Genomic DNA, 115343 nt, shown 5'->3' with positions numbered 1-115343 from the left:
CGGCGCTGGGCGCCGCGCTGGTGCTCACCCTCAACCTCGGCGTCGAGCACATCGCCTACTTGCGGACCATCCACCTGGTGGAGCGGATCAGCCTCACCGAGGTCGAACCCCGGATCCTGCGCGCCTGCGCGGAGCTGCCGCAGGTGCGGCACCTGGAGGACCCGGAGTTCCTGGACCGGGTCACCACGTTGCGCGGCCAGTCCGGCGCGGTGGTGGACTGGGCGTGGGCGGTCCTTCAGGCCATCTCCGCCACGATCGGGCTGCTGGTGGCGCTCGCGGTGCTCGGCGGAGTGAACCCCTGGCTGCTGGCGCTGCTGCCGTGCGCGGCCGTACAGCTGGCCATGGAACGGCTGGGCCGCAAGAAGATCGCCGAAGAGGACCTGGCCTCGGCCGAGGACCTGCGCCTGCACCGGGAGCTGTACGACGACATCTGCGTGAACCCGGCCGCCCTGAAGGAGCTGCGCGTCTACGGCGCCGCGGCGCAGGCGCTCAAGCTGCAGGCCGAAGCCTGGGAACGGGTGACGCGCTCCCGCGCCCGCGCCTCCCTGATCGCCGCCGGCTGGTCGTCGGCGGGCTGGCTGGTCTTCGGCGGCGGGTTCACCCTGGCGATCTTCCTGGTCACCGCGGCGGGGCGGCCGGGAGACATCATCCTGGCCGTGTCCATGGGCGTCCAGTTCCGCAATGTGGTCGAGCACGCGCTGCACCGATCGATGCAGGTCGGCGGGTACCGCCGGCTGCTGCGGCCCTACCTGTGGCTCATGGAGTACGCCCGGACGCACCGCGACCCCGCCGACGCGGCCCCGCCCGCCCGGCTGCGGCGCGGGATCGAGCTGCGGAACGTGTCCTTCACCTACCCGGGAACCACCGAGCCCGTCCTGGAGGACCTGTCCGTGCACCTGCCCGCCGGAGCGGTGGTCGCGGTGGTCGGCGAGTACGGTTCCGGCAAGACCACGCTGGTCAAGCTGCTGGCGAAGATGTACGCCCCGGACTCGGGCAGCATTCTCGTCGACGACGTGGAGCTGTCGGCCCTGGACACCGCCGGCTGGCGGGCCTCGATGAGCGCCGCCTTCCAGGACTTCGGCCGCTACTGCACCACCTTCGAGGACTCCGTCATGATGGGCGCCCGCGGCGACCTGAACTCCACGGTGCGCGACGCCGACGCCGAGGCGCTGGTCTCCCGCCTGCCCGACGGTCCCGCAACCGAGCTCGGCCGCCGTTTCGGCGGGATCGAGCTGTCGGAGGGCCAGTGGCAGAAGGTGGCGCTGGCCCGCTCGGGCGCACGGCCGCGCCCCCTGCTGTTCGTCCTGGACGAGCCCACCGCCTCCCTGGACGCTCCGAGCGAGCACGCCATCTTCACCCGCTACGCGCGGCGTTCCCGCGAACTCGCGGCCCTGAACGGAGCGATCAGCGTCATCGTCTCCCACCGTTTCTCCACCGTGGCCGACGCCGACCTCATTCTCGTGATGGCCGCGGGAAAGCTGGTGGAGTCCGGCAGACATGACGAACTGCTCACCCGGAACGGCATGTACGCGGATCTCTACGGCATTCACGCGGCCGCGCACGCCTGAATTCCCTCAGCAACGGTAATAGCGGTCGATGACGTTTCGATAGTAGGTCGGCGAGAAACCCATCCGGGCCGACGAGGGCGCGTGCCGTGCCATTCTCTTCGTCGACACGTTGTAGTCGTTGGCCGGGATGTCCACGTAGACCTTGGTGGCGGCCCGGCCGGATATCTCCAGCAGATGGGAGACGATTTCATCGGCGGTCACCGGATGGCCTGAGGCGATATTGACCGTCGCGTGACGGAGGTCGCCGCAAAGGAGTTCAGCGGCGATGGTCACGAGGTCCGCGACGTCGATGAGATCGCGGCGCGCGCCCCGGTAGACGGTCACCTCACCCTCGTTCACCTGGCAGAACAGCGCGGGCAGCAGTTGGTGCCGCCGCTGGTGCGGCCCGACGACCTCCGTCACCCGGAGGATGAGATGGTTCACCCCGGAGGTCCTGATCATTTCCTCCATCGCCACCTTGTGGCGCCCGTACGCGGTGGTGGGGTGAACCGGGTCCTCTTCCGAACGGGGCGACCCGTCGCCGTTCCCGTAAAGATGCGCCGACGCGGTGGAGAAGTAGAGGAGCCGGCGCCGCCCGGCTCGGGCATCGCCTATCGCCTCATGGAGCAGATCGGCTTCCCGGCCGAACTCCGTCGCTTCGGTGGTGGTCGACCGCGACACCCCGGCGGCGAACACCACCACATCCATCCGCATCCCTGAATTGACGAAAGCCCGGGCAATCATTCCGTCGCCGACGACCTCCATGAAATCTATTCTTGTACGCAGACAAGCTTTCGGGGAGTGCGCATGGCGAAAATACCTTCCGCCCAGGCCGTGTGCCGCTCACCCCGCGAGCTCCTGGGCCTCCTGGCACTTCCTGCCGCAGCGCGACAGCTTCGACATGTCCCGGCACAGCACGACGTGGCCGTAGCGGTCGATGGACGCCGTCACCAGCCGGCTCAGGCAGGTGCGTGGATGCCGATGGGGCTTCACTTCTCCTCATCCGAGGACACCAATCCTGAGCGGTAGGCATGGATCGCGGCTTGGACACGAGTGCGCACGCCGATCTTGGACAGGACACGCGACACGTGGATCTTGACCGTGCCGGCGGCGATGCGCAGCTCGGCGGCGATCTCGGCGTTGGATCGGCCCAGGGCGACCAGGCGGAGGACCTCCGTTTCCCGGATCGTCAGCTCCGGGCCATGGCCTCGCACCGGTGGGGTGGCGAAGCGGCGCACGAGCCTGCGGGTGACCTGCGGGTCGATCAGTCCCTGACCTCGGTGGGCCGCGCGTATCGCTGCCCGATAGAGGTCGGGGTCGCCGTCCTTGAGCAGGAAGCCCACGGCGCCCGCTTCGAGTGCCCCGAAGAGGTATTCGTCGGTGTCGAACGTGGTCAGCGCGATGATCGGCCTATCCGGCGCCCGCGCCGTCAGCCGCCGAATCGCCGTGATCCCGTCCGTGCCCGGCATCCGGAGGTCGGTGAGGATCACGTCCGGCTGGTGCTCGCCCGCCATGCTGATCAGCTCGGCCCCGTCGCGCGCGGCACCGAGGAAGGCGATGTCGGGCTCATGGCTGAGCAACTGCCGTAGACCCTCGCGCGCGAGCTGCTGGTCGTCGGCGATCAGTAGCCGGATCACGGGACCACCTGCCGGGCCGGATCACTGTGCGCAGAGGACATCGTGGAAGGGCCGGGTTCTGCGCCGCCGGCCGTCACCGCCGATCCGTGCTCGTCACGCGCATGCTGGGGGAGCACGGGCAGGCTGGCGTGCACCCGCCAGCCCGCCCTGCCGTGCGGGCCGGTGTGGCAGTGCCCTCCGAGCGCCGCCACCCGCTCACGCATGCCCGCCAGTCCCTGCCCGCCGCGGCGCTCACCGTTCAGGACGCCGTCGTCGGCCGGTTCGCCGCCGGCCGGCGGCCGGGGTGGGCCTGGGTCGTCGATGGTGACGACGACCCGGTTGCTCACCGCACGGACCGTGACCGAGGCCAGGGCGGCCGTGGAGTGTCGCGCCACATTGGTCAGCGCCTCCTGCACGATCCGGTAGGCGCAGGCCGCTGTCTCGGGGTGGACGGTGCTGCCGAGGCGAGGGTCGACCTCCAGGGCGACGGCCAGTTCCGGCCCGCCGCTGCGTTCCGCCAGCGCGGGCAGGTCGGCGAGGCCTGCGCTGCGAGCGTGATCCTCGCGGTCCGATCGCACCAAGGTCTCGAGCAGGGCCCGGATCTCGACCAAAGCCTCGGCCGACAGATCGGCGATCCCGGCCAGCGCGCGGTCGGCCTCGCAGTCGTGACCGGCCAGCGCCCGCCGGGCGCCGACCGCCTGGAGCCTGATCGCGCTGAGGTGATGCCCGACGACGTCATGAACCTCCCTGGCAATCCGCGCGGCCTCCTGTGAGCGTGCCTGCTCCTCCCGGGCGCGCTGTAGCCGCGCCGCCTGCACGGCGCGGTCGGCCCGCAGCCGCAGCGCGTACCCGACGGCGACCGGCGCCGCGCCGGCCGCCGCGTAGATGGACACGGTGGCCAGGTCCGGCACGGATCTGCCCCCGAGGCCGACCGCCACCGCCCAGGCGACCGAGCCGATCAGGAGTACCGACCGCAGCCGATGGCGGTGGTAGGCCGCCGAGGCGACGATCAGGCCCAGAACCCAGATCCCGGCGTCGCGCTCCAGCGCGAGGCCGAGCGCCAGCATCATCATCGCGGACGCGACCACCGCCGTCAGAGGCAGCCGCCTGCGCAGCGCCAGTGGCGCGCAGGCGACCAGGATCGGCGCCGCCCACGCCGCCGCCGCGCCCACATCGGTGATTTCGGCAGCCTGACCGCGCCACCATCCCTCCAGGGCCGAGACTGTCAGCGCGGTGATCGCCACGACGCAGGCGAGCAGGGCGTCGCGGGCCATGAACGGCATACGCCGCCAGACGCCGACCAGAAAGGGGCGGAACGCCGCTGATCGTCTCACGCGACCAGTATCACGCCGGCCACGCGGGGCATGTGGTGCCGGGTGCGGGCAGCTTGCCGTCGATCAGGTACCGGTCCACGTGGCCGATCACGCAGGGGTCTCCGGCGTTCAGGTACCGGCCATGACCGATGCCGTCGTACTTCACCGTCACCGACCCGGGGACCTGGTCGGTGACGGCGCGGACAGAGGGGTACTCATAGACCGGGCCGACGCCGAGCAGCGGCGGCAGCTTGCGGGCCGGCAGCGGCGCCGGAGGGTTGACGGCCTCGGCCGCCCACGGCGAGCAGGCGAGCCAAGCGTTCTCCCGCATGCCGGAGAAGTTCGGCGACATCTTGACCGAGCGCCGCACCGCCGCACGGTAGGCGTGGTAGCCGTCGTAACGGAATCCGTCGGCGCAGTTCACCGCGAGCATGGCTGTCACCCGCGGCGGCATGCCGCGGCCCTGCGGGTCAAAACCGGACGCGTCGCCCTTGGCGGCGCCCGCGATGGCCTTGGCCAGCACGGGCCAGTCCGCCGTGTTGTCGACCAGGCCGTAGGCCAGGAACTTCAGGTCGTCACCGTCGTAGCGGCGCCCACCGGCGGCCGCGGCACCGGGCAGGGGACGACGCTCGGCCCGCCGCACGACGGCCTGCCAGGTCTTCTCCACACCGGTCCCGCGCAGCGCGCAGTCGGAGGATCCGGCGCACCAACGGACGAACCGCTTGAACCCCGCCTCCAAGCCCTCATATTGCAGTCGCTCCGACTCCGCGAACGGGTCCACATGGTCGGGCACGCTGTCCACCGCCATCGCGCGAAGCCGCTGCGGGAACAGCCGCGCGTAGGAGGCCCCGAGCACACCGCCGTAGCTGTTTCCGAAGAAGGAGATCTTCTCCTCACCCAGGCCGGCGCGGATGGCGTCCATGTCACGCGCCTGGGTGGCCGAGTCCAGGTGGGCGAACAACTCAGGCACGGCGTCCCGGCAGGGAGCGATCCCGGCGGCGTTCGCCTTGAGCGCCTGGTCGTACTCGCGCCGGCTGTCCGGCGTGGCGAACGCGGGACCGGCCGCGCAAGACGCCAGCGGGATGTGCTCACCGCTCACCCCGCCACGCGGGTTCCACGTGACGACGTTCATCCGGGTACGCAGACCGGCGAAGTGGGGCAGCGCCCGGGACAACTCCTGAACGCCGGCGCCGCCAGGACCTCCAGGGTTGAACAAGACGGTCCCCGCGGCCGCGCCGGTCGCCGGCGCCCGGCCCACGGTGAGGGTGATCGTCTTCCCGTCGGGCTTCGACCAGTCGATGGGAACGGTCAACGTGGCGCACTGCAGCTCGGCTGAGATCTTCCCCCCGCAGGCCGACCAGGTCAGGGGTGGCGCCGGCGCCCCGCTGGACGAGGCGGAGGCGGCCGGAGCGTACGCTCCCACCGTCATCATGAGGGGCAAGGCAAGCAAGACCGATCGTGGCCAGGTCATCGAATCCTCCGACAGGATGGTGCGGCGAGCGCCGCGGATGACCTCACAGACTAGGCACGTCGATCTCCCGCCACATCTGCCACAAGACATACCTACGATCCACCAGGCCAACGCCGACAGGTTCGCCGCCATCCTGGTGCGAGCGAGATCAAGATGGAGTGCTACGCCGCCTCTGCCAGGGAGGTGAAGCCGATCTCGGACACGTCGGGTGGGGTGCCGGATGGCGAGGGTCTGGGCGATCATCCCGCCCGGTGAGGTGCCGACCAGGTGCGCGGACTGCCATCCGAGGGCGTCCACCAGGTCAAGGTCGTGGAGAGGGGACCGAGTCAGCAACGATGACGAGTCGTCACCGGTACCGCGCTCTGTGCAGGGCCGCGCGAGCTCTGGCCGCCATGGCTTCGTCCACCATTTCGCCTTCGAAGGTGATCGCTCCTGCTCCGCGAGCCTGAGCTTCCTCGACTGTGGCGATCAGCCGCGCGTACCGGGCCAGGTCCTCGGGACCGGGTGAGAACGCCTCGTTGATGACGGGGATATGGGAGGGGTGGATGGCCATCATGCCCTCGTAGCCGAGGGAGCGGTTCTGCTCGGCGAAGGCGCGCAGGCCGTCGAGGTCGCCGATGGTGGTCCACAGCCCGGCGACAGGACAAGGCGCACCGGCGGCGCGGACGTCCAGCAGCACGCGCGAGCGCAGGGCCAGGGTCTCGGTGCCGGAAGGGGTCCAGCGGTAGCCGATGGCCCGCTCGACGTCGCCGCCCTTGCCGGTGACGGCGCCCAGATAGGCCGCCCGGGGCGAGGCCGTGGCGATGTCGTAGGCGGCGCGCAGCGCCAGGGCGCTCTCCAGTAGCGGCACCAGGGCGATGCGGCCCTCGGTAAGGCCGTGCTCGCGCTCGCACCAGGTCAGCATCCGGTCGGCCAGCAGCACGTCGGCGGGTTCGCCCACCTTGGGCAGGACCACCCCGTGCAGGCGGCTGTGGGTGACGGCGCGCAGGTCCTCGGCCGCTGCCCAGCCGTCGAGGGGGTTGATCCGGACGAAGAGCGCCATGTCACCGGTCCACGTGGCGACGGCCTCGGCCACCTGGGCGCGGGCGGCCGATTTCCCGGCCGGCGGGACGGCATCCTCCAGGTCGAGGATGGCCGCGTCGGCGCCGGCGGCCGCCGCCTTGAGCAGCCAGTCCGTACGATTGCCCGGCACGAACAGCAGCGACCGCAGCGGCGGCCGGTCAGATGACACCGCGCTTCTCCAGGTCGTCGACGTCGAGCTCGAGCCACTGGCGGTAGACCAGGTCGTTGTCCTGGCCGAGCGCGGGCCCGGTGCGCCAGATGTGTCCCGGCGCCTGATGGAAGTGTGGGATAACGGCCTGCATGCGTACGGGGCCGAGGTCGGCGTCGTCGACCGTGACGATGTCGCCGCGTTCGGCGTAGACGGGGTCGGTGAGGATGTCCTCGGCAGTGAACACACGCGAGGCGACCACGTCGGCTGCCTCGAACGCGCGTAGGCATTCGGCGGTGCCGCGTTCTGCCACCCACGTGCTCAGTGCCTGGTCGAGCTGCTCCTTGCCGGCGAGTTGTTGCCGGGTGGTGGCGAAGTCGTCCTCGGGCAGGCCGAGAAGCCGGACGACGTTCAGCACCGAGCGCAGGGTGGCGGAGGTGACGGTGATCCAGTCGCCGTCGCCCGACAGGTAGGTGTTGATCACCGCCGCGGGGGCGACGGCGAGCTGGTTGCCCGATCTGCCGGGGATGGCGCCAAGCTGATCATGGGTGATGATCTGCCACTCCACCAGCCGAAACAGCGGCTCGAACAGGGCCATGTCGATCCACTCCCCGTCGAATTCGGGGTCGTGGGCGCGGCGGTGCAGCGCGGCCAGCACAGCATAGGCGCCCATCAGCCCGGTCACCGCGTCTCCGTGGGAGAAGCCGGTGTGGACGGGCGGCCCGTCCGGGAATCCGGTCAGGTGCACCACGCCGCTTCTGGCCTCGCCGACCTTGCCGAACCCCGGCGCGTCGTTCTGCGCTCCGAAGCCGCTGATCTGCAGGAGGACGGCTTGGGGGTTGATGCGGTGTACGGCCTTCCAGTCGAGTTCCCACGCGCGCAGGCGCCCGGGGCGCAGCGTGACGATCACGACATCCGCCCAGGCCACCAGCCGGTGGGCGACCTGGCGGCCGTCCGGGTCGTGCAGGTCCAGGGTGACGGAGCGCTTGTTGCGGCCGGCCACCTTGAACCACAACGGTGTTCCGTCGCGGGTCGGCCCCATCGAGCGGGCGGCGTCACCGGAACCGGGCGGTTCGACGTGGACGACGTCTGCGCCCTGATCGGCGAGCATGGAGCCGGCCAGCGGCCCGGCGACCACGTGGGCGAACTCCACCACCTTCAATCCGCGCAACTGCCCGCGCTGTTCAAAGGCCACGCATGAACTCCTTCGCCCTGGTTGACGGAGCTTCATCGTGCACGGAGAGAGAAATGCGGGTCCAGCAGGATAGATGGATATATTCATGCACTTGCTGCATCAGTCGGTGATCCAGGCGGCGCCGGCCGGCACCTCTCGTCCCTCGGCGCGCGCCTCCTGCAGCAGGTCGAGGAACGCGGTGGCGGCAGGAGGCAGGGCACGCCGGGCCCGCACCACGATGTCCAGACGCCGTTCGACCACCGGGGCGACCAGTTCGCGATGCACGACGTGCCCGGGCCCCAGCAGGGGAAGCACGAGGGCGGGCATCGCGGAGACGCCGAGCCCGGCGGCGACCAATCCGCCCACCGTCGCCACGTTGCCGGCCTCCGCCGCAGGCGGAGCCACGGCCCCGGCCTGCTCGAAGGCCGCGTCGGTGAGCCGGCGCACGCTGGATTCGGGGCCGACGGCCAGGAACGGCTCGGCGGCCAGGTCCTGCCAGGTGACCTCCTCACGGTCAGCCAGCGGATGACTTTCCGGCAATACGGCGCGGAAGCGGTCACGGATGAGCGGGCGGTGCTCGAGCCGGTCGGAGGCCGCGCCGACGGTCGTGACGGCGAAGTCGGCGTCGCCGTTGAGCACCTTGCCGAGCACCGCCTGTTCCAGACCGTCCATGATGCGCACGCTCACGTCCGGCCGACGGCCCCGGAAGGTGGAGATCATCCGGGGCAGCAGCACGGCCGCGACCGACGGGAGGGTGGCCATGGCGACGATGCCGGACTCGCCGAGCAGGTAGCGCCCCAACTGTTTCATTCCCGACCGGTGGGCCTCGACGATCTGCTCGGCAACCCGCAGGGTCTCCTGGCCGGCCGCGGTGAGCTGTACGTTGCGGGTGTCGCGTTCCAGCAGTTGGACGCCGAGGACGCGCTCCAGATCGGACACGGCGCGGCTCAACGTCGACTGGGAGACACGCATCTGCGCCGCCGCGGCGGTGAAACCGGCGGCTCTGGCCACGGCGACATAAGCGGCGAGCTGCCGCAGGCTGGCGTCCACGGCACCCACTGTTGCGCATACCGCATCGATAAATCCACTTTTGATGGTGGACGTGAAACGCCGGTGCTCGGAAACTTGCCCGTAACCTCCCGCCGAAAGGACCCCGATGATCGCGACCCTAGGCTTTCTCACCATTGGCCTGTTCCTGGTGCTGACCATGACCAGGCGTGTCTCGGTCCTGACCGCGCTCATCCTGGTCCCCGTCGTCACCGCGCTCGTCGGCGGGTTCGCCGCGGGCATGGGTCCGATGATCCTGGAAGGGCTGGGCAAGGTCGCCCCCACCGGAATCATGATCGCGTTCGCGGTCCTGTACTTCAGCCTGATGATCGACAGCGGCCTGTTCGACCCGCTGATCCGCGGCATCCTGCGCCTGGCCAAGGACGACCCGCTGCGCATCACCGTCGGCACCGTGGTCCTCACCATGTGCGTGGCCCTCGACGGCGACGGCGCCTCCACCTTCCTCATCACCGTCTCGGCCCTGTTGCCCGTCTACAAGCGGCTGAACATGAGCCCTCTGGTGCTCACCGGCGCCGTCTGCCTCGGCGCGGGCGTGATGAACATGGTCCCCTGGGGCGGCCCCACCGCCCGCGCGATGGCGGTGTTGAAGCTCGACAGCTCCCAGGTGTTCACCCCGGTGCTGCCCGCCATGGCCGCCGGCATCGCCTGGGTGCTGGTGGCCTCCTACCTGATCGGGCTGCGCGAACGCCGCCGCCTGGGCACCCTGACCCTGCCTGCCGAGCCTGCCGAAGCGCAGGCCGGGCAGGTCCGCGGTGACGGGCCGAGCGCGTCTTCGGCCCCGGAGCGCGAGCGCAAGAGCCGAGCTCTGATCCTCTTCAACCTCGTGCTCACCATCGTGCTGCTCACCGCGCTGGTGTTGCAGGTCATGCCGCTGCCGGTGCTGTTCGTGCTCGGCTTCGCCATCGCCGCCGTGGTCAATCTGCCCACCTGGGACAAGCAGCAGGCGCTGCTCGACAAGCACGCCAGGAGCGTCGTCCTGGTCACCACCATGATCTTCGCGGCAGGCGTCTTCACCGGCATCCTCAACGGAACCAAGATGATCAACGAGATGGCCACCGCGTTCGTCGGGATCATCCCCGACTCCTTCGGCGGTCACCTGCCGCTGCTCGTGGCGATCACCAGTATGCCGCTCAGCCTCGTCTTCACCCCCGACGCCTACTACTTCGGCGTACTGCCCGTGCTGGCCCAGACCGCGAGCGGCTTCGGCATCGACTCGGCCGAGATCGCCAGGGCGGCCATCCTCGGCCAGATGACCACCGGCTTCCCGCTCAGCCCGCTCACCGCCGCCACGTTCATCCTCGTCGGCATGAGCGGCGTACAGCTCGGCCAGCACCAGCGCTTCATCTTCGGCTGGGCGTTCGCCACCACCGCCGTCATGACCGTCGTCGCGCTCCTGACCGGCGCCATCTCGTTCTGAAGGAGAGTCTGTGTTCGTGACGTACGGCCGGATCCTCGCCGCCCTGTCCACCGCGTTAACCCTGCCGCTGGCAGCACACACCCCGGCGGCCGCGCAGATCGGCCCCTCCCTCACCCACGACCAGCCGGCCACGCACGAGGTGCGTACCGGCGAAGCGACCGACCCCTTCTTCACCTACGACCGGCCAGCCGCCTACGAGGTGCGCACCGAGCGTGTCCAGGTCCCGCTGCGCGACGGCAGCCACCTGGCCTGCGACTTGCACCGGCCCGCCGCCGACGGCCGCTTCCCGGTGATCGTGTACGACTACACCGCCTATGACCAGCTCGACAGCCTCGGCCGGGCGGCCGCCTACTTCGTCGCCCGCGGCTACAACGCCGCCGTCTGCAACGCCCGCGGCTCCGGCGGCTCGCCCGGCCACCTCGACCCGTTCAGCGCCCAGGAGCAGCGCGACAACTACGACCTCATCGAATGGCTGGCCGCCCAACCCTGGTCCACCGGCAAGGTCGGGCAGATGGGCGTCAGCTACGGCGGGCACTCCTCCCTGCTCGTCGCGGTCAACAAGCCGCCCCACCTGGCCGCGATCATCCCCGTGGACGGCATCAGCGACTGGTATGAGAACACCATCTACCGCGGCGGCATCTACTCGGCCAGGATCCGCGACTGGCAGCGCTCCACCGCCCCCGACACCCTGACGACCTACGCCCAGCACCCGCTCTACGACGATTACTGGCGCGAACGCAGCGTCAAGGCCCGCTGGAAGGACCTCGACATCCCGGTCCTGCAGATCGCCGGCTGGTACGACCGCTACCGCGCGGCCATGGTGGAGAATTTCCAGGCCCGCCGCGGCAACGTCTGGCTCGTCGCCGGCCCCTGGCAGCACGGCTGGCCGGCCGGACAGCCCGCCGATATCGGCAACGGGCCCTATCTCGCCTGGTGGGACCGCTGGCTCTCCGGACGACGCGACGCCCCGCTGCCCGCCGCCAAGGTCACCTCCTACGAGATCCCCGGCCCTGGCGCCGGTACCGGGTGGAAGCGCTTGTCCACCTGGCCCCCGCGCGGCGCCCGACAGGAACGGCTCCGGCTCGGCGGCGATGGCGGGCTGACCGCCGACGCCGGCGAGCCGGCCAGTCGCCGCTTCACCGTCAACACCGACCAGGCGCCCGCCGCTCCGGACGAGCGCCTGACCTTCCATACGCGGCCCTACCAGTCGGATCTCGTGCTGACCGGCGAGATCACCGCGACGGTGCGGGCCGCCTTCAGCGCCACCGACGGCAACCTCGCCGTCGTGGCCGAGGATGTCGCCCCCGACGGCATGGCCGTCCGCATCACCCAGGGCTGGCTCAAGGCCAGCCACCGCTTCGGGCACGACCATGCCGTCCCTGTCCGCCCTGGTAAGACCTACGACCTGCGGATCCGCACCTGGCCGACTCACTACCGGCTGGCCGCCGGGCACAGTCTGCGCATCATCGTCTCCAGCGACGACTACCCCGAGATCGACTCCGACGCCCCCGAAGGCTCGGTCGACGTGCGTATCGGCCGCGGCGGTACTGACATCGTCCTCACCACTTGGAAGGAGACCCCGTGAGCCGCCTGTACGGATTCCTGACCGCGGTCGTGGCCTCGACCCTCATGGTGCTGAGCATCCCGGCGAACGCCGCAGCACGCTTCACCAGTCCCGCGGACGGCACCGGTGGTACGGCCGGCATGAGCACGGACGCCGATGCAGAAAGCAGGGCGTGCGAGGACCTGACCGGCATCTCGTTGCCGCACACCACGATCACCGTCGCCGAGACGATCCCCGCCGGTGACTACACCGCGCCCGACGGGCGCGCGCTGCCATCCGTGCCGGGCTTCTGCCGCGTCCACGGCATCGCCAAGCCGGTGCCCGCCTCCACCATCGGCTTCGAGGTGTGGATACCCCAGCAGTGGAACCAGCGGCTCCTGATGTACGGCAACGGAGGCTACGACTCCGCCATCGATTTCGCGTCCATGGGCGGCCCCACCCTGGCGGCCGGGTATGCCACGGTCGGTACCGACACCGGTCACACCGGCAACGACCCCGAGGTGTTCATCCAAGGGGCGGCCAATCCGGAAATCATCGTGGACTGGGGACACCGGGCTGTTCACGAGACGATCGTCAACGCCAAACTCGTCGTCGAGGCCTACACCGGGGCCAAGCCCCGCTACTCCTACTTCATCGGCTGCTCCACCGGCGGCCACCAGGCGCTGATGGAGGCCCAGCGCTACCCGGACGACTTCGACGGCATCGTGGCCGGTGCCCCCGGCAACAACCGCGTCGCCCTCAACGCCGGCTTCCTGTGGCAGTTCCTCCGCAACCACATCCCCGGTGACGACACCGAGCCGATCATCCCCGCCGCGAAGCTGCCGCTGCTCACCAAGGCCGCGGTCGAGCAGTGCCGGGGCAAAGACGGCGGCCGGCCCACCGAGGCATTCCTCACCGACCCGAGCCGGTGCACCTTCGACCCCGCCTCGCTGCGGTGCCGTTCCGCTGATGCCCCCACCTGCCTGACCGCACGTCAGGTCAAGGCTCTGCGGACGATGTACGCCGGAGCCCGCGACCCGCGCACCGGCAAGCAGATCTATCCCGGCTGGCCCATCGGCAGCGAGGCCGCCGTGGTGGACGCGACCGGCAGGGTCCGCTCGGGGTGGAGCGGTTATTGGGGCACCACCGAACCCGCCCGCGCCAACTTCTGGCGCTACTGGGTGTTCAACGACCCCCACTGGGACTGGTGGGACTTCGACTACCACCGCGATCTGCGCCACGCCCAGAACAAGCTGGGGCCGATCATCGACGCCACCAATCCTGACCTGCGCCCCTTCCGCCGCAGCGGCGGCAAGCTCCTCATGTACACAGGCTGGGCTGACCCGGTCGTGTCCGCCTACGACACCATCGACTACTTCCGCCAGGTGGTCCGTACGACCTCCGGTGGCCGCGCACACGAGACCGGCACGTTCGCGCGGCTGTTCCTGGTGCCCGGCATGACCCATTGCAGCGGGGGGCCCGGCCCGAACACCTTCGACAAGCTGACCCCGATCGTTCGCTGGGTGGAACAGGGCATCGCCCCGGCCAAGATCGTCGCGACGAAATTCGTGAACGACAACCCCGGCGATGGTGTCGTGACGACCAGGTCCCTCATGCCGTTCGCGTGTGAGGCAACTCCATGGAACTCGGCCGGCCGATGAGGCGCTGGGCAAGCCGGTGACCGGCTGGCGCATGTCCATCCGTTCTCGCCCAGCCATCTGCACCAACTAACTAACCGGCGACCGCGTCGCCGAGTTCAAGAAGTTCCCGGCCACCATCGACAAGACGATGCCGGCCGGCCTGGACGTCCACCTGATCTGCAGCTACGGCACTCACAAGACGTCGGCGATCGAGGCGTGGCCGGCCCGTCATCCCCGCTTTCACCTGCACGTCACCCCCTGCCTGGGATGGCGTGCGGTCAGGAGCCGTCCCGCGCGAGGCGTTGCGATACGGCCGCGTGATCCACGCCCAGCCGCGCCAGCAGCTCCGCCGCCGGGTCGGGACGTTTCAACTCCAGCAGCGCGCGCAGCAGATGCCTGGTGTCGATGTCGCGGGTCCTGGCCTTCGCGGCCTTGACGGCCTTCGTCAGTACGGCCTGGGCGGTGGAGGTCATCGGCGGGTACTTGCGGGAGGGCACTCCTAGATCGGTGACGAGGTCTCCGAGGTCGATGCCGATGGCCCGCAGGGCCTCACGGTCCAGCGCCTCCAAGGCTGCGTAGGCGGCGTCCAGATCGACCTGAAGGGCTCGTACAGAGTCCGAGCCGGTCTCGTGGAGCAGGCCGAGCAGCAGGTGCTCGGTCCCCATGCGTTTGGCGCCCCCTCGACGCGCCTCCTCCCGGGCGGCGGTGACGACGACCACGAAGGGGCTGCCGGTGAACTGTTCGAACACGGTGTCCTCACTTCCCATGCCGGGCATGCGCGGACTGCCGCGACCTGCCCAGCGCGTCACCGATCTGCTCTCATGATCGTCCCTGTCGCCGGGCGTGGGTGCCGGCTGCGGTCTTCACCTGTTCGGCCAGTGGGTGCAGCACTCCCACGACTCGCAGGCCGAGGGCCGGGTCGTGTGCTTCGATGCGCTGCGTCAGGTTTTCGACCCCCATGTCTGTCAGTTTGTCTTGACACGATCCTTCTGTCAAGTGAAACTGACAGACATCGCGTCATCGTCGGCTTCCTGGAGGCACGTCATGCTCAAACAGATCGGTTTGCTGTGCGGTGTGGTCGCCGGACCGCTGTTCATGCTCGTTCTCCTCATCCAGGGAGCCGTCCGCGACGGCTATGACCCGATCCGTCATGCGGGCAGTTCGCTGGAACTGGGCAGCAGGCTCGGCTGGATACAGCAGGCCAATTTCCTTCTGGCCGGGGTGCTCGTGATCGTCTTCGCGCTGGCCCTGCCCGGCGCGCTGCGAGAGCGCGGACGGCAGCCGGCCTGGGGGTCGCTGCTCGTCGCCCTGTGGGGAGCGGGGCTCATCGGGGCGGGCGTCTTCCTGGACGATCCGGTCAGCGGCTATCCGCCGGGGACCCCGGCACTCACCGTGCCCCCCACCCTCCACGGCGACCTGCACGGCAAGATCTCCCTCGTCGGGTTCCTGGCGCTGGCCGTCGCCTGCTTCGTGTTCGCTCGGCGCTTCGCGGGCTGGGGCGAAGGCCGATGGGCACGGTATTCGGCACTCAGCGGAATCCTGTTCTCCATCGGGTTCGTCCTGTTCGTCGCGGCCTCTCTCCAGGTGAATGGTCTGGTCGAAGTCGGCGGCCTGATCCAGCGCCTGACGGTCGGCATCGGCTGGCTCTGGCTGATGCTGCTGGCGATCCACTTCATCCGGATGCCCGGCGGCCTCCTGCGTGTGGGAGGGAACCGGGCCGCACGTCAGCATCCCTGAGCGGGTGGTTCAAGATGCCGAAGTGGCTGACCTACCGGTAGTTCGGCGGTGTACCCAGCCAGAGGGACGGAGGTGAGGTTCTCCGCGGTGGTGTAGGCGAAGCGGTCGAACGGCCCGATCTGGTCGAAGAACCGCGCGAGGTCCTCGGGGGAGGAGGCGTCGGCAGTGAGGCCGGCGGCGTTGTCGGGGAGTTCGGCGAGGGCGCGTTCGACCGATGCTGGGCGGCGGAGCCGATGACGACCCTCGCGCCGGTGGCGGCGCTTCTCTGGCCGGCGCTGATCTTGTGCGAAACCGATCATTCATGAGACACCCTGCAGCCACAGTCCGTCTCTCGTCATCCGGGGCCGCCGGGAGAGACCAGGCCGGTCTCGTAGGCGACCACCACGGCTTGGACACGATCGCGCAGGCCGAGCTTGGACAGGATGCTGGCGACGTGTGTCTTCACCGTGGCCACGCTGAGCGACAACTGGCCGGCGAGTTCGGCGTTGCTCAGGCCGGTGGCGAGCAGACGCAGCACGTCCAGCTCCCGAGGCGTCAGGGCCGACAAGTCGCGGTGGAGGGTGGGCTTCACGTTGTCGCGGCGGGCGAAACGCTCGACCAGGCGGCGGGTGATGGTGGGTGCGAGCAGAGCGTCACCGGAGCGCACCAGACGTACCGCGGCCACCAGGTGCTCGGGTGAGACGTCCTTGAGCAGGAACCCGCTCGCGCCCGCGGTGAGCGCAGCGTAGACGTAGTGGTCGAGGTCATAGGTGGTCAGGATCAGCACGCGGGTGTCCTCATTGCCGCCCGTGAGGATCCGCCGGGTGGCTTCGAGGCCGTCCATCTGCGGCATCCGGATGTCCATGAGCACGACGTCGGGCCTGGTCCGGCGGACCGCGGCGACGGCTTCGTCCCCGTTGGCGGCCTCGGCCGCCACGTCGATGCCGTTGGCGGTGAGGATCATGCGGAATCCCGTACGGACCAGTGCCTGGTCGTCGGCGATGACGGCGCGCAAGGGCTCGGTCATGCGGTCCTCCACGGGAGGCGGGCCTTGATCCGGAATCCGCCCTCGGCCGTCCGTCCGGCGTCGAGGGTTCCGCCGTAGACGGCGAGTCGCTCACGCAACCCGAGCAGCCCCCTCCCGCCACCGGTCCGGGGCTCGGCTCTGCGTGTACCGCCGGTGTCGGCCACCTCGATCTCCAGCCAGCCGCCGCCATGGCCGATCTTCACGGACGCGGCAGCCCCGGGCGCGTGCTTGATCGTGTTGGTGAGGGCTTCCTGTACGACGCGGTAGGCGGCGAGGTCGATCCCGGGGGGCAGCGGCCCGGACGGCGACACCGCGACGTCCACCGGCACTCCGGCGGCGCGGACCCGTTCCACCAGGGCGTCGAGCTGGTCGAGCCCGGGTTGGGGTTCGAGCCCGTCGGCAGGCCCGTCGAGGCGTTCGCCGCCCGGGCCGGCCAGCAGGCCCATGACATGGCGCAGCTCGGCCATGGCGGCCCGGCCGCCGGACTCGATGGCGAGCAGCGCCTGTTTCGACTGTTCCGGCTCCGCGTCCATCACGCTGCGGGCGGCGCCGGCCTGGATCACCATCACATTGACATTGTGGGTCACCACATCGTGGAGCTCGGCGGCGATCCGGGAGCGTTCCTCCGCGACGGCCCGGCGCATGGCGTCCGCCTGCTCCTGTCGCATCTCGGCGAGCCGGCGCCGCCAGAAGCGGACGAAGTTTCCGAGCACGCCGACGCTCAGCAGGGCGAAGAACGGGCCCATCCAGCCGGGCAGCGCGGGCGCGATGTCCCCGAAACCGGCGCCGAGAAGCCCGCCCGCGAGCAGCAGGCCACCCATCGCCAGGACCCGGTTGCGGCTGTGGACGATGGCACCGTACGCGGCGATCGTGCACGTCAGGACTGTGATCCAAGTCGCGTCCGCGTGTGTGGCGCGCGCCGCCACCAGCACCACCCAGAAGACGATGAGCGGGTACCGGCGCCTCACTGCCAGCGGCAACGCCGTCAGCGCCACGAGGAATGCGGGCGCCTCGTGGGATGGAAGCTGGACGAGTGGATGAGCGAAGAGCTCTGACGGGCTCTGGGGCAGGACGCGGGGAGGTGGTGTTGGACCGGCCCGGAGCCGCAGGCTCTCGATCACTCCGGGCTGCTGTGCGGCGGCTCCGATCGCTGGATACTGCGCCGCAGCGGTCACCGCGAGGACCGTCAGGGCGATCGCGACCACCACATCGGCGGCGAGCGCCCGGCGGGACGGCCGCGGAGCTCCGTCGCTGCTCCGCTCGGGCGTGTCCCGGGCCGAGCCGTCCTCGTTCAGCGGGCTGTACAGGTCGAGCACACACCGCCACCACGGCCGTCGTTCACTGGTCTCCACCGGCACATTGTCACGCCTGCCCCGTCCGCCCCCCATCGGCCGTCGTGACGAAGCTGCTGGCTCTTCAGGACTAGGTCGCGGGGATGACCTGCCGGTCCCTCGTTCACAAGCACTAGGTGATCTCGGCAGCACGGCCGAAGCGCACCGGCAGGAGCGGCGCCTAGCTTCGTTCCCGGCACCAGGCCGCGGTGCAGCCGCGGCCCCGGATGGCGGCCTCGACGATCGTGGCGCTGTTCATGACCATCCTTTCGAACCGCTGCTCAGGAGGACATAGCGTGACTTCCGTCCTGCAGGCCCAGGCGCTGGGCAAGAAGTACGGCAGCCGCTGGGCGCTGCGCGAGTGCACCATCGACATCCCTGCCGGCCACATCGTGGGGCTGGTGGGTCCCAACGGAGCCGGCAAGTCCACCCTGCTGAAACTGGCCGGCGGCCAGCTCGAACCGACCGCGGGCGGGATCTCCGTGCTCGGCGACCGGCCGGGCAGCACGCCCGCGCAGCTGGCCAAGGTCGGGTTCGTCGCCCAGGACACCCCGGTCTACGCGAGCCTGACCGTGGCCGAACATCTGCGGCTGGGAGCCCGGCTCAACCCCCGCTGGGACGGGGCCATGGCGCGTGAACGCATCGCGCGGCTCGGTCTCGTTCCCGCACATCGGGCGGGTAAGCTGTCGGGCGGCCAGCGCGCCCAGCTCACCCTCACCCTGGGCCTGGCCAAACGCCCCGACCTGCTGATCCTGGACGAGCCCGCGGCCGCCCTCGACCCGCTGGCCCGTCACGAGTTCCTGCAGCACCTGATGGAGGCCGCCGCCGAGCGCAAGCTGAGCGTGGTGCTCTCCTCCCACCTGGTCTCCGACCTGGAACGGGTCTGCGACTACCTGGTCGTGCTGGTCGACTCCCGCGTCCAGATCGCCGGCAGGACCGACCATCTGCTGGCCACCCATCACCGGCTCACCGGCCCGCGCCGCGATTCCGGCAGGCTGCCCGCCGGCCAGTACGTGGTCTCGGCCCGGCACACCGACCGGCAGAGCACGTTCGTGGTCCGTGCCGGTGATCCCACGCACGACCCCGCCTGGACGGTCAGCCGGATCAGCCTGGAAGACCTCGTGCTGGCCTACATGGACCGGCGCACCGCTGAGCACCGGCGGGTCACTCAAGAGGTGCAGGGATGATCTGGCTGACCTGGCGCCAGTTCCGCGGCTCGGCCGCGATGACGGCCGCCGTACTCCTCGTCCTCGGTATCACGCTGGCCGTGACCGGCCCGGGTCTGGCCTCCCGTTACGCCGCCGGGATAGCCGACTGCACCCCGAACGACACCTGCACCGACTTCTTCGACCGGTTCTTCGGCGAGTACCAGATCCCCTTCCTGGCCCTCACCCTCGTCGTGCTGATCCTGCCGGCGCTGGCCGGGCTGTTCTGGGGTGCTCCGCTGGTCACCCGTGAGCTGGAGGCGGGCACGCACCTGCTGGTGTGGAATCAGAGCATCACTCGGGCCCGCTGGCTGGCGGTCAAGCTCGGGCTCATCGGCCTGGTCGCCATGGCCTCCGCCGGGGTGTGCGCTCTTGCGGTGACCTGGTGGTCCGACCCCCTGGACAAGTCAGCCGTTCCGGAAATGGCGCGCATGGCTCCTGTGGTGTTCGGCGCACGCGGCATCACGCCGATGGGGTACGCGGTCTTCGCCTTCGTCCTGGGCGTGACCCTGGGCGTGCTGGTGCGCCGCACCCTGCCCGCCATGGCTGTCACCCTGGTCGCCTTCGCCGCGATTCAGCTCGCCATGCCGCTGCTGGTCCGGCCCCACCTGATGCCGCCGGTCACGTCGACGTTCGAGCTCGGCCGGACGAACGTGGAAGGCATCGTGCCGCAAGGCCGGCCGGGCGGAGCCATGCAAGTCTTCCTGAGCACGTCGGCGGTGCCTGGTCATGCGGGAGCCTGGGTCCTGTCCAGCGACCTGGTCGATCCGTCCGGACGAATCGTCGGCGGCGATCGAGCCTCGGGGCCGTCCTCGACGATCGCGCGGTCCGTCCCGGTCTCCACGACGTCGGGACCCTGCGCGCCCAGGGCAGGACTGGGCACCGACGCGTGTACAGCCGAGATCAACCGGCTCGGCTACCGGCAGCAGGCGACCTACCAGCCTCTGGAGCGGTTCTGGCCCTTCCAAGGGATCGAGACCGGAACCTACGTCCTGCTCACGCTCGCCCTCACCTGGCTCTGCTTCCGGCGGATACGGACAGGCCTGTCATGACCGCCTTCACGGCAGGCGTCAGGACCGCGACCGCCGCCCTCGCCCTCCTCCTCCTGACGCCCCTGCTGATGACGGCCTGCTCCGCGCCGGCGCCGCCGCGCGGCGACACGAGCACGGCGGCCGGTACGGTCTGCGCGCCGCCCCAGGGCGCCCCCGGCAAGGAGAGCGCCACCACGATCGACGTCATCGAGCAGGCGTACTCCTGCATCCTCGGCAACCACCACAGCGGCGCCACACTGGACGCCCGCTCCCTGCTGGCCGCCGGGTTCGCCGCTCTGGTTCAGGAGCTCAACCGCAACGGACGCGACCTGCCCGAGGCGGCTGTGCCGGCGCTGAACGGCGACCGCAAAGCCGACTGGGCCGCCTTCGAAACCGTCTACCGGAAGATCACCGATCAGGTGCCCGACCTGCGCGACAAGCTCGCCGTCGCCACCCTCGAAGCCATCGTGGCCGCCCTCGATCACCACGCCTCCTGGGCGCACGATGTCCAGCAGCCGCCGGACTACTATGACGGCGACGGCTACGGCCTGGGTCTCGAGGCGAACGTCGACGCTTCGCAGGCGGACGGCAACCTCGACGCCGCCGTACCGCCGCTGTTCGTCACCTCCGTCCAGGGCGGCGCGGCGCAGGCCGCCGGGCTGCGCCCGGGCGACGTCATCGAATCGATCAACGGCTCGGCGCCCTTCATCGACCACAAGGCCACCCCCGCGATCACCGCCCTCTACCCGCAGTACCCGCAGGCGCGCCCGGTCCGGCTGCGGCTCCTGCGGCAGGGCAGCGGCCGCCGCTGGAGCGTGACGCTCAAGCCCGGCCTCTACCAGCGGGATCTGGCCGCCCTGCAGGTGGTGCGGTCGAAGCTGCTGGACGACGACATCGCCTACGTACGGGTGACCGGCTTCGTGGCCGACTCGGCGGACCGGATCCTGCGATCGATCTCCCGGCTGCGCAAGGGCCGGACACTGTCCGGCGTCGTGCTCGACCTGCGCGGCGCCAGCAGTAGCGGCGGCGGCTCCACGGAAGCGACCCGGCTGCTGAGCGCGTTCGCCCACGGCAAGATCACCGCCTATCACTGCACCGCCGACGACACCTGCCAGAGCCTGCGCACCGACGACACCGTCGTACTGCTCGGCCTGCCGCTGGTAGTGCTCACCGACCGCGGCTGCGCCTCGGCGTGCGAGCACTTCGCCTCCGCGGTCAAGGACCTGAGGGCCGGCCTGCTGGTCGGCACACGAACTGCCGGCATGATCACCGGGCCGGCGCAGCCGTACCTGCTCGCCGACAACACCATCCTGAGCCTTCCTGACAAACACCACCTGGGCCCGAACCGTGAGGTCATCGACCGGATCGGCGTGCCGCCCGACCACCACGTGCCCCTGACCCCCGCAGACGCGGCCGCCGGGCGCGACCCCGCCTTGGCCAAGGCCCTGACCCTGCTGCACAAGTGAAGGGACCTTCCGATGAGACACCTCTTGGCAGTCGCCGCGGGGCTGGCCCTCCTCGCCGCGTCCGCCTGCTCCGCGCCCGCCCCGCCCAGAGCCGCTGCCGGGTCACCTACGCCGGCCGGCCCTGCCACCCTGCCCGCCCCCACCGGCCCCCACCTGGTCGGCACCACCGTCCTCTACCTCAAGGACACCTCCCGCCCCGACCCCTGGAACCTCGACGCCAAAGCCAGAGAGCTCAAGGTCACCCTGTGGTACCCGGCCAAGCACCGCGACGGGCAGCGCGCTCCGTATATGACGCCCAAGGAATCCGAGCTCCTCTTGAGAGGCACCGGAATCGCGAGTGCGCCGTACGACACGCTGAGCAAGACCCGGACGAACGCCATCAAAGACGCCGAGCCCGCAGGCAAGACACTACCGCTGGTGGTGCTCTCTCCCGGCTTCACCAAGCCGATGAGCACTCTCACCTCGCTGGCCGAGGATCTGGCCGGCCGCGGCTACGTCGTGGCCGGCATCGACCACACCTACGAAAGCTACGCCACCACCTTTCCCGACGGGCGCATCGCCGAATGCCTCGCCTGCGACAGCAACTCCGATCCTGGCTTCGGCGCCGGACTGGTTCAGGGCCGGGCCGCCGACGTCTCGTTCGTGCTCGACCAGCTGCCCTCGAAGTGGGACGGTTCCAGCCGGATCGACCGCTCCCGCATCGCCATGGCCGGCCAGTCGATCGGCGGGTCCAGCGCCATGGCGACCATGCTCGAAGACCCCCGCGTGCGGGCCGGAATCGACATCGACGGCACCGCCTACGCCCGGATCCCCAAGAGCGGCTTCTCCCGGCCGTTCATGTTCCTGGGCTCGGCGCAGCACATCTCCGGAGGCTCCGCCCCCACGTGGGACCGCGACTGGAAACTGCTCACCGGCTGGAAACGCTGGATCGTACTGTCGGGCACCGAACATCAGTCCTTCACTGACACCCCGCTGCTGGCGGACGCCCTCGGCATCACACCTACCGCTGGCGTCCTGCCAGCGGCGCGCGCCGCCGAGCTCACCCGCACCTACGTGGCGGCCTTCCTCGACCAGCACCTGAAGTTTCAGCGGCAGTCCCTGCTGGACAAACCGTCCTCGCGCTACCCCGAGGCCAAGTTCTGCCCCGCCACCTGCGCTCCATCCGGAGGCCCAGCCGTCCCTGAAGCCCTCAGGGGATCCTGAAGACGCCGAATGCCTGCCTGGCCCAGTGCCGCGAGATCGCCCACGCCCACCAAGGCACGCTGAGCATCGAGGACCCCGGCCAAGGAGCTTGCCTGGTCCTGCGCATGCCCCTGATCACTAACGGTTGCGAAGGAGTGAAACGCCTCTAGCAAATGATCAGTGCGGGCAGCGCTCCGCATGCCCAGCCAAAAGCGGAAATATCATTCCACCAGTTCACAGACGCCCCCGAAGCGATACCGCAGATCAACGGCATGACTCCGGTGCCGAGTTCGTTGCCGGCGAGGACTCCGCGGCCGCCGCGGTGGTCACAGAATCCGCAGGTCAGCGTTTGGGCGGCCATACGCAACCGCTCTTGAGGGCCTCCGCTCGGGTCCGTGCCACCAGCCGCAAAGTAGCTGTGAGTAACCAGGGACTCTCGGACGGCTTGACATCAATGCTGTTAGCGAGCAACGCGACCTGCCGAAACGTCCCCGCCACCGTTGTCGCGGCGGCGAGCGCCGGACTCATCCCCGAACGCCCGGACCGAAACTCGCGGTCGGGCACCGCAGCCGTCACCCACTGTGGCCTGCGGCAACGCTCTACTTTGGGGCTCATCGCCAGACCCGAGCGGAGGGCCTGCACCACGGCCTGCAGCAGCCGAGGGGCGGAATTGGGTTGCAGTGGCGGCCGCCGGGCCGGGAGAGTGCCACGATGGCGGAGATTCTTCTGTTGCCCGGTGGTGGGCGGAGGTCCACGGACTGGCGGCTCGCTGCGCCGCTGCTGGAGGCAGCAGGGTTACGCACCGTGGCGGTCGACTTGCCGGATCTAGGCTCGTGGTCCTGGGCCGGAGCCGTCGAGTCCGTGGGTGAGGCGATCAACGACCACGGCATGGAGCATCCGGCAGTGGTCGGGCACTCGCTGGGCGGCATCGTCGCGGCCTTGTGGGCCTCAGAGCACCCCGAGTGCCCGCTCGCGGTGAATCTGGACGGGCATACCAATCCCACCGGTCCCTTCGACGGAGTCGACCCGGTCGGTGCCGTGCGCACGATGCGCGCGTTCCTCGCCGAACAGACGGCGGGCGATCCGGAGATGACTCACTTCATCGCGCGGATGGACGCGCTCGACCTCATCGCCGTCTACCGGGCGGCCCGCTGTCCCCTCCTCGTCGTCTCCTCCAGCGGCTCGGACCTGAGTGCGATGTTGCCCCCGGCCGTCTCGGTGGCCTTCGACGCCTACGTCCGCGGCTTCGCTCGCGAACTGAAGACGGCCGCCGCGCATACTCCGCTGCTCTCCCTCGCCGACCTGGCCACCGGCCACGACATGCACCTGGAAGCCCCGCACGAAGTGGCGCGCCTCATCCTCGGCCACCTGAGCTCCGGCCACCGTCCGACCCCGTAATCGTCGGCTCCCTCCCACCATGGCTGAAGACCATCCAGCGCCCGCTTCCGCGTGATCACGGCGGAGCGGGGAGCGGGCGCTGTCATTTCTGACCAACATGTCGCCTCGTGTCGATCTTTAACCGCTGTCAGAACTCACCTGCAAGCGCTGCCCGTTGAGACCAACAAAATCATGCCGGTCTGCCCCACCTGCAAGTCCTCCTTCCTGCAGGTCGCCTGCACCGGGTGTGAGTAGTTGAGGTAGAGGAAATCCCGGCGAGATTGATCTCGCTGCGGTTCTCCACTCCTGATGAGGCCGGGGTGTGCTGCATACGGCAGCGGTCCCATCCCCTTCGGGTTCGGGCCAGGGGCCGAAGGGACCGTGTCCCCCGGGGCCGGTGGCGGCGAGGAGGCCGGGATCCTTCCAGCGGTGCAGCGGCACGGGGATCACTGTGCGTTTCCACTTGAAAGGTTCCCCACGACGCGAAGCGATTGACAGGGGATCGTGAGCCGCCGGTCGGCCGACGCGCGGGGCGGATCAGTTGCGCGTGCCGGCTGGTGGGCCGACGGCGGTGGTGAGCTGGAGTTTGGTCTCGTACTCGCTGCCCGGCGTGGCGGTCATGATGACGATCTTGAGCTCGGTGTCGCCGTCGGTCAGGACATCGCAGTCCACCGTGACCGGGCCCACCGACGGGTGGTCGACCGTCTTGCGGACCTCGCGGTTCGCGGTCACCTCTCCCGTCGCCCACAGCTCGGCGAACCTCTCGTTGCCTGCGCTCAGGTCGCGGATCAGCGCGGCCAGGCGACTGTCCCGGGGGAAGCGGCCGGTGGCGCGGCGCAGGTCGGAGACGAGGGCGGCGTCGGTGGTGTCGGGGTCCGTATCGGTGACCGGCCACAGCACGAGGGGGGTGTGATCGGCACCCACCGGGAACCTGGTCCCGCTCGGCGGTGGACAGCTGCGGGGCGCGTGCCAGGGACGCCACCACCGACTCTGAGGGTGTCGTGGCCCGCCCCTGCTCCAGGCGCACGACGTAGTCGACCGACACTCCGGCCAGGTCAGCCAGTTCCTCGCGCCGCAGCCCGACAGCCCGGCGCTTGCGGACGACCGGCAGCCCGGCGGCCGACGGGGCAAGCCGGTTCCGCCACGTGCGGATCGCCGGGCCCAGTCCGGTTCCAGGGGGCGTCGTCGTCATGCTCTTCATTCTCCTGCATCCCCAATCACATGCGAGGGCGCGGGGGTGGTACTGGTCTTCCCACCGTCGAAGCGTCCCTGGTTCGGCTCCCTCGTCCAGGCAACCATCGAAGGCATGACGATCACTTTCATCACCGGAGCCAACAACGGTCACAGCGGCTCCCAGACCGTCACCGAGGGCACGGACGCGATCGTCGCCCTCGCCACCGAGGGGCCCGGCGCCGGCACCGGACGCTTCATCGACCGCCATGGCGAGATCGCCTGGTCCTGACACCGGCGGTGCCGGGTCACCGGCTCCCTGCACACCGAACTGACCGTGGCCGAAGGAATCAACCGCGCCCCCGCTGCCTTCCTGGACATGATGCGCGGAGGCAACGTCGGCAAGATGCTCGTCAAGCTCTCGCATTGAGGAACGGATCATGACAACGACAATGACGAAAGCCGAGCGGGAGAGCTTCCTTTCCGACACCCACATCGGCGTGCTGAGTGTGGCCGGTGCAGCCGGTCGGCCGCCCATGGCGGTGCCCATCTGGTACGGCTACGCGGCCGGCGGCGAGCTCACCTTCGCCACCAGCCCCGACAGCGTCAAGATGGCGCCCTGATCCGCGAGGCGGGCCCGATCGGATTCACGGTCCAGCAGGAGGCGGTGCCGTACAAGTACGTCTCCCTCGAAGGGACCGTGACGGGCTACGAACCGACCGACGCCGAGGAGTATCGACGATGGTCGATTCGCTACCTGGGGCAGGAAGCGGGTGAGCGGTTCTTCGACGGCATCAAGAACTTCGTCGGGTCGATGGTGACGGTCCGGGTGCGTCCCGAGCGCTGGAGAACCTACGACTTCGGCAAGGAAGTCATCGCTTGAAGTTACCGCCTAGGTGACCGCCACCCTGGAGGCCAGCACAGTGGTCCTTACCGGCATGAACAGGATTGTCGACACCCACGAGGGATATGTGGCCTTCGTCGCCGCCTGGGCCGGCCTCCAAGTAGCGGTCAACGACGACCGGCTCCTGCCCGAGGAGCGACGTGACGAGGAAACCCGAAAACTCCTGGTCGCTAGGGTGAACGAAGTCATGAAGGCAGACACGGAACAATGGGCTTCACGACGCCGAGCATGATCGAGCAGCACAACTAAGGTCACTTCCTGGTCTGCCTTCACCGAACCTGTCCCACTTCACCGGAACCAAACACTTGTTCGTGGGAACATGTGCGTTTTGCCGAAGCTCTCGGTGGAGGCGATGGCGGCGCTGGCGGTTGGACCGTGCTCGGTTCGGACCACCTGCCCGCCGTGCCGATCGGGGAGTTCTCGGCGTTCTTGCGCGTCGGGCGGGCCGCTTCCCCGCACGCGGTTCGTGCTTAGGCCACGTCGCTGAGCACGTGGTGGGACTATCCGCAAGCGGCCAAGCTGGCGTGGGACGCGGTGACGTGCGAGGGAAGGCCACCCATCGCTGGTTCTCGACCCGAGCCCGGGCAAAGCCGACCACCTGGGCGACCGCGGCCTTCAGATTGTCGTAGCGGATCTTGCCGGACGGCACCCCGCCCAGCACGCTGAGAGCATGTGCGTGCCCCTCGAAGAAGGCCTCCTGACCGCAGGATGCCGTGACGCGGTGCACCGCCTTGCCCGAATACGACATCCGGAACACGTACAGATAGCAGACGGTCCGCACCTCAGCAAGATCGATCCACACGTCCCCGAAATCGACCTCGGCCTCGGCTCCCGGCTTGTGGATCTGATCGATCGGCACCTCCGGAGGAGGGCCACGACCCGCCTCCTGCAAGATCAGCGGCAGACGCCAGGCGACGTAGTCGCAGACCGTCGAATACGAGACGCCCTCCATGTCCTGCTCGGCCACCAGCCGGTTGAAGATCCGGCGTACCGTGTGATCACGCCTCAGAGCACACCGAGCGCCTCACCACAACACCGGCAGTGGTACCAGAACTCGCTGAACCGTCACCACCCGGCTACACGCTGGTACCAGGACTCACACGGAGAACCACCTTGCGCATCATGGTGACCGAAGAGCTCGGCGCTGCATAGGCTCGGGATGGTGGCGCTCACCGGAACGATCTGGGAGGTGCGTGGCGTGACGGGGTCGTACCTGGATGAGTTCATCGACGCCTGGGAGGAGATCGACGTCGTCTACCGGGACCTGGTCGAGGACTCGCTGTGGCCTCGGGAGATGCGTGACTGGCAGTCCAGGCGGCAGGCGCACGAACGAGCGCGCAAGGACACGGCGGCCACGCGGGAGGCGTTCGAGGCCGCGGCCGGCCAATGGCGCCGGGAAGCCGGGGCGCTTCGTGGCGAGTTGGAGCGCTTACGCGGTTCGACGCCCGAGCATCGGGCGCGGTTGCTGGACCCGTGGCTGACGGTGCGTGCGGCCGATCCCTCGCGCGGGATGGACGAGCACGAGACGTCGCCGTTGTGGCCCGGCTGGCGGGATCGGCTGTGGCGGCGTTCCCTGGACTCCGACTGGGAGCTGCCCATGCCGTTGCTGCCGAGCGAGGTGCGGGAGGCGGAAGAGCAGTTGGGCGTACGGCTGCCGAAGGAGTACCGGCGTTTCCTGCTGGAGGTGGCCGCCGGAATCCCCGGTGGCATGCCGATGAGCATCGCTCCGCTCGTGCGTGACGCAGCGGGCAGGTGGATGTGGGCTGAGATCGGCACACGGACCAGCCTGTCCCGGCTGGCTGAGGTGTTTCCCGCACGTCAGGCCGATGTCATGCCCGACGATCAGCCGCGGCGGGACGACTTCGCGAGCGAGGAAGCGTACCTGGTCGAGCTGGACAAGTGGGAGAACGAAGAGCCGCCCTACGACGGCGATCCACGGGATGAGCTGACCCGCGGCGCGCTGTGCCTGCACTCTCTGGGGTGCGGTGACGCGCTCTGGCTCGTCATCAGCGGCCCCGCGGCGGGACAGCTGTGGGCCGACTACCTTGAGCACGAGGCGGGCTTCTATCCGCATCGCACTCGCCGCGGCGGCGCACCCATGACCTTCCAGGCGTGGATCCGCGACGCCTTCAGGTGCACGCCTCCGCGGAGATCGACCTGAGTGGTGACTGTTCGGTCCGTGGGATGCGCAGGCCCATGTCGTTTCCGAGAGGGCACCGTCTCGCCCCAGGTGAAGTCCGCGGTAGTGGGAGGTCGCTCCCACACGCCGCCGGCACGCTGGCCGGTGTCATTCCTCGCCGCTCCCGTCATCGGCGACGCGTGCCGGCGTCCGGGGGAACGACACGGGCGGGTAAAGGGATTCCGCCACCGTCTGCCAGGCCGGGGCGAACCGGCCGTACAGCACGTACGCCTCCAACTGGTCGTCATCCGTGCTCCACCTGCTCCTGGCCGAGGAGAGCGCCCTGCCGGCGACAGGCGTGGGACGACGGCCGTCCTGCCGCGGGAGCGGGCCGGACAGCACCATCGACGCCGCGGCCAGCGCCGCGCCCGGCCAGGCGTACGGATGATGGAGCTCCGCGTCCGACCATCCGGCCAGGGCGATCACCACGCAGAACCAGAGCACCATGAGCGCGGGCCAGAACAGGCCGGAGCCCCACTCCAGCAGGGTCAGCACCCATCGCACGGGCAGCATCCCGCGGCGGGTGAGCGAGCGCCGCACCGCCCGGGTCTGCGCACGCAACCCGGGTAACCGGTCGAGGTCGCACACTCCGAAGCCGTCGGGCCGGGTCTCGGCGTAGTCGGCGATCATCCGTTCGATCGGCCGGTCTCCCGGCATGACGCCGCCGGCACGGGTGCAGGTGGCGGTGGGCTGGTCTCGCAGCAGCACCCCTGCGCGCAGCAGCCCGGCCACCGCCGTGTTGATCATCTGACCCGCGCCGCCCTCGATGTAGGCCAGTTCGTACGCGTCCAGCTCCAGGTCGTCGGAATGCGGCCACCACCTGAGCCAGACCGCGTGGCCGGCCTTCACCAGCACCAGCGCGCAAACGCAGGCGGCGATCACCAGGTCCGCTCCGAACAGGATGTCGAAAGGGTCCATCAGGCTCTCCGCGCCGAGGTGTCCGCGTGGCGTCAACCGCCCCGCGGCCGACGCTTCGATCGTGACATGTGCCGCGTCCGATGCCCAGCGCGTGTCGGGCCGGGGTGCTGGCCGCTCTGGCGGGCCTCGTCGTTGGCGTTCGTGCGGATCTGCTGGATGCGCTGCTTGGTCAGCCCGAGCAGTTCGCCGATGTCTGCGCCTGCTGATGATTACATCCGCCCAGGTCATGACTCTGCGAGGGCTTCGCGGGGCGTACGCGAGCTCGGTCACCTGGGAGACGGAAGCGCGTACGGCAGGACAGCGTCCTGGGCCGGCACCGCGATCTGATGAAACGACGTCACGCCCATATCTGCCGGCCAAAGCGACGTGGGCGCCCACCCATGGTCCGCTCCATCCGTGCCCTCATGCTGCGTCCGGTTCGGGAGACCCCCGGCTGGGGTTATCGGCGGGTGCGTGGTGAGCTCACCACGCTCGGTATCAAGGTCGCGCCGTCCACGGTGCGGGAGATCCTCGAACAGGCCGGTCTTGATCCGGCACCCGAGCGGGCTTCCATCACGTGGGCCGACTTCCTGCGCTCGCAAGCCGGAGCCCTGCCGGCCTGCGACTTCATCGAAACTGTCACTCTCAGCGGTCAACGGCAGTACATCCTGGCAGTCATCGAGCAGGCCACCAGGCGCGTCCGTGTTCTCGGCACCACCGCTCACCCGAGCGCGAACTGGGTCATCCAAGCGATCAAGAATCTGGTGATGGATCTGGACGACGCGGGCTGCCGGCCGCGTTATCTGATCCGAGACAGGGATGGAAAGTTCCCCGCCCTCATGGACGAGATCCTCGCCGAGGCCGGCATCAAGACAGTCCTCACAGGCATCCGAATGCCGCGGAGTCGTACGACGTGGCCGTCCAGCGGCGGTTGTGGGTCGTCTCCGAAGATCTCACCGGGGTGACGTTCCCCGTCGCCGCGCCCGCTTCAGGAGCGGCCGTCACGGCGTAACGTGGATTCGTCCGTAACGCCGGGCCCGGCAGCGAGGAAACATCTGAAAGCACATTCCTCGGCGAGGGCCGCCCGCGCCCCCCGGTCAGGCCCGGCGGTCGCCGATCCATCAGGGAGAGATCTTGACGCAGAGTGGCAAAGAGACGGACCCGCAGCATCCGGAGTACGCCGGCGCCCTGGCTGCAAGGATCAATCCACACATTCCTCACCCCGCTCGGATCTATGACTTCTTACTGGGCGGCAAGGACAACTTCGCCTCCGACCGTGAGGCCGCCGAGGCGCTCATCAAGCTGTCACCGGGCACCCGTGAGGGCGTGCGCGCCCACCGTGCCTTCGTGAGCCGGGCCGTACGGTATCTGGCGGCCGAAGCCGGCATCACCCAGTTCCTCGACATCGGCACCGGGCTCCCCACCCAGGACCCCACCCACGTCATCGCCCAGCGGGCCGTGCCCGAGGCCCGGGTGGCCTACGTCGACAACGACCCCATCGTCCTCGTGCACGGGCGTGCCCTGCTGACCGGTGACCCGGCGGGCGCGACGGAGATGATCGAGGCGGACCTGCGGCAGCCACAGAAGATCCTGTCCGACCCCGCGGTCCGGGAGGTGCTCGACTTCACCCGTCCCGTGGCCGTCATCCTGGCCGGGCTCCTGCACTTCGTCACCGATGACGAGGACCCGTACGGGGTGGTCGAGCAGCTCAAGGCGGCGGTGCCCAGCGGCAGCCACCTGCTGCTGTCGCACATCACCATGGACTTCGCCGACAACCTGAGCCGCGAGGAGTTCACCAAGCCGTACGACAACAGCTCCGCCCCCATGGTGCCGCGCAGCCACGACGAGACGCTGCGCTTCTTCGAGGGCTGGGACCTCCTGGACCCGGGCCTCGTCGAGGTCGTCACGTGGCGGCCGGACCCGGTCGAATACCAGGAACAGATCCCCGGCGGCCACGCCTGGGCCTACGGCGGCCTCGCCGTCAAACCCTGAGACACCCCCCGCGTGCGCCGTCCGGCCCATGCGGCCGCGCACGTCACGCCACTGCACGAAGTAGCGTGCCTGGAGGCGGAACAGCTCGGCGTAGCGGCCGCCGGACTTGCTGAGGGCGTCGTGCGGGCCGTCCTCGATGATCCGGCCGCCCTCCAGCACCACCACCCGCTGGGCGCTTCGTACGGTGGCGAAGCGGTGGGAGACGGCGACCGTCGTGGCGCCGGCCGTCAGCTCGTGGAAGGTGTCGCAGAGGCCGGCCTCGGCGCGCGCCGAGGCCGGCGGCCGGCTCGTCCATGATCAGCAGCCGGGCGCCGTGCCGCAGGCCGAACATGGCGCGGGCGATGGCGATGCGCGGCCACTCGCCGCCCGGCGCGTCGGTCATCGCCGTGTCCCAGCCGTCCGGAAGCCTGCCGATGAACTCGCGGAGCCCGGCCTGCGCCGCCACCGCGCGCAGGCCCTCGTCGGCCTCTATGGGCGGCCTTCAGCGTGCCCGCCCGCCTGGCGTGCCGGTTGGCACCACCGCGGCGGCACCGAGGGTCGGCGTCAACGGTGCCGGTGCGGCTTTGTCCGGCCGTTCAGGCGGGCGGGAGTCATGAGGAAAAGGGGCGCGGGAGGGTAGGGACGCGGCGTTTCTCCGGCCGATCGAGGGCAGGCGTCATGGCCGCGGCGACGTGAAACCGGACGATCAGGCGGGCGGGGGCTCAGGGACGGGGTGCGGGTCTCGGGGACGGGTCCTGAGGGCTCAGGTGGACCCGCCATCACTCGCCGAGTCGGCGGCGTGACCGTCGGTCCGGATGTGGTCCACGCTCCTCCTCGATCAAGTCGGGTGGCTAGCCGCATTAAAAGAGGGGACTTTCGCCGACACAAGGGTGAAATCGTTTGCAATTTAGATAACGTTCCGGTAACTAACGCCGAAACGGTCGCTGAGATGCGCAGACATCAGCGATGCCAACTCGTTACGCGACGAAGGGGTTCACGATGGGACATTCGCGTGTTACAACCCGATTAATTGATCTCAGAGATAAACAAAGGGGCAGGTGGTGCGCATGTCGTACAAGCCACCCAATCGCGCCCCAGGCGGCGCTCCACCGGCGGGTCCTGCCGCGCTGCGCCGGGCGAACCTCTCGCTCGTGCTGCGCGAGCTGCGCGACCACAGGGTCCTGTCCCGCGCCGACATCGCCGAGACGACCGGGCTGCACCGCGCCACCGTCTCCAACCTGATGGCCGAGCTGCTGGAACGGCGTCTCGTACGCGAGGTCGGCGTCAGGCACGCCGGCTCCGTCGGCCGCCCCAGGCGCGCGGTGGCCTTGCACGGCGCGCACGTCGGCGCGCTCGGCATGGAGATCAACGTCGACTACATCGCGGTCCACGGCACCGACCTCAGCGGCCGGGTCCTGGTCGAACGCCGGATCGTGCACGACGCCGTGGGCAGCGGCCCGGACGGCTCCGTGCGGCGGCTCGCGGCCGTGGCAGGGCAGGCCGTCGAGGCCATGCGGCGGGCCGGAGCGACCCCCGCCGGCATCGCGGTCGCCGTCCCCGGGCTCGTGGACGTCACCCGCGGCGTCGTGACGCTCGCCCCCAACCTGTCCTGGCACGAGCTGCCCCTGGCCGAGCGGCTGACCTCCGTGCTCGGCCCGCTGCGCCTGCCGGTACGGGTGGACAACGACGCGAACCTCGCCGCCCTGGCCGAGTACACCTCCGGCGTCGCCGCCGGCACGCCCTACCTGGTGTACCTCACCGGCGAGGTCGGGGTCGGCGGCGGCATCATCCTGGACGGCCGGCTGTTGCGCGGCGCGGACGGCTTCTCCGGCGAGGTCGGGCACCTCCAGGTGGACCCCCACGGCGACCAGTGCGGGTGCGGCCGCGCCGGATGCTGGGAGACCAAGGTCGGCCTGGCCGCGCTCGTCCGCGCGGCGATGCCCGAGCAGGCGTACGGGCTGCCCGGCAGGCCGGTGCCCGACCCCGGCGAACGGGTGAGCGACATCGCCGGCGGCCTGGCCGCGGGCGACCCGCGGATGTCGGCGGCGGTGGCGCAGGTCGGCGAGTGGCTCGGGCTCGGCGGCTCGATCCTGGCCAACCTGTTCAACCCGCGCGTGATCGTCATCGGCGGCTACTTCGCCTCGCTGGCCCGGTGGCTGCTGCCGCACGCGCAGGACCAGCTGGACCGGCTCGTGGTGGCGGGCCCCGCCGCCCGGTGCCGCCTGGTCGCCTCCACGCTCGGCTTCGGCGCCGCCTCCCGGGGCGCCGCCAGCATGGTGGTCAGCGACGTCATCGACGACCCGACGGCGATCATCGGCACGCCACCCCGGCCGGCACCCGTCTGACGGCCCCGCAGACCTGGAGACGGCACCCTCCAGCACCCCGCAAGATCCGCTCCACGAAGTGGCAACAGCGCGGCGGCGCGCGCCTTGCCTGACGTCCCCCCGGTCAGGAAGGGTTTTCCATGTCACCACGTCATCGCACGTGGGCCAGGCTGCTCCGTGCGGCCCTGTCGTTACGCGGACGGCGCCTCAGGCGCCGAGCCGTGACGACGATGGCCTTATCCGCCCTCGTCGCCCCCCTCGCCGTCCCTCTCGTCCCGATCCTCGCGGCGCCCGCGAGCGCCGCGGCCGCCACGGCGGCCGAGCCCGCCTACAAGGTCCTCGTCTTCTCCAAGACGACCGGTTTCCGGCACGACTCCATCCCCGAAGGCATCGCGGCCGTGCAGCAACTCGGCCAGGACAACGACTTCGCGGTCGACACGACCGAGGACAGCGCCCTGTTCACGGACCAGAACCTGGCCCAGTACAAGGCCGTGATCTTCATGTCCACGACCGGTGACCCGCTGAGCACGCAGGACCAGAAGGACGCCTTCCAGCGCTACATCCAGAACGGCGGCGGCTTCGTCGGCGTCCACGCGGCCGCCGACAGCGGCTACACCTGGGAGTGGTACGGCAAGCTGGTCGGCGCGTACTTCAAGAGTCACCCGGCGATCCAGCAGGCCACGGTCAAGGTCGAGGACCCGGCACACCCGTCCACCAAGGACCTGCCGACGACCTGGACCCGTACCGACGAGTGGTACGACTACCAGGCGAACCCGCGCCAGACGGTCCACGTGCTGACGTCGATGGACGAGACCTCCTACACCGGCGCCACGATGGGCGCCGACCACCCGAACACGTGGTGCCAGGACTTCGACGGCGGCCGTTCGTGGTACACCGGGCTCGGCCACATGAAGGAGAACTACAGCGAGCCGAACTTCCTGAAGCTGCTGCTCGGCGGCATCCAGACCGCCGCGGGCGTCGTCAAGGCCGACTGCTCGGCCTCGCAGAGCTCCAGCTTCGAGAAGGTCACCCTCGACGACGACACCTCCAACCCGATGATGATGGACGTCGCGAAGGACGGCCGGGTCTTCTACATCGACCGCCTCGGCGAGGTCAAGATCATCAAGCCGGCCGGCGGCACCGTGACGGCGGCCGATCTGGACGTCTTCACCGCCAACGAGAGCGGCCTGCTCGGCCTCGCGCTCGACCCCGGCTTCGACAGCAACCACTGGGTGTACCTGTACTACTCGCCCACCGGGACGAACGTCGACCGGCTGAGCCGCTTCACCGTCACCGGCGACACCCTGGACCTGGCGAGCGAGAAGACGATCCTCGACGTCCCGGTCCAGCGGGCCGAGTGCTGCCACCACGGCGGCGGCATGGTGATCGACCCGAAGACCGGCGACCTCTGGCTGGGCACCGGCGACAACACCAACCCGTTCGCCTCCGACGGCTACGCGCCGATCGACGAGCAGTCGGGCCGGTCGAGCTGGGACGCCCAGCGCAGCGCGGCCAACACCAACAGCCTGAGCGGCAAGCTGCTGCGCATCCACCCCGAGGACGACGGCACCTACACGATCCCGTCGGGCAACCTGTTCGCAGCGGGCACGGCGAAGACCAAGCCGGAGATCTACGGCATGGGCTTCCGCAACCCGTTCCGCATAGGTCTCGACCGCAAGACGGGTCACATCATGCTCGGCGAGTACGGCCCCGACGCCAACTCCGCCAGCGCCACCCGCGGCCCGCAGAACACCGTCGAGTGGAACATCGTGTCCGAGCCGGGCAACTACGGCTGGCCGTACTGCGTCGGCGACAACACCCCGTACATCGACTTCGACTTCGCCACGAGGCAGTCGGGGTCGGCGTTCAACTGCGCGGCGCCGGTCAACGACTCGCCGAACAACGACGGCCTGACCAGCCTGCCGCCGGTCATCCCCGCGACGGTCTGGTACCACTACGCGGCCGACCCGCAGCACTTCCCGGAGCTGAGGGGCGGCGCCCCCATGGGCGGCCCGGTCTACCGTGACGACCCCGACCTGCAGTCGGACGTCAAGTGGCCGGCGTACTGGGACGGCAAGGCCATGTTCGGCGAGTGGAACAACGACAAGATCTGGTCGTTCCAGCTCGACGAGGACGGCACCGAACTCGTCGAGATGAACCCGATCCTCGGCACGTTGTCGTTCAAGAAGCCGATGGACATGAAGTTCGGCCCCGACGGCGCGCTCTACGTGATCGAATGGGGCTCCGGCTTCGGCGGCGACAACGCCGACTCCGGCATCTACCGCATCGAGTACACCAAGGGCACCCGCCCGCTGATCGCCCGCGCCACCGCCGACAAGACGGACGGGCCGCTACCGCTGGCCGTCACGTTCTCCAGCGAGGGCAGCAGGGACCCGGACGACAAACCGATCACCTACGCCTGGGACCTCGACGGCGACGGCGAGACCGACTCCACCGACCCGAACCCGTCCTTCACCTACGAGGAGGGCGGCGACTACAACGCCGTCCTGACCATCACCAACCCCGACGGCAGGACCGGCACCGCGAGCGTGGCGATCAGCGCGGGCAACACCCGCCCCACCGTCTCGGTGGACCTGCCGCCGAACGGCTCCTTCTTCGAGTTCGGCGACCAGGTGAAGTTCGAGGTCACCGTCACCGACCCCGAGGACGGCACGATCGACTGCGACCGGGTGCAGATCCAGGCGATCCTCGGCCACGACAGCCACGGCCACCCGCTCGACCAGCACAAGGGCTGTGAAGGCGTGCTGCAGACCCAGCAGGCCGGCCACGGCGAGTACGACAACCTCTTCTACGTCATCGAGGCCAGCTACGCCGACGACGGCGCCAACGGCGCCAAGTCGCTGACCGGGCGGGGCGAGGTCCTGCTGGAGCCCAAGCGCAAGCAGGCCGAGCACTTCTCGCGGACCGGCCGGGTGAGCGGCGGCACCGGCACCGACGCCGCGGGCGTCGCGGCGGAGACGACCAGCGACCCCCAGGGCGGCAACGAGCACATCGCGTTCATCCAGGACGGCGACTGGTGGTCCTTCGACCCGGCGAACCTGTCGAACCTGACCGCGATCCGGCTGCGCGCCTCCTCCGGCGGCCCCGGCGGGACCGTGCAGATCCGGGCGGGCGACCCCGAGACCGGCACGCTGGTCGGCTCGGTCGAGGTGCCGCCCACCGGCGGCTGGCAGACGTTCACCGACGTCACTCTCGACCTGACGGAACCGCTGTCGGCGAGCGGGCCGCTGTACTTCGTCGTACGCAAGCCCACAAACGCGGCCGACGACGCCTACCTGATCAACGTCAACTGGGTCGACTTCGTCGGCAAGGGCGCGACCGACAACCAGCACCCGGTGGTGACCGCGACGGCCACCCCGGTGACGGGCGTCGCCCCGCTGCAGGTGGCCTTCACGGCGACGGCCACCGACCCCGAGGACGACCCGCTCACTTACAAGTGGAACTTCGGCGTGGCCGGCGCACCCGAGCCCACCACCGCCGAGGCGAGCCACACCTACACCGCGCCGGGCACCTACACCGCCGTGGTGACCGTCACCGACGACAAGGGCGCCTCGGCCACCGCGCAGGTCCAGGTCAAGGTGGACGCCCAGGCCACGGTCTGCTTCACCGGCCGGTCCGACGACTTCCTCGGCGACCAGCTCGACCGTGACCGCTGGTCCGTCGTGCGGGAGAACCAGGACCTCAAGGTCGAGGACGGCAAGCTGGTGATCCCGACCTCGACCACCGACATCTACAGCACGGGCGGCAACACGCCGAACATCGTGCTGCAGCCGGCTCCCTCGGGGGCCTGGACGGCCACGGCCAAGCTCACGCTGGACGCGCGGGACGCGTACCAGCAGGCGGGCCTGGTCATCTACGGCGACGACGACAACTACGCCAAGATGGTGCTGCAGGCGCGCTCGACCTCGGGTTCCGATCACGCCAGCCGCATCTTCCAGTTCATCAGGGAGGAGAACGCCGCCCCCAACGAGGTGTCGGAGAGCAACACGGCCTCCCTCGGCGACGCCTACCCCGACACCGTGTACGTGCGGTTCGTCAGCAACGGCAGCACCATCACCGCCCACTACTCCTCCGACGGCAGCACGTTCACCGCGATGCCGCAGACCAAGTCGCTCACCGGGATCACCAGCCCGAAGATCGGCCTGATCTCGCTCGCCGGGGCCAACCACCCGGTGGTGGACGCGGCCTTCGACTGGTTCCACATCACGCCGGACGACACGGCGACCGCGCCCGCCCCGGACGACGAGTTCGACGGCACCGCGCTCGACACGTGCCGCTGGAGCGCGGTCGTGCGCCCCGACGCCACCGCCGCGCGGGTGAGCGGCGGCAAGCTGGAGCTGGACACCACGACGGGTGACATCTACGGGACCACCAACACCGGCCCGAAGAACCTCATCCTGCAACCGGCCCCGGACGGCGACTGGACGCTGGAGACCAAGCTGGACGCCTCGGCGCTCAACGAGCAGTACCAGCAGGGCGGCCTGATGGTCTACACCGGCGACGACGACTACGTGAAGCTCGACTTCCTCACCACCAACTCGCCGGGAGCCACGGTGGCGCGGGCCATCGAGCTGCGCAGCGAGGTCGGCGGCACCGTGCAGAGCCCGCAACCGCAGGCGAACAACCTCACCGGCGGCGAGTGGCACCTGCGGCTGAAGAAGGAGGGCGACACCTTCACCGGCTCCTACTCCTCCGACGGCCAGACCTGGACGGACCTGTCCGCTCCGGTGGAGAACAGCGCCGTGGCCGAAGACGCGAAGGCCGGCGTCTACACCATCGGCACCAACCAGACGGCCTCGAAGACGGTCACGTTCGACTTCTTCCGCCTGACCGGGGCGGCGCAGGTCGAGCTGGCGGTCTCCGCCGCGTCCCGCTGCATCGGCACCTCGGCGTACGTGGCTGTCACCGCCGTCAACACCTCCGAGACGGCGGCGGCGGTGACGCTGACCACGCCGTACGGCACGAAGACCGTGGCCGGCGTGGCCCCGGGCAAGCAGGCGTACCAGTCCTTCAACAGCCGGGCCGGGCAGATCGAGGCCGGCACGGCGACCGTGAAGGGGACGGCGACGATCGGCGGCCAGGAGGTCACCTCGTCGTACGACGCCGCGTACCCGGCGCTCGACTGCGGCTGAGACAGAACCCCCGGGGCCGGCCGCTGGGCCGGCCGGCCCCGCCCACTCATAGATGGAGCGATCACATGAGAATCAACAAGGCCGCGCGGCTGCTCGCCGCCGCGGTGGTCGGTGTCGCGCTCGCCGGCGCCGGCCTGGCCGGTCCCGCCGTGGCCGAGGACGATCCCGAGGACGGCATCGACGTGTCGGTGACGATCGAGCCGGGCACCACCACCGGCCAGGTGTCCATGACCGTCGCCGACAACGGCGGGGTGGCCCTGCAGGAGAGCGACTCCGACGCCGCCGCCCGCCAGTTCGTCGGCACCCTGCCGACGGTCACGGTGACCGACACCCGCGATCCCGGGGAGATCCCCGACGGTGACTTCTGGGCGGTCGTGGGCCAGGCCGGCGAGTTCACCGCGACGGACAGCTCCGCGCCGCCCATCGGCCCGCAGTACCTGGGCTGGCGGCCGCGGCTGCTGAGCGACACCTCGACCGGCGCGGTCGCGGCCGGCGAGCCCGTCTCCAGCGTCATCTCCGACGGATCGGGAGCGCCCACCGTCGGCCTGCAGGGCCAGGAGCTGCTGGTGTCCACGGCGAACTCCGCCGACGAGATCGGCACCTGGGAGGTGAACGCCGACCTGGCGCTGCGCACGCCCACCGACGTCGCCGCCGGCGAGTACCACTCGACGCTGACGCTCTCCCTGTTCAACCAGTCCTGAGCCATTTTCCGGGGCGCGGGACGCCATCGCCGCCCGGGACCCCGCGGGGTTCCGGGCGGCCACGACGACGAGACTGGAGACCTCCTCTGTTGACCATCAGCCGTGCGCGGGGCGTCCTCGCCCGCCTCGCCGTCCTCGCCGTCCTGCCGGCCGCCGTCCTGGTGGGGCCGGCGGCCCCGTCGCACGCCGACACCACCTGGTCGGTCGTGCCGGCCAACGCGGGCGGGCCCGACGGCCGCAGCGTCATCGACCTCGAACTCCCCGGCGGCGGGCAGGTGGTCGAGCACGTCGCGGTCATCAACCGCTCCACCGAGCCGGTCGAGTTCGGGATCGACGCCAACGACGGCTACCTGACCTCCAAGGGCTACTTCGACATGCGGCCGTCGGACGTCGCGCCGGTGGACGGCGGCTCGTGGATCACGGTGCCCGAGAAGGTGACCGTCGCCGCCGGTGCCACCTCCGTCGTGCCGGTGACGGTGTCGATCCCCGGCAACGCGACGCCGGGCGACCATCCCGCCGGAGTGACCGCGTCCCTGGAGACGGTCTCCGGGCAGGTACGGGTCCAGAACCGGGTGGGCGTCCGCCTGAACATCCGGGTCACCGGCGACTACGTCGCCAAGGTGGCCGTCAGCGGGGTGCGGGCGGAGTACACGGGCTCGTGGAATCCCTTCGTCCCTGGGACGGTCGAGGTGACGTACACGGTGGCCAACGGCGGAAACATCCGGCTCGTCAGTGACAACCGGGTGGTGTCGTCCACGCTGTTCACCGAGAACTCCTGGAGCGACCCGTCCGCGGCCAGGGCCAGGGAGCTCATGCCGGGCGGCAGCCGTACGTACGTCGCGCGGGTGGCGGGGGCCTGGCCGCTGGGGCCGGTCCGTACGACGGTCGTGGCGGTCCCCTCCCTCGCCGGTGCGGCGGCGCCGGGCGTCGCCGTGCGGCAGGAGGCGGTCGCCACCACGGTCTGGGCGCTGCCGTGGCCGCAGCTCGGCCTCGTCGTCCTGCTCGTCCTCGCCTTCTTCGCCCTCCGGCTGAACGCCGCGCGGCGCCGCAGGCGCATCGAAGAACTGATCAGGCTCGCCCGTGAGGGCAGGCCGCAGGAGACGTGAGTCCCGTCACCCGCCCTCAGCGGTGGCGGCCGTCAACCGGCCCGGGCGCCGGCATCGAATCGCAAGGGAGCAATGTTCCGTGAAGAAGGCATCGGCCTACATCCTGACCGTCCTGCTGTCCTGGGCCGGGCTGGTGCTCGGCGCACCGGCCGCCCACGCGCACGGCGGGCCGATCAAGCTGGAGGTGACGGGTGACGGGGCCGACAACGTCAACGTGCTCGTGACGTACAAGAAGGACGGCCATCCCGTCACCGAGATCGTCGCGGCGACGCTGACCGCCACCTCGTCCGACGGCCGTGCCTTCGGCCCGGTCCCGCTCCGGTCGGCCGGCGAGGGCCAGAACCTCTACCGCTCCGCCGAGCCACTGCCCAGCGGCGAGTGGCGGGTGACGGTGCGGGCGACCGAGCCGGCCAAGGCGAAGAAGACGGTGAAGGTGAAGGCCGGCGTGGTCGCCGCGCCGGTGGCGGCGACGGCCGCACCGGGCCCCACCGCCGCTCCCGCGCCGGGCGCGACGACCGCTCCCGCACCGGGTACGACGGCCGCCCCCGCTCCTGGCCAGGCGTCCGCACCCGCCCACCTGCACGAGGCCGCGGCGGGCGCGGCGGGTAGAACGGACGGGGACGGCGCGATGGGGAGCGTGCTGCGGATCGGCGTCATCGCCCTCGCGGCGCTCGCCGCCCTCGCGGCCTGGCTCGTCCTGGCCCACCGGCACCGGCGGACCCGCCCCTGAGCACAGGCCCCGTCGTTCGTGTCAGCGAACGCGGTCGTAGACCAGCGTGAGCTCGCCCAGCTCGCCCCGCCTGCGGGCAGCAGCGGCTCCAGCCGCTCCCACTCGGCATTCGTTAAGTCACCTCGACCCATACGCCAATCGTGACCTCATCGCAGGGGTAAGGCTGGCACTACCAAGAACCAGGGTGCCGCCAGCAATGCCGCTCTTTGCGGCTGTATCTAGGGTTTCGGCATGACCTTTTCTCGCGCCATAGTGACCACCGGGCTCGCCCTGGGCTGCCTTGCCACCGCGTTCCCCGCCGAAGCCTCAGGAGCACAAAGCGTGGCACGCGGCGCCGTGGTCTCTTCGACCCTCGTGGAGAAGCTGGACAAGGGCCAGGTCGCCGAGCGGCTCAAGACGGCCGGCATCGACGCGGCGCAGGTGAAGTACGGGGTCAGCGCCTATCGCGTCGTCTATCGCACCATCGACACCAAGGGCCGGTCCACCACCGCCAGCCAGTTGGTCGCCCTGCCTGACAACACCCGGCGCAACCTGCGGGTCGTCTCCTGGTTGCACGGCACCACCGTCTACCGGGGTGATGTGGCCTCGGTGAACGAGAAATCCACCGACCGCGCCGCGGCGCTGCTGTTCGCGGGGGCCGGACATGCGGTATCCGCCCCTGACTATCTCGGCCTGGGCACAGGGCCCGGCCACCACACCTACGGAGACCCGCGGACCACAGTCTCCGCCCCGGTGGACGCCCTGCGTGCGACCCGCGCCTTCACCAGCAGGAACAAGCGCCGGCTCGACGCGCGCGTGCTGGTCAGCGGCTTCTCACAGGGCGGTCCCGCGACCATGATGGTGGGGCGCTTCCTGCAACAGGGTCAGGACCCGTACTTCCGGCTGGGCGGCCTCGCTCCGATCGCCGGCCCGTTTGACCTCAGTTCTTTCGAGGCCGCCGCGGCAAACGACAAGATTCGGATGTCCTCGCTCTACCTGGCCTACTTCGTGATCTCGGCGGACCGCTACACCGACGTCTACCGCACGCCGGGCGAGGTCTTCCGTGCCCCGTACGACGAGCAGGCGGAGAAGCTCTTCGACGGCAACCACCAGGCCGCGGAGATCGCCCAGGCGTTGCCGCCGACGTCCGAGAAGTTGTTCACCGCGCAGTTCCTGGACAAGGTGCGCAAGCCGACCGGCAAACTGAAAGAACTGCTGACCGCGCTCGACTCCACCTGCAACTGGAAGCCGGACGTTCCGGTGCGCCTGCATCACGCCAAGGGCGACACAGACGTCGCGTACGACAACGCGCTGTACTGCCAGCGTCAACTGCGTTCCCATGGCGCCACGCAGACCCTCACCGACGCGGGCAGCGTGGATCATAACCAGACCGTCCGTAAGGCGCTGCCGCTGGTGGTCGCCGGCTTCACGGGGAGCCGGGCTTGATCCGTCCGGTCTCAGCGATGTCCTCAGGAACAACTCCAGGGATCAATCGAGGCCGGTACATCCGGATGACTCGGAATTGCACCTTGAAATGAAGGCAAAAGCGATGATCGCGTGCTCTATCGGGCTTGTGGCGGTATTGACCGGCTGCGGCACCAGCGACCCGCTGGATGAGGACACCGTGTCGTACGACGTCACCGACAAGGTGGCGGCGTTGCACGTCGAAGCCGACAACGCCGGGACCGTCGAAGTGGTCGAGTCCCATCGTCGGAGCATCCACGTGACGGAGCGGCTGAGCCGGCGCAAGGACAAGCCGAAGACCAGCCACAAGGTGCAAGGAGACACGCTGGAACTGGCGTTCGCCTGTCCCACCACCTGGGGGTGGGGCGCCTTGGGCGCGACCTGCGACGTGCACTACCAGATCGAGGCGCCCAAGGGACTCCGCATCAAGGTGAGCTCCGACGCGGGAAACGTGACACTGAAGAACCTGTCGGGCGAGTTGGAAGCCACCACCGACTCCGGGGCGATCGAGGCCACCGAGCTGACAGGCGAGAAGGTCGCCACGAAGACCGACTCGGGCGATATGAACCTGGCCTTCGCCGGGCGACCCGACCAGGTCACCACCACCACGGATTCGGGCAAGACCGTGATCCAGGTGCCTCAGGGGTCGTACAACATCGTGGCCAAGACGGACTCCGGCCACAAGAACATCAAGGCCGCGAGCGCCCCCTCGGCCCAGCGCACGATCGCGCTGTCCAGCGACTCCGGGGACCTGGAGGTCAGGACACCCTGATAGGCGCCTCTTGGCGACAGCCGCCATTCGCTGGCTGAGCTGGATATATGCGGTGGCCAGGCGGGCGCGGCGATGGAACCACCTGGCGCGTGCTTGATGGCGGCGTCGCCAGGCTGACCAGTGAGCAACGTGTTCCAGGGTCGGTGTGTGGCCGTGGCGGCGGATGGTGCTCATCGCACCCGCGGTGTCCCACCGAGCCCGGTTCAGCAGGCGCTGAGTGGCGTCCGGACGGCGGTCGCCGAGCAGCTCGGCGATCGTCCAGTCGTTGCGTCTGGGCAGATCGGACATGACGGCTCGGACGTACTCGGCGGCCTGCAGCCGTGGTTCGATCCGGGTGAACATCGGTGCCAGTGCGGCCATGAGGTCGTCGAGGTTCCGTTGCACACGCCTGGCCTCTACGATGAGGCAGCAGCCGCTTTGGATCTTGTTCTCGTCACACAGACATGATCACGAGCGGCTGCTCTCGTTGTGCGGGCCCGCCGCGGTATACGTCAGTCCATCAGCTCGGTGATGGTGAAGGGCAGCGACCGCAGGCGTTTGCCGGTCGCGTGATGGATCGCGTTGCCGATGGCGGCGGCAACCCCGACCAGGCCGATCTCACCGATCCCCTTGACGCCCACCGCGTTGTCCGAGTCCGGCACGCCGACGAAGACGACATCCAGGTCCGGAACATCGGCATTCACCGGGACCAGATAGTCGGCCAGGGTCGCGTTGGAGATGCGTCCCGACCCCGCGTCGGTGATGATCTCCTCGAACAACGCCTGTCCGATGCCACCGACCACACCGCCGATGATCTGACTCCGAGCCAGCTTCTCGTTCAGCACCTGGCCCGCGTCGACGGCGGACACCATCCGCTGCACCCGCAGACGGCCGAGCTGAGGATCGACCCGGACCTCCACGAAATGGGCGGCGAAAGCGCCGGCCGGGGCGATCGTATGCGTGGCTTCCACCAGCCGCCGGCCGGCGCGTCCCATGCGGGAGACCGCGAAGGACCCGAGAAGCGCGCCGATCTCAGCACGCGAAGGCGCGCTGCTGCCCTCAACGGTGAGTTCGGAGCGGCCGCTCCGGGCAAGGATCGCGACGTAGGTCTCGCCGCGCGATGCGTCGTCCTCGCGGTGGATGCGACCGCCGGCCACGGCCACGTCGCGGGCGGAGCAACCGTGCAGGGGCGACGCGGGGTCCGCGCTCGCCGAGGCGAGCAGGGCTTCGATCGCGTTCACCGTGGCGTCGTGCACGGCATTGCTGAGCGCCGTCGCCAGACCTGATCCTCCGGCCTGCGGCGCACGGGGCAGGCCGGTGTCGCCGAGTTCGAACCGGATGTTCGCGGGATCCAGTCCGAGACCATCTGCCGCGACCTGGGTGATCACCGTGTAGGTGCCCTGACCGATGTCGGTGGCACCGCTGCGTACGAGCACGGTCCCGTCGTCGCGTACGGTGAGCGATGCCTGGCACTTCGCCTGGAAGTGGCTGTAGGTCACGCCGGCCATGCCGTACCCGACGAGCCACTGGCCGTCACGCATGGATCGCGGCTGCGGCGTTCGTCCGGCCCAGCCGAAGAGCTCGGCACCCTGCCGGTAGCACTCGTCGAGTGCCTTGCTCGACCACGCCAGGCCGGTCTGCGGATGTACTTTCGCGTAGTTACGCATCCGCAGCTCGACCGGGTCCATCCCGATCGCGCAGGCGACCTCGTCCAGAGCCGTCTCCAACGCGAAGTTGCCCTCGGCCTCGCCCGGACCCCGCATGTGCGCCGGGGACGGGATGTCGAGCCGCACCTGGCGGTCGCGGCCTCGCACGTTGTCGCACCGATAGGTGGCCGGGGTGGTCAGGGTGACGGGGTACAGCACGTTGGCGACCTTGGCGGCGGTCGATGTCGCCTCGTGGTCGATCGCGGTGATGGTGCCATCGCGGCGCGCCCCGACGCGCATCCGCTGGATCGTCGCCGGACGGTGACCGATGCCCGTGAACATCTGCGGGCGGGTCAGGACCGTCTTGACCGGTCGGCCCACGGCGCGGGCGGCCATCGCGGTGAGGATCACGTGCTGCCACAGCCGTAGACCCGCGCCGAACCCGCCGCCGACGTACGGCGCCAGAACCTGGACCTTGTCCTTGGAGATGGAGAACACCTTGGCCAGACTGTCCCTGATCAGGTAGGGGTTCTGCGTCGAGTCGTGAACGATGAGGTGCTCACCGTCCCAGCGGGCGACCGTGCTGAAGAGCCCGAGCGGATTGTGAGCGTTCGCCTGGGTGGTGAACATCGCGTCGATCACGACGTCGGCCGCCGCCAGCGCGGACTCGGCGTCACCGCGCTTGGCGTCGAGGAAGTACGGGTTCGTCCGGCTTTTGAGCGCCGGGGCGTCCAGACTCAGAGAAGCGCCGGCGGCTTCGTGATCGACCCGGATCAAGGCCGCCGCCGCCGTCGCCTGCTGATGAGTCTCGGCGACGATCATGGCGACGTACTGCCCGTAGTGATGCACGGAGCCGTCCTGCAAGGGCACCGGAGGCGGCGGGGTGAGCAGATTCCAGGACGGCTTCTTCATGCGCGGCACATTGTGGTGGGTGAAGACCGCGACGACGCCCGGAGCGGCCTCCGCCTGCGCGGTCTCGATCGAGGTGATGGTGCCGACCGCGAAAGTGCTGCGGACGAGTGCCGCGTGCAGGAGCCCGTCAGCGGTGACGTCCATCGTGTACGTGGCCGCGCCGGTGACCTTCGCCGGTCCGTCGACGCGATCCAGGCCGAGGCCGATGACCCGGGACTCGGGCGTCATGATGTCCCTCCGGAAACGGTGTTCAGCGCTCGCTCGATCGTGCGCCGGGCCAGTTCGACCTTGAAGGCCGTACCGGGCACGGTGAAGGTGTCGCGGATCGCGGCCGCCGCAGCGGCCCGGAACATCCCTGTGCCGGGACGTGCGCCGTGGAGAAGCTTCTCGGCGGCGTGTGCCCGCCAGGGGATGGTGCCGACACCGCCCAGCCCCAGCCGGGCGTCATGGATGATGCCGTCGTGGATCTCCAGAACCGCGGCCACCGAGACGAGCGCGAATTCGTAGGATGCCCGGTCGCGGATTTTCAGGTATCCCGAGGCGGTTCCGGCCGCCGGTAACGGAATCTCGACCCCGGTGACGAGCTGCCCGTGTTCCAGGACGTTCTCCCGCTCAGGGGAATCGCCGGGAACGCGGTAGAACTCGGTCAGAGGCACCCGCCGAGTGCCCGTCGTGCCCTGAAGGTGGACGACAGCGTCGAGAGCGACCAGGGCGACGGCCAGATCCGAAGCGTGCAGGGCGATACAGGTTTCGCCGGCGCCCAGGATGGCGTGCATCCGAGCCGACTCGACGACGGCGGCACAACCGGTGCCGGGGCTGCGTTTGTTGCACGCCCCTACCGTCGGATCGCGGAAGTACCGGCACCGGGTACGCTGCAGCAGATTCCCGCCGATGGTGGCCATGTTGCGTAACTGCGGCGACGCACCCGCCAGCAGCGCCTCGCGCAGGACGGGCGCGCGCTCGGCCAGCACCGGCTCGGCGGCGAGTTCCTCCATCGTCGTCAGAGCGCCGACGGTGACGGTGCGGTTCGTGTGGATCACCTCCCGCAGTGGCAGCCGGGTGACGTCGACGACGCGCCGCGGGCGCAGAACCCCGTCCTTCATGAGGTCAATCAGCGTCGTGCCGCCGGCGAGGTAGGCGGCGTCGGGGTCGCCGGTCACGAGTTCGATGGCTTGCTCGACCCCTTCGGACCGGACGAATTCGAATTCACGCATCGTGATCTCGCCTGCCGGCGACGTCGCGGATCGCGGCGACGATGTTCGGATACGCTCCGCACCGGCAGAGGTTGCCGCTCATGAACTCGCGAATCTCGTCATCCGAGCCTGCCCGGCCCTCGTCCAGCAACGCCACCGCGGACATGATCTGACCGGAGGTGCAGAATCCGCATTGAAAGGCGTCGCGCCGGATGAACGCGGCCTGGACCGGATGCAGGTCGTCGCCGGCCAGAGCCTCGATGGTGGTGACCTGCCGGCCGTCACACTGTGCCGCCAGAGTCAGGCACGACAGGACCCGGCGTCCTTCCAGCAGTACCGTGCAGGCGCCGCACGCGCCTTGGTCACATCCCTTCTTCGTCCCGGTCAAGCCGATGACGTCACGCAAGGCATCGAGCAACGTCAGCCGGGCGTCGCACTCCAGATTCCGTTCGATGCCGTTGACCTGGACCGCCGTACGAACCAGCGGCGGGTCGAAACTCATAAGCGTCGGAGGCATGGGCACAGACGCTAAGGCCCTGGAGTGAACAAACTCTTGATCGTGCCGGCAGCCCGGTAACATCGGACCCGCGTACGTCGTGTACGAGCACACGTAGGTCCGGGGGCGATGGGATGGTCGATGGGCTCCTGCGCCTGGAGATTCTCGGCCCGCTCCGGATATGGCGCGACGGCGTCGAGCTCGATCCTGGCCCCGGTCAGCAGGCCTTCCTTCTGGCCCTGCTCCTCGCTCGCGTAGGACGGCCGGTCAGCACGTCCGAGCTGATCGATCTGATCTGGGGCGACGAGGCTCCTGCCAGCGCGCTCAACGTCATCCACAAGTACGTCGGCGCCCTGCGCCGCCTGCTCGAACCCGGGCTACCCGCACGTGCCGAGGGCAGTTTCCTGCACCGCCGCGGAGACAGCTACCTGATCACCGCGAACGCGGAGACCCTCGATCTGGTCGCCTTCCGCGACCTCGTCTCCCGGGCGAAATCCGAGCATGACGAGAGGGCGCTCGACCTTCTCACCGAAGCGCTCGGTCGCTGGCACGGTCCGGCGGGCAGCGCCTTCGCTCACTGGACAGCCGCGGAGCCTGCCTTCGCCGCCCTCGACGCGGAGTTCTTCGCCGTGTGCGTGACAGCGACCACCCTGGCCATGACTCTGGGGCAACCGGCGAAGGTCCTGCCTCCGCTGCAGCTGGCCGCCTCGATGGCGCCATTGAACGAGCCCGTGCAGGCGAGTCTGGTCTCCGCGCTCAGCGCTGCGGGGAACCAGGCGGAAGCCCTGGCCGTCGTCGCCGCGGTCCGCGCCCGCCTCGCCGACGACCTCGGTGTCGACCCCGGCCCGGCGATGCGGGCGGCCCATCATCAGGCGCTGACGCGGAACGCGATGCCGGTCACCACTACCTGTGGAGCCGAAGCCTGGGCGAGCACGAGCGGTGGCCTGGTCGGCCGCGCCAAGGAGCTCGGGGCGCTCACGCTGGCCGTACGCCGGGCCGACACCGGCGGCAGCGGGATCGGCGTCGTCGAGGGCGAGCCCGGCGCAGGCAAGACCCGCCTGCTGCAGGAGGTGACCGCCGAGGCGGAAGGGCGTGGCGCGCTCGCCGTCTGGGGTCGCTGCTTCGACGGGGACGGCACACCCTCGTTGTGGCCCTGGACGCAGGCGATCGGCGCCGTTGTCGAGAGCCTGCCCGCCGCCGTGCGGCAGAGGTTGACCGCGGGCGAACTCGGCCGGCTCGTCGGGCCGCACGATGCCCCGGCCGCCGCGCCGGTCCTGCCGAACGCCGGTCTCCAGTTCCGGCTGTTCGAACAGGTCGTGACCGTCATCGGCGAGGCCGCCGCACGACGTCCCCTGCTGCTCGTGCTCGACGACCTGCAATGGGCCGACGCCGCGTCCCTCCGGCTGTTCACCCACGTCGCGGCCCGGTTGCCGGCCAGGACCGTGATTCTCGGAGCGGCCCGCGACCGCGCGCCCGTCACCGGTACCGAGCTGTCGCGTGCGCTCGCCGCGGCCGGCCGCGTACCTGGCCACTGGCGCATCCGGCTCGGCCTGCTCGATCCGATCGAGGCAGCCGAGCTCGTCCGGCACGAGACCGGGCAGAACCCCGCGCCCGCGGTGGTCCGCGGCATCCACGCGCGTGCGGCGGGCAACCCGTTCTACATCCGTGAGCTGTCCCGGATGCTCGCCGGCGGCGGTGCGCTGACCGGCGGGCTCACTGGCGGGTTCACTGATGGGGCCGCCGCTCACCCGGCGGTGCCCGAGACCGTGAACGACGTCGTTCTCGACCGGATGTCCGGACTCGGCACCGACGCCCGCGACCTGCTCCGGACCGCGGCTCTCATCGGCCGGAACGTCGACCTCGATCTTCTGACCCGAGCCGCGGGGCTCGACGTGCAAGGCTGCCTCGAACTCCTGGCGCCGGTCGAGGCGCTCGGCATGATCGAGTCCGCGCCGGATGATCCGTTCTCCGTGAGTTTCGCCCACGATCTCGTCCGCGAGTCCGTCGCAGGGAAGACGCCGCCCGCTCAGACCGGCCGGCTGCACCTGCGCATCGCGGAGGCGCTGGAGGGCACCGGCCCGGTCGGCGAACTCGACGCCGAACGCCTCGCGTTTCACCTGTGGGAGGCCGGCCCGCTGGCCGACCCCGCACGCACCGCACGTGCGCTGGTCCGCGCCGGCGCCCGAGCGGCGTTCAAGTCCGCGTTCGAGGCCGCCGAGAGGCATCTGCTGTCGGCCGTCCGGGTCGCGCGTGCGGCGGGGCTGGCCGACTTGGAGCTGTCCGCGTTGTCGTCGGTCGCCACGGTCTTCTGGCGGCAGTCGATGTTCCAGGATCCGTTCCACCCCATGATGGAACGCGCTGAGAACCTGGCTCGTGGTCTCGGCCGGGAAGGGGACGCCGCCGACTTCCTCTTCATGCGTATGGTCGAGGCCTACAGCGCGGTCCGGCCGGACCGCGCCGAACTGGCCCGCCGGCTGCATGAGCAGGGCACCGCCTCGCTCGACCCGATAGTCAAGGCGTACGGCTCGCAGGCCCGGGGCCAGCACCAATGGGAGGCCGGCGACATCGGCGAAGCCGTACGGCAGCTCAACGACGGCAACCGGATCATGTGGAGCGTCCCCGTCACCGGGGACAGCCCCCTCCGGACCGATCTGCGTCCGTTCGGGCCGCTGCTCGCGGCGGTGGTGGCCACGATCTCCGACGACCTGGGTGCGGCCCATGCCCTGCTCGACGGGGTGCGGGCGGCCGCCGGGGACGACCCGTACTCGATCGCCGTCTGGGCGCACTTCGCGGGCATGGCCGCGGCGATGGCCGGCGATCCGGGCTGGGCACTGGCCGCGGCGCAGCCCTGGATCGCCGCGGACCCTGAGCACCTGCACTCCAACATCGACCCGTACCTGCGCATCACCACCTGCTGGGCACGAGCCCTGACCGGCGACGATCCCGCGGGCGCCGCGGCCGAGGCCGATCGGATCCTGACCACGACCCTCGCCGACCCGCCACGGTTCGGACTGGCATTCCACGTGGGGCTCATCGCCGACATGTTGTTGTCGGCCCGGATGCCGGACGAGGCGGCAGCCGCCCTCGACCGCGCCGACCGGTATCTCGCTGATCACGGCCAGCGCTACGCGGAGGGCCTGCTCCTCCTGCTGCGGGCGCGGCAGTTGTGGGCGCACGGCGAGCCGGCCCCGGTCGTCCGCGAGATCGGTGCGAGGGCGGTGGCACTGTCCGGCGAACGAGGGGCGCATCTGTTCGCGCGGCGTGCCGGGAAGTTCCTCGCCGAGATCGCCCACACCACGAATCCACTGAAGAGGAAGTCGCCGCACGTAGGTTGCTGACGCCAGAAAGATGATCTTTGGAGGTCGTGTCAGTGACCAGTGAGACCCTCCGCCCAGGACGCGCTGCTCGGCCGCGTCAGCGCGATCCTCGAACGGAAGCAGCCCGGCGTGGACTCCGCTCGTGTCCCTCCCGTTCGATGACTTCGACGAGGCCATCACGCTGGCCAACGACACCGAGTACGGACTCGCCATCTACGAATAGACCCAGGTCAAGACCATGAGCCTCGACCTCGGCCCCTTCTGAACGGGGCTGTCAGTCCTTCTCCACAACCCCGCACTATGTTCGTGCCATGAACGAGCTGAATGTCCTTGAGGGCTGGAGTTTCCCCGTCCACGCGAGCCGGGGCGGGGACGCCCGCGGCCGGTCCATCGCGGACCAGGCCGAGCGGATGGTCGAGTGGCTGAACAAGGTGGTCGGGGAGTTCAAGATCCCCACTCTGTACGTCGTGGGCGCCGACGACTGGGCTGCCGTGGCGGCGTTCCCCCTGTACGGAATGCCGCACGCGGAACCGGATCGCATCGTCGTCGGGCAGGAGCCGGCGCCCTTCTGGAACGTGGTGCTCGACTCGGTCGCGCCGGTCCTCTCCGACCACGACCGGGCCGAGCTGCGTCGCGTCTACGGCGCCCCGGTGACGCTCGGCGGCTTCGCGGACCTGCTGGTGTCCCACGAGATCGGGCACTACCTGCACCCGTGGGGCGAGCCGGCGAATCCGACGACCTTCTGGCTCCGGGAGATGCTCGCCAACCTCGCGCTGCAGGGGTACGTCAGTGAGGTCGAGCCCGAACGCGAGGAGGCGCTGCTCACCGTCGTCCGGATCGTCTGGGGCGGGTCCCGGCAGTGGCCGCTGTACGAACTGGAGGACATGTTCCGGGCGCCCGAGCTGGACGGGAGCAACTACGTCTGGTTCGAGTTCGGGCTTCAGATGCTCACCAAGCGGCTGTGGGCGAACGCGGGGGCCACCGCGCTGCGACGTCTGATCGACCTGCTGAACGGACCGCCGCTGACCCATGACGAGGCGATCGACGCGATCCACGCGATCGACCCCGGTGTCGCCGCGGACCTGCGGCGGTGGCCGCGCTTCCCCGCGCTCTGAACCGGTGGCGCGGACGCCGGATCAGCGGTGCCTGGCCTTACGGCCGAGCCGGAGAGCGGAGACCAGGAAGAAGACGCCGCCGAGAAGGGCGTAGACGGCCAGGTTGGTCAGCGACGCGCCGTCACCACCGGCCCGCAGCACGAAGGACGCACCGGCGAGCATGGAAATCGTGCCGCTGATGATCATCGGCCACTGTCCGTTCAGACGGCGGCGGCCGATGCCGACGATGAGCTGGACGAGCCCCGACACGACGGCCCAGGCGCCCCACACCCGCAGGACCGCCGGGATGCCGGAGGTGACGGCGAAGACCAGGCCGACGCCGGCGAGCGTGCTGACGGCGATGTTCACGTACAGGACGGCGGGCGAACCGGTCGCCCTGGACGACCGGGCGTCGACGACGGCGGCGGCCACATCGAACAGGGGGTAGATCACGAGCAGCGTGGAACTGACCGGGCCGAGATCCGACGCGGTCAGGAACAGCAGGACCGCCCAGACGAGGGCGAATCCGAAGCGCGCGAGGTAGAGGCGCCTCAGCACAGGGCCGAGGCCGGGCGCGGCCGAAGTGTCAACGGCGTTCAAGGGGTTCCCTTCATCAGGACTGGAAGTCGGGGCGCTGGAGACGCAGGCGTAGCACCGTGCCGGCGAGCGCGAACAGCCGCTTCCAGGTCGGGTCGATCGTGTAGCGGGCGAAGCGGGCGGACAGGTCGAGCCAGCCCTGCTTACGGTCGTTGATCAGATGACCCGGTGAGGTGAACCCGCTGACGACGATGGACTTGTCGACGTTCTCGTAGCCCAGGACGTTGCCGAAATTGCCGTGACCGGAGACGAGTTCCTGCCCTTCCTCGTTGCCGCCCCAGGTCAGATAGGGGTTCGTCCAGACCGTCGGTGGCATCGTGTTGACGCCGACCGCGCCGTAGCGCAGTTGCGTGACCGCGCGGTCGACGGTCGGGGCGTGGGCCTTCCTGGTGTCCTCGTCGACCAGGACGGTCACGGCGAGAGTGCCGAGCAGGGTTTCGTTGCAGAAGGCGACCGCGGCGGGCGTGAACGTCTCGGCGTCGGGCGCCACGTCGAGCGCGACCTCGGACATGACCTGGCAGAACGCCTCGTGGTGGACGGCGAACCCGTCCTGGTCCACGTCTTCGATCACCAGGACCCGCGATGCGGGCGCGTGGTCCCGCGACTCGATGATCCGCGCGTCCGGGTAGGCTTCCTGGAAGGTGGCGAAGGTCTTGTCCACCCCGGGGTAGTAGGTGGTGGTCGCCGGAGTCTGGTCCCGCAGGGCGAGCGTGACGGCGTCGAGGAACTCACGCCGCTGCGGCCAGTGCCGGCTGGTCACCAGAGTCTGAACGCGCCCGCAGACGGAACCGCCGTTGATCTTGACCATGGTGGCGATCTGGAGTGCCTGGTGACGGATCTCGCTCGCGGTCCACCTGCGGTCGCCCGGGACGATGATGCACGGGTTGTTGCCGCCGCATTCGGAGACCAGCTCCGTGTCGGTCGCAGCCATGATCGCCTTGGCCGAGGGCGCCCCGCCGGTGAAGTAGATCTTCGTCAGGCGAGGGTCGCGGGTCAGCGCGGGCCCCTCCTCGACCTCACAGAAGGCCAGCGCGTGCGCGTCGACGAGGGGCTGGAGGACCTTCTCCCAGACCAGATCGGCGCCGACGTTGAGGGGATGGGGTTTGTGGACGACGGCACAGCTGTCCACGAAGAGGGCGTTGATCATCTCAAGTGAGGACGCGAAGTTGCCCGCGCCGAGCACGGCGACGATGCCGCCGGGCCTCTGGTAGGGGTCGGTTCTGCGCGGTTCACCGATGACGCGCAGGATGTCCGCCCGGTCCCCGTTGAGCAGACGGTCCCTGCCCCGAGGCCCGACCCGGATGTCGAAGCGGCCGTCGCCGGCCGGACGCACCGCGAGCGGCTGGAGCGGCCGCCCCTTGACCAGGCCCTCGTACAGGGCGATGGCGGCCGACACGTTGGCGGCCACCGGTACCACGGTGGCCTGAACGCTCGTGCCCACCTGGTGAGCGTTGGCCGCCACGCTGCGGTCGATGCCCTTCGCCTCGCAGTCGGCGCTCACCAGCTCGTCGAAATACCGGTCGATGCCGCGCCGGATCTGCTTGAGCAGATTCAGCCGAACTGTGGCCGGAGTGGCTTTCCACCGGCCGGGGTCCACCCAATCGACGGCTTCTGCGGCTTTCATTTTCTCCCCTTCGATCCATCGCTCTTCAACGGCATCAACCTAGGGAGCACCAGTGGAGGAACTATGAACGGATCGTGGATCTGTTCTCACTTCCGCTGAGCTGCCCTTACGACCAGGAGCAGGTCGTACGGGAATCGCGGACGCCGGGAAAGTCCTCGATGCGGCGGGCGCCGTCGCGCAGTTCCGCGAGCAGGGTGGCCGGCGACAGGCGCGGGCGGGCGATGAGCCGCGCGGCGAGAACCGCGAGGGCCAGCGGCAACCGGCCGCACAGCTCGATGATCTCGTCCATGATCTCCGGATCGGCGGACTCGGCTCCGGCCCCGTCCGGCAGGTCGGCCAGGCGGCGGGCGAGCAGCGCTCGGGCCGACGACAGGTCGGGCACGTCGACCCGCACCAGGTGAGCGCCGTCGAACGCGGCCAGCGCGGTGAGCGGCCGGCGACTGGTGATCAGGACCAGGCTGCCGGCCGAGTTGGGCAGCAGCGGCCGGACCTGTTCCGAGTCGCGAACGTTGTCCAGCAGGATGAGGAACCGCCGGCCGGCGGTCAGGCTGCGGTAGGTGCCGATCCGCGCGTCGCAGGTGTCCGGGATGTTCGACGCGGGAACGCCCAGCGCGTACAGCAGCGAAGACAGCGCGTCGCGGGCCAGGAGGCCCGCCTCCCGGTCCTGATCTCCCTGAAGGTCGAGATAGAGCTGCCCGTCGGCGAACTCGGCGGCGACCAGGTGCGCGAGACGCGTCGCCAGCGTCGACTTGCCGACGCCACCCATACCGTCCAGCGCCACCACCAGCGGGCTGCTCCGCCGCTCGTCGCGCATACCCGCGACCAGGCCGCGCAGGCCGTCCAGTTCGGCCTCGCGGCCTGCGAACAACGGCAGATCCGGCGGCAGCTGAGCCGGGCGCACCAGCGGAACGGCTGCTGTTCTTCCCGCCTCCAGCAGCGGCGGATTCTCCCCCGCGGATGCCACCGTCTGGTTCAGCACCCGCCGATGGGCCTCCTGGAGATCGTGGCCCGGGTCGATGCCCAAGTCCTCGGCCAGGCGGTGCCGGATCGTCCGATACACCGCCAGCGCTTCGGCCTGGTGCCCGGCCGCGGCCAGAGCGGTCATCAGGCTCGCGTGCACGGGCTCGTTGAGCGGCCCCATCTTCATCGCGAGCCGCAGCGGCGCGAGCACGGGGGAGGGCCGGCGAACACGGGTGGCGATCTCCGCGGCGGCCGCGGCCGCCTCGTAGAACTCGCCGTCGACGGTCGCGAAGGTCGCCATGGCGGCGGCGCTTTCCGACAGGCCCTCGCCCGCGTGGCCGTGGCAGAGCCGAAGGGCGTCGGCGTAACGGTCGAGCGCCTGCTCCACATCGCCCGCGGCGGCGCTCGCCCGCCCGGCGGCGACGCGCTGACGGAACGCGATCAGGTCGAGGGTCTCCGAGCCGGCCAGGAAACGGTAGCCGTTGCCCTGCCGGACGAGGTAACTGCCCGTGGCCCTGGCACGCAGGCCCGGTTCGAGCAGCCGGCGCAGAGCGCCTACGTACTTGTGGATGACATTGACCGCGCTGGACGGCGCCTTCGGACCCCAGATGAGATCGATCAGGTCGGTCATGGCGATCGGCCGGCCCCCACGGGCCAGGAGCAGGGCCAGCAGGCATCGTTGCTGACGTGGACCCGCGTCGAGTTCGGTGTCCCCGCGCCAGACCCGCAGCGGGCCCATCACCTGAAGGCGCAGCGTCTGAGGGCCGCCCGGCCCCGGATCGCCGTCGGTCACCAATCGTCCTTCTCTCCTCGATGCCAGACCTCCGGCAACCGTAATGAGATGAACTTGAAGAAGTGTGGACGATCACTGAACCGGCACGCCCGGCCGGCAGGCTCCGGCCGGGCGTGGGCACCTCGCTGGGATCAGGCGGTTTCGGTGATCGGGCGGTCCACCCACGACATCATGGCGCGCAGCTCCTTTCCGGTCACCTCGATCGGGTGGGCGGCCCCCTCCTCGCGGTACTTGGCCAGCGCCGGCCCGCCGGCGTCGTCGTCGGCGATGAGCAGCTTGGTGAAGGCGCCTGACTGGATCTCCGAGAGGATCTTCTTCATCTCCTCCTTGACCCGGCCGTCGATCACGCGCGGGCCGCTGACGTAGTCGCCGAACTCGGCGGTGTCCGAGATGCTGTAGCGCATCCGGGAGATGCCGCCCTCGTACATCAGGTCCACGATCAGCTTGAGCTCGTGCAGGCACTCGAAGTACGCGATCTCCGGGGTGTACCCGGCCTCGGTGAGCACCTCGAACCCGGTCTGCACCAGCGCGGACACGCCGCCGGCCAGCACCGCCTGCTCACCGAAGAGATCGGTCTCGGTCTCCTCGGCGAACGACGTCCGGATGGCGCCGGCGCGCGTGCCGCCGATCGCCTTCGCGTACGACAGCGCGAGCGCCAGGCCCTCGCCGGTCGGGTCCTGCTCCACGGCCACCAGACACGGCACGCCCTTGCCGTCCACGTACTGGCGGCGGACCAGGTGACCGGGACCTTTCGGCGCCACCATCGCCACGGTCACGCCGGCCGGCGGCCTGATCAGCTCGAACCTGATGTTCAGCCCGTGCCCGAAGAACAGCGCCTTGCCGGCGGTCAGGTTCGGGGCGATCGACTCGGTGTAGATCGTGCGCTGAGCGGTGTCCGGCGCCAGCACCATGATCACGTCGGCCCACGCCGACGCCTCGGCCGGCGTCCGCACTCTCAGGCCTTGTTCCTCGGCCTTGGCCCGGCTCTTGGAGCCCTCCTTCAGGCCGACCACCACCTCGACGCTGGAGTCGCGCAGCGACAGCGCGTGCGCGTGGCCCTGGCTGCCGTACCCGATCACCGCGACCTTGTGCCCCTGGATGATGGACAGGTCGGCGTCGTCGTCGTAGAAAGCTTGCGCGGACATGGGTTCCTCTCGATCTTTTTCTCGGTTGACTTGCCTACGCGCCGAAGGCGAAGAGGCGATAGTGGGAAACGGTCTCGAATCCGATCCGCCGGTACACCGGCCTGCCCTCGCTGCTTGACTGCAAGGTGGCGATGCGTCTGCCGGAGTTCCGGGCGATCCGCAGCGCGTCGAGGGTCAGGGCGGTGGCGATGCCACGCCGGCGGAGATCGGGGGTGGTGGCGATGCAGTAGAGAGCGGCGACGTCGGTACCGAGCGACAGCGTGCAGGTGCCGACGATGCGGCCGTCGATGACCGCGGCCCGGCGGATCACGTCGAGGCCCCCGAATCCGAGCTCGCGCTCTGTGACCAGATCGAGGTCGGTCGCGATGCCCATCGGTGCGGCGAACGTGGCGACGTACTCGGCCATCTCCGCGGCCTCGGTGACCGTGCGGAACCTCAGATCGCTGCCCGGCGCTTCGTCCATCGCGGTGCCATGAAGGTCCAGCGCCATGATCGGCAGGGTCATGATCTGATCGGCGCCCCGCGCCATGAGCCCCTCCGCGGTGCCCTCGGCGCTGTCCGCGCCGACCCACCAGGCCCACACCGAACCGTCAAGCCGCTGCCGCGCTTCGCTCACCGCGTCGTCGAGCGGCACGTCGCGGACCCGTAGGACCCCGTTCATCAGAAGATGCGCGATACCCGTGCGGTAGATCGGCAGGCCGGCACTGGGGTCGTCGGCATTCCCCGCACCCGCCAGGCCGGTCCAGTACCGGCGATTCGCTGCGAGCTGTGGCTGCAGGTCGCGGATGGAGAGTGACTTCGGCATGGTCGCGACGCTAACGGTGCGTAGTTGAGACTTTCTTCCTTCCGCCTGAACCCGGTTTTGGCATCCCGGATCCGGCCTGCGTACCCTGCCTACGAGCAACATTGAATGCGGAGATCTGTCCGGGGGGCGGCAGGTGGCTGGTGAGTCTCTGCGGCTGGAGATACTCGGCCCGCCGAGGATCTGGCGCGACGGCGTCGAACGGGATCCCGGTCCCCGCCAGCAGGCCTACCTCCTCGCGGTTCTCCTCGCCCGCGCGGGACAGCCGGTCAGCACCGCCGACCTGATCGATCTGATCTGGGAGGACGACGTTCCGGCCTCCGCCATCAACCTCATCCACAAGTACATGGGCGCCCTCCGGCGCGTACTCGAACCCGGGCTTCCCGCTCGCGACACCGGCGCCTACCTCCACCGGCGCGGGAACAGCTACCTGTGCACCGCCGGCCCCGGCACGCTCGACCTCATCGCCTTCCGCGAACTCGTCGCCACGGCCAGGACCGAGCGACCCGAGGAAGCTCTGGGCCACTACGTCGCGGCACTCGGCCACTGGAACGGCCCGGCGGGCAGCGGGCTTTCCCATCGCACCGCCGGGATACCGATCTTCGCGGCGCTCGACGCGGAGGTCTTCGACGTATGCGTGACCGCCGCCGGGCTGGCGGTCGAGCTGGGCAGGCCGGAACGCGTGCTCCCCGCGCTCCAGCTGGCCGCGTCGATCGCACCGCTGCACGAACCCGTGCAGGCGAGCCTTGTCACCGCTCTCGACGCCGCCGGGCACCGGGCCGAGGCGCTGGCGGTCTTCCGTACGGTCCGCACCCGCCTCGACGAGGAACTCGGCATCGCACCTGGCCAGGCGCTCCAGGCCGCGTACGCGCAGGTGCTCAAGCAGACCGTCGCACTCCCCGGCGGGGCGAGCCGTGATGAACCGCCCACGACCGGCGGGCTGGTCGGCCGGGCCGACGAACTCGCGACGCTCCGGCGAACGCTCGGACCGGCGCTCGCCGGCGGCAGCGGGATCGGCGTCGTCGAGGGCGAGCCGGGCGTGGGCAAGACCCGCCTGCTGGAGGAGATCGCCGCCGAGGCGGACCGGCGGGGAGCGCTCGTCGTCTGGGGCCGCTGCCTGGACGGCGACGGGACACCGTCGATGTGGCCATGGGTGCAGGTGATCGGCGCACTCCTCGACAATCTGGCCGCCCCCGAGCGGGCGAAGTGGCACGCCGGTGAGCTCGGACGGCTCGTCGAGGCGCCGGACGACGCGGACGCCGTACCGATGATCCCGGACAGCGGCTCCAGGTTCCGGCTGTTCGAGCAGGTCGTCACCGTCATCAGCGAGTCCTCCGCGCGGCGGCCCGTACTCCTGGTCCTCGACGACCTCCAGTGGGCGGACATCGCCTCGCTCCAGCTGTTCAGCCACGTGGCGGCCAGGTTGCCCGCCGGCACCGCGGTCATCGGAGCACTCCGTGATCGCGCCCCCGCCCCCGGCTCCGAGCTGTCGCGCGCGCTCGCCGCGGTCAGCCGGGTGTCCGGCCACCGTCGCGTGCGGCTCGGCCCGCTCGGCCCGGACGAGGCGATCGAACTCATCCGGCTGGAGACCGGACTGAATCCGGATCCCGACGCCGCCCGCGGCATCCATGCCCGCACCGCCGGCAACCCGTTCTTCATCCGGGAGCTGTCCCGGCAGCTCGCCGGCGACGGCGCCCTCACCGATGCCACCGGCGCGGTTCCGGCCACCGTACGCGACATCGTGATCGACCGGATGTCCGGCCTCGACGCCGATGCCCGGGATCTGCTCAGGACCGCCGCCCTCATGGGACGGGACATCGACCTCGGCCTCCTGGCCCGCGCGGCCCACCTCACGGCCGAGAGCTGTCTCGAACGCCTCGAGTCGGTGGCGGCCCTCGGCATGATCGAGTCGACGCCGGAGAATCCTTACTCCTTGCGCTTCACGCACGACCTGGTCCGCGAGTCGGTCGTCGGTACGACATCCACTCCTCGTACCAGCCAGTTGCATCTGCGGATCTCGGACGCCCTGGAGATCGCCGCGGCCGGTGGCGAGTCCACCGCCGAGCGTCTGGCGCACCATCTGTGGGCGGCCGGACCGCTGGCCGACCCGGCCCGCACCGCCACCGCCCTGGTACGCGCGGGCCGCAGCGCGGCAGGGAAATCCGCGCTCGAAGCCGCCGAACGGCATCTGCTGTCAGCCGCACAGGTGGCACGGACGGCGGGTCTCGCCGAACTGGAGCTCTCCGCCCTGTCGCAACTCACCGCCGTCCTCGGGATGCGATCGATGTACGGATTCTCATCGTTCGCCCAGCTGGAGCGGGCCGAGCGCCTGGCCCGCGAACTCGGCCGCGAGGTCGAGGCGGCGAGTTTTCTCTACTCCCGGTGGGCCGCTCATGCCCAGGCCATCGAGCTCGACCGCAGCGGCCCGCTGGCGCGCCGGTTGCTGGACGCGGGCGAGGCGTCCGCCGACCCGTTCGTGTCGACCAGCGGTCTGCAGGCCTGGGGTATCTACCAGTGGCACCTGGGCGACATCGGGGAGGCGTACCGGTACCTCAGCCGATCCAAGGACGTCCTCCTCGACCTCGCGCAACGTGACGAGGATCCGGTCCGGCACGATCTCCTGCTCATCATGATCGGATTGCTCGCGGAGGTCACCGCGCTGCACGGTGACCTCGGCGCGGCGCGCGAGATGCTCGGCATGCTCGACAGATCGACCGGCGACGACCCCTATGTGCGCACGATCTGGGCCACCTTCGCCGCACGGACCGCGTCGCTGACGGGTGACCCGGTCGAGGCGCTGCGCGTGACGGAGCTGGGGATCGCCGCGGATCCCGGACTGTCCTTCGCCTACCTCGGCACCTACCAGCGGCTGGCACGATGCTGGGCGCTGACCATGACCGGTGACGACCCCGCCGGGGCCACAGCGCAGGCCGAGCGGATCATCGCCAAGGACCTCCTCGACCCACCGCGTTCATGCGTCGCCACCTGGTTCGGGCTGCTGGGCGAGATGCGGCTGATGAGCGGGGACACGGTCGGGGCCGCTGCCGCCCTCGACCGCGCGGACTTCTGCCTGGACGCCTACGGTCAGCGCTATCCGGAAGGATTGGTCCTCCTGCAACGGGCGCGGCTGCTTCAGGCCCGCGGCGAACCGGAGGCCGCCGTTCGGCGCGCGGGAGAACAGGCGCGCGAGCTTTCGATCGCGCGTGGAGCCCACCTGTTCGCCCGCCGCGCCGAGACGTTCCTGGCCGGCCTCGGCTGACAGCGGGGGATCCCGCTACGGAGGAACTCCAGGAAGAACGCCATCGTTTCTGACCCGGAAGCGGATGGTTTGTTGATCGCCGCGTTCGCGATGAGCAGCGTCCGTCGTTGAACGCTCGCGGGCGGATGGAGAAGCTACTCGTTCGCTCCGGGCCGTATGTCTGAGACGCTCGAGGGCCGCCGCCGTGCGACCCAACTGGATGAGATCAGCTGCGATGTCGTTCTGGATCTCGCTCTCCACGTGCATGTTGACGAGTCGTACAGCCAGACCCAACGCGCGCTCGAGAATCTCGGCCGACTCCGTCAACCGGCCGAGCCGAGCCAGCATCTGACCGATCTCCCAGAGGCCGCTGATCTCCGCGTGGCGGTTCCCGGCGATCCGGTACAGCTCGACGGCCTTCTGGCTGTGGTCGAGAGCGACCTCGTCGCGGCCGGCCACGTCATGGGCGCCGACCGAGAACCTCGCGCCCGCCAGGCCGCGCAGGACATGTGCCTCCCCGATCACGTCATGCTCCTGGCGGGCCGCACGCAGGGCGGCTCGCATGATGCTCTCCCACTCCTGGAAGCAGCCGGCCCATTGGAGATACCCATGCATGGTGGTCGCGAGCTGCCACGGCACGATTCCGTACCCGATGTCGGCGGCGAGCCGGACGACCTCCAGGAGCACCTGCCGCCGGCTGGCGAACCACTCGACTGCGTCGCCGCACGTTGCCGGGCGTTCGGGCACGACGCCGGGCAGTGGTGGGGGCGGGGCAGCCGGCGCCCGGTGAGGTTGCAGCAGCGCCTGTGCGTTGAGACTGCTGGCGGCTTCCGCACTCAACTGCCGGTACGACCACGAGAAGGCGGTACGCAGGTCGGGAATGTCCCGGCAGCCAGGAAACGCGCCGAGCCGATTGTCGCCGTCGCCGCCGCCGCCGCCGTCGCCGCCGCCGCCGCCGTCGCCGTCGCCGTCGCCGCCGTCGCCGCCGCCGTCGCCGTCGCCGCCGCCGCCGTCGCCGTCGCCGTTGCCGTCGCCGTCGCGGAGCTCGGCAACCACACCGTCCAGCGACAACGTCGGGCGGGCGATCAGCCTCGCCGCCAGGATCGCGAGCGCCAGAGGCAGCCGACCGCAGAGCTCGACGATCTCATCCACGATGCTCCCCTCCGCGGTGTGGACCACTCCTCTCGCTGCCCGTCCGGCAAGACGGCGCACGAGGAGTTCCCGTGCCGTGGCGTGATCGGGCACGTCGACCCGTAGCCGGTAGGCGCCGTCGAGGGCGGCCAGTCGAGGTCGGCTGGTGATCACCACGAGACTGTCGGCGGAGTTCGGCAGTAACGGCCGGACCTGCACGGCGTCTCGGACGTTGTCCAGCAGCAGCAGGAACCGTTTCCCGGCGGTGAGGCTGCGATAGGTGCCCATGCGTGCGTCGAATGTGTCCGGCATATGCGACGCGGGGACGCCCAGGGCGTACAGCAGCGAGTTGAGTGCATCGCCGGCGGCCGGGCTACCTTCCTCGCGGTCGTCCCCTCGCAGATCGAGATAGAGCTGGCCGTCGGTGAACTCGTCGGCGATCGCGTGCGCGAAGTGCGTCGCGAGCGTCGACTTGCCAACGCCGCCCATGCCGTCCAGCGCCACGGCCATCGGGCCGGTCCTGCGATCCGCGCGCATGCGACTCAGCGATGTCGTCAGCCATTCCAGTTCGGGCTCCCGGCCGACGAACAGGGGGAGGCCGCGCGGCAACTGGGCCGGATGCACGAAAGAAACCGGGCGCGGGTCGTCTGGCAGGCCACCGTGTTCTCCGTGTTCTCCTGGCGAGGCATCATGCGGGACGGCTGGTTCTGCCGACGGTACGGTTCGGGTGAGCACCACCCGGTGAGCTTCCTGAAGATCGTGGCCAGGGTCGATGCCGAAGTCGTCGGACAACCGTGCGCGGATCTCCTGGAAAACGCTCAGTGCCTCGGCCCGGAGACCCAGCGCGGCAAGCGTGCTGATCAGGCCGGCGTGGACGGGCTCGTTGTACCGGCTCATCCGCGCCGCGAGCCGCAGCGGTGCGATGACGAGAGACGGGCGACGGAGCCGGAGCACGACGTCGGCCGCGGAGACCGCCGCGTCGAAGAACTCGCGGTCGATGCCGGCGAAGGCCGCCGTGGCCCCCGCACTGTCGGCGAGCGCCTCTCCCACGTTGCCGTGACACAGCGGCAGGGCTCGGGCGTATTGTTCGACCGCGTTCTCTGAGCGCCCCTGGGAAAGGCTCGCCTTCGCCTCAGCGACGAGTCTCCGGAACGCGATCAGGTCCAAGGTCCCTGCGTCGGCCGTGAAGCGGTAGCCGTCGCCGTGCCGCACGAGGAAAGAGCCCGAGGCGCGGTGCGGCAGGTCAGGCTCCAGCAGCCGGCGCAGGTTGCCGACATACTTGTGGACGATGTTGACCGCACTGGCGGGCGCGTCGGATCCCCAGATCAGGCCGACCAGGTCGGACATGCTGATCGGGTGGCCCTCGTGGGCCATGAGGAGTGCCAGCAGGCAACGTTGCTGCCGCGGGCCGGCATCGAGCTCGTCGTCACCTCGCCAGACCCGGAGCGGGCCAAGAAGCTGCAGGCGTAGCGTGTTCGGACCCCGCAACGCTGGTTCACCATCGGTCGGGAGAGGACGCGCTGACGTCACGTACTGATCCTTTTTCTGCGCTTTGAGGCCATGACTCGGTGACCGGATGATGTGTTGACGATCTCTGGAGTGCGTCCCACGGGTCTGTCACCCCCTCCAGACCCTGGTCAACCTGTACATATGCAGTGCTTCCTGCTTGCCAGATGTACGGGTGGGGTGAGAAGTTCGGATCGCGGAGGAAGAAAATCTTCACTGGCCATCGATACCGTCGGCGCCATGAGTTCGCTCAGCCCAGACCCGGTCGCCGACATGGAGCCTCTCGTCCGTGCGGCTCAACAGGGTGATCCCGACGGGCTCGCCCGCCTTCTCCAGCATGAGTACCCGGGGATGCGGGCGGTGGCGGTCGGGGTTCTGGGCGCGGGACCGGATGCCGAGGACGCCTGCCAGGACGCCGCGGTCACCGCACTCGCACGTATCGGCGACCTGCGTGATCCGTCCAAGATCCGCCCATGGCTGCACGCCATCGTCCGCAACAACTGCCGGATGATCCTGCGCAACCGTATGCCCGGCCTGGTCGAGTCAGCCGGCGCCGAACTGATCGCCTCGTCTCTCGACGACCCGGTCGCGACCATCGAACGCAGCGCCCTGCGCGACCTGGTCTGGCACGGCCTACGGCAGCTGACGCCGGCGACGCTGCCGGTGGCCATGCTCCGCTACTTCACCGTCCGCAACTCCTACGAGGAGATCGCCATGCTGTGCGGGATCCCGGTCGGCACCGTACGCAGCCGGCTGAGTGACGCCCGCCGTCGGCTGGCCACGGTTCTTCCACTGGCCAGCCGTCATCGGCACCTGGATCAGGGCGCGATCAGCACCGAACGCGCTGAGGAGGCCGCCGCGATCTTTTCCGCGGTCGCGAACTGCGTACCGCTTCCGTCGCTTCATGAGCGCTGGGCCGAGGACCTGGTCATGTACTGGCCCAGCGGACGGATCTCAACCGGGCTGGCACCCATCTACGACATCTTGCACAGCGACTACCAGATGGGCGCCACGCATCGGCTCACCGGTGTGGCAAGCACACCCGGGATCACGATCTGGGAGGCCGACGCCATCTATGAGTCGGGCCGTCCGGACGGCTACCCGGCCGCGGGCACATGGCTGCTGCGGGAAAGGGCGGGCCGCGTCTGCGAGGTCCGCCTCCTTTATGGGAGCAGCGCCTCCTCAGCCTGACGCGGCCTACGGGTACCACCACGAGGTCGCGGGGTCCCGGTTCGCCATGCGGCCGACGAAGGAGGTCGTGCGGCGTCGATCGCCCCCAGCCCTGTCCAGAGCTGTGCCATCGCAGGGTGATCGTCGGGCGGTGCTTGGCGTGGAGAAGGGGGTCAGAGAGATTTGGAACGGAATCCGGCCGCGCGCCGGCCACCGCACCTGATCAGTCGGTAAGACGAGAGTTTGAAAGACGTTTGTCGATGATTTCGTGGTGATGTCGGCCCGGGGGGACGCGGTGCCGGGCTGACGTCACCAGTTCGGGAAGTCCTTGGCAACAGTCGGCGGATCGCAAGCCAAAGTTGAGGGTGTGGGTGCCGAATATCGCGTCTCCTCACGCGACCTGCGCGTACTCGTGGAGGAGGCCACCGAGCCGGTCTTGTCGGGTGACCTTGATGTCGGCGCCGACTGGATCGGGTAGCGCACGTAGCGGGCTGGCCTGCTGCAAGGCCCGGTGCGGACGATGTCCATTGAAGTGGTCTCGTACTCGGCAAGGACCTTGCGCAGGTGGCGTTCGTTCATGATGAGGATCCGGTCGAGCAGCTCGCGCCGTACGCTGCCGACCCACCGTTCCATGATCGCGTTCATTCGAGGAGCCTGGGGCGTGGTGAGTACCACGCGGATGCCCTCGGTCGTGAACACCTCATCGAACAGAGCGGTGTACTTCGTGTCCCGGTCTCTGATCAAGAACCGGAAGTCGCCGATTCGATCGCCCAGGTCGAGCATCAGGTTGCGGGCTTGCTGGGCGACTCAGCCGGCGGTGGGGTTCGCCGTGCCCCCCAGCACGTGCACCCGTCGGCTGGTGTGCGTCGGACCGCTGCGCCGGGGCGCTGGATCGACGCCGGCCCTCTTCAAGATTGCCCACACGGTGGCCGGGGACACCTTCCGGCCCAGGCCCGCGATCTGCCCGGCGATGCGCCGATACCCCCAGCCCGGATTTTCGGCGGCCAGGCGCAGCACCAGGGCGCGAATGGCAGGGCGGATCGGTGGCCGTCCCGGCCCGTGCTTGGGGTAGGTCCAGCGTCGCTTCACCAGGTCGGCGTGCCGGCGCAGGAGCGTTCGCGGTGTGACGAACAGGTGGCATCGGCGGCGTCGGGGCAGGAGTCGCGCGAGGGCGGAAAGGATCGCCCGGTCCGCCCACGACGGCCGGGGCACGGCGACCTGGCGGCGGAGCACAGCAAGTTGATGCCGTACTACCAGAACCTCTACGTCTTTGGACGCCTGTGATCGGGCGAGCAGCGCGATCCAGCCGAATACGCGTAAGACGATCAAGTACAGCAGCCGCAGAGCCATCCAGCGATCCTGCCGGAGGTGAGCCGCCGAACGCAGCAAAACCCCAGATCAAACCCTGTGACCCGATATTCGGCACCCACAGGCATCCTCCTCGTCACCTCATCCTGATCATGCTCATACCAGCATTAGTGACCAATGGTCTTTAAGGTGTTAGGTTGGCCTTACCTAAGTTCCGTTCAGAAAGGAACGTGTGATGGGCAGAGGGTTCCGGGGAGCGGTACTGCGCGGTCTCGGCGCACGCGACCACACCGCGACCGTGCGGGAGACCATCCGATTGGCGCCGAACTTCCTGCGGGTGCGGATGTGGTCGCCCACCCTGTTCGAGGACGCGGTCGCCGAGCCCACGGCGTGGCTGCGGTTCTGGTTCCCCGACCCGGACGGGTCCGACACGGAGTTCCAGCGCGCGTACACGATCAGCGAGGCCGACGAGGCGACCGGGCTGTTCGCCATAGACGTCGTGCTGCACGAGCCAGCCGGTCCCGCGTCGGCCTGGGCGCGGCAGGCGCGTCCCGGGAGCGCCGTGCAGGTGACCTCGCTCGGCTCGTCGAAGTTCGAGGTGCCCGAGGACATGCCCGAAGGCTTTCTCCTGATCGGCGACTCAGCCTCCATACCCGCCATCAACGGCATTCTTGGCGCGCTCCCTGCCGACGTGCCGATCGAGGTTTATCTGGAGCAACATGACGACACCGACCTTGAGATCCCGCTGATCACCCACCCCCGCGCCGGCGTGCACTGGGTGCCGCGCACCGGCGCCGCGTCGCTGGCGGCGGCGATCGAAGCGCGCGACTGGTCGAACTGGTATGCATGGGTGACGCCCGAGGCGGGATCGCTCAAGTACGTGCGTACGCGCCTGCGTGAGGAGTTCGGGTTCCCCAAGAGCGACCTGCATGCACAGGCGTACTGGTCCTCCGGCCGGGCGATGGGTGTCCTGCGGCCAGGTACGAAAGCCGAGGCCGCGGACGACCTGACCGCTGATGCCGCGCCGGGTGGGGCACCGATGGACGAGACCGGATCCGCGGCCGCTCCCGGTCCGGGCGCATGGCGGTCGCAGGGGGCTGGACGTCTGCTTGCGCCGCTGCGGTCCACGTTGGTGCTCGCCGGTGTCCTGCAGGGCGTTGTGACCTTGGTGCAGTTGGCGCCGTTCGTGCTGCTCGTGGAGCTGGCGCGGCTGCTGTTGTCCGGCGCGGACGCCGGAGCCCTGTTCGGGGTCGGCATCGCGGCGCTCGTGACGCTCACCGCCGGCGCGCTGCTGAGCACCGCCCTGCTGTCATGGCTGCACGCCGTGGACGCCCGGTTCTCGCGCGACCTGCGGGCGCGTCTGCTGCGCAAGCTCGCCCGGCTACCCCTGGGGTGGTTCACCGTGCACGGCTCAGGTGCGGTGAAGAAGCTCGTGCAGGACGACACGCTCTCCCTGCACTACCTCGTCACGCACGCGGTGCCCGACGCGGTCGCGGCGGTGCTCGCTCCGGTCGCGGTCCTCGCCTACCTGTTCTGGTCGGACGCGCGACTCGCGCTCGTCCTGTTCCTTCCGCTGCTCGTCTATCTCGTCACGGTTGCGTCGATGCTCGCGCAATCTCGCGCGAAGATCGCGCAAGCCCAGCGCTGGGCCGAGCGGATGAACAAGGAGGCCGCCGGTTACCTGGAGGCCCAGGCCGTGGTCCGCGCGTTCGGCGGGGCCGCCGCGTCCACCTTCCGGCACCGGCTCGAGGAGTACATCGGCTTCCTCAACGACTGGCAGCGACCGTTCGTCGGCAAGAAAACCATGATTAATCTGGTTGCTCGCCCCGTCACCTTCCTCTGGCTCATCGCCACGGCCGGCACGCTGCTCATCGTGTCGGACGCTCTGGATCCGGCCGGGCTGCTGCCGTTCCTGCTGCTGGGCACCACGTTCGGGGCACGCCTGGTCGGTATCGGCTATGGGGTCAGCAGCATCCGCGCGGGAATCGCCGCCGCCCGCGGCATCCAGACCGCGCTCGACGAGCACGAGCTCATCACCTCGGATGCCGCATCGGCCGGCCCCCGACCTGCGGACGCGGGCGTCGTGGTGTTCGACGGGGTCGGCTTCGCGTATCGGCCGGGCGTTCCGGTGATCCGGAACGTGAGCCTGACACTCAAGCCGGGGACGGTGACCGCGCTGGTGGGGCCGTCCGGATCGGGCAAGTCGACGCTCGCGGCGCTGCTGGCACGCTTCCAGGACGTGGACACCGGGAGCATCCGGATCGGCGGGTGCGACCTGCGCTCCCTGACCTACGAGGAGCTGTACGCGCGAGTGGGGTTCGTGTTCCAGGATGCGCAGCTGGTGTACGGCACCGTCCGCGACAACATCGCCCTCGCCGTGCCCGGCGCGAGCCTGGAGCGCGTCGAGCAGGCGGCCCGCGACGCGCAGCTGCACGACCGCGTCCTCCGTCTCGAACACGGGTACGACACCATGCTCGGCCCGGATGCCGCGTTGTCCGGCGGCGAGCGGCAACGCCTGACGATCGCGCGGGCGATCCTGGCGGACACGCCCGCGCTGATCCTCGACGAAGCCACCGCGTTCGCCGATCCCGAGTCGGAGTATCTCGTGCAGCGCGCCCTGGACCGCCTCACGCGCGGGCGCACCGTGCTCGTCATCGCCCATCGCCTGCACACGATCGCCGGCGCCGACCGGATCGTGGTGCTCGACCACGGCCGCGTCGCCGAGGCCGGAACCCACGACCAGCTGCTGGCCGCGAACGGCCGGTATCGGCAGCTGTGGCACGCCCGTGAGGCCGGCACGCATAAGGCCGTCAAGGAGTCGATTCGATGATCCGTACTCTGCTCAGTCTCATCCCCGCCGAGCGCCGTGGAGCGGTCATCCGATACGCGAGCCTGGCACTCGTCTCCGTGGTCCTGCGCGCCGCCGGGGTGGTACTCCTGGTTCCGCTGGTGGGTGCGCTGTTCAGTGCCGGATCCCAGGACGCCCTGTCGTGGCTCGGGGCGCTCACCGCGGCCACCGTCGCGGGCTGGGCTGCCGATGCCGCCGCCGTGCGGATCGGCTACGGCCTGGGCTTCGCGCTCCTCGGCCACGCCCAGTACGATGTCGCCGACCGGCTCGCCCAGGTGCCGCTCACCTGGTACACAGCGGACAACACCGCCCTCGCGCGGCAGGCGATCGCCACCGCAGGACCCGAGCTGATCGGCCTCATCGCCTATCTGCTGACACCGCTGATCGGCGCCCTTCTCCTGCCCGCCGCCATCGGCCTGGCGCTGCTCGCGGTGGCCGGACCCATGGGATTGGCCGCGCTCGCCGGTGTCCCGGTGCTGCTGGGAGCGCTGTGGGCGTCCGGGCGCATCTCGCGCCGCGCCGACGAGATCGCCGCGCACGACAACACCGTCCTGACCGAACGGATCGTCGAGTTCGCCCGCACCCAGCAGGCGCTGCGCGCCGCTCGCCGGGCCGAGCTCGCCCGCAGCCAGGCCGGCGTCGCCCTCGCCACCCAGCACGGCGCCACGGTGCGGTTGCTGCTCATGCAGATCCCTGGACGTCTGCTGTTCAGCCTCGCCGGCCAGGTCGCACTGATCCTCTTGGCCGGTACCACCACCGTGCTCGCGGTGACCGGCGCGCTCACGAAGCCCGAGGCGATCGCGCTCATCGTCGTGATCGTCTTCTACCTGGAGCCGTTCACCACTCTCGGTGAGCTCTCATCGACGATCGAGCCGGTCCGTAGTGCGCTCGGACGCCTTCATACCGTGCTCGAAGCCCCGGCACCCGCCCCGGGCACGGCGTCCCTGCGGCTCCTCGAAGCCCCGCGGATCGAGCTGCGGGACGTGTCGTTCCGGTACGGCGACGGACCGGCGGTGCTCGACGGCTTGAGCGTGACCTTCGAGCCGGGACAGGCCACCGCGATCGTGGGACCGTCTGGTTCCGGCAAGAGCACGATCCTCGCCCTCGTCGCGGGACTGCACGAACCCACCGCGGGCTGCGTGCTCATCGGCGGAACGGACGCCGCCACCCTCGCTCCGGACGCGCGGCGTGCGCTTGCGGCGGTCGTGTTCCAGCACCCGTATCTGTTCGACGCGAGCATCCGCGACAACATCCTCGCCGGCGACCCGGCGGCGTGTGAGGAACGGCTGGCCCACGCACTCGACGTCGCCCGGCTCGACGAGCTGGTGCGGCGGCTCCCCGACGGCTCGAACACGACCGTCGGCGAGGCCGGCACGGCGCTGTCCGGCGGTGAGCGCCAGCGTGTCTCCATCGCACGCGCCCTGCTCAAACCCGCGCCGGTACTGCTCATCGACGAAGCGACCAGCGCTCTGGACACCGAGAACGAGGCCGCCGTCGTGCGCGCGATCGCCGACGACGCGCCCCGGCGTACCCGCCTGATCGTCGCGCACCGCCTCAGCACCATCCGCAACGCGGACCGAGTGATCTTCATCGACGCCGGCCGGATCGTGGAAGACGGAACCGTCGACGAGCTCGTCGCGGCGGGTGGCCGGTTCGCCGAGTTCTGGCGGCAGCAACACGATGCCGCCGGCTGGCGCGTCCGCGCCTGAACCAACCGGACGCTCCCGCTGATGTGGATCCTCGCTGCCTGCACCGCAGCCGTCATGTTCATCGTCCATGCCGTCAAGAACCGTCCCAAGACAACCCGCGAACGCCGCCTCAACATCCAAGGAGACCCCATGCCAACATCCGACCAGACCACCGCGACCGTAGACATGGGAGGAGAACGCACTGGCGGCCGCAGCTCGATCATCGTCACTGCGCTGCTTCTCGCCTCTCTCGGCGTGGCGGCCGCGCAGACGATCGTGGTGGCGGCGTTGCCGATCTTCGGACGACAACTCGGCATCTCCGCCAGCTCCGCGGCCTGGCTGCTGACGGCGTTCATGCTGTCCTCCGCCATCGCGACCCCCATCGCCGGACGGATCGGCGACCTCTTCGGTCATCGCACCGTCATGATCGCAGGCCTGACCACGTTGTTGATCGGCAGTGTTGTCGCGGGCGTAAGCGACCTGGCCGGCTCCTTCCCCGGGCTGCTGGTCGCCCGGGTGCTCCAAGGCCTGTCGGGAAGCGTCTTTCCCGCCGCGTTCGGCCTGGCTCGCATGTCGATGCCGCCCAGCCGACTGAAGGGTGTCATCGCCGCGCTGAGTGCGATGTTCGGCGTCGGCGGCGCGGTCGGCATGGTCCTCGCCGGCCCGATCACCGAAGCGCTCGGCACCCCCTGGCTGTTCTGGGCCACCGCCATCATCGCCGCCGCCGCCCTGCTCGGAACCGCTTCCCTGCCTGGCCAGGAACCTCACCACGGGGCACGGCTCGACCTTCTCGGCGCAGCGCTCCTGTCCGGGACCCTGGTGAACCTGCTGCTGGCCATCAGCCAAGGCAGCACGTGGGGATGGACCTCCGCCCCTGTCGGGATACTGCTCGCCGCCGCCGTGCTGCTCGGAGCCCTGTTCGTCGCCGCCGAACGCCGCTCTGCCGCGCCCCTCATCGACCTGCGGCTGGTGCACGCACCCCAGTTGCTCCCGACGCACCTCGCCACACTCGTGATCGCCATCGGCATGTTCGCCGCGATCACGCTCATCCCGCAGTTCACCCAAGCACCCACGGCCACCGGGTACGGATTCGGCGACAGCCCGAACCAGACCGGGCTACTCATGGTGCCCGTCGCGCTGTTCATGATCATCGCAGCTCCGCTCGGCACCCGGCTTGCCGCGCGAACGAGCAGCCGCACCGTCTTCCAGATCGGCGCGCTCCTCGCCGGGATCTCGCTTGCCGGACTCGGCTTCGTCCACGGCGAACGGTGGGCCTTCTACACCGCGGGCGCGATGCTCGGCCTTGCGTACGGCCTGGCGTTCGCATCTCTGGGCGCCCTGGTCGTCGGAGCTGTGAAACACCACCAAACAGGCGCCGCCACCGGCCTGAACACCATCCTGCGCACGATAGGCGGAGCCATCGGCGCCCAACTCGCCGCCGCCATCATCACCGGCTCCGCCCCTGCCGACGGACCGCCCACGGAGTCCGGTTTCACGGCAGCATTTCTCACCGCCGCCTGCGTCGCTGCGGCCGCCGCCGTCGCGGCGGCCGCGATCTCACACAAGCCGACGCGGAGCTGATCGAAGGCATCGGGATCGTGCATCGGGGTGAGGAGACGGTGCCGCCCCGCCTGCTGCCCGACACATTCGTGCCCCCGGCCCGCCCGCGTGCGGTCGTGACCCTTGTGGAGCTGTCCCTGCTGAGCGAGCGCGGGCCGCGAGCGCTGGAGCTCATCGCGCGCGGCCCGTCCAACACGCAGATCGTGGAGGAGGCGGGGCTGGCAGCGTCATGCTGACGAACCGAGTCAGCGGGCCAACCCCTGCGACAAGACCCTCGCCGAGGTCCGCTCCCACAGCGACTGCTGAGCCACGGTCAACCCGCCCCGGCCCGCCGGCGTCCACGAACAGACCACCCGCCAGTGGTGGCGGCAGATTCACGACCTGCCGCCTCATCGCCGGTACCGCCCTCAACGATCGGCAGGAGTCGTGAGCCAGGTCCCGATCCGCTCCCCGCTACGGCCGACACTGCTCGACAGGCTCACCGCCGCGTGGCCGTCACTCCCGCCCGGATCCTGGCCCGTCAGAACTCGCGCCGCGTCGTGACCGTGCTCAGTCTGCCGGTGCGCCGCGGCGCACCGGCAGCCACCGCCGAACAGCGCTGGGGGCTCGCCGTGTGGTCACCGCGACCAGCACTCGCTGCCACCGGCGAACATATGCCTGCCACGACCAAACCTCTCTCGATCCGGTCTCTACGCTAGGAGGCGAAGCCCAGCCCGCCCATCAGTGCGCGGGCGCGGCGCCGTAGGGGACGGTCATCAGCTCCATGTTGTGGCCGTCGGGGTCCTGAAAGTACATGCCCCGGCCGCCGAAATCGCGGTTGATGTCGCCCGGCTGCTGGTGGAACGGGTCGGCGTAGTAGGTGAGCCCGGTCCGCCTGATGTGCGCGAAAGCCGCGTCGAACTCCGCGTCGCCGACCAGGAACGCGTAATGCTGCGGCTGGATCTCCGCCGGGCCGACGTCGACGAAGTCCAGCGTGACCCCGTTGGACAGCACGACCGGTAAGAACGGCCCCCATTCCGCGCCGACCGGCAGGTCCAGGATCCCGGCCAGGAAGCGGGCTGACACGTCCTTGTCGCGGGCGTGGACGATGGTGTGGTTCAGTTCGATGCTCACAATGGTCCTCTCACTACGTCCTCTGGATCGTTGACCTAAACTATAGAACAGCAATCCACTTGATGGAACGTCGTTCTTTTGGAGACCGTATGCAACAGGACCTGCCCGGCATCGTCCGGCTGCGCGACCAGCGTGAGGCGCTGACTCTGCGCACGATCCTCACCGCAGCTCGCCGCCTCTTTGCCGAGAGCGGCTATGCCCGCACCCCGATCCGCCGGATCGCCCAGGAAGCCGGTGTCTCACCGCAGACCATCTACACGTGCTTCGGTTCCAAGGCGGGCGTGCTCGCCGGCCTGGTCGACCTGATGGACGATGTGGCGGGCATGCCGGACCTGATGGCGGAGCTGGAGAGGACAACCGACCCGGACGAACTGATCGGCCTGCTCGCTCTGGCCGCTCGCCGGCTCAGGGAGCACTGCGGCGACATCCTCGCGATCCTGAACTCCGGCGCTGCCGTCGACCCCGACATCGCCGCCACCCAGGCGGAAGGCGCCCGGCGCAACCGCCTGGGCGTCGAGATGGTCGTCGAGCGCCTCCGCGCCACCGGCCACTCCGTCGACGCCAAGGCGACCGATATCGCCGTCGCTCTGATGAGCGACGGCGTTCACGACAGCCTCGTCATCGACGCGGGCTGGTCCCATGACGATTACGAGATCTGGCTCAGACGCACTCTCGGATCCGCTCTGGTCGCCCCAGCCCCATCACGCCGGGCAGAGCAGGCCGATTAGGGGAGCTGTCGGCAACGGAACGGCCGGTGGCGTCAGCAGACCGACGCGGGCGGAGTTGCCGCCATCCACCGTTCCGGCCTCGGCGGGTGGCCGGGACGTATCCCTTTGACGCCGTGCCAGTGGGCGACCTCGGTGACGCTCAGCTCGCGCGGCTGGCAGGGGCCATGGTCCTGCACGCGATGCAGGTGTGTGGAGCCTGCCGCGACGCGTGGAGGTCAGGAAGATCGCCAAGCCCATCGAGTACGGCCTGCCCTTTCTGGCGCTGGAGCCTGACCAAGCTGGCCGAGTCCAAGCTGGCCGAGTCCCTGGTGGTCGAGGGGGGTGGTCGACGACAGCAGTCCGAGGACCTGCGCGAGCTCCTCGGTTCCCCGGATCTGTACCGGTGATCTAGGGCTCAACGTCTGGTGATGCGTTGAAGGCATGTCTCTGGAGCGGCATCGGCACCCACTTGGGCCACCTCCACGCGGGGTCCAAGCCGAACTCGTCCGTACAAGGCGCCGACAAGGTCGCAACCGGATCCCTTTCATGGCATGCGCGGTAGAACCTCACCCCGCTGTCCGAAACTGTGGGCTAGTGGTCCTTGTGGACATCTAAGGTGCCCCACGAGGCTGGTGGCGTGAGAGATGTGGTTGCGGCCGTCTATGACGGCGTGGTGCTGCTGGACGTGGCCGGACCGATGCAGGTTCTGCACGGGTCCGGCGGCTACCGGATACGGCTCGCTTCGGTCGATGGCCGGTCCGTGCGCACGGACATCGGAGTGCCTCTAGGGGTCGACCTGGCTTTGGACGGCGTCGAAGGTCCGGTTGACACGTTGCTCGTACCGGGTTACGCGCACCCCGATGGTGACCGCCCCGGCGAGGCGTTCCTGAACCGGCTGCGCGACATCAGCCATCGCGCGTGCCGGGTGGCATCGGTATGCACGGGGGCGTTGCTGCTGGCGGAGGCGGGTCTGCTCGATGGACGGCGGGCCACGACACACTGGGCCGCCTGCGTTGAGCTGGCGTCCCGGTTTCCGCGGGTCGCCGTGGAACCCGATGCCATCTACGTTCGTGACGGGCCTGTGGTGACCTCGGCCGGCGTCACCGCCGGAATCGATCTGGCGCTCGCCCTCGTCGAGGAGGACCACGGTCCTGACCTCGCGCGGGCGGTGGCCAAATACCTGGTCGTGTTTCTGCAACGCCCGGGTGGCCAGTCGCAGTTCAGCGTTCGCGCGGCCGTCGCCACGCCACGCCATCCCGCGTTGCGCCAGCTGCTGGACGCGGTCGCGGCCGAACCGGCGGGAGAGCACACCCTCGCCTCGATGGCGGCCCGTGCCGCGGTGAGCGAGCGTCATCTGACCCGGCTGTTTCGTCGCGAGGTCGGGCTCACCCCCGGTCAGTACGTGGAGCGGGTCCGGGTGGAGGCGTCGCAGGTCCTCTTGGAGACCACTACCGCCGGCGTGGCCTCGGTCGCCCGCAGTTGTGGTTTCGGGTCCGACGAGACGATGCGCCGGGCGTTCCTTCACGTTCTGGGCACGACGCCGACCGCATACCGCCAGCGCTTCCACGCCTCCCACGCCATCCCGTTCACCGAATGACTTCTCAAGGAGACCGCATGAGCTCATTCCTGCCCCGCCGCACCGTGCTGGGAGCCGGCCTCGCCGGCGTAGCGGGTCTGACGGTCGGTACACCCGCTGCTTCAGCCGTCGGCACCGGGGATCAGTACGCTGATCTGTCCTTTCCCACCACACGCATCGCCCGGGCGGCCCGGCAACTGGTGACAGACGCGCAACAGCCGTACTTGCGCAACCACAGCCTGCGCAGCTTCCTGTTCGGCCGGGCAGCCGCCGCCCAGGCCGGTCGCCGAGCGGGCGAGGACTACAACGCCGAAGTCATGTTCCTCATCTGCGTGCTGCACGACATGGGCCTGACCGAACGCGCCGCCACCAGCCAGCGATTCGAACTCGATGGCGCCGACTTCGCCGCCCGGTTCCTGGAGCAGCACGGCATCACCGACGCCCGTGTCGACACCGTCTGGGACGGCATCGCCCTGCACACCTCCTACGGCTTTCACCAGTCGCCGGTGTTCGCCCGGCGCCGCCCGCCCGAGATCACGATCGCCCAGGACGGCATCGGCATCGACCTGACCGGCGGCCCCGACCAACTACCCACCGGGTACGCCGAACGCGTACACGCCGCCTACCCCCGCCACGGCGGCGCCCGTACCCTGACCGACGCCATCATCAAGCAGGGTCTCACCGACCCGCGCAAGGCGCCGCCCATGACCCTGCCCGGCGAGATCCTGCACCAGCGGCACCCCGAGGTCCCCTATGCCACTTGGGCGAACATCCTCGACGCCAGCGGCTGGGACGACTGACGGCTACCTCACAGCCCCTGAGCCATGCCGTAGGTGTGTCCAGTTTTCGGCGTGCGCGAGCTTGTCACTTCAGGGGCTCTGCCAAGATTTCCGTGGTAACGCTCAGTTTCTAGCGATGGTGAGAAGTATCCGTTTGCGGAGCATAGCGAAGCCGGCTCGTCCGTACATCTGCCGTTTCAGCAGTTTGATCTTTTAACGACGCCTTCGGTGGGGCCGTTGCCGTAGGGCAGGGTGAGACCCCGTGACGACGGCGTCGTGGTCGATGAGCAGCCCCTTCGGCGAAGGAGCGCAGGGGCTGCAGACCGCCGGCGCCGACTTCGTTGATCCAGTCATCGAGCCGGTGTCACTGGCGCTGGGTGAGCAGGGCGGCGAAGGTGCGTACGTACTCGGTGGCCTGTTTCAGCTCCAGACAGCAGTCCAGCACTTCCTGCAGTCGTGCCGTGCGTACGGGGCTGAGGTGGGCCGGGTCGGTCATGATCCAGGTGGCGACGCGGCGGGGTGAGGGCGGCGGCTGGGCGTCTTCGGCGCGTCCTTGACCCGGGTAGCGGTACAGCAGGGTGGAGCCGCCTTCATACCCCATGGACTTGATCTCCTTCAGCAGGGTCCATACGGCCACGCCCGGTTCGGCGGCCCGGCGGCTGCGCAGGTGGTCGCGGAACGGGTCGACCAGCGTGGCGCTGCGTTTCGAGCCGCCGATCAGTTGCTCAACGCGTTGGGCGCGGACGTACTTCTTGACGGTGTTCAAGGCGAGGTTGAGCCGGCGGGCGATCTCGGTGTTCGCCAAGCCCTGGCCCAGCAGGGCGTGCACGGCCGCATACCGGCTGCGGGTGCGCCGCACGGCGGGACCTTCGTCGCGGCCCTGGCCTGCAGCGATGTCACGAAAGCAACCCCGGCGGGCCAGCGCGAGCTTCTCGACGGCCTCGCTCAGGTTCTTGAGCAGGTGCCAGCGATCGGCGCACTGCACCGCCTGCGGCGCGCCGTCGCGAGCGCCGGCCGCGTACGCGGTCGAGCGGTCTCGACCCGTCGTTAAGGAAGCTGTCACCAGGTACACCCGAGCGCGTTGAGCCTGGTCAGCGGCGTCGGCGGCCGGGGTCATGGTCTGCGAGTGCAGCGGCGACGGCTTCGGTGCTGGGGTTGGCGTAGATGCCGAGGCTGCGCAGATCGGTATGGCCGGACAGCGCCATGAGCATGGCGGATGACCAGCCGTCTTCCCCGAGGTGGGTGAGCCGGGAGTGGCGGAGCTGGTGGAGGGTCCAGCCGCCGGTGGTCTTCTTGAACAGGTACTCGGCGCGCTCGTAGGAGAGCCTGCCTCGCCCGGTGACCGGGCAGAGGTCCTTCGCGGCGGGAGCTCGGGCGGGTGCGGGCCGCCGGTCGGAGAGGAAGAGCGGCCCGGCGCGGCGGTCGCCGATCAGCCTGGGCAGGAGGCGGGCGGTGCCCGGGAGCGGGACGATCTGGGCGGCCACGAGTCAGCGGAGATCGCCGAGATCTGTGGAGGATACTGGCGGGGCGTAGGGATCGATGCCGAACCGGGCGATGAAATCCTGGTGGACCAGGTAGCTCCACACTGCCGTCTTGGCCGACACCATGCCGGTGAGTGAGCCCGCCCCGCGGGTGCCGATCTGCCGGCTACCGGCAGACGTCCGGCACTTCAGCGGCCGCGAGGCCGAACTGGTCACCTTGGACGGACTGCTTCGCTCGCGGACGATAAGCCGTCGCGCACCGCCACGACCTGCGCGATCAGCGGCACAGGCGGGGTCGGAAAGACCTCACTCGCCGTGCACTGGGCTCACCAGGTACGTGATCGGTTTCCCGACGGCCAGCTCTACGTGGACCTGCGTGGGTTCAGCCCCGGCTCCACGCCTATGACAGCGGCGGAGGCTGTGCGGATCCTGCTGGGGTGCCTCCAGCCACCGCACCACCAGATACCCTCCACCATCGAAGAGCAGCTCGGGCTCTATCGGCATCTGCTGACCGGTCGGCGGATGCTCGTTCTCCTCGATAACGCCCGAAATCCGGATCAGGTGCGCCTGTTCGGGTGGGCGGCCGATGTCCAGGGCGCTTGAGCGGCGTTCGGCGCGCCAGGCGGTCAGCACGGGCTCGATGAGCGCCCATCGGGCGTCGGACAGGTCGCTGGGATACGGTCGCGGTTCGGTCATGCCTTTGGCGTACTGCCGGACGAAGTGGCTGGCCAGACGGCCGTCCGGCCGTCGATCAAACCAGGGCGAGGTATCTCATCTTGGGATGAGACAGGATCTTTCGAGGCCAGACGGGCGGCTCGCGCTCCCTCGAATTACCTATCCGACACCGAAGTGGGTCGAAGCGCGCATCGATACGGCGATCAACGCGCGGAGCAAAACGGTCCTTATGTAACTTTTCAGGCCAAAACGCCCACTAACAGGGCAGACTGATCGAGGGCCATCGCGTTGTTTCTCCTCTGGTGTCACTTGGCGGTTTCACACAGAGACTCACGCGATGGCCCCCTTCGTTGAAGGCGACGCGCCGATGAGGGCCGGTTCTACACCACTCGACGGGACGTGACCCACGCGGGCCACCATCTCGGCCACCGTGAACAGCCCCGGCCTCTCCTCACGCACCCATTCGCGTTCCACCAACCGCTTGAGCTTGGACCGTAGTCCCTCCCGCTTGGCCGCCGCGTCCGCCACCCCATCGCCACCAAAACCTGCCCCGCCCGCAACGCCCCACCCGCATCCGTCATGATCTCCACCGCGTCCCGGTACACCTGCGGCAATACCCCCACCGTCATACCTGGCCGCCACGGCGGCACCGTCACCACTCCACGCGGAACCGCCTGCGCAGCCACCGCGTCAGCGGCCTCAACCTCACCCAAGGGCTCCTCAACCAGCTCGGCCACCTCACCCAGGATCGCCTCCACCGTCTCCCGAGTGACCTCCAACCGGGACAACCGATCCTCCTCGACCTCCAGCAGCGACTCCAGACCAGCGATCTGCTCCCGGATCTCCTCGATCCGCTGCCGAACCGCCGCGCCAGCTCGTTCAGCAACGAGCCCACCGCCACCACCGCCTCCCACGCCTGCACCCCCAGGAGAAACCGGTCACGCGATCAAACAGCCCAGACCACAACCGCCCAGCTCACAGGCTCACTCAGCCCGAGCTACACCCGTTGGATTGGTCGGTCGCCGATGCGGTTCGGACTCGCACACGTGATGATGGCCACATGCCTGAAGTAATGAGGTACGCCGCTTTCACTACCACTCCCACCGGCGGCAACCCCGCCGGAGTGGTGTTGGACGCCCGAGAGTTGTCAAACGCGGAGATGCTCGCCATCGCCGCCGAACTCGGCTACTCCGAGACGGCCTTCTTGCACCCCACGGATGAGCGCCAGTACCGGATCCAGTACTTCAGTCCGCTGAGCGAGGTCGCCTTCTGCGGCCATGCGACGATCGCTGCCTCGATCGCGCTCGGCGAACAGATCGGCCCCGGAACCGTGAACCTCGCTACCCAGGCGGGCCCGGTCCCGGTGGAGATCGCCGCGGATCCAACCGGTGGTCTCATCGCCACCTTGACCAGTCCGCCGACCTCCACCCGTCAAGCCTCCGAGGAGGAGACCCGGCCCGCGCTGGCCGCACTGGGCTGGTCGGCCGACGATGTGGACCCCGACTACCCGGCGCACGTCGCCTCCGCCGGCAACGACCATCTCGTCCTGGCCGCGGCCAGCCGGGGTCGTCTGGCCGACCTCAACTACGACTTCGATGTCCTCGGCAAGATCATGACTGACTTGGGATGGACTACCATCCACCTTTTCTGGCCTGAATCCCCCGTCGTCTTCCACGCCCGCAACCCGTTTCCGCCTGGCGGCGTAGTCGAGGACCCAGCCACCGGTGCCGCGGCCGCCGCCTTCACCGGGTACCTGCGTACGCTGGGACGTCTCAAAGATGGCACCGTTCTCACCATTCATCAGGGCGTCGACATGGGACGGCCCAGCCTTTTGACGTGTTCCACTATTCCCGGCGATTCTCGTGTCAAGGTCTCGGGCACCGCGGTGCCCATTCAGTAACGGCAGTTCGGGGCTCGCTGTCCGAGGTCGACACTCGAGGCTCCCGCCACACCCCATCAATGGATCCGTCTGACAGGGTCCACCCAGTGGCTCCACTGGTTGGTGTCGGTATCGACGTCTCGGGTCGCCAGCATTTCGAACGCCGTGCACTGCCGGTGCCCGGCACCCAGCGTCTGTCGACGATCGTGGCGCAGAGTCGGGGTCGCTCGTGGTCCCGCCCGGCTCCGGCCGCCTGATCTCGACCGAGGTGAGGGTCTCCGCCGCTGGAGGGGCTCTGATCAGCGGGCTGTCGGCGTCAGGTCGCACAGGAGGATTCGATGACTGAACGGGACGGTGTCGTCCGGCCTCCGGATGACGCGGACACCGATCTTTACACGACGGTTCTGCCGGAGGTGGCGCGGGAAGCGGCCGAAGCGAGTGCTGCCCTGGTACCCCGGGCTGTCGTGGTGACGGGGGCGTCCGAGACCGGCGGTCTCCCTTCGGTCTCCGACGTGAGGGACCGGCGCCCTGCGGACTCAACGGGATCAAGGTAGCCGCAGGTAGAGCGCCAGATGGAAAGGTAGGGCGGGTGGGACTTGAACCCACGACCCACGGATTATGAGACTCCTCGATCCGTGTCGATCAGTGTCATTGGGTGCCATTTCATGCGGTTGTCGTCATGATTGTCCATGCCATAATGCCGGCCAGTGGTGTCGTGTGACGTGTTGTACCCCCGTACACCCGAGCAACCATGGGCCTTTGACCATCGGAATATGTGTGATTTGTCCCCCGGTTCGGCGTGGTCGCTGGCCGACCTGGCCGGTGACCAGTGTGGGCGAGCAGCCACGGAGCAGTCTCTACCGGGCTTTGGAGGTTCTGAGGCTGTTCAGCGCTGCGGTACATAGGGCTACGCATAATTGCGGAGAGCGGCTCACTGAACGGCTGCTCCGAACTCGGAGTGGATGATCTATTTCTCCACTCCGAGACATCCTCTTGGGAACCGGAATTACTTGTGAGGATTGTTTCGGCGCCGTCGCGCCGGTGGTCGGTGTGTCGAGTCGGCTGGCCGACGCGCGCGATTGGATACGACGGCGGTGGCCAAGCCGATGATCGGAGCCGCAAGACCGAGGGCGGCCTTGATGATTGCCAACCAGTGCCGCATCTGATCTCCCTTGTGCTGACGGTCAACGGCTCCGGCAGGGGCCGTTGCGGACGAGATCAGAGCATCAGCGCCGCAGGATCTCCGGCTACGGTTGCGGACGAAGTCGGAATCATCAGGGTCGATGCCCGGGTCAACCGGCCATCGCGCTGCGATGATCATATTGCAGCAGGAAATCCGGATGCGTCCGGGAGGCTTTCCGCCCGCGGTGCGGGCCGCCTTCGCAGGATCCTCGAAGGTAGGGATTGAGTGCCCACTGATCCGCGCATCACTTCTGGTGATCTATCTGCACCTACGGTAGTCTCCGAGGCACTGTGGTGCGGATCACTCGTGATCTAAGGCGCTTATGGGTTTCTGGGCTACCCTTCGGCTGCTGCGATGTAGGCGAGGTTGGGGTTGCGGAAGAAGCTGCGGATGAGAGCCGGTGTCTTCTGTAGGCTCCGGAGGCCGGAGAGCATGAGGGCTTTCACCTGCTGAATCCCATCGACGGCCGCGCGGCCAACATGGTCGTGCTTGACGTTCTTCCAGACCCACTCGTCCGGGTTGAGTTCGGGCGAGTAGGCCGGAAGGAAGAACAGCTTGAGCATGCCGTTGCTGTCGTCGGCGAACTTCTTGAGGAGCTTGGCCCGGTGGACGCGACTGTTGTCGAGGATGAGGTACACCGGGCGTCCGTCACTGTCTGACATCAGTCGCTTGCAGAAGGCCTTGAAATCTTCAGCCTTGATGCCCTTGTCGAAGAGCTGAAAACGAAGGTGGCCTTGCCGGTTGACGGCCGACACCATGAAGGCGGATTACTTGGCTCCGGTGTGCTTGACGGTCGGCGTCTGACCGACCGGCGCCCAGGTCGTCCCGGCGTGATAGTGGGTGCCGATGGCCGCCTCATCTGCGAAGTAGATGATGGCGTCGGCATCCTTCGCCTCCTTGACGGTCTTCGGGTACTCCTCGGATTTCCAGCGCTCAACCAATTCCGGATTCTGCTGGTAGGCCTTATAGAGCGGTCGTTGCGGTGACATGCCGAGCTGGCGTAGCACGCGGCCGACACCGGCAACTGACAGTCTGACTTCCGGGCCGCGCGTTTTCTTCGTCTTCAGGCCGGCCTCGCCGTACTCGCGATAATCACTCTGCCATGCAAAGAGTGATGCTCTGGATACGTTGAGAATCCGGGCGAGATCGTCGCCGACTCTCCCCGTTCCAGCATGCGCACAGCGTGCAGTCGCTCATCGCGTGGTCCGCCGTCCATTTAACGCCATGCATTCATGATCTCACGCTATGTAATTCCATGGGTCCAGAAACCCACAATCTCCGTAGGCCAAGGAAGAGTCGGGGGATCGCTCTGGGTGACCGGCTGTGGGCGAGTGTGGTGACAGAGGCGATCGCTGGACTGCCCCGAACAGCGCTTCGCCATCTCGATGTGGACGGTTCCGGGGGGCCGGTCGTCCGCGTTGAGCTGGCGGATTCGGTTGATCATGCGGTTGTGTCGACGGCTCAGGTGTCCGAGGTACGCGTGGGTAGGGCGCAGCCGGTGCGCACTCGTAGTTTTGGTAGCGGTCGTGCACCAGCACCGATCCGGCCAGGTCGGCGAAGATAAACTCACCCCTGGTCAGGCTGGATACGGCCCGCAGTTTCGCGCGGTGCTGGAGCGCATCAGGATCCGCCTGCCGCTCGGCCGTCCGCGCACCAGGCCGGGCGCGGTGGCCGCCGATAAGGCGCACTCCTCCCGTGGCAACCGCGCCTACCTGCGCGGGCGCGGGATCAAGGCGGTCATCCCGGAGAAGGCCGACCAGGCGGCCAACCGCAAGAAGCGTGGCTCTCGCGGCGGCCGGCCGATCCGCCATGATCCGGATCTCTACAAGGAGCGCAACACCGTGGAACGGTGCGTCAACCGGATCAAGGAGTGGCGTGGGCTGGCCTTCCGGTTCGACAAGACCCCCGACAGTTACCTGGCCGGTCTTCATCTCCGGGGAGCCATCTTGTGGCTCCGTAGCCTACGACCGGCCTGAAGATCCGAACTCCGTACAGGCTCTCTAGCGGGGGTCGGGCTGGCCGGTGGCGGCGTGGGCGGCAGGTGTAAGAACCCACTGAGTTCGCGATCTCAACGCCTGGTCGCCTGAGCAGGGCAGGAGCTCCGTTTCCTTGGGCTGCCAGGCGCCACACCGGAGAGCCCTGTTTCGTGACCAAGCTCATAAATAGGACTAACCGGACTAAAGCTGGTCAAAACTCGGTTGCAAGCACATGTCACAGCAACAACGTTGATCACCCGAACCGCGGGAGACAACGAGTGACCGAGGAGAAACAGGAACATGAGGAACATCTCACGGCACCTGGCGGCCACCGCTGCCACCCTCGCCGTTGCCGGCGGCGTCATCTTCGCCGCCACTGCCCCCGCTTCTGCGGCCGTCAGTAGCGAGACTGCGCAAACCATCGCAGTGTCCTACCACTCGGGCGACCATGGCGGCCATGGGTACCGGAACGGTGACCACCGTAGGTACCGGCACCACAACGACCACCGTCGCCACGGTTTCCGTCACGCCCACTACAGGTGGGAAGGGAACCGTTGCTTCGAGTGGCACGGTGGCAAGTGGAGGCACGTGACGGAGGCTTATGCCAACCGCCACGGCTACCACCGACACTGAGTACCGGGATAGCGGCCCGGATGGTGTCTATTTCTGTGTGAAACAACCCTGTTGAGCAGGGGTGGCCCGCGGTCAGCGCCGAGCTAATCACTCGGTTGCCGGCCGCGGGCTTCACCTTAGCAACCCCACTTAGGGGATAACAACCCTTTAACAACCTTTTGTCCTATTCGGACGTCAGGTCGCCACGCCGGCGACGGCGCGCGTTCACCTTGTACCGCTTCATAACTCATTGCGTGGTGCTTGATCTGCGGTTTTGACCTCCACAGGCCCTACGGGCAAGATCGCAGTTCGTGTCGGTTCGTCTGTTGTATCTGACCTTGATCCGGGTGTTCGGCTGGCTGGTGTTGCTGGGGCGTAGCCAGGCGTTCAAGGATGTCGAGATCGTGGTGCTCCGCCATGAGGTTGCGGTGTTGAAGCGTCAGGTTGTGCGGCCGAGGCCGGACTGGGCCGATGGAGTGTTCTTGGCGGCCTTGGCCCGTGTCCTGCCGTCGGTGCTGCGCGCGCCTCGGCTGGTCACCCCAGGTACCCTCTTGGCCTGGCATCGTCGTTTGATCAAACGCTCCTGGACCTACCCCCGCCGCGCCGGCCGTCCCGGAACCAGCAAAGAGGTCCGGGATCTGGTCCTGCGCCTGGCCCGTGAGAACCCAAGGTGGGGGTACCGGCGGGTCCACGGTGAACTGGTTCGGCTCGGTTTGCAGGTCAGTGCGGCGGCCGTGCGGCGGATCCTGCGTTCACGCCGGCGCAGTCCGGCGCCTGGAACCTTCGACACTTCTTGGCGGACGTTTCTACGGCTGCAAGCGAAGGGACTGCTCGCCTGTGACTTCTTCCACGTCGACACGGTCTTCCTGAAGCGCTTGTACGTGTTGTTCGTGATGGAGGTGGACGCGCGACGTGTGCACATCCTGGGCGTCACCACTCACCCCACTGGCGCCTGGACGGCTCAGCAGGCGAGGAATCTGTTCATGGATCTTGGCAACCGGGCGAGGTCATTTCGGTTCCTCATTCGTGACCGGGACGCCAAGTTCACCGCCGCCTTCGGCAAGATTTTCACCAGCCAGGGCATCACGGTGATGAAGACACCGCCACGAACGCCCCGAGCCAACTGCTACGCCGAACGCTGGATCCGCACCGTCCGAGCCGAATGCACCGACCGCATGCTGATCTACGACGAACGCCATCTTCGCTCGGTCCTGAACGAGTACGTCGAGCACTACAACGCGCACCGCCCGCACCAGTCCTGCCGGCAACGCCCACCTGATCAAGACGAGGACGTCGTGGTGCCGCTGGAAGGCCGGGTTCAGCGCCGGAGGGTGCTCAGCGGAGCCATCAACGAGTACCACCGAGCCGCCTAGCTGTTCCGAAGAAACACCAGCTCAGACCACATGCAAGAGTTTTGAAGCGGTACACGCTCACGGAACGCCGTCGACTGAAGAATCGAGGTGAATGCTACGAGTGATTCTTGAGCGCTACATTATCCGATAGAATCAAGGGCGCGGAGATTTGGCACCACAGCTCCAGATGGCCCAAAGCTCAGGCCGTACTCCAGGCCTCTCGAGGGATCTGGTAAAGATCCCGATTCGAGGAGAACCACTCTCGATCGAGAAAACGTCCGGTGATCCGCCCGGCCATGCAGAGAAGGGAGTGGAGTTCCTGTGTGCTGGACATGTCGAGGTCCAGTTCAAGTCCTTCCGCATATATTTCATACTCGGGTACGCTGACCGATGCGCCACCGGTGTAGGGCGGATCGATTTCATTGACGAGCGCACCGTCCTGATAGAGGTACAGATGGTCGAGCTCACCCAGCCCTCCGTTGTAGAACACGGTGAGCAGCCGTCGTCCTCCAGAGCCGAGCGCTTTCGCCTCCGCAGTCGTATGAAAGGCGCTGAGCCAGAGGACATGTGTCCAACCGGGCGCATGGGGACCCATCCAGATGATCTGGTCGTCCATGGAGAGCATGTGTCTGGTCATCGCTTCGGCGAAGCCGCACTCCAAGCGCGAACGAGGGTCCACCCGCAGCAGCCGTGCCAACTCCTCTTTGTCGTCGCCCTTGATCCACATCCCGACGAACCAACTGCTCAGCCCAAATTCCTGCAGGAGATTCCATTGACTCTCCGTGGGCAGCAGCCCGGTCATGTCGCCATCGCATTCTCCGCCAACTTGGCAGGTATTTGAGGAAGGGAACGTGTGGTTGTCGGACCCGTAGCCCGGCAACCACACATCGATATACAGTGCACAGCAGCGGATTAAATACGGCTAATCCACGACCATCATCCAGAACGGACTGTCCTCCGCATTGTCGCCGACCTCGTCAGGCGTGAGGCGATACTGGGCGTAGAAGCTTGTTAGATGGCCGCCGTTGCTGCGGTTCCGGTGGAGATCGATGCCCCGCACTGAGTAATTCAACCTGTCCTTCGCCGCTCCTTGCTTGGTGGTCGCGTACGGATACTCGTCGCAGTCGTAGACGCCGGTGTAGTTGTCCTTGAACTTCTCATCGTGTTCATAGTATTTGCAGTAGTTGGTCGTCCTTGATGCGCGCCAGAACTTCTGCTTGTCCGGGTCGCCGTAGTCGGACCAGAACTGATGCTTGGAGAAAATCGCGCGGTTGTCTTCTTCGTCCTTCGCAGTGCCTCGGTGCAGTGGCTTGCCTGCCGGCGTGTTCGGCGCCGCCTCCCAGTTGCCGGGAATTGCCTTCGACAGCAGGGTGCCAGCCTTTTCTTTCGCCGGCGGATATTCGGGGTCTCGCGATGCCGTGGTGTCACCCTGCCGCAAGGGCGGGTAGGTCTTGATGTTCTCGGAGGGGTCCATCGCGTCTTCGATGTGCTCGATGACGTCGACGAAATTGGGACTCGCCTTCTTGGACATGGTCCAGACCCGATTGGCTCGGGTGTTGATGCATCCTCCGGTGTGGTCAGGGACACCGTCGTTGGCGTTGTCGGACTTCCCCAGCGTCTGCCAGTCTCAGCGGAAGTTAGGAGCCCACACGGTGCTGACCGCGGGGGGCGGGTCCCCGTTCCGGTAGACGCCGACGCGCTTTCCCTCCCGATCGAGAACATCCTGTGACCATAGACGTCCTATGTAGCCGACGCCCCCGATCGATGTGATGAGCGGCTTGATGGTGCACACCGCGTTCTTCTTGTCCGCCCCGGCATAGCCCCGGACCATGACGGTGACATGACTCGTCGACTCCCAGCTCGAGATCGACTTGAGGTGATCGCTGTTCCCGTCGACCTCGCACCGGGAAGAAGTCGATGACGACACAGTGAGGTCGAAGCCGATGTTCATCTGCTGGAGCCCTCGGAGCAATAGTCAAGACCTGTGGATTGTGAGTTCCTAGGCGGCTGTCGGGACGGGTGATTCAGCGGGGCGTTCGACGAGATTGTCGTCAATGAAGACCGCTCCGGCGCGGACCAGGGCGACCAGGTGGGCGCCGTTGACCGCGCGCCAGCGGGACTGGGCGGACTCGATCAGCTTGAAGGCCATGGCCAGGCCGGCGGCGCGGGAGCCAGGGCCCTTGGTGACCTTGGTGCGGTGCCGGACGGTGGCGAACGTCGACTCGATCGGGTTGGTGGTGCGCAGATGCCGCCAGTGCTCGGCCGGGTAGTCGTAGAAGGCCAGCAGTTCCTCGACATCGTCGGTGACCTTGGCGACCGCCTTGGGAAACTTGGCGCCGTAGACGGCCTCGAAGGCGGCGACCGCGGCCAGGGCGTGGTCCTTGCCCTCGGCGTTCCAGATCTCGGCCAGCGCCTTCTTCGCGCCCGGGTGGGCCGACTTCGGGAGCGCCCCGAGCACGTTAGCGATCTTGTGAAACCAGCAGCGCTGTGCTCTGGCCTGCGGGAACACCTCCGACAGCGCCGACCAGAAACCGAGCGTGCCGTCGCCGATGGCGAGCACCGGGGCGCGCATGCCGCGTCGGGCGCAATCACGCAGCAGGTCCGCCCAGGATTCGGTCGATTCGCGGTAGCCGTCGGTCAGCGCGACGAGTTCCTTGCGGCCGTCGGCGCGCACCCCGATCAGCACCAGCAGGCAGAGTTTGTGCTCCTCCGGCCGGATGTTGACGTGGATTCCATCGGCCCACAGGTAGACGTAGTCGACATTCGACAGGTCGCGGGCGGCGAAGGCGCGTTGTTCGGTCTTCCACTGCTCGGTGAGCTTGGTGATGACCGGCGCCGACAGGCCGTGGCCGGTACCGAGGAACTGGCCCAGCGCCGGGACGAAGTCGCCGGTGGACAGGCCGTGCAGGTAGAGCAATGGGAGCACCTCGGTGATGGCCGGGCTCTTGCGGCACCACGGCGGCAGGATCGCCGAGGAGAACCGGTGCCGCTCGCCGGTGGCCTCGTCGATGCGCTTGTCGTTGACCCGAGGGGCCTGGACCTCGATCGCGCCCGCGCTGGTCAGCACGGTGCGGGGCTGGTGGTGGCCGTTGCGCACGACCAGGCGGCGGCCGGCCTCGTCGCGCTCGTCGGCGAAAGCGGCGATGTAGGCGTCGACCTCGGCCTTGAGCGCTTCGGCGAGCATCCGGCGGGCACCTTCGCGGACCAGCTCGTCGATGAGCGCCGGCGTCGGGGCGGGGGTGGTGCCGGCGCGGTCGCCGCTGGCGGGATCAGGGACTACGGTGAGCACGGGTGTGCCTTTCCGGCCGACGTTGGCGCGTCGGTCTTGCTTGGTGGAATCACATGATCACCGGGAAGGTACACCCCTTTCCCGGCGATCTCGGTGTCCCCACTGATCGCCAGTGTGCTGTGCCGTACCGAAAGCTCATTGGCGTCCACCACCATGCCGGGCGCGAGCACCAGTTCTACGTTGCCGCCGCTCACCCGTAGTTCGATGACCAGCTCGGGCGCGCTGTGCGCGGCGCTGGTCAGGTCCAGCAGCACCTCGCACCACGCGATGCGTAGCGCCAGCCGGGCACCGGGATCAAGTCGGTGACGAGCGGCGCCAGGGCGTCGAGGGTGCGGGCGGTCAGCGCCGCGTCCAACCGCTCGTCGAACTCGACCGGGTCGAGCCGGCCGTCGGCGACGGCGGCGCGCGGCAGCTCGGTGACCCGGTCGCGGTCCGCGTCGGACGCGCGCAGCGCACGCGGGGAAGTCTTCTCCAGACCCCGCACGGGGAACGCTTGCGTCATCAGGTTCTCCTTCCGCCGACCCGGAGCGGTACCTCGGGCCGGCTATGCCCGATCTCGACCGGGCCGCCGTCAGCCGAGGCAGGCGCGGACGGCCGTGGCCAGGTTTGCCGCGCGCGGGTCGTCCGGCCGGTAATTCCAAAGGTTCGTGACGTAGGCGAAGCCGACACCGGCGTTAGGATCGGCGAAGCCGATCGAGCCGCCGGAGCCCGGGTGCCCGAACGACGCAGGCCCAGTCATCGGCATCGGCTGGCAGGCCCGCCAGAAGCCGAGCGACATCCAGAACGAGCGGTCGGCCGGAATGTTCAGGCCGGGCGGCAGCCCATGCATCCGCGTCGCGTCGGTCTGCACGTCCGTCATCCGCTCCACGGTCGCTGGGTTGAGCAGCCGTAGCCCATTCACGTTGCTGACCGTGGCGGCGTACATGCGCGCCACCGAACGGGCGTCGGCGAGCATGTTCGCGGCCGGGAACTCGGCCGCGCGCCAGGCACGCGTGAGGTGATAGCCGGGAGTGGTCAGGGCACCACCGAGCTCGCCGGCGCGGGCCTGAACCGAGCCCGGCGCCCACACGGCGTTCACCCAGGCGGTGACCGTGTCCGCGTCGAGGCCGGTGGTCGCGATCAGCCCGGCCAGCAGTTCCTCGTAGCTGAACGGGGCTGCCTCGTGCAGCCGGGCCACCCGCTTCTCCTGCTTCTCCGGCAGCCCGATCCAGGCGCTCAGCCCGAGCGGGGCGGCCACCTCCTCGGCGAAGAAGGTGCCAAGCGACTTGCCGGTGATCCGGCGAACGACCTCGCCAACCAGGAACCCGTAAGTGACGCTGTGGTAGACGTGCTCGGTGCCCGGCTGCCACAACGGCTTCTGCGCCTCGAGCTCGCGGATGACTGGGTGCCAGGCGCACGCCTGCTCGAACGTCAGCGGCCCGTCCACGATCGGCAGGCCGGCCTGGTGCGACAGTAACCAGCGCACCGGGATCTGCTCCTTGCCGGCGGCGGCGAACTCCGGCCAGTAGCGCGCCACCGGGGCGTCCAGGTCCAGCAGGCCGCGCTGGACCAGCAGGTGGGCGCAGATGGCGGTGGCGCCCTTCGTGGTGGAGGCGACCTGGACGATGGTGTTCCTGCGCCATGGCCGCCGCGCCTCGCGATCGGCCAGGCCGCCCCACAGGTTGACGACGGGGCGGCCGCCGACGTAGACGCTGCACGCCGCGCCGACCTCGCCAGGATTCTGGAAGTTCTTGCGGAACGCGTCGGCGACCTTTCCCCAGCCGTGCTCGACGCCGCGCTCGCCGTCGTCCACGGAGGCGCTGGCGGGGCCGGTGAGGGCGGCGTGCGTGCCGACGAGCGCGCCGGCGCCCAGCACGCCCTTCAGCACGGTCCGGCGGCCGATGTTCCCCTGCTCGGGTGTTCCGCTGGGCATGATGTCATTCCTCTCGATTGGTCCGAGATTTCGGGATCATCTGGTGTGACGGTGCAAGCGCCGGCTTCGCGGCTCTGGCGACTGAGCCGTCCACGTCCGGTTCGTGGTTACGCGTCCCAGGTGACCGGGAGGCTCTTGACGCCGTAGATGTCGGCGATCTCCGGGCGCAGGGCGACCTGTTCAGCCGGTACGGCCAGGCGAAGAGTCGGGAAGCGGTTGAGCAGGGCCGGGAAGGCCACGCGCATCTCGACGCGGGCGAGCTGCTGGCCCAGGCACTGGTGGATGCCGTGGCTGAAGGCCAGGTGGCCGCCGTCCTGCCGGTGGATGTCGAGGGTGTGGGGGTCGGTGAAGCGGGCGGGGTCGCGGTTGGCGGTGTTCAGGGCCAGGACGACCGTCGAACCGGCGGTGATGGCATGGCCGCCCACCTCGACGTCCTCCAGCGCGACCCGGAAGAACTGCTTGGCGACCGTCAGGTAACGCAGCAGTTCCTCCACCGCCTGGTCGGTGAGCGACGGGTCGGCGCGTAGCGCGGCCAGCTGGTCGGGGTTCTGCAGCAGGGCGAAGGTGCCCAGGGCGAGCATGTTGGCGGTGGTGTCGAAGCCGGCCGACAGCAGGATCAGGGCCATGCCCTGCAGCTCCTCGTCGGTGAGGTCGCTGTCGAGCAGGTCGCTGAGCACGTCGTCGGTGGGGTTGGCGCGCTTGGCGGCGACCAGCTCGGCGAGGTACTGCTGGACTGCGACGTAGGCGATGCCCACCTCCTCGTCGCTGGCCTCGCCGCCGAGGAACTTGTCGATGTTGTCCTGGAAGAAACCCCGGTCCTCGTACGGCACGCCGAGCAGCTCGCAGATCACGATGGCCGGGATCGGCTTGGCGAACGCCGTCACCAGGTCCACGGTCGGCCCGGCCTTATCCATGGCGTCCAGGTGCTCGGCGGTGATCTGCCCGACCCGCTCGGTGAGCAGCCGCATCCGGCGGACGGTGAACTTGCCGACCAGCGGCTTGCGGTAGCGGCCGTGTTGCGGCTCGTCCATCAGCAGGAACTCGCCGGGCGGCGCCGGGGGCACCTCGATGTCGCCGTAGTCGATGACCGGGTGGTGGCGCATGAGCTCCCGGCGGGAGCTGAAGCGGGGGTCGGCCAGGATCGAGCGGGTCAGGTCGTAGCCGGTGACCACCCAGCCCTGGTGGCCGTCGGGGAAGGCGAAACGGCTGATCGGGCTCTGCTCCCGGGCGTCGACCAGCTCCTTGGGCGGGTCGAAGGGGCAGCCGGAGGGGCGGCTGGTGGGCATCGAGGGGAGGGTGTGGGTCATGGTCTGTCCCTTTCAGGAGATCTTGCGGCGGTAGGTGCTCATGGCGAAGGCGTAGGCGACGACGAGGATGCCGACGCACCAGGCCAGCGCGACCCAGATGTCGTCGCCGACCGGCTGCCCGGCGAACAGGGCGCGGATGGCGTTGACGATCGAGGTAACCGGCTGGTTGTCGGCGAAGACGCGCAGGACCGTGGGCATGGTGTCGGTGGGCACGAAGGCCGAGCTGAGGAAGGGCAGGAAGATGAGCGGGTAGGAGAACGCGCTCGCGCCCTCCATGGTCTTGGCCGACAGGCCGGGGATGACGGCGATCCAGGTCAGCGCCAGGGTGAACAGGACCAGGATGCCGGCCACCGACAGCCAGGCCAGCACTCCGGCGCTGGAGCGGAAGCCCATCAGCAGGGCCACCAGCATGACGACCACGAGCGAGACCAGGTTGGCGACCAGCGAGGTCAGCACGTGCGCCCACAACACCGACGAGCGGGCGGTCGGCATCGACTGGAAGCGCTCGAAGATGCCGCCCTGCATGTCCATGAACAGCCGGTAGGCGGTGTAGGCGATGCCGGAGGCGACGGTGATGAGCAGGATGCCGGGCAGCATGTAGTTCACGTACGACGTGCCGGACCCGATGCTGATGGCGCCGCCGAAGACGTAGACGAACATGAGCATCATGGCGATCGGCATGATGGCGGTGGTGATGATGGTGTCGGGGCTGCGGGTGATGTGGCGCAGGGACCGTCCGAGCAGGACGGTGGTGTCGCCGAAGAAGTGCTTGCTCATGGCGGGGTTCCTCAGGCTTTCGTGCCGACGAGGGACAGGAACACGTCCTCGAGGGTCGGCTGCTTCTCGACGTACTCGACCTTGGCGGGCGGCAGCAGCCGCTTGAGCTCGTCCAGGGTGTCGTTGACGATGATCCGGCCTTCGTGCAAGATCGCGATCCGGTCGGCGAGCTGCTCGGCCTCGTCCAGGTACTGGGTGGTGAGCAGCACCGTGGTGCCGCCCTCGGCGAGCTCCTTGACGGCCTGCCAGACCTCGATGCGGGCCTGGGGGTCGAGGCCGGTGGTGGGCTCGTCCAGGAAGATGACGGGCGGGTCGCCGATCAGGCTCATCGCGATGTCGAGGCGGCGGCGCATGCCGCCGGAGTAGGTGGCCACCTTGCGGGCGCCGGCGTCGGTGAGCGAGAAGCGGGCGAGCAGGTCGTCGGCGACCTGGCCGGGGTTCCTGAGGTGGCGCAGGCGGGCGACCAGCACGAGGTTCTCGCGCCCGCTGAGGATCTCGTCCACAGCGGCGAACTGGCCGGTGAGGCTGATGGACTCGCGGACGTCGGCCGCCTGCGTGGCCACGTCGAAGCCGTTGACGCGGGCGGTGCCGGCGTCGGGCTTGAGCAGCGTGCACAGGATCTTCACTGCCGTGGTCTTGCCGGCTCCGTTGGAGCCGAGCAGGGCGAAGATGCTGCCACGCGCGACCTCGAAGTTCACGCCGCGCAGCACGTGCAGGTCCTTGTAGGACTTCTCCAGGCCGCGCACCTGGATCGCCGGAGCTTGCTGGGTCGTCATCACTGTTTCCTGTCGTTCTGTGCGGCGCGCTCGATGGCGCTGGTGAAGCGGTTGCGCTCGCGGGTCCGGTACTGTCCGAGGGGGTAGTTGGCCATGAACGCCTCGACGAACTCCACGGGGTCGTTGCCGAAGATGTCGCGGATCGGGGTGCCGTCCGCCGCGCTCCGCTCGAACAGCTCGATGAGGTCTTCGTACATCGTCATCGCGCCGGCGCCGTCGGCCGGCCCGAAGTGCATCAGGTACCGCTCCAGCGCTTCGACCGCCGTGCGGTAGTTGTCGGGGAGCCCCTTGACGCGGGCCTTGTACTGCCGCCAGCGCTTCTTCTCCTCCAGAGGCCCGGTGACGAGCTCCAGGTACTGCAGGTACCGGCTCTTGGATTCGTCAGCCATGTCTACTTGTCTCCTTTGCGAAGTCGTTGGAGCCGTTCAGCCAGGAAGACCCAGGTCTTCCAGAAGTCGTCGAGGTCCCTGCGTCCTCGGGCGCTGAGGGAGTACACCTTGCGCGGCGGGCCCTTCTCCGACGGCACCTTCCGCACGTCGACCAGGCCGCGCCGCTCGACGCGGACCAGGAGGGCGTAGACGGTGCCCTCGGCGATGTCGGCGAAGCCCTGGGCGCGCAGCCACGCCGTGATCTCGTAGCCGTGAGCGGGCCGGCCGGACAGGATCGCCAGAACGATGCCCTCCAGCGTTCCCTTGAGCATCTCCGTCAGTTGCCTGCTCATCGCCGTCCTCCTTCTGCCGCTATTCGGTGTCGCTGAGTACTGATACAAAGTAACACCGACTACTGGTACCTAGCAACACCGAATAGTTTCGCTGCTCTGCCCGTGACGCGATCCGGTGCACCGCGGGCTGCCCCTTCTAGAGCGTCAAGATCCCGACGGGATGCGCCTGGTTCGCATAGGGGTTGCGTCAGAGCGGCACCGTCGGGACGACCTCGCGCGAAGCTGGAAAGAGCGCCGTCCCCCGATCACGCCGGCTTGGGGCTCATGACAACAAGTCCCAGGATCGGCCAGACCGTTTCTCTTCAGGGAACAGCCCTTCCATGAAGTGATCTGGCCGTGCGCGGTGTCCGCTCGACAGAGGTCTCCGTCAAGATCTCCCGGCATCTGCAGCGCTTCGCCGCCTGGATCATCGATGGACTCGGGCACGACCGGCTCTCGGCCGTCACCCCGCGCGAGGTGAGTGCCTGGCGCGACCATCTGGCCGCCGTCGGCAACCGCGGCCGCGACGGCACGCCCGCGCCGATGGCGCCGGTGACCGTCAACAATCACCTCGCGCACCTGTCGGCGCTGTTCTCCTGGATCACCGCGCACGCCCCCGCCAGCCTGCTGCGCCACGGCGACCCAACCAAGAAGGTCGCACCGCTGCCGCTGGCCGCCCCGCAGCCGCGCGCGCTGGCCGCCGCCCAGGTGCGCACCGTCAAGAGCATCGTGGACCGGATCGAAACCTTCCATGAGGTCAAGGGGCGCCGTCACCGCGGTACCGGTGCGCGGGCCCACGCTCACGCCCGCCCGCTGCGCGACCGCGCCATCATCTACCTGCTGTTCGGCACCGGGCTGCGCCGTGCCGAACTGGTCGGCCTGGACCTGGACCAGTTGGAACCGGCCGGCCCCGACCGGCTGCGCCAGGCCAAGGAGGCGCGCCTGACCGGCGTCCGCGGCAAGGGCCGCACCAGCCGTACCGTCTTCCTCGGCCGCGACGCCCGCCAGGCGCCGGCCGGCTACCTCGCCCAGGAGCGGCCCGGCGACGCCGCCGCCAGCACCGTCGCTGGCACTGCGGCGGCCGCGCTGCTGCTGTCGGCCTCCTCCATCGCCGCCCGCCGCCCCGACGGCCGCCTGTCACCCCGCTCGATCAACACCATCGTCGCCGAGGTCGGCCGCCTGCACGACGCCCAGAACACCGACCTCGACCGCAGACTCGGCGCCCTGCGCCCGCACGACGTCCGCCACTCCTTCGCCTTCCAGCTCTCCCAGGCCTCCGGCCACAACCGCGCTGAACTCGAACGCCGACTCGGCCACGCCGATGACCGCTACCTGCCTGTACACCAACTTGCCCGACGACATCGCTGCCGGCTATATCGAGGATCTCTGACCCAGCGTCTTCGCGCGGGGGCGCGCACCACGGGTGCTGGCATGGGGGGCGGTTGCTGCTGGAGTCCTTGCTCGCGTCGTGGCCGGTACTGGCGCCCCTGTGACTGCAGGGATTGCGCGGCCTGCTCGCCCGGCTGCAGGAGGTGGCCGACGCCGTGCGGCAGCCGGGCGACTTCGAAGGGCGCATGCGGTGGGCAGCCACGCAGGTGATCGTGCGGGAGGCGTACCACCAGGCAGTGGGCGAGCAGGGGGAGGAGCAGCGCAGGCCCCGCCGCGTTCGCCGAAGCGTGGAAGAGTCACCTGGCCGCGCTGTCGGCCCAAGACGCCGTGGAGTTGTCGGGCCGGGTCGACCGATCGCTGCCGCCGGTCGACGCCCGGTTCAGCCGGGCGGTTCCGCCAGCGGCTCCGGCCGGGTCCAACCGGACCAGCCACGCTCGCGCATCAGGTCCAGCAGCCGCGGGTTGGACTCGGCGACAAGGGCGTCGACAAGGTCGAACGCCAGATCGTGGTGTGTCATCTCGCCGGAGGTGTATGCCTGCTCGGCCAGGCCTGCCAGGATGTCGGCGGCTTCCTCCAGCCGCGGGTCGTCGCCTGTGTCGCTTTCCAAGGTCTCCGACAGGATCCGATAGAGGCGAACGAGTTGCGGGTCATGAAGCTGCGCGAGTTTCCCGGGCATGACCTCGTGGATGTGATCGGGCCAGCGTGCCGCAAACAGGATCCACCCGTCCCGCTCATGCTCAACGCCCCGCTCTGACACCCCGATCTCGCGAAGTCGATCGAGAAAGGCCACCACGCTCGGCGGGAGCGCCAGACTGTCCCCGGAAGCGAGCTGCGCGATCTGCTTGCGGCTGGCCTCCAGCCGTTCAATCTCCTCGCGCAGGTGGCTGTCGATCCTTTGGGTCGCTTCGGTAAAGGCCGATGCGTCGGCTTCGAGCATCTGACCGATCTGAGACAGCGGCACGCCCGCGCCGGCGAGGGCGTGGATCTTGATGAGGGACACGACCGCTGTTGCGCCATACCGCCGGTAACCCGAGGCATCCCGCTCAGGCTCGGGCAGGAGTCCGATCTGGTGATAGTGCCGCACCGCCCGCACCGTGACGCCGGCATAGGCCGCCAGTTGACCAATCGTCAGCATGCTCTGATCCTGCTCTCAAACTCGCCCACGGTGGAGACGGTGAGGTGTAGACCTCTGGCTTCGCGCCGACGGCTATCAGAATTCTTCCGTGCGGGATTCACCGTGATGGCGGCGTCTTCAGTTCCCCTCGTGGTCGAGAGCGGCGACCTCGCGTACGGCCTCGGCGATGGCGCGATAGTCCTTACGCAGGATCGAACCGTGGTTGCTGGCGACTTTAGCGCTGATTTGGATGTTCGGATTGCGGGCGGTCACCGCAGGGAGGCTGGCGCGTGTCTGTTCGTGCCCGCCCTGGCTTCCGAAGGACTCCCCAGAAGCGACCACGTAGCGCGCCGGGACGGCGATGCTGTCCAGCACGGGGCCCAGGTCACGCTCGCGGGCGATCTTGCCGAGCTCGATGTTGCTGTCTGCCAGCTGGTCGGCGGACATCCGTGGAGCCATACCGAACGGGCGCAGCAGCTGCATGGGCCACCAGATCCGCTTCCATAGCTTGCGCATCCCCGGTTCCATGGACTCGTCGAACCAGTCGTAGGGCTGCGCGCCCTCCACCAAGACCGCGCCCACGGTACGGGCCGGATTCCGGCTGGCCCAGTGCGCCGCGACAAACGCTCCATAGGACCAGCCCACCACCACCGCCCGGGCCACACCCCGGGCTGCGAGGACAGCATCGACATCTCGGATGTTCGTCTCGAACGAACAATCCGCCGAACGCTGCGACCTACCACGCCCCCGCATGTCGTAGGTGATATGCCGCCACTGCGTCCCCAACTCGGCAAGGACCCGCCGCCATTGCCACTGAACGGCGGCATGGCCGTTGAGGTAGATCACGGGGACACCGTCGCCGGCGGCGTCGGTGACGGCTAAAGCCGTATCGTCCACTGGGACCATGCCGGTCCAGGGGGATCGCTTGATGGTCATGGTCTCCCGTTCTCAGAGATGAGGTTCAGAAGACACGCACGTGGCCATCTCGAAGCCCATGCCGCGCAACACGCGCAGTTCCTGGTACGACTTCTCCAGGTGCGCACGTGGATCGCCCGCCCCTGGCCCCGATTGCTTGTGCGAGGGCTGCTCATGACAGCCAGCATGGAGGGCTGACGCAGCGTCAAGGTCAAGCCCCAGGGCAGATTCGATTCGCCTGTGTACGCCGATCGTCCGGAACCCGGCGCCGTCCTGCCAGGGGCGCACCGCCCCTATTACGATCATGAAGCTAGTCCGGGTTGCCCGCCTCCGGAGCTTGCGCAGCGCCGCCGAGCGAAAGGCGCTTGGCCACATCCAGCCGTACCTCGCCGTAGGGCTGGACGTGCTGCCAGAACAGCGGGGTCAGCCCGCGCCGGTCGGCGGGTTTGAGCAGCTCAGCACATTCAGGGTCGGCCAGGACGTCCTGCAGCATCAAGGTATTGATGCACACGAGCGCGGCCGGGAAAATGCGCAGGCACAACACGCTCATCTCCAGCTCCTCACGCCGGTTGGTGGCGATGTCACCGCCCTTGCCGTAGAAGATCACCGAATTCGCTCCGTTGGAGGACTCCACCACGTTGAGCCCTTCCTGGATCTCTTGCTGGAGCTCGCGCAGGCGCAGATAGCGGGCCACGAAGATGGTCTTCTGCGCGCGGCCGACCTCCAGCATGGCCTGGTGGTGGGGTGGGAGGCGGAGTCGGTGAACCGGCGCAGGATGGCCTCGGTGGACGCAGCGTTCTGCTTGATCGCGGTTGCGTATTTGATCATCTGGTGGTAGTTCTGCTCGATCAGGTCCCAGCGGATCGGCCGGGTCATCGCCGGCGTCAGCCGCGGGTACAGGTCGCTTCAGCCGTTCGAGGACCGGCACGCTGGCGGCGGCGATCTCGTTGAGCTCGATGTCACTTCGGGGTGCTCGTCGGCGCTCATCCGCGCGGCCAGGCCCAGCCTGGCGGCGATCGGGATGAACAACCGCATGCGCCGCAACAGCTTGCGGATTCGCTCCGCGCCGGCCTCGCCAGTCAGACTGACCGGGAAGGCGCCGACCGTGACCAGGCCGGCGAGGCGGTCCGGGTTCCGGTCCGCCCAGTGCCTTCCCAGGACCCCGCCGTAGAACCAGCCCACCATGGCCAGCGCCGTGTCATCTTCGGGGTATGCGCCGAAGTTCATCGATGCCCTCGCCAGCGCTCGCCGCGCGGACGGGGGACTGGCGACTGCTGGTGAAGACGTCCACCGGGACGCGGCGGTGACGGGGGTGAAATGAAGGGTTCATGAGGCCCCAGAACGGGCTGGAGGCGCCGATCGCGACGGCCGTGACCTCGTCGGCTCCGCGGTGCATCAGTCGACTACCGCACGGGCCGATTCAGATTATCGAGGCGCCGGTGTTCTGGTCCGCCAACATGTGCAGTCGCCGATCAAGAAGGAGAGAGTGTCACTTCTCGGCCGTGCCGGGTTCCCCGCTGATGGACTCCTGGTAGACCTCAGCGAAGGTGCGCGAGTCCTTGATCAGCTCGTCTGCGAAGGCGGCGACGTCGTCGCCGATGAGCTCCAGGGCTCCTGTGCCGGCTGCGACACCCTCCTCGAAGAACTCGAGGAGGCCCGTGAGCAGGGACCCGTCGGCCAGGCCGATCGGGCCGACCTTGAAGTAGTACCTCTGGATCTCCTTGTAGACGATCTCGTAGTCGGGCGGAAGCGCCTTGACCCGGGCCATGTGCGCCCGCCACTGCTTCTTGCCTTTGATGATGTCTTGGATGCCCATGTCAGCCTCCCAGCCGGCCCAGTTGCTTCGCGACGTTCCTGTTCAGCTGTCGGCGCCACCGATCACGGAAGGTGCGGGCGCCTTCCGCGCCGGCCAGCGCCGCGCAGAACCCCGCGATGTCGTCACCCAGCACGTCCTCGATGCTTTGCCCGTCGGCCGCCGTCTCCTCCAGCAGCCCCAGAGCGCCGTCGAGGATCGGCATCAGGTTGCGGCCCGTGAAGTCCCCGTAGAGGAAGAGGTGGCCGATAATCTGCTCCCACGCCGCCCGGTAGTCGTCCGGCAGCGTCGCCGCCCGAGCCTCGAACGCCTTCCATTCCCTGTTGAGATCGTTGCCTGTGACGGTGTCCCAGAACTTCATCTCTCGCTCTCCCTGAGCTTGTCGAGCCGTGAGGTGATGTAGTTCCACTTCGCCCAGAACGTCGCGAGCTCCGCGCGCCCCGCGTCATTGAGCGCGTAGAACTTGCGCGGCGGACCCTGCTCGGACGGTCGTCTCGTCACCTGGACGAGGCTCTTCTTCTCCAGGCGCAGCAAGATGGTGTAGACCGTCCCCTCGACGACGTCGGCGAAGCCGAGCTCGTTCAGCCGGCGCGTGATGGCGTACCCGTAGGTCTCCTCGCTGCCAATGATTTCGAGCACGCAGCCTTCGAGCGTGCCCTTCAGCATCTCCGTCAGGTCGTCCATCACAGGTCCTTCTTGGTCCACCCGGTACTCTGTACCCCCGAGTTCCACTACACAGTATCACAGAGTAGAGAAGCGCGTCCCACATCAATGATCTGGATCTGGGCGTCTGGGGCGGTTGAATCGCTGCTCGACCGGCGCTACCACTTCACCCACTGAAGAAGGTTGGCGGGCGAACACCGCGCCAGGCAAGGCGTCGGGCGGTTCCCACACGAGGGCGTCATGCGAAATAGCCGCTGGCGGCAGGCAGGGCCAACGCGACGATGACCAGAAGTGAGCCAACCGTCGCCAGGATGAGGCGCGCGGCGATCATGCCCCGGAGCCAGGAAGGGTACGCCCCCGCAGCGGCATCGACGAATGCTTCGACGTCCAGCCGCGCAGGCTGGGGTCATCCGACTTGTGGAAGGCCGCCTTGATGTATCGCGTCGTGAACACCTCGCCGGGCATGATCACGCACCCGAGTACGAAGATGACCGCCTGGAAGATCCAGGACAGGATCCGGCCGGTGCCACTTCCGCTCAGGTTGAGTAAGGCGAGCGCCGCCAGGCACACCCCAATGGACATCGCGAGGACGGCGCTGGCCCGGCTTGCTCCGACGGCACTCCCGCCTCGGCCAACTCAGCCCGATCGCCTACGAGATGGTGGCAGCTAGTCTGAGGCCTGCCGCCTGAAATTGGTGTTCGCGTTCATGGGGGAAGCCCCCCCTCAAGGACTTGAACACGTTCTTCTTCTGCATCTCGGTCGTGCCGCCGGCGATGCGCACGGCGACGGCGTCGCGCAGGTAGCGCTCGATGACGCCGGCACGGTCGTAGCCGGCGTGGCCGAAGATCTGGATGAGTTCCGTGGCGGCCCGCACCAGCCCTTCCGACGCGGTGAGCTTGGTGCATGAGGCACGGACGCTGAAACCGGGATCGTGATCGATGAGTGCGGCGGCCGTGGAGTATGCGAGCCATCGGCTGCTCTCCATGGTCACTTTCATGTCCACGAGCTTGTCCTGTATCAACTGGTGTTCACTGATGGGAACGCCGAAGGCCCACCGTGTCTGCACGCGGTGCATGGCGTGCGCGATCATCGCTTCGAGCTGGGTGCCCGCGACGATGCCGTACATGAGCCGGTCGAACGCCAGGAATGAGTACAGAGTGGTCAGGCCGTCGCCGACGGCTCCGATCACTCGATCGGCCGGCACGGTGACGTGGTCCAGGCTGATCGACCCGGTGGGGCTGGTTCGCTGGCCGAGCAGATCCTCGGGCTGTCCCGTGGTCACGCCGTCATCCGCCGCGTCGACGATGAACAGGGTGATGTCGCGCTTACCGAGCTCGGGAACCCGGCCACGATGAGGATGGTGTCGGCGACCGGCGCGTTGGTGATGTGCGCCTTGTGACCGGACAGCAGATAGCCGTCGCCGGCCGCGACGGCGCTGGTGGCGATCGCGGCCACATGGGAGCCACCCGCCGGTTCGGTCGCGGCGGTGGCTCCTATCTGGCCGTTCATGAGGCCAGGCAGCAGATCGCCTCGCTGGTCAGGGGTCCCGTGGTCGAGCAGTACCTGGATGAGGCCCGCGTGGGCGACGGCGGACAGGACGAACCCGCAGTCGTCCGCGCCGAGGGCGAGGCCCTCGAACCCGGCGAGGAAGTCCCACATGTCTCCTCCCTCGCCGCCGTAGTGCCGGGGGATGTGACCGGTCCAGAAGTTATCCGCAGCCAGTTCCTTCCAGATCTGGCGGTCGAAGGTGCCCTCACGGTCGCGGGTCGCGCTGCCGGGGGCGATGGCGCTGGCGGCGAAGCCGTGCCTGATGTGGGTTCCATCCGAGTCGCATGGCGTTCCTTCCTTGTTTGTTCGGGTGTGCTCAGATCTGGGCGAGTACGGAGGCGGAGGCGTCGACGAAGTCGTGAATGTCCTGGTCGCGGGTGGCGGTGGAGACGCAGCCCATACCGCGAGGGGCGATGATGAAGCCGTGGTTGAGAAGACCTAGGAAGAATGCCTGCTGCATCTTGGGGTCGACACGGCGGGTGTCGCGGAAGGTGGTCACGACGCCTGCGCCGATGTGGATGTTGAACAGGGACGCGTACCCGGTGACGTGGGCGGGAAGGCCGTCACGGTCGATCCGGCGGGTGAGTTCGCTGCGCAGGCGCGCACCCTTCGCGGCGAGGCCGAGATGGGCGAGCGGCGACAGCCGGCGCATCGTCACCAGGCCGGCGGCCAGGCTGCAGGCGTTGCCGGTGAAGGTTCCTCCCTGATAGAGGCGGGGGCCCCCGGCGCGGGCGTCGTAAACGTCGGTGCCGCCTTGGGGTTCAAGCTGCCGCATCAGGTCATCGCGTCCGCCGTAGGCGCCGATGGGGAGCCCGCCGCCGATCACCTTGCCCATGACGGTCAGGTCGGGGGTGACCTCGTAGTTGGCCTGCGCGCCTCCGGATGAGACGCGCAGCGTGATGACCTCGTCGAAGATCAGCACGATCCCTAGAGCCGTGCAGGCCTCCCGCAGCGCCCGCAGGTATTCCTTCTTGGCGGGGATAACGCCGCCGACGCCGAGGATGGGCTCCACGATCACGGCCGCTACGCGCGAGCTGTGGGCTCGCAGCAGTGCGACGGCCGCGTCCCCGTCGTTGAATGGCAGCACCAGGACGCGTTGGTCGCATCCGGCGGGGAGACCGGCCATGTCCGGCGTCGCGGTCGGGGCGTGCGACGGCCCCCATGACTCGGGGTGGGGGCGGACGCTGACGAGCGCGTCGTCGTGGGTTCCGTGATAGCCGCCTTCGACCTTGGCGATGAGGTTGCGTCCGGTGTGGGCGCGGGCCAGGCGCATCGCGAACATCGCGGCTTCGGTGCCAGAGCCGGTGAAGCGGAGTCGTTGCAACGAGGGGACCCGTGCCCGCAGGAGCTCCGCCAGCTCGCTCTCCTGCGGTGTGGCGAAGGAGAAGCTGGTCCCGCCCCTGGCCGCACGGCAGACGGCGTCGACGACCTCGGGGTCGGCGTGCCCCAGGACAAGAGCGGTGTAGTTGTTCAGCATGTCGACATACACCCGGCCGTCGACATCGGTCACCTGCGTGCCGCTGCCCCGGACGAGGTACACCGGGTGCGGCGACCAGGAGTTGAGGCTGCGGGTCGCACCGGCGGGGATGGAGGTGACGGCTCGTTCATGCTGCCGTCGCGAGTTCGGCGTTTGCTCGGCGTAGGAGATGTCGAGGGGGGAGGTCATGACGTGATTCCTTCCGAAACGGGCTGAAACTGGTCGCGGGGGACCCAGGTCATCAGGGCGCTACCCCAGGTCATGCCGCCGCCGAAGGCGAGGAGCAAGACGGAGTCGCCGCCCTGGACACGTCCCGAGCGGACCGCGGCGTCGAGGGTGACGGGGACGGAGGCCGCACCGGTGTTCCCATAGCGGTCACCGCTGATGGCGAGCTGGTCGGGCAGCAGGCCCGCCTTCTTCGCGCAGTCGTGGAGGAGCCGGACGTTCGCCTGATGGGGCACGACAAGGGTCAGCTCGCTCATGGTCAGCTGAGACCGCTCCAGCACGTCGTTGAGCATCCGCTTGAAGATGGCCTCGACGAAGGTGCGTACGGCTCGGCCGTCCATTTTGAAGAAGTGGTCACCGTCACGCAGGGTCTCGGCGGACGCGGGCCGGCGGCTTCCACCTGCCGGAACGCGTACGCAGTGGGCCTTGGCACCGTCGGCGCCCAGTTCGATATCGGTGATGCCCAGCCCGGCCGAAGCCCGTGACAGGACGACCGCGCCCGCCCCGTCGCCGAACAGGCTCGCGGTGCGCGAGTCGGTGTAGTCGAGGATGCGCGAGTAGACGTCCGCCCCGATGACCAGCGCGTGGCGAAGCCGCGGGTTGGTCAGCATCATCGAGCGGGCGACCGCCAGGGCGTACACGAACCCCGTGCAGACGGCGTCGACGTCGAATGCCGCACAACCGCCGATACGGAGATTGGCCTGCACGATGCAGGCGGTGGCCGGCATCGGCTTGTCCGGTGTGGAGGTCGCGACGATGATCAGGTCGATGTCGTCCGCCTGTAGCCGTGCGGCGCGCATGGCTCGCCGCGCGGCGGCTGTGGCGAGGTCCGATGTCGCTTCGCTGTCGGCGGCGACGCGCCGTTCACGGATTCCGGTTCGCTCCTCGATCCACTCGGGGGCGACGTGCATGCGATCCGAGAGCTCGGCGTTGGACACGACGGTCGTCGGCAGGCAGGCACCGGTTCCGGCGATGGCGACGCGATGGTTCGCGGGCGCGGCACGTTCACGATTTCGGTTCATGCTTCTCCCTAGGGATGCCGTCGGCGTTGTGGCGTCACACGCCGATGTGCTGGGGCGGGTCCTCGGCGACAGGGGCCGGGGGTATCGCGGCTGTGGCGCGTCGCCCGCTGCTCGCGGCCGCCCCGATGACGGAGGCGCAGACGAGCGCGACACCGATGATCTGCAGCGGCGACAGGTCTTCCGCGAAGACCAGGAACGCCAGCACGCTGGTGACGACCGGCTCGGCGCTGGAGACTGCCGCCGAAGGGGCGGCGCCCAGCAGCCGAAGACCGGCGAAGAAGGCGATGATGGCGATGAGCGTGGAGACGACGGCGGTCGCCACAGCCGCCGACCAACCGGCGAGGTCGCCCGGGAAGGACGGAGCGTGGGCCAGACACGCGCCGGCGTAGACCCCGGTCGCGGCCAGGCAGACGGTGGTGGTCGAGGTGAGCGGGCTGGCCGCGCCCGACAGATGGCTGCCCGCCAGGATGTAGCCCGTGTAGATGACCGCCGCGGCGACCGCGAGTGCGATGCCGAGAAGATCGCCCTCCAGCGTCGGGCTGGCGACCAGCGCGACGCCCAGAGTCGCCATGCCAGTGGCCGCGAGCGTGAGCAAGGGAGGCACGCGGCGGGCCAGGACGGCGCCGCAGATGGCCACCAGCACCGGGTAGGTGTAGAAGAGGACCGCTACCAGACCTGCTGGTATCCGCGTCAACGCGGTGAAATAGGTCAATGACTGCCCGACGTAGCCGACCGCGCCCATCAGCACCAGGAGGCGCAGGTCCCGCCCGCGCGGCCATGGGGTCGATGTGATCGCCATCAGCGCCGTGAGGGCGATCGCGGCGACGCTGAAGCGGGTGAGCAGCACACCGTGAACGTCGGCGCCGCTGTCATAGGCGATCCTCGCGAAGATCGCCATGGTGCCGAAGGACACGGCGGAGCCGAGGATGAGAAGCACTCCGGTCGCGGTACGCCGGGGCAGGACCGGGGCGGTCATCGCGATTCCCCGCCCGGGTGCGCCGTCCGGCGTGGTGAGCAGGCGCCTCGCGCCGCCTCAGGCCACGTGCTTCAAGGATCGATACGGCCGTCGGGACGGCTCTGATTGCGCCGCGCCTTGCGCTCTTCGGCTCTGATGCCGGTGGGGCTGAGCTTCATGGTGGAACCACATCCCGTCTCCTTGAGCTTCCCTCCAATCGGAGTAACCTGTCAAGTAGCGAGAACGGTGACGGCGTAGATGGGGTGTCCATAATGACGAGCGAGCAGAGGGGTAAGCCCGACGTGGCTCCGGATGGCTTGGAGACGCTCCGGCTCTTTCTCAATACGCGAGATCTGGAAGCCGGCCTCGAAGAGTTCGACGAGGTCGGCTCTCTGACGAGGTGGCTCCGCGAACACGAACTTCTCGGCCACGACGAGACCGTGGCTCATGACGACGTCCTGCGGACCCGCGAGCTACGTGAGGCGATCCGCTCCCTGCTGAGCGAGCGCTCCGAGCCCGGCCGCGCCGCCCGCGCCGCGCAGTCCTTCAACGCGGCCGCCCAGTCGGCCGCCCCGCTGCAGGTCGAGATCTCCCCGGACGCGACCGTCACGTTGGTCGCGACCCGCTCTGGGGCACCTCGCGCGCTGGGCCGCATCGTCGCCGCCGTCGCCGGGCACGCGGGAACCCCTGCCTGGGAACGCCTCAAGGTCTGTGACAACCGTGCCTGCCAATGGGCCTTCTACGATCACGCCAGAAACAAGACCGGCCGCTGGTGCGACATGGCCACCTGCGGAAACAAGGCCAAAGCGAGGAGCTATCGGCAGCGGCGATCCGACACGGTGACGGCCGGCGTCGCCTTCGATCCGGGTGGCCGCCCCGGTTCGCCCCAGATCGGCTGACCGGCCTGCGTCGGCGGGGGTTGCTGAGCGAGCGGCGAATCAGCGGGGCTGTCGGTGACGATCAGGGCCCAGTCGTAGCGCCGTTCACCCTTGGCGCCAGGGCCGCAGGACAGGCGCTGCCATCCGGATCGGGGAACCTTGCCGGCGGTCACGTCGGCGCGGATCTTGCCGACGCCGGTGGTGATCTGATGGGCACGGGAGACCGCGAGCCCTGCAGGTCGCCGGTGAGGAATTCGAGGCTGAGGAGTGGCTATCGTCATCGCGTCGAGGGAAGAACGCACCACCGGGAGGGTTCTCGCCGCTTGTTCCCGGCTTGCCTAGCAGCCGACGGTCTAGTGGTCGGTGATGAGGGCGTCCAGGGCGGCTTGCTTGTCGGCTTCGGTGGGGTCGTCGTTGATGCCGCAGGCCTCGCCGAGGCCGGTGATGTCGCGGGCGGCGCGGTCGCTGAGGCGGCCGCCGCGCTGGTTGAGGAACACCGCGGTGGTGCCGGCGCCCTTCCAGCCAGTGCGGGCCTGCAGCCAGTCGGTGAGGGCTTGGCGCAGGTCGGGGTGGAGGGGCAGGTGGCGGATCTTGCCGCCGTCGCGGCCCTTGCCGCGGACGCGCAATTCGCCCTTGCGGGCTGAGAGGCGGACGTCGGCCAGGTCGAGGCCGACGACTTCGGATATGCGTAGCCCGGCGAAGTAGGGCGAGGGCTTTGTCGCGGGGGCCGGCGGCGAGCTGGACGTAGCGGCGGGCGCCTGTACCGCTTCATAACTCATTGCGTGGTGCTTGATCTGCGGTTTTGACCTCCACAGGCCCTACGGGCAAGATCGCAGTTCGTGTCGGTTCGTCTGTTGTATCTGACCTTGATCCGGGTGTTCGGCTGGCTGGTGTTGCTGGGGCGTGGCCAGGCGTTCAAGGATGTCGAGATCATGGTGCTCCGCCATGAGGTTGCGGTGTTGCAGCGTCAGGTTGTGCGGCCGAAGCCGGACTGGGCCGATGGAGTGTTCTTGGCGGCCTTGGCCCGTGTCCTGCCGTCGGTGCTGCGCGCTCCTCGGCTGGTCACCCCAGGTACCCTCTTGGCCTGGCATCGTCGTTTGATCAAACGCTCCTGGACCTACCCCCGCCGCGCCGGCCGTCCCGGAACCAGCAAAGAGGTCCGGGATCTGGTCCTGCGCCTGGCCCGTGAGAACCCAAGGTGGGGGTACCGGCGGGTCCACGGTGAACTGGTTCGGCTCGGTTTGCAGGTCAGTGCGGCGGCCGTGCGGCGGATCCTGCGTTCACGCCGGCACAGTCCGGCGCCACGAACCTTCGACACCTCTTGGCGGACGTTTCTACGGCTGCAAGCGAAGGGACTGCTCGCCTGTGACTTCTTCCACGTCGACACGGTCTTCGCCTAGCTGTTCCGAAGAAGCACCAGCTCAGACCACATGCACGAGTTTTGAAGCGGTACAGGCCTCGCTCATGCTGGCCGCCGGGGTCGATCTGAAGGTCGTGCAGGAGACCCTCGGCCACGTGTCCTCCACCTTCACCCGCGACACCTACACCAGCGTCTACCCGGAAGTGGCCCGCGCCGCCGCGGAATCCACCGCCGCCCTCGTCAACACCGCAGCCGCAGGCGCGCACACCGCGCGGCTGATCACCCTGCCGAACCACACCGGCGACGCCACCACCTGAGCCACCGAACCCGCAGGCCCGCCGACTCGTCGGCGGGCCTGCGTTTTGTCCGCAGCGCCGTACAGGTGATGCAGCCGATCAATCCCCAGCCCATCCGGCAAGCGGGGCCGAGGGGATCACCTGCGAGAAGCAGCGGATCTTTTATCTGCTGGTCAGAAATGCCTGGTGAGCACGGCGAGGTGGCTTGGACGAGACTTGACCGCGCATGAGGCCATCGCTGACCAGCGGCGTCCGTGCAGGTCCTTCTGGCTTGATCTTCTGATGGTCGTCATCGGGGTCTGAACTGACGATGGCGGTCTAAATGATCTACCGCCGTACACGGTCCGTACACAAGAGCAACCACCGAGCAACCAACCATGATCAACAACGAACATCGGAGGTCGGCGAGAACGGAGAAACCCCAGGTCGAACGCGATTTTGGAGAGTAGGGCGGGTGGGACTTGAACCCACGACCCACGGATTATGAGGCAGAGCATCATCGCTACAGCGGTGTGCCTCTGACCTGGGAAATCCTTGATCGTCTACAAGGCGAGCACTCATTCCGGGGAAGTATTGGGGGACGATCAAGGCTGAGGGGCACTCAGGCCGTTCTCTACTGCCACCCTAGGTCTATGTCTTCCGTCCCCGCGAGCGGGCGCCAGCGCGATGCACAGCGGTGGTCGTCAGGCAGCAAGTCCCGGAGGGAGGCCCCGGCGGGGGTCGTCCGAGGTGCTGTTATGGAAGGACCTGGGCGTTTGAAGGCAACCCACGGCGTTTGCCCCGGCCAGAATCCTCTCACTTCGATAACGCCGTCAGCCGAAAACAAGCGTTAGCGCTAGAATATCGCCTGCGTAACTCTCACGGAAGGATCGATCTCAAGATGTCTGAGCAGGAGTCTGATCTCGCAAATGTTGACACCGGGGAACTGGAAGAGGAAGAGAGTTCAGCGCAGATCGACGAATACTCAATCGTATCGTCGCCCAATGACTTCAATACGCGCACGATCAATAGCTTCATCGAAGAAGGGGCTATCAAGATTCCGCCGTTTCAGCGGAACTACGTGTGGGATCGCCGACGTGCCTCAAAGCTTGTCGAGTCGCTGATCTTGGGCCTGCCCGTTCCTCAAGTATTCCTTTATGAGGAAGGCAATAACGATTTCCTTGTCATCGATGGCCAGCAAAGACTTATGACCATCTTCTTTTTCGCGAAGGAGAGATTTCCGCGAAAGGAGAAGCGAAGCATTCTTCGGCAATTCTTCAACGCCGAAGGAGGAATCTCGTCAGAAATTCTCAACAACGATGAATACTTCGAGGCGTTCAAGCTCAGCCTCCCAACCCTCCCCGGGCAGCAAAAGAATAAGTTCTCTGGCTTGACCTATAGCACCCTGGGTCAATACAAGAGGCAGTTTGATCTTCGCACCATCAGGAATATCATCGTCAAACAAGTGAGTCCCAGCGATGATGATTCGTCGATGTTCGAGATGTTCAATCGCCTGAACAGCGGAGGCGTCAACCTGAATCCGCAAGAGATCCGGGCGAGTCTTTACCATTCGGATTTCTTTGATGCGCTGTTCGAGCTGAATCAAGAACCCAAATGGCGAGAACTTCTCGGATCGGCAGACCCGGACTCGCGAATGAAAGATATCGAAGTCATCCTGCGTAGCCTAGCTCTCCGTGAGGGTACAGAGAAGTATGCAGGTTCGATGACGGCATTCGTCAATCGGTTCTGCAAATCCTCAAAATCCTACGATGGAACAAAGGTTTCCCGGATCACCTCCGAATGGCGATGGTTCATGAGTCTGAACAGACTGTGCACTCGAAGCACATACCAAGCAGGATCGTCTAGATTCAGCCCGCTTCTCTTCGAAGCGATCTATGTCGCCTCCCTTGCTCTTCGAGATGCTGGCCGGTCGCTCAACGAGATCAATCCGCAGTGGGTCGAGCGTATTGGTAAAAGCAGAGACTTCACCCAATGGACGCAGGAAGGATCAACCAAGACGCTCAACGTAACAAAGCGGCTCGAAGAGACTTACAAGCAGCTCTCCGAGCTGGCCGGGTAGTGGCTTCATGAAGCCAGTGGAGCGGATGTACTCTGATCACCAGGATGTCTTAGACTACCTAGCCGGCCAACAGCAGGTGTCCTATCATGCAACACTGCAAACGACACTTCCCAAGGTCCTGCTCCTGGCGGCAGCGAGTGAGTTCGAGCACAGGGTTAGCGATATTCTGCGAGACCACGTCCGGGAACATGCATCAGATCTGAAGATCCTGCATATAATTGACCAAAAGGCGCTTGGCAGGCAGTATCATTCGCTTTTCACCTGGGATGCCAGAAATGCTAATACCTTCTGGGCGCTTTTCGGCAACGACTTCAAGGAAGGAATGAAAGCGTATTGTCGAGAAGATTCGGTGCTGGCAGCTCAGATTCGCGCCTTCTTGGAGATCGGCGACCTCAGAAATCAGATGGTGCACAACAATTATGTGAACTTCGTTCTAGAGAAAACGCTCGACGAGGTCTATGGTCTATACGTTGAAGGCGACCATTTTGTAAGTAGGCTTCCTGAGCTGCTTAAGCTTGATTTTGATCCTTCTTGAGCTGCGCTAATTCACTTCTGAAGACAGAAGCTTTCCAGCCTGATCGCGCAGGTCAGCAAGGGCGGCGCCGGGACCCGGTTGGCGACACCTATGCGCGTCTGGCCGCGGGCTTCGCCATCGGCACCAGCACCGCCCGGCGCTACGTCCGCGAGGCGGCCGACCTGCTCGCCATGCTCGCCGACGGTGTCCACGCCGCCTTAGGTGTCCGGTCGGGTGGCCTACGCCATCCTGGACCCCGGCAAGGCAACCTCGCGCGTGCTCAGGATGAAGGACCACCGACGGTGGGTGGTGTCCGAGAAGGCAGGGCGTGAGGCGTAGCAAGTCCGCACCTCCGCGGCTCCAATGACCAGATGCCTTCTTATCTCCCCGTTACTGTCGTAGGCGAGGAGTACTCTGCGGCGTGTGACGATCGCAAGCGGCACGAGTGGCCGGCAAAGCAACCCCGCGTGGCAATGGGACGAGATTGTTTTGGCGTGCGATCTTGTGCGCTCCCACGCATGGCGAGGACTCCGGCCTGACCATCCCAACGTGCAGGAGCTATCGAAGCTATTGCAGCTAGGTCCCCTGCACCCGCCCGAAGTCCGTAGTAGCACGTTCCGGAATCCGGTCGGCGTGGCTCGGAAGACCTGGGATATTGCCACTCAGCACCCGGACTATACGGGTAAGCAGACGAACGGCAACAAGCTCGACAGGATGGTTCTGCATGCCTTCATCGAGCGTCCTGCCGAGATGCATGCAGCAGCGGAAGCGATCCGCATAGGGCTAAAAAGCGGCGCATTGCTCGACCTGCCTCCCGTAGAGGACGAAGACGAACATGGCGTCAGCGCTCCAGAAGGTCGCCTGCTACTTCGACAACATGTAGCCAGGGAACGTAATCCCAAACTGCGGGCAGCAAAGATCAAGTCGGTGCAGGGTAGCGGTGGTGCGGTTGCGTGCGAAGTATGCTCATTCGATTTCGGGCGCACTTATGGCCCGCTTGGGGCGGGCTACATTGAATGCCATCACATAGTTCCCCTCCATGTGTCAGGGCCCGTTACAACCAAGCTTGCCGATCTGGCATTGATATGCTCCAACTGTCACCGGATGATCCATCGATCAGCTCCGTGGCTCACCCCATCCGACTTGCGCAAGCTTATCAAGGGAGAGCGCCACGCCTAGGTATGGATGAGGAACTGGAAACACGCAAATCTACACGGAGGAGCTTGAATGAAAAAGTTAGGGAAAGAGCTACTGGAGGGGCGATACCATCGCATATATCTGCTAGCTCACTTGATAGATCAGATTGCTGCCAATCGGTTTGCATACCTTCATGATCTGGAAGAAATATTTGCCGATCAGGGCATCCGCCCATACCTTCCAGCCTTCCAGAAAGAGAGCGCCGTACATCGCTTTGCAGGGAGTGTGCTCTGGCAATACTACTACGACAAGGAAACCCTGGTAGAAAGTGCGATCCAAAAGTTTCCGGATGCATCTATCGCCGATGAGGCTATGTGGGTGTTGCCCATAGAGGCGGCTTGCGAAGCGTATGAAATCGAGTACCCCACCTTCGTTGAGTTCCGCAAAGAAAGTAATCTCTCCGAGATTGCCCCCGCCGTGCTAAGGCATTTTCGTAGCTGTGACGATCACAGATGCACTGAGTGCGGACGCTTGTCGGACGAGTATTTGGAGTACTGGAACGAGCTGAATCTGTGTGGATATATAGGCGACCTTCTAGACCGAACCTCAGAAGAAGTTTTCTTCGTGATGTTTAGCAACCGCTCTTTTTTAGCTAATCTGCACGGCCTGCTGGCGGGATACGTGCAAGATGCAGCCTACAGCGAGGAGCCGGAGATTCAGAAGCTATTCGAACATACAAGAGCCGGTTCTAAACTCAAACGAGCAACACCACCAGCCTGGGCCAAACGAGCCGTTGAGTTCAGAGATCGGGGCAGGTGCGTATATTGTCACCGCCAGCTCGGAACTCTGCACACGCCTATCAATCATGCGAACTTTGATCATATTATTCCGCTCGCTAAAGGCGGCCTCAATGATGTCACTAACTTGCAATTGTTGTGCGATGCTTGCAACAACAAGAAGCGGCATAAAGGAACAGAGCCTGGGCGTCTGTATGAGAGATGGTATCCGGCCTAGGGGCTCTCAGTGCGTCTCTGTGGAGTCAGTTACGAGCAAATCCGACATGCTGGTCACGATGTAGTCAGCGCCCGCCGCTTCAAGTAGAGACGCTTTGCCGGGCCGGTTGGCATAACCGACCGCGACAACGCCTGTTGCCCTGCACACCTCCATGTCAGTCTCAGAGTCGCCTACGAGCACGCTCGATGAAGGAATGACGGTAAGCCGTTCGAGCGCGTGACGCACCAAGCGCGGGTTTGGCTTCATGAGATTCGGATCTGGATCGACGCGCCCTGACACATAGTCGATCGCTTTCCCAAGATGAGTTCGCTGGAGATAGGCCGTTACTGCCATGGTCGAATTGTTGCTGACCACTGCAATGGCCTTGCCAAGACGTTTCGACTGCTGGATGACATCGGTAGCCCCCGGGGTCGGACGCGCCGTCTGGACCGCCTCGACTTCGAGCCTTGTCAACATATCTCGCGTGATGCGGCTCATGTCTGGCCCGAGTTGCCCACTGAACCGGAAAATCGCCAGCGGATCGTCAATGGCTTCGACCTCTGGCGGGATCTCGACATTTTGCTTAGCAAGGAAGACGCGCAGTGAGGCCGCGACTCGCGGCGCGGGTAGTCCCGCGAAAATGTCACAGATAGGGCCGTCGAAGTCGAGCAGAACACACTCAGCTTTCCGCATCGCATCCTGTACGGCGAGCGGTCCGGTGTGCGCCGTCACACTGACTCTCGCGCGACTGTGTTCCATACGCTGTCGAACCAAGCGCGCGACTGTATGACGAACTGACCGGACGCGGAGTCCTCTCCGTCGCTCAGAGCGAAGTGGAACAGTTCCGCATCCTTGCCCATCAGGTCATAGATGGCCTGCGGTTCTCCGCCGAGAGCAACGGTGTGTTTGGTGACGGGATAGAAGCCGAAGAACGCTTCTTCGCCATTGATCACGTAGAGCTTGAAGCGGGGCGGTTCTCCACAGATGCGCACCTCGGCTGAGGCGGATGCGACAAGGCCGAGGTCCTTAAGTTCCTGTACAGACTCCACGATGGCCTGAGCGTGGCGAGAGGTGATCCGCTCTGCACGCTTCCGGAACAGGGGCTCGTCTTCAAGGTCGTCTACGCGGCACGGCAGCGACCACGACCGAGATGTGTCCGGAATTAGGATGCGGACGTTGATGCTCTCGGGAACGAGTTTGCCGGCGCGGATGTTGTCGAGTGGCTCTTGAATCGCGCCGTGGAGCGTCTCCCCAGAGAAGCCGGCGAACTCAATCGAGACTTCTGAGCGCTTGAACGCCTGCTCAATATGCGGACGCAGGCCGACGGGGCGCGCGGTCCGTTCCCGGACGAACACACCGCTTCCCTGCCTTGTGACCACGAGCCCTTCATCGCGGAGTTGGCGGATGGCCTGCTGAACGGTCATGCGGGCAACGCCGAAGTTCTTGGCCAGCTCAGGGCCGGATGGAAGCTTGTCGCCAGGGGCGAACTTCCGCGTGAGGATCGCTGCCCTCAACTGGTGGGCTACCTGCAGATATGGCGGACGCGGGTCATCCGGGTCGAGTTGCATGCCCTACAGCCTAGCCGCTACCTGGTCAACATTCCTAGGCAACTTAAGCATGTCTCTTGACATGGCTAGGCAGGCCAGTAAGCATGGTGCTTGTACAACCTGCCTAGGCATGTTGGACAGCCTGCACAGCCGGAAGACATGGGAAGGCGGCGCAAGCCGCACGCCGACGGGCTGGAGCACACGTCACTCAGACAACTGCATATAGGGCCACCGCCTCCCACCGAAAAAGGCGGCTCCAGCAGGGAAGACGCCCTGCTGTCGATCTCTGTTCGAGGAGACGACATGAGGTTCTTCGCTCGCACCCTCGCTGCCGTGGATCGCCTGGACCAGACCGACCTGGAGGACTTCGCCTCCTTCATGGAGCCGGACCAGGCCGAGGCGTTCCTGAGCGAGGTCAACACCATCCGCAACAGCAAGTAGCACCTTCGCGCACGTCCGCCCCGATGGTCGTAGGCAGGGTTCGACTCCCTGCCGGGGCACTCCGGCTGCTTCGCCGGCCACCTACACCCCGAGGGAGCTTCCCATGCAGATGCAGCCTGCCAAGAGCGTCGGCCGGTTCCTGCCGACGCTGTTCCTGATCGGCTTCGTCATCTACCTCTTCACCGACCCGCCCGGCGCGGCCACCGCCGTCA

The 115343-nt window shown here is 68.2% G+C and carries 107 protein-coding genes and 8 pseudogenes (2 of these 115 running past the window's edge); 49 read left to right on the top strand and 66 right to left on the bottom strand.

What is annotated here, in order from left to right:
- A protein-coding gene (locus tag OIE67_RS30440; RefSeq protein ID WP_326626865.1) for an ABC transporter ATP-binding protein crosses the window boundary here: on the top strand, positions 1-1568 show its 3' portion. It extends 184 nt beyond the left edge of the window; the window shows 1568 of its 1752 coding nt (coding positions 185-1752); its start codon lies off the left edge, out of view; its stop codon occupies positions 1566-1568.
- Between the two features lie 6 nt (positions 1569-1574).
- Here OIE67_RS30440 and OIE67_RS30435 read toward each other — a convergent pair whose 3' ends face one another.
- The 8 genes from OIE67_RS30435 to OIE67_RS30400 all read right to left on the bottom strand — a co-directional run bounded on the left by OIE67_RS30435 (position 1575) and on the right by OIE67_RS30400 (position 9381).
- On the bottom strand, positions 1575-2312 hold the full coding sequence (locus OIE67_RS30435; RefSeq protein ID WP_326626863.1) for an NAD-dependent epimerase/dehydratase family protein: 738 nt from the start codon (positions 2310-2312) through the stop codon (positions 1575-1577).
- Between the two features lie 78 nt (positions 2313-2390).
- Positions 2391-2540 carry a hypothetical protein gene (locus OIE67_RS30430; protein ID WP_326626861.1) on the bottom strand — a complete coding sequence of 50 codons (150 nt, stop codon included), beginning with the start codon at positions 2538-2540 and terminating at the stop codon, positions 2391-2393.
- Positions 2537-3184: a response regulator transcription factor gene (locus tag OIE67_RS30425; RefSeq protein WP_326626859.1), complete on the bottom strand. Its 648-nt coding sequence runs from the start codon at positions 3182-3184 to the stop codon at positions 2537-2539. Before OIE67_RS30425 ends, OIE67_RS30430 begins: the two co-directional genes overlap by 4 nt.
- Positions 3181-4497: a sensor histidine kinase gene (locus OIE67_RS30420; protein WP_326626857.1), complete on the bottom strand. Its 1317-nt coding sequence runs from the start codon at positions 4495-4497 to the stop codon at positions 3181-3183. Before OIE67_RS30420 ends, OIE67_RS30425 begins: the two co-directional genes overlap by 4 nt.
- A gap of 10 nt (positions 4498-4507) precedes the next feature.
- Positions 4508-5908: an alpha/beta fold hydrolase gene (locus OIE67_RS30415; RefSeq protein WP_326626855.1), complete on the bottom strand. Its 1401-nt coding sequence runs from the start codon at positions 5906-5908 to the stop codon at positions 4508-4510.
- A gap of 385 nt (positions 5909-6293) precedes the next feature.
- Positions 6294-7178, bottom strand: a complete 885-nt coding sequence (locus tag OIE67_RS30410) for an HpcH/HpaI aldolase/citrate lyase family protein (protein WP_326626853.1) — start codon at positions 7176-7178, stop codon at positions 6294-6296.
- The gene (locus OIE67_RS30405) at positions 7168-8352 is read right to left on the bottom strand and encodes a CaiB/BaiF CoA transferase family protein (RefSeq protein WP_326626851.1); all 1185 of its coding nucleotides are present in this window, start codon (positions 8350-8352) and stop codon (positions 7168-7170) included. The genes OIE67_RS30410 and OIE67_RS30405 overlap by 11 nt, the downstream gene beginning before the upstream one ends.
- Positions 8353-8451: 99 nt before the next feature.
- On the bottom strand, positions 8452-9381 hold the full coding sequence (locus OIE67_RS30400) for a LysR family transcriptional regulator (protein WP_326626849.1): 930 nt from the start codon (positions 9379-9381) through the stop codon (positions 8452-8454).
- Between the two features lie 106 nt (positions 9382-9487).
- Between OIE67_RS30400 and OIE67_RS30395 the strand changes: the two genes are divergently transcribed.
- Genes OIE67_RS30395 through OIE67_RS30385 form a run of 3 tightly spaced genes read left to right on the top strand, consistent with a single transcriptional unit; the run spans position 9488 to position 14020 of the window.
- The gene (locus OIE67_RS30395; RefSeq protein WP_326626847.1) at positions 9488-10816 is read left to right on the top strand and encodes a CitMHS family transporter; all 1329 of its coding nucleotides are present in this window, start codon (positions 9488-9490) and stop codon (positions 10814-10816) included.
- Between the two features lie 10 nt (positions 10817-10826).
- Complete coding sequence (locus tag OIE67_RS30390) at positions 10827-12401, top strand: CocE/NonD family hydrolase (RefSeq protein ID WP_326626845.1); 1575 nt, start codon at positions 10827-10829, stop codon at positions 12399-12401.
- A complete protein-coding gene (locus OIE67_RS30385) occupies positions 12398-14020 on the top strand; it encodes a tannase/feruloyl esterase family alpha/beta hydrolase (protein ID WP_326626843.1) in 1623 nt (540 codons plus the stop codon). Before OIE67_RS30390 ends, OIE67_RS30385 begins: the two co-directional genes overlap by 4 nt.
- Before the next feature lie 257 nt (positions 14021-14277).
- On the opposite strand, the gene OIE67_RS30380 is transcribed toward OIE67_RS30385, so the two are convergent.
- Positions 14278-14748: a Clp protease N-terminal domain-containing protein gene (locus OIE67_RS30380; protein WP_219912206.1), complete on the bottom strand. Its 471-nt coding sequence runs from the start codon at positions 14746-14748 to the stop codon at positions 14278-14280.
- A gap of 70 nt (positions 14749-14818) precedes the next feature.
- On the bottom strand, positions 14819-14959 hold the full coding sequence (locus OIE67_RS30375) for a hypothetical protein (RefSeq protein WP_326626839.1): 141 nt from the start codon (positions 14957-14959) through the stop codon (positions 14819-14821).
- A gap of 84 nt (positions 14960-15043) precedes the next feature.
- On the opposite strand from OIE67_RS30375, the gene OIE67_RS30370 reads away from it, so the two are divergent.
- On the top strand, positions 15044-15736 hold the full coding sequence (locus tag OIE67_RS30370) for a DUF998 domain-containing protein (protein ID WP_326626836.1): 693 nt from the start codon (positions 15044-15046) through the stop codon (positions 15734-15736).
- Here OIE67_RS30370 and OIE67_RS30365 read toward each other — a convergent pair.
- The 3 genes from OIE67_RS30365 to OIE67_RS30355 are packed head-to-tail and all read right to left on the bottom strand — an operon-like array spanning position 15724 to position 18094.
- Positions 15724-16035: a hypothetical protein gene (locus OIE67_RS30365; RefSeq protein ID WP_326626834.1), complete on the bottom strand. Its 312-nt coding sequence runs from the start codon at positions 16033-16035 to the stop codon at positions 15724-15726. The two genes, OIE67_RS30370 and OIE67_RS30365, sit on opposite strands and share 13 nt — an antisense overlap.
- Before the next feature lie 35 nt (positions 16036-16070).
- Complete coding sequence (locus OIE67_RS30360) at positions 16071-16742, bottom strand: response regulator transcription factor (RefSeq protein ID WP_326626833.1); 672 nt, start codon at positions 16740-16742, stop codon at positions 16071-16073.
- Positions 16739-18094, bottom strand: coding sequence for a sensor histidine kinase (locus tag OIE67_RS30355; protein ID WP_326626830.1), 1356 nt, complete (start codon positions 18092-18094; stop codon positions 16739-16741). The genes OIE67_RS30360 and OIE67_RS30355 overlap by 4 nt, the downstream gene beginning before the upstream one ends.
- A 275-nt stretch (positions 18095-18369) precedes the next feature.
- Here OIE67_RS30355 and OIE67_RS30350 point away from each other — a divergent pair, with 275 nt between their 5' ends.
- The 5 genes from OIE67_RS30350 (at position 18370) to OIE67_RS30330 (ending at position 24355) form a co-directional block, all read left to right on the top strand.
- On the top strand, positions 18370-19260 hold the full coding sequence (locus tag OIE67_RS30350; protein WP_326626827.1) for an ABC transporter ATP-binding protein: 891 nt from the start codon (positions 18370-18372) through the stop codon (positions 19258-19260).
- Positions 19257-20330, top strand: coding sequence for an ABC transporter permease (locus OIE67_RS30345; protein ID WP_326626826.1), 1074 nt, complete (start codon positions 19257-19259; stop codon positions 20328-20330). Before OIE67_RS30350 ends, OIE67_RS30345 begins: the two co-directional genes overlap by 4 nt.
- A complete protein-coding gene (locus OIE67_RS30340) occupies positions 20327-21775 on the top strand; it encodes a S41 family peptidase (protein ID WP_326626824.1) in 1449 nt (482 codons plus the stop codon). Before OIE67_RS30345 ends, OIE67_RS30340 begins: the two co-directional genes overlap by 4 nt.
- Before the next feature lie 12 nt (positions 21776-21787).
- A complete protein-coding gene (locus OIE67_RS30335) occupies positions 21788-22978 on the top strand; it encodes an alpha/beta hydrolase family protein (protein ID WP_326626822.1) in 1191 nt (396 codons plus the stop codon).
- A gap of 690 nt (positions 22979-23668) precedes the next feature.
- On the top strand, positions 23669-24355 hold the full coding sequence (locus OIE67_RS30330) for an alpha/beta fold hydrolase (RefSeq protein WP_326626820.1): 687 nt from the start codon (positions 23669-23671) through the stop codon (positions 24353-24355).
- A gap of 516 nt (positions 24356-24871) precedes the next feature.
- Here the strand turns inward: OIE67_RS30330 and OIE67_RS30325 are convergent.
- A complete protein-coding gene (locus OIE67_RS30325; RefSeq protein WP_326626818.1) occupies positions 24872-25258 on the bottom strand; it encodes an MmyB family transcriptional regulator in 387 nt (128 codons plus the stop codon).
- Between the two features lie 19 nt (positions 25259-25277).
- A pseudogene (locus tag OIE67_RS55560) lies at positions 25278-25526 on the bottom strand (helix-turn-helix domain-containing protein); the annotation flags it as partial.
- Positions 25527-25640: 114 nt separating this feature from the next.
- On the opposite strand from OIE67_RS55560, the gene OIE67_RS30320 reads away from it, so the two are divergent.
- From OIE67_RS30320 to OIE67_RS30300, 5 genes are all read left to right on the top strand, one after another.
- Positions 25641-25796, top strand: coding sequence for a hypothetical protein (locus OIE67_RS30320; RefSeq protein WP_326626816.1), 156 nt, complete (start codon positions 25641-25643; stop codon positions 25794-25796).
- A gap of 148 nt (positions 25797-25944) precedes the next feature.
- Positions 25945-26127, top strand: a complete 183-nt coding sequence (locus OIE67_RS30315) for a hypothetical protein (RefSeq protein ID WP_326626814.1) — start codon at positions 25945-25947, stop codon at positions 26125-26127.
- A 44-nt stretch (positions 26128-26171) separates the two neighbouring features.
- Positions 26172-26387, top strand: a complete 216-nt coding sequence (locus OIE67_RS30310; protein ID WP_326626812.1) for a hypothetical protein — start codon at positions 26172-26174, stop codon at positions 26385-26387.
- A gap of 13 nt (positions 26388-26400) precedes the next feature.
- Positions 26401-26640, top strand: coding sequence for a hypothetical protein (locus OIE67_RS30305; RefSeq protein ID WP_326626810.1), 240 nt, complete (start codon positions 26401-26403; stop codon positions 26638-26640).
- A gap of 966 nt (positions 26641-27606) precedes the next feature.
- Complete coding sequence (locus OIE67_RS30300; protein WP_326626808.1) at positions 27607-28569, top strand: SMI1/KNR4 family protein; 963 nt, start codon at positions 27607-27609, stop codon at positions 28567-28569.
- Between the two features lie 126 nt (positions 28570-28695).
- Here OIE67_RS30300 and OIE67_RS30295 read toward each other — a convergent pair whose 3' ends face one another.
- Positions 28696-29505, bottom strand: a complete 810-nt coding sequence (locus tag OIE67_RS30295) for a TIGR04222 domain-containing membrane protein (protein WP_326626806.1) — start codon at positions 29503-29505, stop codon at positions 28696-28698.
- 380 nt (positions 29506-29885) lie between these two features.
- Here OIE67_RS30295 and OIE67_RS30290 point away from each other — a divergent pair, with 380 nt between their 5' ends.
- The 9 genes from OIE67_RS30290 to OIE67_RS30250 all read left to right on the top strand — a co-directional run bounded on the left by OIE67_RS30290 (position 29886) and on the right by OIE67_RS30250 (position 43684).
- A complete protein-coding gene (locus OIE67_RS30290; RefSeq protein ID WP_326626804.1) occupies positions 29886-30449 on the top strand; it encodes a hypothetical protein in 564 nt (187 codons plus the stop codon).
- A 169-nt stretch (positions 30450-30618) separates the two neighbouring features.
- On the top strand, positions 30619-31476 hold the full coding sequence (locus OIE67_RS30285; protein ID WP_326626802.1) for an SAM-dependent methyltransferase: 858 nt from the start codon (positions 30619-30621) through the stop codon (positions 31474-31476).
- A gap of 1046 nt (positions 31477-32522) precedes the next feature.
- Positions 32523-33800, top strand: a complete 1278-nt coding sequence (locus tag OIE67_RS30280; RefSeq protein WP_326626800.1) for an ROK family transcriptional regulator — start codon at positions 32523-32525, stop codon at positions 33798-33800.
- Between the two features lie 209 nt (positions 33801-34009).
- Positions 34010-38932: a ThuA domain-containing protein gene (locus OIE67_RS30275; RefSeq protein WP_326645520.1), complete on the top strand. Its 4923-nt coding sequence runs from the start codon at positions 34010-34012 to the stop codon at positions 38930-38932.
- Positions 38933-38997: 65 nt separating this feature from the next.
- Complete coding sequence (locus tag OIE67_RS30270; protein ID WP_326626798.1) at positions 38998-39633, top strand: hypothetical protein; 636 nt, start codon at positions 38998-39000, stop codon at positions 39631-39633.
- 89 nt (positions 39634-39722) lie between these two features.
- The gene (locus OIE67_RS30265; RefSeq protein ID WP_326626796.1) at positions 39723-40739 is read left to right on the top strand and encodes a COG1470 family protein; all 1017 of its coding nucleotides are present in this window, start codon (positions 39723-39725) and stop codon (positions 40737-40739) included.
- Between the two features lie 79 nt (positions 40740-40818).
- A complete protein-coding gene (locus tag OIE67_RS30260) occupies positions 40819-41469 on the top strand; it encodes a hypothetical protein (RefSeq protein WP_326626794.1) in 651 nt (216 codons plus the stop codon).
- Positions 41470-41700: 231 nt separating this feature from the next.
- Positions 41701-42894 carry a lipase family protein gene (locus OIE67_RS30255; protein WP_326626792.1) on the top strand — a complete coding sequence of 398 codons (1194 nt, stop codon included), beginning with the start codon at positions 41701-41703 and terminating at the stop codon, positions 42892-42894.
- Positions 42895-43021: 127 nt separating this feature from the next.
- A complete protein-coding gene (locus OIE67_RS30250; RefSeq protein ID WP_326626790.1) occupies positions 43022-43684 on the top strand; it encodes a DUF4097 family beta strand repeat-containing protein in 663 nt (220 codons plus the stop codon).
- 156 nt (positions 43685-43840) lie between these two features.
- Here the strand turns inward: OIE67_RS30250 and OIE67_RS55790 are convergent.
- The 4 genes and pseudogenes from OIE67_RS55790 to OIE67_RS30235 all read right to left on the bottom strand — a co-directional run.
- Positions 43841-44026: pseudogene (locus OIE67_RS55790) on the bottom strand (IS701 family transposase); the annotation flags it as partial.
- A gap of 149 nt (positions 44027-44175) precedes the next feature.
- Positions 44176-46449, bottom strand: coding sequence for a xanthine dehydrogenase family protein molybdopterin-binding subunit (locus OIE67_RS30245; protein WP_326626789.1), 2274 nt, complete (start codon positions 46447-46449; stop codon positions 44176-44178).
- Entirely contained in the window at positions 46446-47435 is a 990-nt protein-coding gene (locus OIE67_RS30240; protein ID WP_326626787.1) for an FAD binding domain-containing protein, read from the bottom strand. Before OIE67_RS30240 ends, OIE67_RS30245 begins: the two co-directional genes overlap by 4 nt.
- The gene (locus OIE67_RS30235) at positions 47428-47931 is read right to left on the bottom strand and encodes a (2Fe-2S)-binding protein (RefSeq protein ID WP_326626785.1); all 504 of its coding nucleotides are present in this window, start codon (positions 47929-47931) and stop codon (positions 47428-47430) included. The genes OIE67_RS30240 and OIE67_RS30235 overlap by 8 nt, the downstream gene beginning before the upstream one ends.
- A 113-nt stretch (positions 47932-48044) precedes the next feature.
- Between OIE67_RS30235 and OIE67_RS30230 the strand changes: the two genes are divergently transcribed.
- Complete coding sequence (locus OIE67_RS30230; protein ID WP_326626784.1) at positions 48045-51248, top strand: ATP-binding protein; 3204 nt, start codon at positions 48045-48047, stop codon at positions 51246-51248.
- A 290-nt stretch (positions 51249-51538) separates the two neighbouring features.
- The gene (locus OIE67_RS30225; RefSeq protein WP_326626782.1) at positions 51539-52342 is read left to right on the top strand and encodes a hypothetical protein; all 804 of its coding nucleotides are present in this window, start codon (positions 51539-51541) and stop codon (positions 52340-52342) included.
- Between the two features lie 21 nt (positions 52343-52363).
- Here OIE67_RS30225 and OIE67_RS30220 read toward each other — a convergent pair whose 3' ends face one another.
- The 5 genes from OIE67_RS30220 to OIE67_RS30200 form a co-directional block, all read right to left on the bottom strand.
- On the bottom strand, positions 52364-52921 hold the full coding sequence (locus OIE67_RS30220) for a DUF308 domain-containing protein (RefSeq protein ID WP_326626780.1): 558 nt from the start codon (positions 52919-52921) through the stop codon (positions 52364-52366).
- Positions 52922-52934: 13 nt separating this feature from the next.
- Entirely contained in the window at positions 52935-54542 is a 1608-nt protein-coding gene (locus OIE67_RS30215; protein ID WP_326626778.1) for an aldehyde dehydrogenase family protein, read from the bottom strand.
- 106 nt (positions 54543-54648) lie between these two features.
- Complete coding sequence (locus OIE67_RS30210; RefSeq protein WP_326626776.1) at positions 54649-56295, bottom strand: AfsR/SARP family transcriptional regulator; 1647 nt, start codon at positions 56293-56295, stop codon at positions 54649-54651.
- A 131-nt stretch (positions 56296-56426) separates the two neighbouring features.
- Complete coding sequence (gene ilvC / locus OIE67_RS30205; protein ID WP_326626774.1) at positions 56427-57440, bottom strand: ketol-acid reductoisomerase; 1014 nt, start codon at positions 57438-57440, stop codon at positions 56427-56429.
- Positions 57441-57474: 34 nt separating this feature from the next.
- On the bottom strand, positions 57475-58245 hold the full coding sequence (locus OIE67_RS30200; RefSeq protein ID WP_326626772.1) for a GNAT family N-acetyltransferase: 771 nt from the start codon (positions 58243-58245) through the stop codon (positions 57475-57477).
- Positions 58246-58378: 133 nt separating this feature from the next.
- On the opposite strand from OIE67_RS30200, the gene OIE67_RS30195 reads away from it, so the two are divergent.
- On the top strand, positions 58379-61501 hold the full coding sequence (locus OIE67_RS30195; RefSeq protein ID WP_326626770.1) for an ATP-binding protein: 3123 nt from the start codon (positions 58379-58381) through the stop codon (positions 61499-61501).
- 15 nt (positions 61502-61516) lie between these two features.
- On the opposite strand, the gene OIE67_RS30190 is transcribed toward OIE67_RS30195, so the two are convergent.
- On the bottom strand, positions 61517-63958 hold the full coding sequence (locus OIE67_RS30190) for a BTAD domain-containing putative transcriptional regulator (protein ID WP_326626768.1): 2442 nt from the start codon (positions 63956-63958) through the stop codon (positions 61517-61519).
- Positions 63959-64261: 303 nt separating this feature from the next.
- On the opposite strand from OIE67_RS30190, the gene OIE67_RS30185 reads away from it, so the two are divergent.
- A complete protein-coding gene (locus tag OIE67_RS30185) occupies positions 64262-65308 on the top strand; it encodes an RNA polymerase sigma factor (RefSeq protein ID WP_326626766.1) in 1047 nt (348 codons plus the stop codon).
- A gap of 288 nt (positions 65309-65596) precedes the next feature.
- On the opposite strand, the gene OIE67_RS30180 is transcribed toward OIE67_RS30185, so the two are convergent.
- Both OIE67_RS30180 and OIE67_RS30175 read right to left on the bottom strand, forming a co-directional pair.
- Entirely contained in the window at positions 65597-66070 is a 474-nt protein-coding gene (locus tag OIE67_RS30180) for an integrase core domain-containing protein (protein WP_326626765.1), read from the bottom strand.
- Between the two features lie 24 nt (positions 66071-66094).
- Positions 66095-66637: a helix-turn-helix domain-containing protein gene (locus OIE67_RS30175; protein WP_326626763.1), complete on the bottom strand. Its 543-nt coding sequence runs from the start codon at positions 66635-66637 to the stop codon at positions 66095-66097.
- A gap of 193 nt (positions 66638-66830) precedes the next feature.
- On the opposite strand from OIE67_RS30175, the gene OIE67_RS30170 reads away from it, so the two are divergent.
- The 4 genes from OIE67_RS30170 to OIE67_RS30155 are packed head-to-tail and all read left to right on the top strand — an operon-like array spanning position 66831 to position 72927.
- Entirely contained in the window at positions 66831-69425 is a 2595-nt protein-coding gene (locus tag OIE67_RS30170; RefSeq protein ID WP_326626761.1) for an ABC transporter ATP-binding protein/permease, read from the top strand.
- A complete protein-coding gene (locus OIE67_RS30165) occupies positions 69422-71152 on the top strand; it encodes an ABC transporter ATP-binding protein (protein WP_326626759.1) in 1731 nt (576 codons plus the stop codon). Before OIE67_RS30170 ends, OIE67_RS30165 begins: the two co-directional genes overlap by 4 nt.
- Before the next feature lie 21 nt (positions 71153-71173).
- Positions 71174-72712 (top strand): MFS transporter, encoded by a 1539-nt coding sequence (locus OIE67_RS30160; RefSeq protein ID WP_326626757.1) that lies wholly within the window; start codon positions 71174-71176, stop codon positions 72710-72712.
- A 17-nt stretch (positions 72713-72729) separates the two neighbouring features.
- The gene (locus tag OIE67_RS30155) at positions 72730-72927 is read left to right on the top strand and encodes a hypothetical protein (RefSeq protein ID WP_326626755.1); all 198 of its coding nucleotides are present in this window, start codon (positions 72730-72732) and stop codon (positions 72925-72927) included.
- A gap of 484 nt (positions 72928-73411) precedes the next feature.
- Here the strand turns inward: OIE67_RS30155 and OIE67_RS30150 are convergent, their stop codons facing one another.
- Positions 73412-73804, bottom strand: coding sequence for a VOC family protein (locus OIE67_RS30150; protein WP_326626753.1), 393 nt, complete (start codon positions 73802-73804; stop codon positions 73412-73414).
- A gap of 89 nt (positions 73805-73893) precedes the next feature.
- Between OIE67_RS30150 and OIE67_RS30145 the strand changes: the two genes are divergently transcribed.
- The 3 genes from OIE67_RS30145 to OIE67_RS30135 all read left to right on the top strand — a co-directional run bounded on the left by OIE67_RS30145 (position 73894) and on the right by OIE67_RS30135 (position 76887).
- A complete protein-coding gene (locus OIE67_RS30145; protein WP_326626751.1) occupies positions 73894-74532 on the top strand; it encodes a TetR/AcrR family transcriptional regulator in 639 nt (212 codons plus the stop codon).
- Between the two features lie 616 nt (positions 74533-75148).
- Positions 75149-76108, top strand: a complete 960-nt coding sequence (locus OIE67_RS30140) for a GlxA family transcriptional regulator (RefSeq protein WP_326626749.1) — start codon at positions 75149-75151, stop codon at positions 76106-76108.
- 17 nt (positions 76109-76125) lie between these two features.
- A complete protein-coding gene (locus tag OIE67_RS30135) occupies positions 76126-76887 on the top strand; it encodes an HD domain-containing protein (protein ID WP_326626747.1) in 762 nt (253 codons plus the stop codon).
- A 343-nt stretch (positions 76888-77230) separates the two neighbouring features.
- On the opposite strand, the gene OIE67_RS30130 is transcribed toward OIE67_RS30135, so the two are convergent.
- The 5 genes and pseudogenes from OIE67_RS30130 to OIE67_RS30110 form a co-directional block, all read right to left on the bottom strand.
- A complete protein-coding gene (locus tag OIE67_RS30130) occupies positions 77231-77929 on the bottom strand; it encodes a transposase (RefSeq protein WP_326626745.1) in 699 nt (232 codons plus the stop codon).
- 28 nt (positions 77930-77957) lie between these two features.
- Positions 77958-78350, bottom strand: a complete 393-nt coding sequence (locus OIE67_RS30125; RefSeq protein WP_326626744.1) for a tyrosine-type recombinase/integrase — start codon at positions 78348-78350, stop codon at positions 77958-77960.
- Positions 78351-78353: 3 nt separating this feature from the next.
- Positions 78354-78563 (bottom strand): hypothetical protein, encoded by a 210-nt coding sequence (locus OIE67_RS30120; RefSeq protein ID WP_326626741.1) that lies wholly within the window; start codon positions 78561-78563, stop codon positions 78354-78356.
- A gap of 390 nt (positions 78564-78953) precedes the next feature.
- A pseudogene (locus OIE67_RS55555) lies at positions 78954-79043 on the bottom strand (IS5/IS1182 family transposase); the annotation flags it as partial.
- Positions 79044-79352: 309 nt separating this feature from the next.
- Positions 79353-79550, bottom strand: coding sequence for a hypothetical protein (locus OIE67_RS30110; protein ID WP_326626739.1), 198 nt, complete (start codon positions 79548-79550; stop codon positions 79353-79355).
- A gap of 532 nt (positions 79551-80082) precedes the next feature.
- Here OIE67_RS30110 and OIE67_RS30105 point away from each other — a divergent pair.
- A complete protein-coding gene (locus tag OIE67_RS30105) occupies positions 80083-80922 on the top strand; it encodes a PhzF family phenazine biosynthesis protein (RefSeq protein WP_326626737.1) in 840 nt (279 codons plus the stop codon).
- Between the two features lie 1497 nt (positions 80923-82419).
- Here OIE67_RS30105 and OIE67_RS30100 read toward each other — a convergent pair.
- The 3 genes and pseudogenes from OIE67_RS30100 to OIE67_RS55550 form a co-directional block, all read right to left on the bottom strand.
- Positions 82420-82842: a transposase gene (locus tag OIE67_RS30100; protein WP_326626735.1), complete on the bottom strand. Its 423-nt coding sequence runs from the start codon at positions 82840-82842 to the stop codon at positions 82420-82422.
- 9 nt (positions 82843-82851) lie between these two features.
- On the bottom strand, positions 82852-83115 hold the full coding sequence (locus OIE67_RS30095) for a winged helix-turn-helix domain-containing protein (RefSeq protein ID WP_326645519.1): 264 nt from the start codon (positions 83113-83115) through the stop codon (positions 82852-82854).
- 24 nt (positions 83116-83139) lie between these two features.
- Positions 83140-83253: pseudogene (locus tag OIE67_RS55550) on the bottom strand (helix-turn-helix domain-containing protein); the annotation flags it as partial.
- A gap of 231 nt (positions 83254-83484) precedes the next feature.
- Here OIE67_RS55550 and OIE67_RS30090 point away from each other — a divergent pair.
- Positions 83485-84060 (top strand): annotated as a pseudogene (locus OIE67_RS30090) (transposase); the annotation flags it as partial.
- A 923-nt stretch (positions 84061-84983) separates the two neighbouring features.
- Positions 84984-86045: an integrase core domain-containing protein gene (locus OIE67_RS30085; RefSeq protein WP_326626734.1), complete on the top strand. Its 1062-nt coding sequence runs from the start codon at positions 84984-84986 to the stop codon at positions 86043-86045.
- Positions 86046-86223: 178 nt separating this feature from the next.
- Here OIE67_RS30085 and OIE67_RS30080 read toward each other — a convergent pair whose 3' ends face one another.
- From OIE67_RS30080 to OIE67_RS30025, 12 genes are all read right to left on the bottom strand, one after another.
- Positions 86224-86826, bottom strand: coding sequence for a hypothetical protein (locus OIE67_RS30080; protein WP_326626732.1), 603 nt, complete (start codon positions 86824-86826; stop codon positions 86224-86226).
- Between the two features lie 120 nt (positions 86827-86946).
- Positions 86947-87555: a NucA/NucB deoxyribonuclease domain-containing protein gene (locus tag OIE67_RS30075; RefSeq protein WP_326626730.1), complete on the bottom strand. Its 609-nt coding sequence runs from the start codon at positions 87553-87555 to the stop codon at positions 86947-86949.
- A gap of 96 nt (positions 87556-87651) precedes the next feature.
- Complete coding sequence (locus OIE67_RS30070; protein ID WP_326626728.1) at positions 87652-87975, bottom strand: hypothetical protein; 324 nt, start codon at positions 87973-87975, stop codon at positions 87652-87654.
- Positions 87976-88023: 48 nt separating this feature from the next.
- Positions 88024-89313: an IS256 family transposase gene (locus tag OIE67_RS30065; protein ID WP_326626726.1), complete on the bottom strand. Its 1290-nt coding sequence runs from the start codon at positions 89311-89313 to the stop codon at positions 88024-88026.
- A complete protein-coding gene (locus OIE67_RS30060; RefSeq protein ID WP_326626724.1) occupies positions 89301-89567 on the bottom strand; it encodes a hypothetical protein in 267 nt (88 codons plus the stop codon). Before OIE67_RS30060 ends, OIE67_RS30065 begins: the two co-directional genes overlap by 13 nt.
- Positions 89552-89815: a DUF1707 SHOCT-like domain-containing protein gene (locus tag OIE67_RS30055; protein WP_326626722.1), complete on the bottom strand. Its 264-nt coding sequence runs from the start codon at positions 89813-89815 to the stop codon at positions 89552-89554. The genes OIE67_RS30060 and OIE67_RS30055 overlap by 16 nt, the downstream gene beginning before the upstream one ends.
- Before the next feature lie 69 nt (positions 89816-89884).
- Positions 89885-91225 (bottom strand): serine hydrolase domain-containing protein, encoded by a 1341-nt coding sequence (locus tag OIE67_RS30050; protein WP_326626720.1) that lies wholly within the window; start codon positions 91223-91225, stop codon positions 89885-89887.
- A gap of 107 nt (positions 91226-91332) precedes the next feature.
- Positions 91333-92532 (bottom strand): cytochrome P450, encoded by a 1200-nt coding sequence (locus OIE67_RS30045; RefSeq protein ID WP_326626718.1) that lies wholly within the window; start codon positions 92530-92532, stop codon positions 91333-91335.
- 12 nt (positions 92533-92544) lie between these two features.
- The gene (locus OIE67_RS30040) at positions 92545-93309 is read right to left on the bottom strand and encodes an ABC transporter permease (RefSeq protein WP_326626716.1); all 765 of its coding nucleotides are present in this window, start codon (positions 93307-93309) and stop codon (positions 92545-92547) included.
- A gap of 11 nt (positions 93310-93320) precedes the next feature.
- A complete protein-coding gene (locus OIE67_RS30035) occupies positions 93321-94085 on the bottom strand; it encodes an ABC transporter ATP-binding protein (RefSeq protein ID WP_326626714.1) in 765 nt (254 codons plus the stop codon).
- Complete coding sequence (locus tag OIE67_RS30030) at positions 94085-94474, bottom strand: DUF1048 domain-containing protein (RefSeq protein ID WP_326626712.1); 390 nt, start codon at positions 94472-94474, stop codon at positions 94085-94087. Before OIE67_RS30030 ends, OIE67_RS30035 begins: the two co-directional genes overlap by 1 nt.
- A 2-nt stretch (positions 94475-94476) precedes the next feature.
- Positions 94477-94806 carry a PadR family transcriptional regulator gene (locus tag OIE67_RS30025; protein WP_326626711.1) on the bottom strand — a complete coding sequence of 110 codons (330 nt, stop codon included), beginning with the start codon at positions 94804-94806 and terminating at the stop codon, positions 94477-94479.
- 336 nt (positions 94807-95142) lie between these two features.
- Here OIE67_RS30025 and OIE67_RS30020 point away from each other — a divergent pair, with 336 nt between their 5' ends.
- Positions 95143-96384 (top strand): tyrosine-type recombinase/integrase, encoded by a 1242-nt coding sequence (locus tag OIE67_RS30020; protein WP_326626709.1) that lies wholly within the window; start codon positions 95143-95145, stop codon positions 96382-96384.
- Between the two features lie 169 nt (positions 96385-96553).
- Here the strand turns inward: OIE67_RS30020 and OIE67_RS30015 are convergent, their stop codons facing one another.
- From OIE67_RS30015 to OIE67_RS29955, 13 genes and pseudogenes are all read right to left on the bottom strand, one after another.
- Positions 96554-97309 carry a MerR family transcriptional regulator gene (locus tag OIE67_RS30015; RefSeq protein WP_326626707.1) on the bottom strand — a complete coding sequence of 252 codons (756 nt, stop codon included), beginning with the start codon at positions 97307-97309 and terminating at the stop codon, positions 96554-96556.
- A gap of 117 nt (positions 97310-97426) precedes the next feature.
- A complete protein-coding gene (locus OIE67_RS30010) occupies positions 97427-98224 on the bottom strand; it encodes an alpha/beta fold hydrolase (protein ID WP_326626705.1) in 798 nt (265 codons plus the stop codon).
- Positions 98225-98513: 289 nt separating this feature from the next.
- Positions 98514-99106: pseudogene (locus OIE67_RS30005) on the bottom strand (Tn3 family transposase); the annotation flags it as partial.
- 3 nt (positions 99107-99109) lie between these two features.
- Positions 99110-99430 (bottom strand): alpha/beta hydrolase family protein, encoded by a 321-nt coding sequence (locus OIE67_RS30000; protein ID WP_326626703.1) that lies wholly within the window; start codon positions 99428-99430, stop codon positions 99110-99112.
- A gap of 262 nt (positions 99431-99692) precedes the next feature.
- Positions 99693-100019, bottom strand: a complete 327-nt coding sequence (locus OIE67_RS29995) for a DUF1048 domain-containing protein (RefSeq protein ID WP_326626701.1) — start codon at positions 100017-100019, stop codon at positions 99693-99695.
- A 1-nt stretch (position 100020) separates the two neighbouring features.
- Positions 100021-100377: a DUF1048 domain-containing protein gene (locus OIE67_RS29990; protein ID WP_106242327.1), complete on the bottom strand. Its 357-nt coding sequence runs from the start codon at positions 100375-100377 to the stop codon at positions 100021-100023.
- Complete coding sequence (locus tag OIE67_RS29985; RefSeq protein ID WP_106242330.1) at positions 100374-100700, bottom strand: PadR family transcriptional regulator; 327 nt, start codon at positions 100698-100700, stop codon at positions 100374-100376. Before OIE67_RS29985 ends, OIE67_RS29990 begins: the two co-directional genes overlap by 4 nt.
- Before the next feature lie 306 nt (positions 100701-101006).
- Complete coding sequence (locus tag OIE67_RS29980; protein WP_326626697.1) at positions 101007-101261, bottom strand: hypothetical protein; 255 nt, start codon at positions 101259-101261, stop codon at positions 101007-101009.
- A 67-nt stretch (positions 101262-101328) separates the two neighbouring features.
- A complete protein-coding gene (locus tag OIE67_RS29975) occupies positions 101329-101961 on the bottom strand; it encodes an acyl-CoA dehydrogenase family protein (RefSeq protein WP_326626695.1) in 633 nt (210 codons plus the stop codon).
- On the bottom strand, positions 101958-102491 hold the full coding sequence (locus OIE67_RS29970; protein WP_326645518.1) for an acyl-CoA dehydrogenase family protein: 534 nt from the start codon (positions 102489-102491) through the stop codon (positions 101958-101960). The genes OIE67_RS29975 and OIE67_RS29970 overlap by 4 nt, the downstream gene beginning before the upstream one ends.
- A gap of 52 nt (positions 102492-102543) precedes the next feature.
- Positions 102544-103893, bottom strand: coding sequence for an aspartate aminotransferase family protein (locus tag OIE67_RS29965; protein ID WP_326626693.1), 1350 nt, complete (start codon positions 103891-103893; stop codon positions 102544-102546).
- On the bottom strand, positions 103890-104951 hold the full coding sequence (locus OIE67_RS29960; RefSeq protein WP_326626691.1) for a 3-oxoacyl-ACP synthase III family protein: 1062 nt from the start codon (positions 104949-104951) through the stop codon (positions 103890-103892). Before OIE67_RS29960 ends, OIE67_RS29965 begins: the two co-directional genes overlap by 4 nt.
- A 34-nt stretch (positions 104952-104985) precedes the next feature.
- The gene (locus OIE67_RS29955; protein WP_326626689.1) at positions 104986-105927 is read right to left on the bottom strand and encodes a DMT family transporter; all 942 of its coding nucleotides are present in this window, start codon (positions 105925-105927) and stop codon (positions 104986-104988) included.
- A gap of 251 nt (positions 105928-106178) precedes the next feature.
- Between OIE67_RS29955 and OIE67_RS29950 the strand changes: the two genes are divergently transcribed.
- On the top strand, positions 106179-106805 hold the full coding sequence (locus OIE67_RS29950) for a CGNR zinc finger domain-containing protein (RefSeq protein ID WP_326626686.1): 627 nt from the start codon (positions 106179-106181) through the stop codon (positions 106803-106805).
- Positions 106806-106849: 44 nt separating this feature from the next.
- On the opposite strand, the pseudogene OIE67_RS55785 reads toward OIE67_RS29950, so the two are convergent.
- A pseudogene (locus OIE67_RS55785) lies at positions 106850-107014 on the bottom strand (IS701 family transposase); the annotation flags it as partial.
- Between the two features lie 123 nt (positions 107015-107137).
- Positions 107138-107563 carry a site-specific integrase gene (locus tag OIE67_RS29940; RefSeq protein ID WP_326626684.1) on the bottom strand — a complete coding sequence of 142 codons (426 nt, stop codon included), beginning with the start codon at positions 107561-107563 and terminating at the stop codon, positions 107138-107140.
- Positions 107564-107623: 60 nt separating this feature from the next.
- Between OIE67_RS29940 and OIE67_RS29935 the strand changes: the two genes are divergently transcribed.
- The 7 genes and pseudogenes from OIE67_RS29935 to OIE67_RS29905 all read left to right on the top strand — a co-directional run bounded on the left by OIE67_RS29935 (position 107624) and on the right by OIE67_RS29905 (position 113164).
- Positions 107624-108184, top strand: a complete 561-nt coding sequence (locus OIE67_RS29935) for a helix-turn-helix domain-containing protein (RefSeq protein ID WP_326626682.1) — start codon at positions 107624-107626, stop codon at positions 108182-108184.
- A 64-nt stretch (positions 108185-108248) separates the two neighbouring features.
- On the top strand, positions 108249-108461 hold the full coding sequence (locus OIE67_RS29930) for a hypothetical protein (RefSeq protein WP_326626680.1): 213 nt from the start codon (positions 108249-108251) through the stop codon (positions 108459-108461).
- Positions 108462-109320: 859 nt separating this feature from the next.
- Positions 109321-110499 carry a DUF262 domain-containing protein gene (locus tag OIE67_RS29925; protein ID WP_326626678.1) on the top strand — a complete coding sequence of 393 codons (1179 nt, stop codon included), beginning with the start codon at positions 109321-109323 and terminating at the stop codon, positions 110497-110499.
- A gap of 7 nt (positions 110500-110506) precedes the next feature.
- Entirely contained in the window at positions 110507-111034 is a 528-nt protein-coding gene (locus tag OIE67_RS29920; protein WP_326626676.1) for a HEPN domain-containing protein, read from the top strand.
- 80 nt (positions 111035-111114) lie between these two features.
- Positions 111115-111268: pseudogene (locus OIE67_RS29915) on the top strand (IS5/IS1182 family transposase); the annotation flags it as partial.
- A gap of 168 nt (positions 111269-111436) precedes the next feature.
- Positions 111437-112192 carry an HNH endonuclease gene (locus OIE67_RS29910; RefSeq protein ID WP_326626674.1) on the top strand — a complete coding sequence of 252 codons (756 nt, stop codon included), beginning with the start codon at positions 111437-111439 and terminating at the stop codon, positions 112190-112192.
- A 48-nt stretch (positions 112193-112240) separates the two neighbouring features.
- The gene (locus OIE67_RS29905; protein ID WP_326626672.1) at positions 112241-113164 is read left to right on the top strand and encodes an HNH endonuclease; all 924 of its coding nucleotides are present in this window, start codon (positions 112241-112243) and stop codon (positions 113162-113164) included.
- A 6-nt stretch (positions 113165-113170) separates the two neighbouring features.
- Here OIE67_RS29905 and OIE67_RS29900 read toward each other — a convergent pair whose 3' ends face one another.
- Both OIE67_RS29900 and OIE67_RS29895 read right to left on the bottom strand, forming a co-directional pair.
- Positions 113171-113875, bottom strand: a complete 705-nt coding sequence (locus tag OIE67_RS29900; RefSeq protein WP_326626670.1) for an HAD family hydrolase — start codon at positions 113873-113875, stop codon at positions 113171-113173.
- Entirely contained in the window at positions 113872-114711 is an 840-nt protein-coding gene (locus OIE67_RS29895) for a GntR family transcriptional regulator (RefSeq protein ID WP_326626669.1), read from the bottom strand. Before OIE67_RS29895 ends, OIE67_RS29900 begins: the two co-directional genes overlap by 4 nt.
- Before the next feature lie 282 nt (positions 114712-114993).
- Here OIE67_RS29895 and OIE67_RS29890 point away from each other — a divergent pair, with 282 nt between their 5' ends.
- Complete coding sequence (locus OIE67_RS29890; RefSeq protein ID WP_326626667.1) at positions 114994-115131, top strand: hypothetical protein; 138 nt, start codon at positions 114994-114996, stop codon at positions 115129-115131.
- A gap of 103 nt (positions 115132-115234) precedes the next feature.
- Positions 115235-115343: the 5' portion of a hypothetical protein gene (locus OIE67_RS29885; RefSeq protein ID WP_326626664.1), read on the top strand. 71 nt of this gene lie beyond the right edge of the window; 109 of the gene's 180 nt are visible here — the first part of the coding sequence; it begins with the start codon at positions 115235-115237; the stop codon falls past the right edge of the window.

This window comes from Nonomuraea fuscirosea, from assembly GCF_035917475.1.
GTDB lineage: Bacteria > Actinomycetota > Actinomycetes > Streptosporangiales > Streptosporangiaceae > Nonomuraea > Nonomuraea fuscirosea.
This window is presented reverse-complemented; position numbering and strand designations above follow the sequence as displayed.

Coding starts and splice junctions, on each gene's coding strand:
- OIE67_RS29890 (WP_326626667.1), top strand. CDS start 114,994: ATGAGGTTCTTCGCTCGCACCCTCGCTGCCGTGGATCGCCTGGACCAG.
- OIE67_RS29905 (WP_326626672.1), top strand. CDS start 112,241: ATGAAAAAGTTAGGGAAAGAGCTACTGGAGGGGCGATACCATCGCATA.
- OIE67_RS30235 (WP_326626785.1), bottom strand. CDS start 47,931: ATGCCTCCGACGCTTATGAGTTTCGACCCGCCGCTGGTTCGTACGGCG.
- OIE67_RS30225 (WP_326626782.1), top strand. CDS start 51,539: ATGAACGAGCTGAATGTCCTTGAGGGCTGGAGTTTCCCCGTCCACGCG.
- OIE67_RS30335 (WP_326626822.1), top strand. CDS start 21,788: ATGAGACACCTCTTGGCAGTCGCCGCGGGGCTGGCCCTCCTCGCCGCG.
- OIE67_RS30320 (WP_326626816.1), top strand. CDS start 25,641: ATGACGATCACTTTCATCACCGGAGCCAACAACGGTCACAGCGGCTCC.
- OIE67_RS30070 (WP_326626728.1), bottom strand. CDS start 87,975: ATGAACATCGGCTTCGACCTCACTGTGTCGTCATCGACTTCTTCCCGG.
- OIE67_RS29980 (WP_326626697.1), bottom strand. CDS start 101,261: ATGTCCATTGGGGTGTGCCTGGCGGCGCTCGCCTTACTCAACCTGAGC.
- OIE67_RS29990 (WP_106242327.1), bottom strand. CDS start 100,377: ATGAAGTTCTGGGACACCGTCACAGGCAACGATCTCAACAGGGAATGG.
- ilvC (WP_326626774.1), bottom strand. CDS start 57,440: ATGTCCGCGCAAGCTTTCTACGACGACGACGCCGACCTGTCCATCATC.
- OIE67_RS30105 (WP_326626737.1), top strand. CDS start 80,083: ATGCCTGAAGTAATGAGGTACGCCGCTTTCACTACCACTCCCACCGGC.
- OIE67_RS30290 (WP_326626804.1), top strand. CDS start 29,886: ATGGTCCGCTCCATCCGTGCCCTCATGCTGCGTCCGGTTCGGGAGACC.
- OIE67_RS29940 (WP_326626684.1), bottom strand. CDS start 107,563: ATGAGTTATGAAGCGGTACAGGCGCCCGCCGCTACGTCCAGCTCGCCG.
- OIE67_RS30240 (WP_326626787.1), bottom strand. CDS start 47,435: ATGCGTGAATTCGAATTCGTCCGGTCCGAAGGGGTCGAGCAAGCCATC.
- OIE67_RS29965 (WP_326626693.1), bottom strand. CDS start 103,893: ATGACCTCCCCCCTCGACATCTCCTACGCCGAGCAAACGCCGAACTCG.
- OIE67_RS30415 (WP_326626855.1), bottom strand. CDS start 5,908: ATGATGACGGTGGGAGCGTACGCTCCGGCCGCCTCCGCCTCGTCCAGC.
- OIE67_RS30315 (WP_326626814.1), top strand. CDS start 25,945: ATGACAACGACAATGACGAAAGCCGAGCGGGAGAGCTTCCTTTCCGAC.
- OIE67_RS30255 (WP_326626792.1), top strand. CDS start 41,701: ATGACCTTTTCTCGCGCCATAGTGACCACCGGGCTCGCCCTGGGCTGC.
- OIE67_RS30000 (WP_326626703.1), bottom strand. CDS start 99,430: ATGAACTTCGGCGCATACCCCGAAGATGACACGGCGCTGGCCATGGTG.
- OIE67_RS30035 (WP_326626714.1), bottom strand. CDS start 94,085: ATGACGACCCAGCAAGCTCCGGCGATCCAGGTGCGCGGCCTGGAGAAG.
- OIE67_RS29930 (WP_326626680.1), top strand. CDS start 108,249: ATGCTGGCCGCCGGGGTCGATCTGAAGGTCGTGCAGGAGACCCTCGGC.
- OIE67_RS30435 (WP_326626863.1), bottom strand. CDS start 2,312: ATGGAGGTCGTCGGCGACGGAATGATTGCCCGGGCTTTCGTCAATTCA.
- OIE67_RS30395 (WP_326626847.1), top strand. CDS start 9,488: ATGATCGCGACCCTAGGCTTTCTCACCATTGGCCTGTTCCTGGTGCTG.
- OIE67_RS30145 (WP_326626751.1), top strand. CDS start 73,894: ATGCAACAGGACCTGCCCGGCATCGTCCGGCTGCGCGACCAGCGTGAG.
- OIE67_RS29955 (WP_326626689.1), bottom strand. CDS start 105,927: ATGACCGCCCCGGTCCTGCCCCGGCGTACCGCGACCGGAGTGCTTCTC.
- OIE67_RS30180 (WP_326626765.1), bottom strand. CDS start 66,070: ATGCTCGACCTGGGCGATCGAATCGGCGACTTCCGGTTCTTGATCAGA.
- OIE67_RS30230 (WP_326626784.1), top strand. CDS start 48,045: ATGGTCGATGGGCTCCTGCGCCTGGAGATTCTCGGCCCGCTCCGGATA.
- OIE67_RS30075 (WP_326626730.1), bottom strand. CDS start 87,555: ATGTCCAAGAAGGCGAGTCCCAATTTCGTCGACGTCATCGAGCACATC.
- OIE67_RS30190 (WP_326626768.1), bottom strand. CDS start 63,958: ATGTCCGACCTGGTCGGCCTGATCTGGGGATCCGACGCGCCCGCCAGT.
- OIE67_RS30050 (WP_326626720.1), bottom strand. CDS start 91,225: ATGCCCAGCGGAACACCCGAGCAGGGGAACATCGGCCGCCGGACCGTG.
- OIE67_RS30025 (WP_326626711.1), bottom strand. CDS start 94,806: ATGAGCAGGCAACTGACGGAGATGCTCAAGGGAACGCTGGAGGGCATC.
- OIE67_RS30055 (WP_326626722.1), bottom strand. CDS start 89,815: ATGACGCAAGCGTTCCCCGTGCGGGGTCTGGAGAAGACTTCCCCGCGT.
- OIE67_RS29920 (WP_326626676.1), top strand. CDS start 110,507: ATGAAGCCAGTGGAGCGGATGTACTCTGATCACCAGGATGTCTTAGAC.
- OIE67_RS30200 (WP_326626772.1), bottom strand. CDS start 58,245: ATGCCGAAGTCACTCTCCATCCGCGACCTGCAGCCACAGCTCGCAGCG.
- OIE67_RS30370 (WP_326626836.1), top strand. CDS start 15,044: ATGCTCAAACAGATCGGTTTGCTGTGCGGTGTGGTCGCCGGACCGCTG.
- OIE67_RS30080 (WP_326626732.1), bottom strand. CDS start 86,826: ATGACCGGGCTGCTGCCCACGGAGAGTCAATGGAATCTCCTGCAGGAA.
- OIE67_RS30030 (WP_326626712.1), bottom strand. CDS start 94,474: ATGGCTGACGAATCCAAGAGCCGGTACCTGCAGTACCTGGAGCTCGTC.
- OIE67_RS29960 (WP_326626691.1), bottom strand. CDS start 104,951: ATGAACCGAAATCGTGAACGTGCCGCGCCCGCGAACCATCGCGTCGCC.
- OIE67_RS30215 (WP_326626778.1), bottom strand. CDS start 54,542: ATGAAAGCCGCAGAAGCCGTCGATTGGGTGGACCCCGGCCGGTGGAAA.
- OIE67_RS29995 (WP_326626701.1), bottom strand. CDS start 100,019: ATGGGCATCCAAGACATCATCAAAGGCAAGAAGCAGTGGCGGGCGCAC.
- OIE67_RS29950 (WP_326626686.1), top strand. CDS start 106,179: ATGACGAGCGAGCAGAGGGGTAAGCCCGACGTGGCTCCGGATGGCTTG.
- OIE67_RS29895 (WP_326626669.1), bottom strand. CDS start 114,711: ATGCAACTCGACCCGGATGACCCGCGTCCGCCATATCTGCAGGTAGCC.
- OIE67_RS30345 (WP_326626826.1), top strand. CDS start 19,257: ATGATCTGGCTGACCTGGCGCCAGTTCCGCGGCTCGGCCGCGATGACG.
- OIE67_RS30160 (WP_326626757.1), top strand. CDS start 71,174: ATGTGGATCCTCGCTGCCTGCACCGCAGCCGTCATGTTCATCGTCCAT.
- OIE67_RS29925 (WP_326626678.1), top strand. CDS start 109,321: ATGTCTGAGCAGGAGTCTGATCTCGCAAATGTTGACACCGGGGAACTG.
- OIE67_RS30295 (WP_326626806.1), bottom strand. CDS start 29,505: ATGGACCCTTTCGACATCCTGTTCGGAGCGGACCTGGTGATCGCCGCC.
- OIE67_RS30135 (WP_326626747.1), top strand. CDS start 76,126: ATGAGCTCATTCCTGCCCCGCCGCACCGTGCTGGGAGCCGGCCTCGCC.
- OIE67_RS30010 (WP_326626705.1), bottom strand. CDS start 98,224: ATGACCATCAAGCGATCCCCCTGGACCGGCATGGTCCCAGTGGACGAT.
- OIE67_RS30330 (WP_326626820.1), top strand. CDS start 23,669: ATGGCGGAGATTCTTCTGTTGCCCGGTGGTGGGCGGAGGTCCACGGAC.
- OIE67_RS30170 (WP_326626761.1), top strand. CDS start 66,831: ATGGGCAGAGGGTTCCGGGGAGCGGTACTGCGCGGTCTCGGCGCACGC.
- OIE67_RS30360 (WP_326626833.1), bottom strand. CDS start 16,742: ATGACCGAGCCCTTGCGCGCCGTCATCGCCGACGACCAGGCACTGGTC.
- OIE67_RS30100 (WP_326626735.1), bottom strand. CDS start 82,842: ATGGTGTCGGCCGTCAACCGGCAAGGCCACCTTCGTTTTCAGCTCTTC.
- OIE67_RS30340 (WP_326626824.1), top strand. CDS start 20,327: ATGACCGCCTTCACGGCAGGCGTCAGGACCGCGACCGCCGCCCTCGCC.
- OIE67_RS30165 (WP_326626759.1), top strand. CDS start 69,422: ATGATCCGTACTCTGCTCAGTCTCATCCCCGCCGAGCGCCGTGGAGCG.
- OIE67_RS30365 (WP_326626834.1), bottom strand. CDS start 16,035: ATGATCGGTTTCGCACAAGATCAGCGCCGGCCAGAGAAGCGCCGCCAC.
- OIE67_RS29985 (WP_106242330.1), bottom strand. CDS start 100,700: ATGGACGACCTGACGGAGATGCTGAAGGGCACGCTCGAAGGCTGCGTG.
- OIE67_RS30040 (WP_326626716.1), bottom strand. CDS start 93,309: ATGAGCAAGCACTTCTTCGGCGACACCACCGTCCTGCTCGGACGGTCC.
- OIE67_RS30375 (WP_326626839.1), bottom strand. CDS start 14,959: ATGGGGGTCGAAAACCTGACGCAGCGCATCGAAGCACACGACCCGGCC.
- OIE67_RS30280 (WP_326626800.1), top strand. CDS start 32,523: ATGTCGTACAAGCCACCCAATCGCGCCCCAGGCGGCGCTCCACCGGCG.
- OIE67_RS30045 (WP_326626718.1), bottom strand. CDS start 92,532: ATGACCCACACCCTCCCCTCGATGCCCACCAGCCGCCCCTCCGGCTGC.
- OIE67_RS30185 (WP_326626766.1), top strand. CDS start 64,262: ATGCAGTGCTTCCTGCTTGCCAGATGTACGGGTGGGGTGAGAAGTTCG.
- OIE67_RS30245 (WP_326626789.1), bottom strand. CDS start 46,449: ATGACGCCCGAGTCCCGGGTCATCGGCCTCGGCCTGGATCGCGTCGAC.
- OIE67_RS30015 (WP_326626707.1), bottom strand. CDS start 97,309: ATGCTGACGATTGGTCAACTGGCGGCCTATGCCGGCGTCACGGTGCGG.
- OIE67_RS30275 (WP_326645520.1), top strand. CDS start 34,010: ATGGCCTTATCCGCCCTCGTCGCCCCCCTCGCCGTCCCTCTCGTCCCG.
- OIE67_RS30270 (WP_326626798.1), top strand. CDS start 38,998: ATGAGAATCAACAAGGCCGCGCGGCTGCTCGCCGCCGCGGTGGTCGGT.
- OIE67_RS30175 (WP_326626763.1), bottom strand. CDS start 66,637: ATGGCTCTGCGGCTGCTGTACTTGATCGTCTTACGCGTATTCGGCTGG.